Origin of the sequence: Ruegeria sp. THAF57, assembly GCF_903914075.1 — a bacterium.
In the GTDB taxonomy this organism is placed as follows: domain Bacteria; phylum Pseudomonadota; class Alphaproteobacteria; order Rhodobacterales; family Rhodobacteraceae; genus Ruegeria.
Window position 1 is genome coordinate 56,328 of sequence record NZ_CAIWNQ010000001.1, and the last position, 115,343, is coordinate 171,670.

Genomic DNA, 115,343 nt, shown 5'->3' on the forward strand with positions numbered 1-115,343 from the left:
ACGCCATTGCCAACCTGTTCATCCACAAAGAACAATGGCCGCCCCTTGGCTTCGACATAAAGCCGTCCAAGGTATTCTCCGATAATGCCAAGGGTCAGCAACTGAATGCCTGAAAAGAAGCTGATGACCAAAACGGTCGACGCCCAACCAGCAACCGTGCTGTACAGGATCAGCGACCAGAACACGTACACAGCCATCAATGCGGCGATGAGCAGAGTCAGAAAGGCCAGCCGGGTGGCCATCTGCAAGGGCTTGATCGAGAAGCTGGACAAGGCATCAAACGCCAGCCGGATCATCTTGGACATGGGATACTTGGTCTCACCCGCCAAGCGCGGGTCGCGAACATATTCGATGCCGATCTGATTGAACCCGGCCCAGGCGAACATTCCCCGGATAAACCGGGATCGTTCGGGCATGTCCAATACCGCATCCAATGCACGGCGGCTCACCAAACGGAAATCACCCGTATCGTTGGGAATAGGCACATCCGACAACCGATTCAGCACCCGATAAAACCCATGCGCGGTCATCTTCTTCAACCAGCTCTCGCCTTTGCGCTCGCTGCGGCGTCCATAGACCACGTCATACCCGCGATCCATCATGGCCATCATATCCTGCAACAGTTCGGGCGGGTCCTGCAAATCGGCGTCCAGCATGAAAATCCGCTGTCCCTTGGCCGCCATCAAACCCGCCGTCAAAGCGACTTGGTGCCCACGGTTCGTTGACAGCTTTAAACCGCGAACGCCTGCGTGGCTTTCGCTCTGCTTGCAGATTTCACCCCACGTGCCATCGGTAGAACCATCATCCACCAGCACGATCTCCCGATCAGTGGACCAGGGATCAGTGGCCGCGACCAAACGCTCGACCAGCATCGGCACAGAGTCCTCTTCGTTCATACAAGGAACGACTACAGACAATAACATTTAACCTCCGAACGCGAACTGTCCTGCTCGATTATTTGCGATGGGATCGCTTTTCTAGAACACGTCGCTTTGGTTTTTCTCGTTTTGGGTCGCTGCCCTTGATATCTCAACTGTCACATTTCGCTAATCGGTAAGTTCCAGTTTCCAAACCGTAGTTACCGCCGCGACACATCCTTGGGGTCAGTCGCCAACGACCAACCCAATGATGCAATACCGGAGTTATTGCCACCCCATGTGGCAGCATTGCGCCAATCTTGCGACAAAGGACGGAAAGCTGTCGAAATTCGGTGCCTTACGCGGCAAATGCACTCATGGAACAGAAAAATCCCACGCGAAAACAATATAGTTCCGTGGATGCCGCGAATTTTGGAACATTCTTCCCAGCGGAGCGGTGGCCAATCACTTTCAAATCACATATTCAGTGCCGCGAGTGTAAAACAGGCAGATATCAGACCCGTGTTCGACCTACCTGCGCAGCGTGCGCATCTTTCCGAAAAGTACGACCTTAGCCCCTCAGCGGAACTGGCAGCCAGCATGGAAGACATCTATGCGCGCATGTCCCGAGTCGTTTCGCCAATGGATTGGGCGATCTATGCGCCTTATGTCAAAGCGATCAACGACCTGAAAGCCGAACGCAATGCAGTTGTCCTTGGCCACAACTACATGACGCCCGAGATTTATCACGGCATCTCGGACTTCGGCGGCGACAGCCTGCAACTGGCGATCAAGGCAACCGAGGTCGAAGCGGACGTGATTGTGCAATGCGGTGTGCATTTCATGGCCGAAACATCCAAAATCCTTAGCCCGGACAAGACGGTTCTCATGCCCGATATGGAAGCAGGGTGTTCTTTGGCCGAATCCATAACAGCGGATGGCGTGGCCGAAATGCGCCGTCGTTATCCCGGTGCACCGGTGGTGTCTTACGTCAACACCACGGCCGAGGTCAAAGCGGCCTCTGACATCTGCTGCACATCGTCCAACGCGGCGCAGATCGTTGCCGCACTGGACAGCGACACAATCATTATGACCCCCGATCAGTACTTGGCGCAAAACGTGGCTCGGGACGTTCCACAAAAGAACATTGTCTGGTGGGAAGGATCGTGCATCGTTCACGAACAATACTCGGCCAGCGACCTGCGAGACTTCCGCGAATGGAACCCGGGCACCCGACTGATCGCGCATCCGGAATGCCCCCCAGACGTGGTGGCCGAGGCTGATTTCTCGGGCTCGACCAGCGGCATAATTAAATACGTCACGGATGAAAAACCCGAAAAAGCATTGCTGATCACCGAATGTTCCATGGCTTCGAACATTGCGGACGAACTGCCCGAGGTCGACTTTGTAGGTCCGTGCAACATGTGCCCATACATGAAGAAGATCACCCTCGAAAAAGTGCTTTATGCGCTGGATACCATGACCGGACAGGTCGAAGTTGACGCAGATGTGGCCGACCAAGCCCGTTTGTCGGTTCAGCGGATGATAGACCTTTCGCGCAAACTGGGTATCTGACCGGGCGGATGCAACACGTCAGCACCAAGCGCGTGGTCATCATCGGCGCAGGACTGGCCGCCGTCTATGCCGCGCTGAAACTGGCACCGCGACCCGTCGTGATTATCTCGCCCGAGGCGCTGGGGACAGGCGCAAGCTCGGCCTGGGCGCAGGGGGGTGTCGCCGCTGCGATGGCCGAAACTGACAGCCCCGAGGCTCATGCCGAAGATACCGTGCGCGCAGGGGCCGGTTCGGTTCTGCAAGAGGTAGCTGATTTCGTCACGCGCGCCGCACCGGATCGTATTCTTGACCTGTCAAATCTTGGCACCGACTTTGACCGAACCAGCGACGGGGCCTTTGTTCAATCCCGCGAGGCCGCCCACTCGGCCGCACGGGTCGTCCGTGTGAAGGGCGATCAAGCGGGTGCGGAAATCATGCGCGCATTGTTCACCGCACTACGTGCGACGCCGTCGATCCAAGTGATTGAAGGGGTGCAGGCCATCGGCTTTGACAGTGATGGCCAGCAGGTTCAGGGCGTCTACCTGACCCCGGCGGATGGATCAGATACGCCCCCGATTGCGTTGCACGGGGCGGCTTATGTATTGGCAACTGGTGGGTCCGCCGGGCTTTATGCCCAAACAACCAACCCGACCCGTATCCGAGGTCAGGGCATAGGCATGGCGGCACGAGCCGGAGCGAAAATTGCAGATGCAGAATTCGTTCAGTTCCACCCAACGGCGATCAGTGTCGGCGAAGATCCCTGCCCACTGGCCACCGAAGCCCTGCGCGGCGAAGGTGCAGTTCTGATCGACAAGACTGGTCACAGGTTCATGCCGGAGCTGCATCCGGATGGAGAACTCGCGCCAAGGGACATTGTCGCCCGCGCGGTCTTTCTGCAAACCCAGTCCGACTTGCAACCTGCGCTGGATACGCGGCAGGCCATCGGCGTCGACATCGCGTCGCAATTCCCTGCAGTTACCGAAGCCTGTCGTCGCAATGGCGTCGATCCTGTGCTGTCGCCCATACCTGTCACGGCCGCCGCGCATTATCATATGGGCGGCGTTGCGGCAGACCTGTCCGGGCGCAGCACATTGGGCGGGCTTTGGGTTTGTGGTGAGGCGGCCTCGACCGGGCTGCATGGGGCAAACCGGCTCGCTTCAAACGGATTGCTAGAGGCGTTGGTGTTTGCACGCACCTGTGCGCGGGACATTGCAAAGCATGTCCCTTGTGACGATGCCGAACAGGTAAATCTGAATTTTGCACCCATTTGCCGAACAGCGATCTTGCAAGCCACGGCAGACCTGCGCGGGATCATGACTGATCTGGTTGGCGTCGTCCGTACCGAAACGGGCCTGCGCCAAGCATTGAAGCGCATTGCGCTGCTCGAAGCCGAAAACCAGAACTCACCTGCCTTTCTGAATATGACGGCGACCGCGACATTGATCACAGCTGCAGCATTGATGCGAGAAGAAAGCCGCGGCGCGCACTACAGGTCGGATTTTCCGCGTACGCACTCCGGCCCCGGACAACGATCAATGCTGACGCTTGAACAGGCGCTGGCGTTTCGAGACAAATACACAAAGGAAAACGTATGACCGTTCCTGCCCTACCCGACCTGATCCTAGAACCGATTGTGCGCGCAGCGTTGATGGAGGATTTGGGATCCAATGGCGATGTCACCTCGTTGACGGTCATACCGCCAGAAACAACCTACTCTGCTCGGCTAAACGCACGTGAAGATGCGGTGGTGTCCGGCATGCAAGTGGCAGAGCTTGCCTTTCGTCTGGTAGACCCTGCGCTTGATATCGTTCGCCACGTGCAAGATGGCCAACGCTGCGCCAAGGGAGACACCTTGTTGGAGATACACGGCCGTGCGGCCTCGATCCTGTCTGGTGAACGCGTAGCGTTGAACTTTGCCGGACGCCTTACGGGGGTGGCGACGGCGACTGCCGGTCTGGTTTCTGAAACCAAAGGCACCAATACGCGTATCACCTGCACCCGCAAGACAACGCCCGGCCTGCGTATCGTCGAAAAACAGGCCGTACTGCACGGCGGTGGGTTTAATCACCGCTTCTCATTGTCGGATGCCATTCTGATCAAGGACAACCACATCGCCGCCGCCGGAGGAGTTCGGGCGGTCCTCGAAGCAACCAAGGCGCGTGCGTCCCACATGATGAAAGTTGAAATCGAAGTGGACCATTTGGAACAACTGGAAGACGTGCTTACGGTTGGGGGTGCGGATGTCGTCTTGTTGGACAATATGACCCCAGACATGCTGTCCAAAGCGGTTTCGATGGTAGACGGGCAAATCACAACCGAAGCCTCTGGTAACGTGACCAAAGAAACAGTGGCCGCGATCGCAGCCACGGGCGTCGACTACATCTCGTCCGGGGCGCTGACGCATTCCTACAGGACAATCGATCTGGGTCTGGATTTCTAGGCTGGGTGGCGGAGAGACAGGGATTCGAACCCTGGAGACGGTTTCCCGCCTACACACTTTCCAGGCGTGCGCCTTCGACCACTCGGCCACCTCTCCGTGGGCGCGATATTTGGACTATCGCTTGGGGATTTGCAAGGCCCGAATATAGCGAAAATTCAACCTTTTCGGATCGGGCCGAAACCGGCCTCAGACCTCATCCCCGTCGCTGTCGGGCATATCCGCCTCAGTCATCTCGATCGGCGAAGACTTGGCTGTGTCGGTCGGGGTGTTCCTCGCCTCATTTGCCGGTTCGGACGTAGGCGCGGGTGGCGATTCCCTAAGCGTTTCCGGATTGCGCAGCCAGACGTCGCGTTGGGCGAATGGAATCTCGATGCCTTCTTCGGCAAAGCGTCTGTTGATATCGTGATTCATGTCCGACTTTACCGAAAGCACCCAGTTCACGTCGCGCAGGATGGCCCGGATCTCAAAATCCAACGAATCCGCACCAAACCCCTGAAACACAACGCTGGGCGCGGGATTGGCCAAAACCATTGGGTGCGCATTGGCGACTTCGCCCAATATCTTTTCAACCAGTTTGGTATCCGTCCCATAAGCGACGCCGACCGGAACAATGACACGCCCGATGGTATTACCGCGCGTATAGTTGGTTACGACGCCGCTGATCAGGTCAGAATTGGGAACGATCACATCCGTACGATCAAACGTCTCAATCCGCGTAGACCGGACCGAGATGTCGCGCACATAACCCATCATCCCGTTAACATCGATCCAATCCCCTTTTGAAATCGGACGTTCGACCAGCAGGATGATCCCGGACACGAAATTCGAGACGATGGTCTGCAACCCGAAACCGATCCCAACGGACAACGCACCGGCGACAATGGCCAGCGAAGACAAGTCGAACCCGGCAACCATAATTGCAACCAGCGCGGCCAGAAAAATCCCGATATACCCGGTGCCGGAAACGATCGCGTTCTGACCGCCCGGGTCAATGCTTGTCTTTGGCAGCAAAGAGTTGCGCAAACCGCCTTGCAGCATTCGGGTCAGGCCGTAACCGATCAGGAACACGATCACGAAGACGAAGAAGTTGCTTGGCGATATCGTCACTCCGCCGACATCAAAACCCAGCAGCAGACGTGACCAAGCTTCAAGCAGATCAGTCTGACGCGCGCCCCAGTAAAGGGCAAGGATCGGCAAAGCAAAGATAGCCAAGGCGAAACCGACAAGTACCGAAAACAGCGAATCCCAGACAGCTTCGCCCTGCCCCGTGATCCAGCCGTAGACCTGCGTAATGAAGCGCTGAAAAATGACCAGTGCAGCAATCAGAACCAGCGTTTTTACTGCGGGAAAGACTATGGCTTCGGCCGCATTCGTATACCCGAAAGCAGCCAGAGCAGGCGTCGCGATACCCAAAAGGAACAAGGCGCGACGCAGGAATTCGACCAATTGGCTGAAGCCCGCCGCCCGGGCTGCACTTGGGGCTTCGGCCTCGTCTGGTTGCGTGTCGTTAGTCCGGATATGACGCACCCGAAGCAGCAACAAAGCTGTGGCCACGATGACAGGAAAGCTCACCACCGCACGCGTGGAATCCGAGATATTTTCGATTTGTTCGAACAGGATGGCCAGCTCGTGAAGGATGAGCATCAAGGCCAGCAGATCAATATAGACGCGAAGTTCCTTGATCCTGGCGGCGGACAGACGCTTGAACCCTCTGGCCTGCCCCATCAGGTATACTTGCCGCCCGATCCAGTCATAGAAAAAGATTATTCCCGCCCAGTATGGCACTTCCTCAAGCAGCAAGGTGCCCCGCACACCCAACACCCCGGTCAGGTTAATTGCGACAACTGCCGCCAAAACGCCCAACCACGGCAGGATGATCCGCAACAGGGATATCACAAAGGTCCAGACGCCCGTGCCAGAGCCCCCCAACTTCCGCAGGTAATCACCGCCCTTTTCCGACCAGTGCCGCCCGAAAATCAGCAACACCGCCGAAATGACCAACAGGACAAATATCCCCAACCCGCGCTCTCTCATTTGCTCGCGGGCGACATCCGTTCTCAGGTTTTCGGTTATTTCATTGATTAGGCCACGGGCGGCTTCTTTCACGTCCACCCAGGCAGGTGCCCAATATGTAGGATTAAGAGGCGACGGACCTCGTTCCAGCAGTTCTTTGGTCTGACGGTGCCGGATGATCTGGTCTATTTCACTGATAAGCCCGTTGGCCCTGCTATACGCCTCTTCGGACACAACACGCGGAACCCGAAGGCTGTTGAGCTGTTCTTCCAGATGCGCACGTATCGTCGCAATGTCTTCGGGTTCAGTGGCGTCACCCTCAGGTTCTGGCCCCAACGCCTTGAGCTGACTTTCCAGCGTCTGGATACGTTCCGTATTCGCACCACGCGCCCGATTAAAGTCTTCCCGGTACTCGTTGATTTCGGAACGCAGGTTTTCCAACGCGGCATTCGAAGCGCGGTTCGCTTCGATTACCGCTTCGGCCCGGTCCGCCGTGCTGATCCACCCCTGATAATACTCGCTTTGCCGATCCGTAAGCTGGGCGGCTACAGGGCCGCCCAAAACGGCCAAACAAACCGATACTAAGGCGAAAAACAGGCGGACCTGCCGCAGCATCATACGTCCTCGAACACGCCGGGGATGCTGCGGGGCGCTTCGGTCATCCAATCAGGAACCGGCAGTTCCTTTTCACGAAGGAATTCCGGGTTGAACAGTTTGGACTGATAGCGTGTGCCATAGTCACACAGGATGGTCACAATCGTATGCCCCGGCCCAAGGTCTTTGGCCAAACGCACCGCACCCGCCATGTTGATCGCGGTCGAGCCGCCCATGACCAGACCTTCCTCGCGCAGCAGATCAAAGATATAGGGCAGCGCCTCGTTATCCGTCATCTGATAGGCATAGTCGGGCTTGAACCCCTCAAGGTTCTTGGTGATACGCACTTGACCGATCCCTTCGGCGATCGAGCTTCCCTCCATCGCGATTTCACCGGTGGTGTAATAGGAATAAAGCCCTGCCCCCATCGGATCGACCAGCCCGATCTTGACGCCCTTGGGCTGCAATGCATCCGCGACACCTGCCAATGTTCCGCCGGAACCCACGGCAGAGACGAACCCATCCACCTTGCCGCCCGTCTGTTCCCAAATCTCGGGGCCAGTGGTTTCCACGTGGGCCTGACGGTTTGCCACGTTGTCGAACTGATTGGCCCAGATCGCACCATTGGGTTCGGTCTGCGCCAATTCCTCGGCCAGACGGCGCGAGTAATGCACAAAGTTATTGGGGTTGCGGTAAGGTGCGGCGGGAACCTGCACCAGTTGCGCCCCGGCAAGCCGCAACATGTCCTTCTTTTCTTCGGACTGGGTTTCCGGGATCACGATCACGGTCTTGAACCCCATCGACGCCCCAACCAGCGCAAGGCCGATTCCGGTGTTGCCTGCGGTGCCTTCGACAATGGTTCCGCCGGGCTTCAACTCACCCCGCGCGATGGCGTCCTTGATGATATAAAGCGCCGCGCGGTCCTTGACCGACTGGCCGGGGTTCATGAACTCGGCCTTGCCAAGGATTTCACACCCGGTTTCTTCGCTGATGCGTTTCAGCCGGATCAACGGCGTTTTTCCTACTGCGTCAGCAAGGTCTCGTGCAATGCGCATGGCACCCTCATTTCTTTACATATCAACGAAGATTTACAGTCGACGCGCGACAACCACAAGCCGCGATAGCTATGCCCGCAAACGGTTCCTGTGACGCGCCAGCCAATTGGCCAGCATCAACAGGGGTAAGTCCTTGAACCGGTTGTCATCCACACGGTCCATGAATTCGGCAAATGGCAGGATTTGAGTGCGAATATCCTCGCCCTCGGAAGCGACCCCGCCGTTTTCAACTGTCTTGGTCAGATCGGCCAGTCCGACATAAAGGTGAATGTACTCGGTTGACGACCCGCTTGAGGAATAAGCTCCCCCTACGTATTCCAAGCTGGTCAGGTTTACTTGCGCCTCTTCAAGCACTTCTCGCTGCGCCGCCTGTGCGGGGGATTCTCCGGGGTCAATCATTCCCGCCACCGGCTCCCACATCCAGGGCTCAGGATCGTCAATCAAGTAAACCGGGGCTCGGAACTGTTCCACAATTAAAACCGTGTCCCTTGCTGGATCATAGGGCAACACCACGACAGCGCTGCCCTGCATCAATGCGCTGCGGTTCAGGACCGGCCCCATGGTTCCGTCATGCTGGCGGTGCTGCACTCGAATCTCGTCCATGCCGAAATAGCTTAGGTAAGCCCGTTCATGCTGATGCAGAACGACATCTGACCTAACATCGCGCAGATCACCGGTCTGTCGACGCCGCGCGACCATTCGCGCCCACGCGCGGGTTCGGATCGACGGAAAGCAGCGTGAGACCGCCTTGGCATCCATCCGACCGTAAAAGCTCATAACCTCCTGAGCTGCGGCGATCGACAGCTCCCCCCACTGATCGATCCAGCCTTGCAAGGACCAACGTTCACCAGGAAACCACAGATCGGGTTCGGGGAAAAAGACGCTTGCCTGCGTTTGCGAACCGTCTTCCAATTGGATCGTTTGCGGACTCAGGTCATAATCGAACCCGCCTTCATAAAACACCAGACGCCGCAGGTCATCTGGGCTCAGCCCCTGCACCAGCAGACCGTCTGCTTGGCCGGATTTTTCTTTGACGATCATCGGAAATGGCTGCCCATCCACGCTGTACACTGCGTGCCCCGGCAAAGCAGCCTGCGTTACCTCAAGACGTGACAATGGACGACCCAATACCAATTCCAACAATGGCAGGTATCTGAGCGTTCCATAGAAAAAGAGATTGGACAAAGAAGAATCTCGTTTGCAGACAGGAATTTATCGCCAGCGGCGGCTGGCCTCTTCTGTGGCAAGGCCTGCCACTAGCCCACCGATGGCCAAGGTCAGCAGGATTTCAGAGGTCAGAAGCAATTGACCATACTCAATACCGATCTGGAAAATCGCCAACAGGGCTTCGAATGGGCCATTGTATCTGTGGCGCATCGCCAAGCTGATCATTTCGTAACAGCCTTGAAGGAACAGTCCCCAGAAAACCAACGTGGCAATTCCCGTCATGCCGTTATTGATCGCCGCAGTCCACCCTTTACCCGCGCGCTTACCCATGACGGTCCAGCCGCAAACAACGCCCAAAACCATGTTAACAAATGTGAAAGCGCCGTAATCTTTTCCCTCTTCCCCATTCTCGATGATCATGCTCGACACGAGAAATGCCACCACCAGTAGACAGATGGCGGCAATAAGACGTGAGGCGCTGGGCATTGGGCAGATCCGTTAACTATGCTGGTTTTGCTACGGTAATCTGTGTCACATCGCAATTGCCGGTGTCAAAGGCTGCGCCGCAGGCGGTCAAATAATAATTCCACATGCGGCGAAAACGCTCATCAAATCCCATTTCTGAGATGACATCCCATTTGTCGTTGAATGTCTCGTACCAGCGCCGCAGGGTCAGATCATAGCTTTTGCCGAATTCCTTTGATGTCACGACGTTCAACCCCGCTTGCGTGACCTGCTCTTTCAACACCGTAGGTGCCGGAAGCATCCCGCCCGGAAAGATATATTTCTGAATGAAATCAACACCATTTCGGTAGACATCCCACCGATGATCAGCCACGGTAATGATCTGCAATGTCGCCTGAGCACCCGGCTTTAGGCGCTCTCTCACAGTTTCGAAATATGCAGGCCAATATTTCTGCCCAACCGCTTCGAACATCTCAATTGACGCAATACCGTCATATTGGCCCCGCTCGTCGCGATAGTCCTGAAGCTTGAACTCAACCAAATCAGAAAGTCCTGCTTTTTCAATTCTCTGCCTGGCAAACTTCAACTGCTCTTGGCTAATCGTCAGCCCTGTGACCCGCAAGCCACGCTCTTTCGCAGCGTATTCCGCGAATCCGCCCCAGCCGCAGCCAATTTCAAGAATATGATCACCCGGCTTTGCGCCCATTTCATCGACCAGACTGGCGTATTTCGCCGTCTGTGCATTTTCGAGGCTTTCCTGCCCCGTTTCAAACAAGGCGCTGGAATAGGTCATCGTGTCGTCCAGCCATAAGGCGTAGAAATCATTGCCCAAATCATAGTGGTACGAGATGTTTTTCTTTGCCTGTTTCCGGCTATTGCCATGCAACCAGAACCGTAAACGTTCATAGGTCTGAACAAGGAGCTTACCGGTAAAGTCGTCATAGACCGTTTCAGTGCCCAAATGAACAAGATCCATGAAGGACCGAAGATCCGGGGTGCTCCAGTCTCCTTCCAGATAGGCGTCGGAAAAACCCAGCTCCCCTTCGCGGATCAGGCGCGCGAAAACGTCGGGGTTATGAATGTCCACCCGTGCGACCGGTCCGGGCTTGGCGCCCTCGGTTCGAAAAATGCGGCCATCCGGCAGAGCGATATCAAGCCGCCCGGATTCCATCTTGTTCAGCATTTTCAGAACTTGCGCGAAATACCTCGGCAGGCCCTTTTGCCCTTCTGTTGTCGTATGGATCATCCGCTTTCCCCTATGCGGTTGTTGTTTTAGGCTAGGACGAGTTTGTGTTTCTGGCAAGTTTTCAGTTCCTTAGTGGTTTTTCAGGCCTTCATAAGCCGCAAGTGCACGCGCGCGACCGGCAGGCAATTCAACAATCGGGTTGGGATACAAATCGTTCTCAGAAAGGCCCCAGGAACGTGGAACAGCCTCAAAATACGCACGCGCTGTCGCGGGTGGCATTGGCTGCCCTTCGGCAATCCAACAGCGCACATATTCCCCGCTCGGATCGAACTTTTCCTGCTGAGCCAGAGGGTTAAAGACACGAAAAAACGGAGAGGCATCAGGACCCGAGCCTGCGACCCACTGCCAGCCCATCGCGTTACAGGCCGGGTCCCAGTCGATCAGACAGTCAGCAAACCACTCCATCCCAATTTTCCAATGCGTCATCAGATGCTTGGTCAGGTAACTGGATGTGATCATCCGCGCCCGGTTATGCATCCTTCCCGTGACGTACAACTGACGCATCGCCGCATCCACAGCCGGAATACCGGTTCTGGCCGTTTGCCAAGCGATCACCTCGGGGCGAGTGGCGTCCTTATTCCACGGAAACATCTCCCACTTTGGTTTCCAATTCTGCGTCAGAAGGTGTGGCGTATGGAACATCAGGTGGTAAGCGAACTCTCTCCACACGAGCTGGCGCAAAAAGGCATCAGTCCCTGACACTCCGGTCATCGCCGCGTTTTGAACGGCGTGCCAAACGGTGCGAGGGCCTATTTCCCCCAAAGACAGGTATTCGGACAGATTGGACGTTGTATTACGATCCAGCCGATCCCTGTTTTCAGAGTATTGCGCTATCCGGTCCAGAAAGCCTTGAAGCGCTTCGAACGCTGCGGCTTCGCCTGCCTGCACATAAGGAGTCACGATTGTCGCCCCACGGTTCATACCTTGGGCCAGATTCCAATCTGACAGATCGTCTGAATCCGGCCATGTCTGCGGACCATGCAACGTTACAGGCGCAGGTTCAGGCGGCGCGACGGCCCGAACCCGTACTGTCCGCCACATCGGTGTGAAAACACGGAACGGCTGGCCCGCTTTGGTCGCTACGGTCCAAGGCTCGAACAGCAGATGACCGGTGAAAGACTTTGCCTCGATGCCCTGCTCTGACAATCGCGACTTTACATCCGCGTCCCGAGTAATTGCATCGGGATCATATGCCCTCGTCCAGTGCACGGCCGTTGCACCTGTCTGCGCGATAATATCTTGTAGAACCGCAAGAGCGCGCCCGCGACGCAGAACCAAACGATTGCCAAGATTGTTCAGCGCCCGCGCCAGCGCATCTACGCCCAATCCCAAACGCCATTTGGGTGCAGCCCCAAGTGCTTCGGCCTGATCGTCCAGAATAAATAATGGAATAACCGGCCGTCCCGAGGCGACCGCAGCCGTCAGCGCGGGATGGTCCGACAGGCGTAAATCCCGTCGGAACCAAACAATAATCGGTTGCCGCTCGTTTTCCATTTTTGCCCTGTTTTCTTCGATCTACGAAACAGGGCTGAAAGTGGATCACAAAACAGCGTCAAGTGCATTCAATAATTGATCAATTTCCTGTTTAGAGGTGTAGTGCGTAAAGCTGACGCGCAGCACGCCTTGGGTCAGGTCAACCCCCATCGCTTGCAATGGCCGCACAGCATAGAAGTCGCCCCCGCCTGCCATGATACCGTATTTCACGAGATCCGCCGCCACCACCTCGGCGTTGCGCGTAAGAGCCAGTGCCACCGTCGGCGCGCGCCGAGTGGCATCGGAGGTTCCGATCAGCCGAACGGCATTGCGATCCTTGACTGCGTCCAAAACCGACTGAAGCAAGGCCACTTCCTGCCCACGCATAAGGTCATGCACAAAGGCACCGCGTTCAGTGGCGTCGTCGTCCGGCCCGTTGTGATGGTCACACAGCAGGTCGACATAATCCGCCATACCTGCGCTCGCCGCGATTTGCGCATGGTCGGGGCCAGCGGGTGTAAAGCGTTTATACAGCGCATCCGCGTTGAAATAATGCGCCTGATTGGGCAGCAGTTCTCCAAGAGATTTCCGGATCACCATGCAGCCCTGATGCGGCCCATAGGTCTTGTAGGCGGAGAACAGATAGATATCCGGCCCAAGGTCCCCAACATTGGGAAACCCGTGCGGCGCGTATGAAACACCGTCGACGCAAACGAAAGCACCCGCCGCATGTGCGATGGCCGTGATTTCGGTGACAGGGTTGATTTCACCGATCACGTTCGAGCAGTGGGGGAAACAAACCAGACGCACCGTTTCATCCAGCAAGTGGTCAAGATCGTGCGGGTTAAGCGACCCGGTCTCGGGGTCGATCTGCCATTCGCGGACCTCAATGCCTTCGTCTGCAAGCCGCCGCCATGGACCTGAATTCGCCTCGTGATCCTGGTTGGTCACGACAATGGCGTCGCCGGGTTTCATCCACTGGCGAAATGCCTGTGCCAGAACATAGGTGTTTTGAGTGGTCGATGGGCCAAAACTGAGTTCATCAGTTTCAACACCCAGAATGGCCGCCATCCGGCTGCGCGCCTCGTCCATTTCTTCCCCCGCCAAACGGCTGGCTTCATAGGGGCCATAAGGTTGAACCTTGCGTTGGGTATAGTATCGGTTCAGCCTGTCGAGAACCGGTTTACAGGTGTAAGAACCGCCTGCATTCTCAAAAAACGCCTGCCCCTGCAGGCTGGGTTCGGAAAACGCCGGAAACTGTGACCGAACAAAGTTGATATCCAGAGTGCTCATGGCACGGGCCTCCCTGATCATGCACTTAAATCCATGAGGAGCCCGCGCATGATTTCGGTCCCCTCAAAAATCATGGCAGGTCTTCCAGCCCAGCCTGTGCTTTGGAAACACCGGCAGCCCTTGCGGATTACAAAGACGGGGCCAAATTGCCCAGAACACCGTTAATCGTCAAGCGGGCCTTCCTTCACGACAAAAAAAGCCGGGCGTTTAGACCCGGCTTTGCAATGTGATTTGGATAATTTAGCCTTGAACCTTGGTGTAGGTCCCCTCGCCTGCAAGAATACCGCGAAAGCCGCCCGGCTCATCCAACCCGAAAACGATCAGCGGCAAGTTGTTATCCCGTGCAAGCGCGATGGCCGATGCATCCATCACCCGCAGTCGCTTGGCCAGTACATCGTCATAGGTCACCGTGTCATAGCGCACGGCATCTGAGTGTTCTTTGGGGTCTTTGTCATACACGCCATCGACACCGTTTTTACCCATAAAGATCGCCTCGCACGCCATTTCGTTGGCGCGTAGCGTCGCGGCAGTGTCGGTGGTAAAATATGGGTTTCCGGTTCCGGCCGCAAAAATACAAACCCGCTTTTTCTCAAGGTGACGCACGGCGCGGCGGCGGATGTAGGGCTCGCAGACCTCATCCATCCGAATGGCCGAGATAACGCGGGTAAATACGCCGACCTCTTCCAAGGCGGACTGCATCCCAAGCGCGTTCATTACTGTCGCCAGCATTCCCATATAATCAGCGGTCGTGCGTTCCATCCCCTGTGCCGAACCGCTCAGGCCACGGAAAATATTGCCGCCGCCAATGACCATGCAGATTTCGACGCCTAGATCGTGAACCGATTTCACCTCTTGCGCGATACGCTGAACGGTCGGTGGATGCAGGCCAAAGCCTTGATCCCCCATCAGTGCCTCGCCGGATATTTTCAGCATCACGCGCTTGTACTTTGTTTTCGGGGGTTCAACTGTGTCGGTCGTCGGGGAATGGCTCATGTTGCGCTCCGGGCTGGCACGGGTTTAATTCCGGCGCAAAATGAAGCAAAACCTCGGCAGGTTCAATGCGGATGGTAAGGAATGAGGCGTGCCGGGATGAACAGTGCCAAAACTCTGCAGACCCTGGGTCGCCTGCCCAAGATTCCGGATGGTGTTCCGGTGCTGATCGCAGGCCCAACCGCATCTGGAAAATCCGCCCTTGCGTTAGAGATCGCCGAACAGTTCGGCGGCGACATCGTCAATGCGGATGCCAGTCAGGTATATGACTGCTGGCGTGTAATCTCGGCCCGTCCCTCAGTCGAAGAGGAGGCGCGCGCACCGCACGTGTTATACGGCCATGTCGCATTCGATCAGGACTATTCAACGGGTCACTGGCTGCGCGACGTCAAACCGATATTGGCGGGCGGTCAACGCCCGATCATCGTAGGTGGGACCGGGTTGTATTTCTCGGCCCTCACCGAAGGTATGGCAAATATTCCAGCCACGCCGGCTGATGTGAGGGCCGAAGCGGACGGGCTGGACCTGTCCACCCTTATGGATGGGGTCGACTCCGAAACTTTGGCGGGCATCGACACGCAGAACCGTGCCCGTGTTCAGCGTGCCTGGGAAGTGCAGCGGTCCACAGGCCGAAGCCTGCGCGACTGGCAGGCAGACACTCCACCCCCGATACTACGGCTACAAGACACCGTACCCATCGTCCTTGACGTGGACAAACAATGGCTTCTGGACAGGATCACGCGCCGTTTTGACATGATGCTGGACACTGGCGCGCTTGAGGAGGTGGAAGCAATGCGCGATAGGTACAATCCCGTGCTTCCAGCCTGTAAAGCCATCGGCGTACCCGAGCTTATGGCCTACCTTGAAGGTCATATGTCGTTGCAGGATGCGCGTGAGCGCGCGACCATCTCGACCCGGCAGTTTGCCAAGCGGCAACGGACATGGTTTCGCGCACGAATGAAAAACTGGAATCGGGTAGATTTCTCAAAGTGATACCTTGTGCAGGCTGAACTCCAAGACCTGCGTTTCCAACTGCCCCAAAAATTTCCCCGAATCTCTGCTGCTGACGCTGCCAGAGAGGAACAATTACGCGCGTTCGCCGGACATTATTGCTGACAAACTCGGGCCACCGATGTCGCTTTTGTACCTCGAATGACGATTTCGAACATTGACCTGATTTAAATTCTGGTGCCGAATGTCCCCATGGGGGTGTTCAAATTCCAAAAAACAAGAACCCGAGAACCTGCTGCCCGACGTGTTCGGGTCTGAGCTGTTCGAAACTCTATCAATAAAAATACTATGTCACAGGGAGAGACATAAATGGAAAACCAAACAATCACCGGAGCACCGATGCACTGGGCGGCAGAAATGCATGCGCAAGAGTATCGGGACGGTAAACTTAGTCGGCGCGAATTCATGGCGCGCGCAACTGCATTGGGTGTCGCCGTTCCAGCCGCTTATGGCATGATCGGCCTGCAGTCACCTGCGGCAGCCCAAGAACCCCAGCGTGGCGGCACCATTCGCTATCAGATGGAAGTCCGCGCCCTGAAGGACCCGCGCACCTATGACTGGACACAGATTGCCACCTTCACCGCGGGCTGGCTGGAATATCTGGTCGAATACAACAATGACGGCTCGTTCAAGCCCATGCTGCTGGAAAGCTGGGAAGCAAACGATGACGCGACCGAGTACACGCTGAATGTCCGCAAGGGCGTCAAGTGGAACAATGGTGATGACTTCACCGCCGAAGACGTTGCACGCAACATCGAAGGCTGGTGTGACGCAGGGCTCGAGGGTAACTCGATGGCGTCACGCATGGCATCGCTTGTAGATGAGAGCACCCAGAAAGCCGCAGACGGGGCCATCACTGTTGTCGACACGCATACCGTTAAGCTGAAATGCAGTGCCCCGGACATCACGATCATTCCGGGCATGGCCGACTATCCGGCGGCTATCGTGCACAGCAGCTTTGACGCAAATAACATGCTGGCCAACCCTGTCGGCACGGGCTTCATGATCCCAGAAAGCCACGAAGTTGGCGTCAAAGGTGTTCTTGTACGCAACGAAGAATTCGAATGGTGGGGCTATGAGGCCGGCAAAGGCGGCTACATTGACCGGATCGAGTTCATCGACTACGGCACCGACCCTGCGGCGTTCCTGGCGGCTTATGAGGCCGAAGAGATCGACATGAACTGGGAGTCGGTCGGCGAGTTTGTCGATATTTTTGACAGCATCGGCCTTGTGCGTTCGGAAATCCCGTCGGGCTTTACCATCGTAATTCGTCCCAACCAATTGGCCGAGGATGAGAACGGCAACAAGATCTATGGCGACAAGCGTGTCCGCCAGGCTCTGGCCATGGCGGTCGATAACGAAGTCTGTCTGGAACTTGGCATGTCAGGTTACGGCATTCCTGCCGACAACTGCCACGTTGGCCCGATGCACCCCGAGTATGACTCGGCTATAACCCGCATCCCGTATGATCCTGCGGCGGCGAAAGCCCTGATGGATGAAGCGGGCATGGGCGACTTTGAGCATGAAGTTCAGTCCATTGACGATGACTGGCGTCGCAACACCACAGCGGCCGTCGTCGCGCAGCTTAACGACGCGGGCATCAAGGCCAAGCATACGATCCTGCCCGGCTCGACCTTCTGGAACGACTGGACCAAGTACCCCTACTCGTCGACCAACTGGAACCACCGTCCGCTCGGCACGCAGGTTCTGGCTTTGGCTTACAAGTCCGGGGTGGCCTGGAACGAGTCCGGCTTTGCCAATGACGAGTTCGATACGCTGCTGGCCGAGGCAAACTCGATCGCGGATGTCGACCAGCGCCGCGAGGTGATGGCCAAGCTGCAAGCGATCATGATCGACGAAGGCGTCGTCATCCAGCCATACTGGAGGACCGCAATGCGTCACCACCGTGACAACATGGTGGGTGTCGAAAAGCACATCGCGGATCTGCCGCAACTGTATAAGTTCGGCATCGTATCCTAAGCCAAAAAAACACAAGGCCGCGCCTACCAGGGGCGGCCTTTTCGTCCTGACCACGGCGACCAGAAAAACAGCGATGCGTGCGGCGAAAACACCGACACGCTAGCCTACCAACAGGGGCTACCATGGGACTTTTCATACTAAGGCGCGTCGGCATTATGCTGTTGACCGCACTGTGCCTTACCTTCCTGGTCTTCTTTCTGACCAACCTCTATCCGAATCTAGAAAAGCTGGCGAAAACGCAGGGCAATTTCAGGATGTCGGACGAGCAAGTCGAAAGCTTTCTGGAAAAAGGCGGATACCTTCAGCCAACGCCCATAAAATACGGCGAGTGGTTGGGTGTTTTGCCTTCCTACAGGCACACGAATGAAGACGGCACCGTACAAGGCAGATGTATCCTGCCGGGCAAGACTGCCGAAGAATCTCCGAATTTCTGCGGGATCCTGCAGGGGTATTGGGGGTATTCAACGGTCTTCAAGGAAGAAGTCTCAACTGTTGTTGGTAACCGGCTTGCCCTGACGGGCCGCTTGATGTTCTGGGTCATGCTTCTGATGGTCCCATCCGCTTTGATCCTTGGGATTTTGGCTGGCATGAAAGAAGGGTCAGCCACCGACCGGACTCTTTCGACCTTTGCGATCACCACCACGGCAACACCGGAATATGTGTCAGGTGTTATCTTCATCGCGATCTTCACCTCGTCTGCCGTCGGGCTGAAATGGTTCAAAGGGACCGCCACGCAAGCGATGGAAAATCCAACGTTCGAGAACTTTTTCCTGCCGGTGTTGACCATTGCCCTATACGGGATGGGTTACATTGCCCGCATGACCCGCGCCTCGATGACCGAGGTGATGACGGCGCAATACATCCGAACCGCGCGCCTGAAAGGTGTCTCGTTCCCGAACATCGTCATGAAACACGCGCTACGGAACGCTCTGATCGCGCCGTTCACCGTCATCATGCTGCAGTTCCCATGGCTGCTGAATGGCGTGGTGATCGTCGAGACCTTGTTCAACTACAAGGGTTTTGGCTGGGCGCTGGTACAGGCCGCTGGCAACAACGACATCCAGCTCTTGCTGGCGATATCGGTCGTGTCGGTCTTTGTGGTGCTGGTGACGCAGCTGATCTCGGATATCGGCTATGTCTACCTCAACCCGCGCATCCGCATTTCGTAAGGAGGGATAGATCATGGAACCACTTACCTGGACCGGCTCTATCGCCTTCCTGAACCCGTTGCTGGCCATAGCCTTGGCGCTGATGGTTATTTCGATCTTGGCCTGGATACTGGCCAGCATCATCCTGCCGGAACCCCAGATGACCGTGAACCCAGATGGGACGCTGACATCCGGATCGGGCGTACGGAACCTCATTCAAACTGTGCTGCGCTTTAGTTTTCTGGCAAGCGTCGGGCTGGGCGTTGCCTATATCGTTCTGGGCGTCCTCATGGGTACAAGCGCCGGTATCATCGGGGCCATGTCCCAGCAATTTCTGCCCGTCTGGTTGTCGCTAGTCCTTCTCTATGCCATGTCGATTGCATTCAAGCGCAAGCTTGGGCTCTACGGAAAACTGTTTGACAGCCCGATAGGTATGATCGGTTTTGGGCTTGTGATGTTCTGGGTGTTTACCGGCATCTTTGGCGCTCTTGACCTGATCGTGACGCACGACCCGCTCTCGCAGGTTTCGGGGATGAAGAACAAAGTACCCGGAACGCCTCTGCCCAGCATCGAAGACGGGGAATACGCCTGGTACCTGCTGGGGGGCGACAATCTTGCGCGCGATGTGTTCAGTCGCATGGTCAAAGGGGCGTGGATCGTCGTCCAGATCGCGCCGTTGGCGACAATGTTTGCCTTCATGGTCGGGATCACGCTTGGATTGCCTGCCGGGTATTACGGCGCCCGTCTGGACACGCTGTTGTCGTTCCTGGCGAACCTTATCCTAGCCTTCCCGGTGATCCTGCTGTTCTACCTACTTGTAACACCCGAGATCGTGGCGACAGGTGTGCCGAACTATATGGCGGCTATCCTGTTCATCTTCCCGATCATATTCCTTGGTGTGCTTTTGAACTCGCGCTATTACACAAGGCCGACGTTCCGCACTCCGCTTCTAATTGGTGTTCTAGGTGTTGCGCTGTGGCTGTATCTGTCGCTGATCTCAACGAATGGCTACATCGTAAACACGGACAACTACAGCATTTGGGGACTGCCCACCTATCTGGACCTTTTTGATGTGCCCGGAGGGATTTTGGTCGTCTTTGTCTCGGTGGTTTTTGTAAACTCACCAACCGTGTTCCGTATCGTGCGCGGTTTGGCGATGGACATCAAAACCCGCGACTATGTCGCTGCGGCTCAGACACGCGGCGAAGGGCCATGGTACATCATGCTGTGGGAAATTCTGCCAAACGCGCGGGGTCCGCTGATCGTCGATTTCTGTCTGCGGATTGGCTATACCACCATCCTTTTGGGGACTTTGGGTTTCTTTGGGCTGGGATTGCCACCGGAAAGCCCAGACTGGGGATCAACGATCAACGAAGGGCGTAAGCTGTTGTCGATCTATCTGCACCCCGCCCTGCCACCTGCCTTGGCCCTGTTATCTTTGGTTCTGGGACTGAACCTGTTGGCGGATGGTTTGCGCGAAGAAAGTCTGAAGGACTGATTGTGATCGAAGGGGGGGGGGGGTGCCCCCGGACCCCCAGGATATTTTTAGCCAGATGAAGGGGATTCCCTGACTCTCGCGAGGAGTAAGCAAGATGAACAAACTGGCGGATTATGACGGGCCAATTCTTGAGATCGACAAGCTGTCGATTTCGTTCTTTACCCGTCTGCGGGAAATTCCGGCCGTTATGGATTTTTCGGTCAGCGTCCAGCCCGGAGAGGCTGTCGGACTGGTCGGTGAATCCGGCTGTGGCAAGTCCACTGTCGCGCTGGGGGTCATGCAGGACCTTGGCAAGAACGGGCGCATTGTCGGCGGTACCATCAAGTTCAAAGGGCGCGATCTAGCCGAGATGACGTCGGACGAGCTGCGCGATATTCGCGGCAATGAGATCGCTATGATCTATCAGGAGCCGATGGCTTCGCTGAACCCGGCTATGAAGATTGGCAAGCAGTTAATGGAAGTGCCGATGATCCATGAAGGCGTCGGCGCGGAGGAAGCTTATGCGCGCGCTCTGGAGGTGGTCACCGACGTGCGCCTGCCCGACCCTGAGCGGATGCTGAACTCATTCCCACATCAGTTGTCGGGAGGGCAGCAGCAGCGGATCGTGATCGCTATGGCGCTGATGTCGAAGCCCGCGCTTTTGATACTGGACGAGCCGACAACGGCGTTGGATGTGACGGTCGAGGCTGCCGTTGTCGAGTTGGTCAAGGACTTGGGCAAGAAATACGGCACTTCGATGCTGTTCATCTCGCACAATCTGGGGCTGGTGCTTGAGACCTGCGACCGGCTTTGCGTGATGTATTCCGGTGAGGCGGTTGAGCGTGGTTCGATCCATGACGTGTTCGACGAAATGCAGCACCCTTACACACAGGCGCTGTTCCGCTCGATCCCCCTGCCGGGGGCTGACAAGAACGCGCGGCCTCTGGTGGCCATACCCGGAAACTTTCCTTTGCCGCATGAACGCCCGCCGGGGTGTAATTTCGGGCCGCGTTGTGACTATTTCGAGGAAGGCCGGTGCGACGCGCAGAACATTCTGATGGAGGCCGTTCCGGGCAATGACCGCCACCATACACGGTGCCTGAAATTCAAGGAAATCGACTGGAACGCGCCGATCACTGTGTCTGAGCAGAAGGAAAAAGCCGAAATCGGCCGTACCGTTCTGAAGATGGACAACCTCAAGAAATACTATGAGGTGGCTGCGAATGCCCTGTTCGGTGGCGGTGAGAAGAAGGTTGTGAAAGCCAATGAGACGCTGAGCTTCGAGGCTCATGAGTCTGAGACCTTGGCCATCGTGGGTGAGTCCGGCTGTGGTAAATCCACTTTTGCCAAGGTTCTGATGGGGCTTGAAACAGCGACCGATGGTCAGATTTTGCTGGATAACCGCAACATCGAAGCTGTGCCGATCGAGGAGCGCGATGCAAAGACCGTTGGCGAAGTGCAGATGGTGTTCCAGAACCCGTTTGACACGCTGAACCCATCCATGACCGTCGGCCGCCAGATCATTCGGGCGCTGGAGATTTTCGGCGTTGGGAATTCCGAGGCTGAACGCAAAAAGCGAATGCTGGAGCTTTTGGACCTGGTGAAGCTTCCGCGCGCCTTTGCCGATCGAATGCCGCGGCAATTGTCAGGTGGGCAGAAGCAGCGTGTCGGTATCGCCCGCGCCTTTGCCGGGGACGCGCGGATCGTGGTTGCGGACGAACCGGTCTCGGCGTTGGATGTGTCGGTGCAGGCAGCGGTCACGGATCTGCTGATGGAGATTCAACGCGAACACAAAACCACGCTTTTGTTCATCAGCCATGACCTGTCCATTGTGCGGTACCTGAGCGACAGGGTGATGGTGATGTATCTGGGTCATGTGGTCGAGTTGGGGACGACGGACCAGGTCTTCTCACCGCCGTATCACCCATATACCGAGGCCCTGCTGAGTGCGGTTCCAATTGCTGATACGTCGATCGAAAAACAGCATATCGTTCTTGAAGGCGACATTCCGTCGGCAATGAGCCCGCCTCCCGGCTGCCCTTTCCAGACGCGTTGCCGCTGGAAGTCTGAGGTGCCGGACGGACGGTGTGAGCATGACGTACCGCCCGTCAAAACCCTTGCTGACGGTCATCAGATAAAATGCCATTTGGCTGATGATATTTTGGCGCGGATGGAGCCCGTCATCAAAATTGCGGCGGAATAGACGATCATAACGAAGGAACCGGTCATCGTGCCGGTTCTTTTGTCCCTGAATCGTTTAGATTACCCGCCCCAGATGACCTTTACGTAGTTCTGGGTTTCTTTGTACGGCGGAACACCGCCGTGCTTTTCAACCGCCTTTGGCCCCGCGTTATACGCCGCCAGAGCCAAGCGCCACGATTTGAACTTGCGGTACTGCCACGACAGGTAACGCGCACCACCTTCAAGGTTCTGTTTGGGATCATGCGGGTTTACGCCCAAAAGCTGCGCAGTTCCGGGCATCAACTGCGCAAGACCCAGCGCGCCCTTGTGCGATACGGCATGGGGGTTCCAGCCACTTTCCTGCTGAACAAGTCGAAGAAATAGATCTTCAGGCACATTGTGTTTGCGGGCCGCTTGGCGTGCCAAGGACAGGTATTGGCCGCGGTACTTACCGTTATAGCGCTTACTGAACGTCCCCGAAGCTGTTTTTCGCTTGGGCTTCAGCCGTTCGGAATCGCGATACTGGGTTGCCGCACGGGTATCCAATATCTTGGCCTGCTTGAGAAAAATGTCCTTACGGCTTTTGGTAGACAATGTCTGAGCCGCAGCCGGAACTGAAACCAGCGCAAGGCAAACCCCTAAAAACCAACCAACCAGAAAACGCATTAATGCCAATCCCGCTCGTCCACGAACCCGACTGAGTATAGATATTTCAGTAAAAAATGAAAGCTTGGTAAAAATTTTCTGAGTGATTTGCTGCTCAGCGCGGTCTTCATCAACTATGTTTTAACCGCGCGGCAGGCCGTATAGGGTCGGCAACAGAACACAAGCGCCAGATTCGGGCGCGATCCAGTCAGACAAGAACGAGGACATACATGGCGGGTTCAGTAAATAAGGTCATTCTGGTCGGAAATCTGGGCGCAGACCCCGAGGTCCGATCGTTTCAGAACGGTGGCAAGGTGTGCAACCTGCGCCTTGCCACGTCGGAAACGTGGAAGGACCGCAACACCGGCGAACGGCGTGACCGGACACAGTGGCACTCGGTCGCGATCTTTTCGGAACCTCTGGCCCGCATTGCTGAACAGTACCTGCGCAAGGGCAGCAAGGTTTATATCGAAGGCCAGTTGGAAACACGTAAATGGCAGGACCAGTCCGGCCAAGACCGATATACGACAGAAGTTGTTTTGCGCCCCTATCGCGGCGAACTGACATTGCTGGATAGCCGTGGCGACGGCGGCGGACAGTCTGGCGGTTACGGCGGAGGCCAGTCTGGCGGCTATGGCGGCGGTCAGGCGGGCGGCGGTTACGGCGACCCCTACGGCGCGCCCTCTGGATCCCCTGCCCCTGCATCCGGCGGAATCGACGACGACGAGATTCCGTTCTAAGCAAAACGGAGATTGGTGATGACATGGTCCTTCTCACTCGGCCGATTATTTGGGTCGGAACTGAGGGTCCATGTCACCTTTTTCCTATTACTGGCGTGGGTCGGGTTCGCGGCCTATTCCAGCGGCGGCGTATCGGCGGCCGTCCAAAACCTGATCTTTGTACTCGCGCTGTTTGCGTGTGTTGTGGCGCATGAATTCGGCCATGCGCTGATGGCTCGGCGTTACGGGATCAAGACCCCTGACATTACCCTTTTGCCAATTGGCGGGCTGGCTCGACTGGAACGAATGCCGGAGAAGCCAATGCAGGAAGTCTGGGTCGCCCTTGCGGGCCCTACTGTAAACATCGTCATATGGATCATTCTGATTGCGTTCGGGGCCGGAATGCCTTGGGAAACGATGGCGCAAATCGACAGCACGGCCCCCGGCCTTTTGAACCGGCTGGCCTATGTCAATCTGCTGTTGGCTGCCTTCAACATGATACCAGCCTTTCCGATGGACGGCGGACGGGTCTTTCGCGCCCTGCTTTGCCTTAAAATGGATCGCGTCAAGGCCACTCGGATTGCGGCGCTTGCCGGGCAAGCGGTCGCTGTGGGTTTCGGCTTTTTGGGTCTCAGCACAGGAAATCCGCTGCTGGTTCTGATCGCTGTGTTTGTCTTCGTTGCAGCCAACGCAGAGAGCCAGGACGTGGCCATGCGATCTGTCGCGCGGCGGGTTATGGCGCGCGACGCGATGATCACCGAGTACCAATCTCTGTCGCCGTCAGATACTCTGGCGACGGCCGCCCAAGCCGTTATTCATACCACACAGCATGAATTCCCAGTGCTGGACGCAGACGGAACGCTAAAGGGTTTCGTCACCCGCAACCGCCTGTTTGCGGCTCTGGCTGCGGAAACTCCGCGATCAGACCCTGCCACTTCCATAATGGAAGCCGATATTCCGCAGGTCGAACTCACCAGCGGGTTGGAGACTGTTCTGGAACGTCTGCACAAAGGCGCGCCAGCCATAGCGGTTTGTACCAAGGCCGGTCACATGGTGGGCTACATTACGCGCGAAAACATCGGTGAGTTGATGGTCATCCGGGGACGCTGATCAGGCGACTGCCAGAGCGTCCTCGAGCACCGACAAGACAGCTTCGCGCGGGACATCCGAAGTTACGAATGCCTGACCGATTCCTCGCGCCAGAATAAAGCGCAGCTGCCCGTCGATAACCTTTTTGTCCTGCGCCATCAGATCGACCAATGCCGCTGCCCCCGGAAGATCGCCCGGAATGTCGGCAAGGTCCGTCTTCATGCCCATCTGACGCAGGTGCGCGCGAACGCGGCTGGGGTCTTCTTGCGCGCACAAACCAAGGCGCGACGACAACTCAAACGCAAGCGCACAGCCAATGGCTACACCCTCACCATGCAGCAAGCGATCGGAATAGCCGGTTGCGGCCTCCAACGCATGACAGAACGTGTGGCCAAGGTTCAGCAACGCGCGATCGCCCTGTTCGGTTTCATCGCGCGCGACGATATCAGCCTTCATCTGAACCGATCGCGTCACGGCCCGGACGCGCGCGGCCATGTCGCCGCCCGACACTGCGGTGCCGTTGGCCTCGAGCCACTCAAAGAACTCCGCATCGCCCAGCAGACCGTATTTGACGACCTCACCATAACCAGACAGGAAATCCCTCTGGGTCATTGTGCCCAAAACCGAGGTATCAGCCAGAACCAGCGAGGGTTGGTGAAACGCCCCAATCAGGTTTTTCCCCTGTGGCGCGTTGATCCCCGTTTTTCCCCCAACCGAACTGTCAACTTGTGCCAGCAACGAGGTCGGGATCTGCACGAACCGCACGCCACGCCGCAAGACGGCAGCAGCAAAGCCGGCAAGATCGCCAATGACGCCGCCCCCAAGGGCCACAACAACATCGCGGCGTTCGACTTTTTCGGCCAGCAGCCATTCGACCGCGCGCTCAAAATGCGGCCAGCTTTTGGTGGCTTCTCCGGCAGGTAGAGCCAGCGCCGACATCTCGATACCCGCATCGGCCAGACCTTCCCGCAGCTCGTCCAGATGCAAAGCTGCGACGTTTTCGTCCGTCAGAACCGCAACTTTGGGACGGTTGAGCAAAGGTGCGATCAATTTCCCTGACTGGCCCAGCAAATCAGGTCCGATCTCTACATCGTAGGATCGTTCACCTAGCTCAACATGTACGGTTTGGTGCATTAATTCCGTTCCAAAACATCCGGGCGCGTCATCAAGGCATCGACGACCCTGTCCACCATATTTTCTATCGACGTCTCTCCGTCAGAAGTCACCGAGAGGTCGGCTTGCGAATAGACCGGCACACGTTCCTCGTACAAGGCGCGCAACGTCGCATGAGGGTCCGCTGTGCGCAGCAAGGGCCGCGTGTCCTTGTGCTTGACCCGGTTCCACAGCACGTTCAGATCGGCCTTTAACCAGACAGAAACCCCGCGATCGGTAATCATCTGGCGATTCTGACCAGCCAAAAACGCCCCGCCGCCGGTGGACAGAACACCTTTTTCTTCGTCCAGAAGCCGCCCGATGACCTGACTTTCCTTTGCACGAAAAAACGGCTCACCGTCGCGTTCAAAGATTTCCGGGATGGTCATATTGGCCGCCGATTCGATCTCGGCATCGCTATCGAGGAACGGAACACCAAGCCTTGCAGCCAAAGCACGGCCAACGGCTGTTTTACCAGCCCCCATCATACCCACCAAAACCACTGTTTTGTGCAGTTTGAAGCTATGATCGGGTTCGGACGTCACGGTGTTATGCTTAATTTCGCTCATTTCAACGTGAATGACGTGATCTTAAGAAAAATGCCAGTTATAACTTGGACAAAACACAAAATTGAGGCAGCGTTGAGCAATGGGTCGTCTGATCAAGTTCCTGATATATCTGGTTTGCCTGTGTTTCATCGGGCTGGTGGGCTACGCCTATCTGGGCCCTCTCTTCGGCGTGGATTTTTCCTCCCCGCAACAAGAGATACGAGAACCGGTAATCCTGAATGTCGAATAAGGCCGCAGTTGCTGCGCTGTTTCTCGCCACTTCGGTCCACGCGCAGCAGGAACCTCTTTCTGTTATTGAGTGGCTGAGCGAGCCACCCGAAAACCTGCCGGGTACTGTCTTGCTGGAACCCCCGGTTACGCAAACAGGTCTCGGACCTGAGGTCGAGGTCACGCGTCTTGAGGCGCTGTCGCAACCCTTGGGCCTTGTTTCATCGAACGTAACTGGCCTGCCTGTCGGTCTTTGGCAGAACAGCGAAACGGATCGTCTGGCAGAACTGATCGCCCGTGTCCCGGTCAAGTACAACCCGGCCATGCAACGCCTGCTGTTTACCTTGCTGTTGTCCGAGGCGCGCGCGCCGTCCGGACCCGAGGCCGAAGAAACACTTTTGCTGGCACGTCTGGACAGGCTGATGCAACTAGGGGCGGCTGATCCGGCGCAATCTCTGGTTCAGCTTGCCGGCCCGACCAACAGCCGCGAGCGTTTCAAACGTTGGTTTGACGCGACATTGCTGACGGGTGACGAAGACCGAAGCTGCACCGCGTTGATTGCCCAGCCCCACTTGTCACAGGACTATGCCGCGCAGATTTTCTGCAAAGCCCGCCGGGGGGATTGGCCCTCTGCCGCGCTCACCCTGGAAGCCGCGCACGCGCTTGAGGTTCTGCCCCCCGAGGATCTTGATGTCCTTGACCGCTTTCTAAGCCCCGAGCTGTTCGAAGACGCAGAATACCTGCCGCAACCGGAAAACCCCGACCCGCTGAGCTTTCGCCTGTACGAAGCCATTGGTGAGCGTTTGCCCTCTGCCCCGCTGCCCCGGGTCTTTGCGAACGCCGACCTGCGCGACGTTGCAGGCTGGAAGGCACAGATCGAAGCGGCCGAGCGTCTGACTCGTGTGGGCGCCCTGACACCGAACCAGTTGCTTGGCCTCTATACGGAACGATCCCCGGCCGCCTCGGGTGCCGTGTGGGACAGGGTCACAGCCGTTCAACGATTTGAAACCGCGTTGAACTCGGGCGACCCGAACGCCATTGCAACGGCATTGCCCATCGTATGGGAGCAAATGCGCAGCGTCGGGCTTGAGGTGCCGATTTCGGAACTGTTCGCAGGTCAGTTGTCGCAGATCACATTGGACGACGAGGCGGTCGAGCAATTGCGATGGCGGATAGTGCTGTTGTCAGACCTTTACGAAACCGCGGCCCTTTCCGCCCCCGATCAGTCAGAGGAAAGTCAGTTTCTGGCGGCGTTGGCGCAAGGTGATCCCGGGCGCGCCCCGTCCCCCTCTCCGTTGGCGGATGCTGTGGCCGAAGGGTTTGCATGGGCCGCGCCAGTGCCTTCGGACATCAATGCCCTGCTGTCCAATGACCAATTGGGCGAAGCGATCCTTGAGACAATGGAGCTTTTTGCGCATGGCTCGCGCGGGAACCTTGTTGATCTGACGGCGGCTATTGCCACGTTGCGCCGCGTGGGCCTTGAGGACACCGCGCGACGCGCTGCACTGAACCTGTTGATCCTGCAGGGCACCTGATCATGGCCGCCCCCGCCACTCAGGAGCTTTGGATTTCCACGTTTCTACAGGCACAAGCGGCCGAGTTAGGTGCAGCCACGAACACGCTGTTGGCATATGGCAGGGATCTGAAGGACTTTGCCGAATGGTTGGATCGGCGAAAAACCGGTCTAGCAGAAGCAAGCCGCGACCAGATCGAGAGCTACTTGATCTACTGTGACGCGCAGGGGCTTTCCCAATCTACCCGTGCGCGCAGGCTTTCAGCGATCAAACAGATTTACCGATTTGCGTTTGAAGAAGGCTGGCGTGAGGCCAACCCCGCAATTCAGATCAAAGGACCGGGCCGTCAAAAGCGTCTGCCAAAAACGCTGGACGTGCCCGAAGTCGACCGGTTGTTGCAAGCAGCGCGCGAAACCGGGCGTACCAAGGCAGATCGCGTGCGCAACACCTGCCTGATGGAACTGCTATACGCCACCGGAATGCGCGTGACCGAACTGGTTTCTTTACCCGTGTCATCGGCACGGGGCGATCCACGCATGCTGCTGGTTCTTGGCAAGGGCGGCAAAGAGCGGATGGTCCCGTTGTCCCCACCGGCACGAGAGGCGCTTGCCGCGTGGTTGAGTGTGCGGGATGAGACCGAGGATCAAAAAGTTTCAGATGGCGCTCAGCGCTCTAAGTTTCTGTTTCCCTCGCGTGGTAAATCCGGGCACCTGACGCGGCATATGTTCTTTCAACTGATCAAGGACCTTGCGGTTCAAGGGGGCGTTTCGCCCGAAAAAGTCACGCCGCACACCTTGCGCCATGCCTTTGCAACACATTTGCTGGCCAACGGCGCAGATTTGCGTTCGATCCAGACCTTACTTGGTCACGCTGATGTTGCGACCACGGAAATTTACACGCATGTACTGGACGAACGGCTTGCCGAACTGGTGTTAGAGCATCACCCGCTTGCCAAAGACCCTAGCGATAAAGGCTAACCCCTTGATCCGCAGGGGCCGCGCCCCCATAACCATTGCAGCAACACGAACAACCAAGGACCGATGGAACCCTCTTCTTCTCTGATCGACGGCGCATTCTGGTTTACGACCGGCGCCATTTTGTTTTTGCTTGTCCTATCAGGCTTTTTCTCGGGTTCTGAAACAGCATTGACCGCCTCATCGCGCGGCAAGCTGCGTGCACAGGCCGACAAGGGATCACGTGGAGCGCAAAAAGCGCTGGACATCACCGATGACAACGAGCGTCTGATCGGTTCGGTCCTGTTGGGCAACAACTTGGTGAACATCCTTGCGGCGTCTTTGGCCACCGCTTTGTTTACGCGTCTCTTTGGCGAAAGCGGCGTCGCATTGGCGACACTGGTCATGACCCTTCTGGTTCTGATCTTTGCCGAAGTTCTTCCCAAAACCTACGCCATCACCAACGCAGAAAAAGCGGCCTCGGCCGTGGCCCCATTGATCAGCGTGGTGGTGACCGTGTTTTCCCCGGTCGTTTCCGCGGTGCGCTTGTTGGTGCGCGGCGTTTTGCGCCTGTTTGGGGTTCAGATCGATCCTGACAGCAACATCCTTGCGGTACGAGAAGAGATCGCAGGCGCGCTGCAACTGGGCCATTCCGAAGGGGTTGTTGAAAAAGAAGATCGCGACCGCATTCTGGGTGCTTTGGATCTGGGTGATCGAACGGTGGAAGAAATCATGCTTCACCGTTCGAACATTGAAATGATCGATGCAGAAGATACGCCCGAGGTTATCCTGCAGCAGTGCCTGAAAAGTCCCCATACCCGCCTGCCCGTTTTCCGGGATGAGCCCGAAAACATCGTGGGCGTCGTTCATGCCAAGGACCTGTTCCGCGCCATGTACGCGCATGCAGGCAGCAGCGAAGGGGATGCAAACCGGCTGAAAGAATTCGACATCTCAAAGGTTGCCAACGACCCATATTTCGTTCCCGAAACAACGACTTTGGACGATCAGATGCGGGAGTTTCTACGCATGCACAGCCATTTTGCGCTGGTCGTGGATGAATATGGCTCTCTGCGCGGTCTGATCACACTGGAAGATATCCTTGAAGAAATCGTGGGTGAAATTGCCGACGAATTCGATCTTGAAGAGGACGTTCCCGTTACCCGAACCGAGGACGGCCAGTTTTTGGTCGAAGGCGCGATGACCATCCGCGATGTGAACCGCGCGATGGAATGGTCCCTGCCGGACGAAGAAGCCAACACCGTCGCAGGTCTGGTTATTCACGAGGCGCAGATGATCCCGGTCACGGGTCAGGTTTTCTCGTTCCACGGCTTCCGCTTCGAAGTCACGGCGCGCGAGGGGAACCGAATAACCGAGTTGAAAATCCGCCCTCTCTGACGCGGCCAGCGACACAGCATGTCGGGAACGGAACAGTAAACCCAAGCCTTCGCTTGCAGGCTCGGGCCGAAACCGGATGGAGGCAGCAACGTGAAGACGACAACGCAGGTGGCAGTCATTGGGGGTGGTGTTGTCGGGTGCTCTGTCCTGTATCACCTGACCAAACTGGGCTGGTCGGACGTGATGCTGTTGGAGCGGTCCGAACTGACCAGCGGCTCCACATGGCATGCGGCAGGCGGTTTTCACACGCTCAACGGCGACACCAACATGGCCGCTCTGCAAGGCTATACGATCCGTCTTTACAAAGAACTGGAAGAGATCACCGGCATGTCCTGCGGCCTGCATCATGTGGGCGGTGTGACGCTGGCAGACAATCAGGATCGGTTCGACATGCTGCTGGCCGAGCGTGCCAAGCACCGCTTCATGGGCCTTGAAACCGAGATTGTCGGCCCCAAAGAGATCAGGAAAATTGCTCCGATCACCAACACGGATGGGATAATCGGCGCGCTTTATGATCCGCTGGATGGCCACCTGGACCCGTCGGGTACAACACATGCCTATGCCAAGGCTGCCCGCATGGGCGGTGCGACGATCGAAACGCATTGCATGGTGCAGGAAACGCTTCAACGGCGGGACGGAACTTGGGATGTCGTCACCGACAAAGGCACAATTCATGCCGAACATGTGGTCAATGCCGGTGGTCTTTGGGCGCGCGAGGTCGGTGCCTTGGCAGGTGTGTATTTTCCGCTGCACCCGATGGAGCATCAGTATCTGGTCACCGACTCGATTCCTCAGATCGAAGCAATCATTGATGCAGGGGGTGAACACCCGCACGTCATGGACCCCGCCGGGGAAAGCTATCTGCGGCAGGAAGGTCGGGGCTTGTGCATTGGGTTTTATGAACAACCCTGCAAACCCTGGGCCGTGGATGGGACCCCTTGGGAGTTTGGGCATGAACTCCTGCCGGACGACTTTGACAAGATCACCGACAGTATCGAATTCGCCTATCGCCGCTTTCCTGTTCTGGCCGAGGCCGGAGTGAAATCGGTGATCCATGGGCCGTTTACCTTTGCGCCAGACGGCAACCCTTTGGTCGGGCCCGTGCCGGGATTGCGGAATTACTGGTCGGCCTGCGGTGTGATGGCTGGGTTCAGTCAGGGCGGTGGCGTTGGACTGACGCTGGCCCAGTGGATGATCGAAGGCGAACCCGAACGCGACGTCTTTGCCATGGACGTGGCCCGGTTCGGCGACTGGATCAGCCCCGGCTACACCCGCCCCAAGGTGATCGAGAACTACCAGAAGCGGTTCAGCGTCGCCTACCCGAACGAAGAGCTACCAGCCGCCCGCCCGAACCGAACGACACCGATGTACGATATCTTCAGTGATCTGGGCGCGGTCTGGGGCCAGCAATACGGGCTGGAGGTGCCCAACTATTTCGCCCAAGACGATGAGCCGGACTATGAGACACCTTCCTTCCGACGCTCGGATGCATTCTCGGCGACGGGCCGCGAGGTCAACGCTGTCCGCAACGGCGTAGGTATCAACGAGGTGCACAACTTCGGCAAATACCGCATCTCCGGCGCCAATGCGCGGGCATGGTTGGATCGGATCATGGCGGGGCGCGTTCCACAACCAGGACGATTGTCACTGACCCCCATGCTTTCGTCTAAAGGCAAGTTGATTGGCGACTTCACCATATCCTGCCTTAGCGACGGTGAATTTCAGCTCACCGCCTCTTATGGCAGCCAAGCCTTCCACATGAGGTGGTTCCTGCAAAATCAAACCGACGGCGTGATCATCGAAAATGTCAGCGATCATCTGAACGGGTTTCAGATCGCCGGTCCCAAAGCCGCCGAGGTGTTATCAGCCTGCACCCGGGACGAAGTCGCAACCCTCCGCTTTCTGGATGTGCGGCGCATGACAATCGGCATGACGGACTGTATCGTTCAACGGGTCAGTTATACCGGCGACTTGGGGTTTGAAATCTATTGCAATCCTATGGCGCAGAGGCAACTTTGGTGGACTTTGTGGCAGGCTGGGCAGCCTCATGGCATGGTGCCCTTTGGGATGCGCACCATGATGAGCCTGCGTCTGGACAAGTTCTTTGGGTCCTGGATGCGCGAATACTCACCAGATTATACCGCGGCAGAAACAGGGCTGGACCGCTTCATTGCGTTTTCTAAAAACGTGGACTTCATCGGCCGTGCGGCGACCGAGTTGGAACGTGCCGAAGGCCCGGCACGCCGACTTGTGGCCTTTGAAGTTGACGCGGACGACGCAGATGTAAACGCATATGAGCCGATCTGGTTGGGCGGTCAGGTTGTCGGCTTCTGTACATCTGGCGGATATTCCCACTATGCCAAAAAGTCGGTGGCGATGGGGTTCCTGCCAATCGAAGAAATCAGCGACGGGCTGGAGGTCGAGATCGAAATTCTCGGCCAGTTGAGGAAGGCTCGCGTGATTTCGGAACCACTATTTGACGCAGATGGCGCACGCATGCGGGGATGACATACATCCCTGGCAGCGGCATTCTAGCTCCATGATTCCGTTACCCATTATCCTTTTGGCCGCCGGACAGTCACGTCGTATGGGTGGCAAGGACAAACTGTTGCAAGCTGTTGACGGTATGCCTTTGTTGCGTCGTTCACTCGAAACGGCGCTGAAGGCCGGGCCGACCATCGTCGCCCTTCCTCCAAAACCGCACCCGCGTTACGACGCGATCAAAGGTCTGGACGCGCAGATGGTAGAAATTCCAGATGCTATCGAAGGAATGAACGCCAGCCTGCGCGGAGCGATGCGGCACGTCCCACCGGAAGCCACCGCCGTCATGGTTTTGTTGGCTGACTTACCCGATATCACGCCCGGCGACCTGAAAGCAGTGATCCGCGCGGTTCAAGAACATCCAGACAACCTGGTTTGGCGCGGCGCGACGGCTAACGGAAAACCCGGCCATCCGGTTGTTTTCCACCGATCTCTATTTGATGACCTTGCAAGACTTACGGGCGATGAAGGCGCACAGGCTGTTGTCCGGGCACATGCCGACCGTGTGTGCCTTGTTCCTCTGCCCGATCAAAACGCGTTGTTGGACTTGGACACCCCGGAAGACTGGGATGCATGGCACCAAAAAAGAAACGCCTGAAAAGAACACGGCCCGGTCTTTTCAGACCGGGCCGGTGCCCAAAACAGGACTACCACTTTTCATCAATCCTGAAAGCGCGGCCATTTGTGCCATGTAGCACGCTGGCTATTCCGCCGCTGAACCTAAACAAGACCCCCTCGTTAACATGCCGCTCAGCGCTTCCAGTGACTGTGACGGCCGTTGGCACCCCCTAGTGCCTTCGGCTCCCCTCGCTTGGGCATGATCATCGTCACCCATCACACCGGTTCAGACAACGGGAAACTGGAAAGAACGGTAAATTTTCGACGTATCAGAATGGTTTTTGCGCAACATCCCGCCGAAGAAAAAACAATCATTGAGGGAACCGGAATTTGTGCTAACGGCGCCGAAACTGCCCTTATGAACGCTCTTATTAAACTAAAGACCAGTCAATTTTAGGCTTGTTGAGGGCAACAAAGACTAAACCTTACACCTGGTCACAACCAAAACACGAGCGATTGCCAAAGGATCTGTGGATCTGTTCCTTTGTTAACCAAACTGTTTCAATTCAGCGCTTTTCAGGTATTGCCCGCGTGTGCGTCAACAATCCAGTGATTCGAGCCGTTGATTCGCCGGGGCGCACGAGGTCGTGCTGCCCAACCCGCGTATAGGACGGGCCCAATGTGGCGAAATTAAGATTTCTTAATCTTTCAAACAGGAAACACAAAGACTGATACGTCATCTGCTGATTTAACGCGCGGCCGCAACCGCGTGATACAAACAGGAGACCAATATGAGCATCCGTAAATCCTCTCTTCTTACGCCACGCACGTCCAATTGGATGGGCGTCACCGCGCTGAGCGCCGCTCTGCTTGCGACGACCGCCCTGCCTTCGAAAGCGGACGAAGCCCTGGCCGATCTGGTTGAGAGCGTGTCACCATCCGTCGTGACGATCATCGCGGAACAGGACGCCACCGCGGTTCCGGCCAGAGGACAGGACTTTGATTTTGAAAGCCACCCGTTCGGCGAATTTTTCAAGCGGTTTGGTACGCCAGAAGGGTTCAACGCCCCGCAACGCGGCCCGGCACAAGGTCTCGGTTCGGGCTTTGTTCTGGATGAGGCAGGATACATTGTCACCAATCACCACGTTGTCGACAACGCGTCCAATGTCACCGTACGCCTAAACGACGATCGCACCTTTGACGCCGAGGTTGTCGGGACCGACCCCCTGACGGACATCGCTGTTCTGAAGATCGACGCGGGTGAGTCCCTGCAAGCCGTTGAATTGGGCGACAGCGACGTGATCCGCGTGGGCGAAGACGTTGTTGCAATCGGCAATCCCTTCGGCCTGAGTTCGACCGTGACAACGGGTATCGTTTCGGCCAAGGGTCGTAACATTTCTCAAGGACCGTATGCTGAGTTCATCCAGACCGATGCGGCCATTAACAAGGGCAACTCAGGTGGACCGCTGTTCAACATGGAAGGCGAAGTTGTCGGCGTGAACTCGGCGATTTATTCACCCAGCGGCGGGTCTGTCGGCCTGGGCTTTGCGGTGACCTCAAACATCGTGGAACATATCGCAGCCGACCTGCGTGATGACGGTCAGGTCAGCCGTGGCTGGTTGGGTGTTTCGATCCAGAATGTCAGCCCTGAAATTGCCGCAGCAATGGGAATTGATGCCTCAAAAGGTGCGCTGGTTTCCGAAGTGGTCGATGGAAGCCCGGCCCAGGGGATTCTGGAACAGGGCGATGTCATTCTGACCTTCAACGATGAAACCGTCGACTCCAGCAGCGACCTGCCCTTGTTGGTCGGCACGACGAAGGTGGGGACTGACAGCACCTTGACAGTTCTGCGCGATGGCAAGGAACAACAGCTTGAGCTAACCATCGGCCAACACCAAAGCGCCTCGGCAGACATCGACAAGTCCGTTGATGAAACCATCTCGGGGACCGCATTGGGTGTTACCGTCGCTCCGCTGACCGATACGACCCGCGCCGAGATGGGAGTGGGTGAAAACGTCAACGGCGTCGTCGTGACCGATCTTTCGCCCGAAAGCCCAGCGGCCAAGGCTGGTCTGCAGCGTGGCGATGTGATCGTGAAACTCGGCGGGCAGGAAACCGTTTCGCCAGATGCACTCAAGGCCGCGCTTGACAGCGAAAAGACCGATCCTGCGCTGGTTTTGATCAATCGCGGCGGCAACCAGATCTTCGTCGCGGTGGAAATCGCCTGATCAGACACCCGCGCGCGCCACGTGATGGGGAATATCTGGCGTGCGCCTCCCTGGCGGATTGAATTGTCCGCTATCCGCCGGGACTGCCGGGTGCGCAACGACGCACCCGGCACGTTCTTTCCCTAAAACCAGTGCTTTACCCGAAATTTTGTGTTTATATACCGGTAGAAAGGAGTTCGGACCATGAGCCGTCGCCTGCTGATCGTTGAAGACGATGAAGACACCCGCGAGTTCATCGCCAAAGGGTTTGGCGAAGAAGGCTACGTGGTCGAACAGGCCGCTGATGGCCGTGAAGGTCTGTATCATGCCACAGACGGTGGATTTGACGCCATTGTGCTGGACCGGATGCTGCCGGGGCTGGACGGGTTGTCGCTGATCCGATCCCTTAGGGCCGCGGGTTTGAAGACCCCCGTCCTGATGCTCACAGCGATGAGCGCAGTTGATGAGCGGGTCAAAGGGTTGCGTTCGGGCGCGGACGACTACCTTGTAAAACCGTTCTCTTTCCAAGAGCTACACGCGCGGATCGAAGCGTTGTTGCGGCGCCCCCAAGAGGCCGAAGAAAACGCGACCTTGACATGCCGCGACCTTGAGATGGACCTGCTGACCCGTAAGGTCACACGCGACGGGCACGAGGTTTCGCTGACCCCGCGCGAGTTCCAGATCCTAGAGTATTTTCTGCGTAGAAAGAACCGCGTGGTGTCGCGCACGATGCTGCTTGAAGGTGTTTGGGATTACCATTTCGACCCGAATACGAACGTGGTTGACGTCCATATCTCAAAACTGCGCCGTCAGTTGGATGAAGGTGGCGGACCGCCTTTGATTGAAACCGTCCGGGGTGCCGGCTACATGATCTCTGATGGATAACCTTCAACTTTCCTTCAATAATTCCCGAACGAGATTGGTTTTCGCCAGCATGGTCCTCAGCACCTTGCTGACCGCGACGGTGCTGGCTTTGGTCTATGTCACGGCGAACCGCAGTATCGAAGGTGAAACACGATCGGTTGTATCCGCCGAACTGACCGGGTTGGCCGATGAATACGAAAGGCGCGGCCTTATCGGTCTGTTGACGGCCATCGAACGCCGCTTGCCCTCAGCGTCCGAGAGGGATGCACTGTACCTGTTAACCGATCGCTTCGGCGCGAAACTTGCAGGTAACCTCAAACAATGGCCTGCGGACGTCACCGCCGGCAGCGGATGGGTCGATCTTGAGCTTCGGCGCGCCGACAATGATGAACTGGTCCCCATTTCCGCCGCCTCGATCCGCTTACCGGGTGGTGAACGTCTGCTGGTCGGACGGGACGCCCTGGCGCGGCAGCAGTTTGACAGAGTTCTGTTACGCTCGGTTGGCATAGCACTGGCGATTGCCCTTGCGCTCAGTGTCTTAACAGGGTGGTTGTTTACACGACTGGTGTTCTCTCGCCTGTCAGACATAGCCAGCACCGCCGAGAATATCGTGTCCGGAGACTTGTCCCGGCGTATGCCCCTACGCGGGACAGGTGATGAGTTTGATCAGGTGGCCCGCACGCTCAACACCATGCTGGACAAAAACGAGGAACTGATCAGCAACCTGCGCACGACCTCAAACTCGATCGCACACGACCTCAGATCCCCTCTGTCGCGCCTGCGCCAGAGAATTGAAACCCTGTCCGACCCAAGCAAAACTGATCTGGACCGCGAGATTGATGTGGCACGAGCCACAGCGGAAATTGATCATGTTCTCAGGGTGTTGGGTCAGCTTACTGACATCTCGCGCGCCGAGGCCGGTGTGGGACGCGAGCAATTTGAAACCGTCGACCTGCAACAACTCGTTGGCGATGTTGTTGAACTTTATGAACCCGTGGCCTCGGATCAAGGTGTTCAGATCACCGTCAATGGAACGGTAACCCCAATTCAAGGTCACCGCCCTTTGCTGTCGCAGGCCCTGTCAAACCTGCTGGAAAATGCATTGCGCTATGCACCTGAAGATACATCCATCGACATAACAATTTCCGAGGATGGCCCGTTCACCTGCATGAGCGTCCGCGATCACGGCCCCGGCGTTCCAACCGAAGAGTTACACCGCCTTCAGGTGCCTTTTGTCACGCTTGATCCCGCACGTACCGAGAGAAACGCGGGGCTTGGGCTGGCACTGGTTGCCGCGATCTCGCACATGCATGGCGGTGCTTTCATGGCCTCAAACAGCAACCCCGGCCTGCAAGCGACCATCAAGCTGGGACGCCATTAGTCGCCATTGTCTTGTTCTTGTACCGGTTGTCCGACGTCACGTCCGCGCCGAACCAATCCGGGGGCGTAAAGGCAAGCGCCTCGGCCTCGGTCGAAAACTCGACCTCGACAAGTTGCAGCGGGGCTAGGTCCCCTTGAAACACATCCAGTTCAAACACACGCCCATCCGAGAGCACGCCGGTATGGCGCTCTTTCTCGACCCGGCGTCCTGCGGTTTCAGGCCAAAAGGTTTCGAACTGCTCGGCTGAAATTTCCGTCTCACGCTCGACCCGAACCATTGCGCCACCGCCCTTGAGGGTCAGGTAGTACCGATCGTTCTTTTGCCTAAGGCGCAACTCGGCCGAGTCGTTGGGCGATGTCAGATAGCCTTGTCGCACGATGGCCTTGTCCGCGCGGCTTAAGTCCGGCAGGTCAGCCACAAGGAATTTGCGTTCGATTTCGGTAGTCATTTGTCTGAAACCACTCCGTTTTCCAGCTCATCATAAAGCGCGCGATATGCGGCACTGGCCGCGCTGCGTCCCGCATAGACGCTGACGGGTGCCCTATTTTGCCCCATCCGCTCGATATCCGCCGCAAACGGGACCGACGCCTGCAAGAACCGCTTTCGATACAGCTTTCGCATCACCATCATCGTTTCCACATGCAACGTCTTTCGGCGTTGGACCATCGAAAAGAAGGCCCGCAGCTTTTTCTTTGGCAGTCCTTTCTGATCAAAGAAATTCACCAGTTGATCAAAGGTCCTTTCGGACAGTGTCGTCGGTATGACGGGTACAACAATCTGGTCTGCGGCTTTGAATATGTTCTCGGACAAAGTCGAAAAATTTGGCGGACAGTCCAGAATGATCACGTCATAATCGCTGCCTGCCGCGACCAGAGCTTTCTTCAACCGCGATCTCTTGTTGCGCATCCGAGACAGAAACACATCAAAGTCGCGAAAGGTCATATTCGCCGGCAGAACGTCCAGCCCTTCGAAATCACTGGCACGGATAGATTTGGTAAAGCGTTCTACATCCTCGAAGAACCGGGCATCCGTTAGCTTCTTCGAAGGTTTGACGCGCAGATAAAACCCCGACGCCCCTTGCGGATCCAGATCACACAGAAGAACCGTATTCCCAGCCTTCGCATAGGCATATGCCAGATTGACTGCTGTCGCAGTTTTTCCAACGCCGCCCTTGTTGCTGTAACAGGCTATGATCTTCAATCCCTAGTCCTCCTTGTGGTGAAACAGACTGCGAAACAGGTGTCGGATGTTCGGGCTGTCGAAATGCTGAAAATTGGCAATGACGCGGGCGCGCTCTGATTTCTGCCGCTGATACAGCATGGTAACTAACCCGCCGACAGACATGGCAAGTTGAGCGTTTGCACGTTTTTGAGAGTTACTTTGCCGTGCAACAAATTCCAAAAGCGCCTCTTGCTGGACCGAGCAGTCATTAAACAATCCAAGGTTATCTTGCAGCTTTTTCAACGGCTTGATGATTGTTTTGAAATCCCCTGCGTCGAACAAAGGCCCAAAGAACTCCATCAAATATCGCAGCTTCTTGCAGTCGATCCGCAAGTCATGAACCAATTCGTCCGGGGTCTCGGGGGTGATCTGCCGCGCCAGTTTGCAAACCTTTCGGTAACGTTTCCAAATCAGGGCGCAAGCATACCCATAGGCCCCCCGACTTGCGTTGGGCCCGGGCGCAAGGCTTCCAACATCTGAAAAGAGTACGGTCAGATCATTCAACTGACGATCATATTCAGCAGATTTGAACCGTCGCGAAAGAGTGCCGAGGGCTTGCAAACGCTCTTTTTCAAACTGCGCGAACATGGCCTCGGCGCCTAAGTGAAGTTCGGAAGGTAATATTTTGAAATATTTATCTTTATCCAGCAAATATACATCAAGATCACGAACCCGTCCCGTCGGGGCCATCAACTCTGAGAACGTATGTTTCAGCGCAATCGTCTGCTCAGTTGAAAACACACCTTTGAACAGGCTTAACACCGACCTGACACGACGCAGGGATACGCGGTAATCATGCAGATATTCGGTGTCGATATCTGCAATTACGCCTGCCTCATTCTGGCGTGCGACGGCTATGAAAGTTCTAATGATGTCCGTTGCCACCTCGATGGACGGCTCTTCCTTGCCCAATGCGATACCCGGTTTTGCGCGGTACGGAACCGCGTCAGGAAAGAGCGTCCCGAACAAAGCGTCTGCTCCGTTCGTCTTCGCGGCCAGCCCTTTCAGCTTTGTGCAAACGGCGCTGAATGCACTATCGTATCCTTTCAGCCGTTGAACGGACACGATACTTATTTTGTCAGCTTCTGAGTCCAAGGCATACACTCGTCCACGGACCTGAGTTTTTTGCAAGCCATCCAGAACCGAAAACTCGTGAACTCGGAGCGTTCCCGTTCCAATGCTGGTCAACGCGCGCAATTTGGGAAAGCCCTGCAAAGCCGACTTTACAGCCCCGTCTGGAAGATCTTGAACAAACGCGCCGTTCCCCCGGGCGTTCTGCGCAAATACCGCACCACTGAATTGAAAAAGCAGCAGCGACCCAGGTGTTTCAACCAAGGCATCTCCGGACATCCTGATTGACTGATCAAAGCAGTCCAGTATCTGAAATTTCTGAGCTGCCTTTGCGGGCTTAACCCGAAAGCAAAGCTTCTTTAGCGGCTTCGTAAGCAAAGAAGGCTCAAACGCGCCATGAACAACGAACAAAGCGTCCGCCCTTGTCATAGCGTGCGTTCCTTCCGGGGCGCTGCAAGGTGCTCGCTCACAAGGACTTCCACGAAGTTCTGCGCGCTTTCACCTTCTTCAATCGCGCAAAGCTTGAGGGGGTTCCCATCCCGCAGCAGAGATTTATTCTTTTTGCATTGGTTTCGTTCTCTGCGGATTCCTTGTTCTTGGACATCGGCACCTCGCTTGACAGGACGATGTCATGCAATCGCATACGTCCATCAAAAGCAAGCCTGCCAAACCCCACCTGATCTGGCTGACCTTACATGCGGGGCCGGAACAAGTGGATGACAGCAGCAACTAGCCTCGCTAAGACGCATGTATGACTGACCCGGTTTCATCCATCCGCAACCTTGGCCCCGCATTTGAACAGGCCTGCGCGCGTGCGGGCATACACTCGGCTCAGGACCTGCGCGAGATGGGCGCGGATGCTGCGTATACCAAGTTGCTGCAGTCCGGATCACGCCCGCATTTCATTGGCTATTACGTGCTGGTTATGGGGCTGCAGGGTCGTCCTTGGAACGATTGCAAAGGTGATGAGAAAAAAGCGCTGCGCAAACGGTTTGACGCAATCAAGGCCAGTGTTGGAACGGCGCCCGAGGCGCAAATGATTTCCGACCTTGATGCGATCGGCGTGCGGGTGTCACCGGACGATTTGAAACCCGCATAGAAAAAGCCGCCCTCAAGTTCTGAGGACGGCTTTTAAAGTTGTTCCGGCGACGATTTAGCCGACCAGTTCGATACCCGAGAAGAAGTAAGCAATCTCAACCGCTGCAGTTTCAGGTGCGTCCGAACCGTGGACCGAGTTTTCGCCAACCGATTCAGCGAACTCGGCGCGGATGGTGCCAGCGGCCGCGTCTGCGGGGTTGGTTGCGCCCATGACTTCGCGGTTCTTTGCAATGGCGCCTTCGCCTTCCAGAACCTGAACAACGACCGGAGCCGATGACATGAATTCACACAGTTCGTCATAGAACGGACGCTCGGCGTGGACTTCGTAGAACTTGCCAGCTTGTTCCTTGGTCATGTGAATGCGCTTTTGCGCGACGATGCGCAGGCCCGCGTCTTCGAACTTGGCGTTAATCTTGCCAGTCAGGTTGCGGCGGGTTGCATCGGGTTTGATGATCGAGAATGTGCGTTCCAGTGCCATGTCGGCCTCTCCTTCGTGTTTGGCGCGCTGCGCCGAAATCCATCGCGCGCCGCCTAGCACGGTATTTGACCCAAGAAAAGCGTTATGATGACCTGACCGTCAGATCGCGTCGGGCAACGGCTCTACACGGTCGACCCAGCGCACGTACAAAATGGCCAACAGCCCTGCAAAACTGCACGCGCTCATCATGCCCAGCACCAGGTACGGACCGTTTTCGGGGCTAACCAGCGCCCCGGTCATTGACGTCAGAACCGCCCCTAAAGCGACAATCATCGCGCCAGATAAGCCCGCCGCGCTGCCCGCCAGTTTCGGCCGAACCGACATTACTCCGGCTGATGCATTTGCGTTGGTCAAACCGTTTCCAAAGCCAACACAAATCGCCGATCCAAAGAAGACCCAGACAGACCCCAAGTCTGCCAAAAATAACAGCAGTCCGCAGAATGGACCGGTCGATGCCACGACCCGCCCGATCAGGATCATCGTCGTTAGACGTGTTCGGGCCGCGATCCGCCCGGTGATGAAATTCCCCACCATGAACCCGCCAGTGATAATACCAATACCCAGCCCCAACGACGCCGGGCTAAGGTCGAACCAAGCGGCGGCCACAAGGGGCGCTCCGGTGATAAAGGTAAAGAACCCGCCGATCGAAAATGCCGCGCACAAGGCGTATCCCCAGAATCGGCGGGCTCGGAACAGATGTGGGTATTCGCGCAGTTGGGCCGCAAACGTTGCCGATGGCGTGCTGTTCGTCTCGCCCATATCCAGCCAAAGCAGCGCAAACATCCCTGCCCCCAGCATGGTGTATAATATGAATCCGGCCCGCCATCCGAACAGCATATCCAAAGCGCCACCCATCATCGGACCCAGCATCGGCGCCAAGGCCATAGCCATGGCGACGTATCCCAGTTTGCTGGCAGCTTCATTCGGGGCGTATCTGTCACGGATCGACGCGCTTGATAAAACCGGCCCGGCCACCACTGCCGCCTGTAGCAATCGAAAACCCAGAAAGACCCAGATCGACTCCGCCAGCACGCACCCCAGCGAGGCGATTGTGAATATCCCCAACCCGATCAACATTATGGGCCTGCGCCCGAACCGGTCGGACAACGGGCCCACGATAAGTTGCAATATCGCTGAAACCGCCAGGTAGCCTGCGACCGAGAAGTTAACCAGCGCGTAGTCGACCTGAAAATCCCCGGCCATCTGTGCCAGTGACGGTAGGAACATGTTTAGCGACAGCACCGACAGCGCCGTCGCAAAGATCAAGGTGACCAAGGAAGGGGGCGTCTGGGCCGCTCGCATGGGTCAAGAAACCGTCTGAAATCCAATCGGACCAGCGCTATCACATCGGACCCAGAAAGAACATGCCAAGCCGCTGGCGGCGGCAACACGGCTCTGCTAAGAGCGGCTCATGTTACGGATCGAAGACATCAACTATGCCGTCGAAGGCCGCCCCCTGTTCGATGGGGCCAGTGCGACCATTCCCGATGGGCACAAGGTGGGCCTTGTGGGGCGGAACGGCACCGGCAAGACCACCCTGTTCCGCCTGATCCGGGGGGAGTTGGCACTGGAATCGGGCAATATCGCACTGCCGAAACGCGCGCGGATCGGTGGCGTGGCGCAAGAGGTGCCCTCGTCCGATATCTCGCTGATCAACACCGTTCTGGCCGCCGATACCGAACGCAGCAGCCTGATGGCCGAGGCAGACAGCGCCGAGGACCCCGCCCGAATTGCCGAGATCCAAACTCGTCTGGCCGATATCGACGCATGGTCGGCCGAGGCGCGCGCGGCTTCGATCCTCAAAGGTCTGGGGTTCGATGACGAGGATCAACTGAAACCCTGCTCGGATTTCTCGGGCGGCTGGCGGATGCGCGTGGCGCTAGCGGCGGTGCTGTTTTCACAGCCCGATCTGTTGCTCCTGGACGAACCGACCAACTATCTGGACCTTGAAGGTGCGCTGTGGCTGGAAAGCTATCTGGCCAAATACCCGCATACGGTCATCATCATCAGCCACGACCGCGGGCTGCTGAACCGTGCAGTGGGGTCGATCCTGCATCTGGAAGACCGCAAGCTGACCTATTACGCGGTGCCTTACGACAAATTCGCCGAACGCCGCGCCGAACGTCTGGCACAGGCGGAATCGGAAAACGCCAAGGCAAAGGCGCGTATTGCCCATCTGCAAAGCTATGTGGATCGCTTTCGGTATAAGGCATCCAAGGCTGTTCAGGCCCAGTCGCGTCTGAAGATGATCGAACGCATCCAGCTTGTTTCCACCCCGCAGGAGGCCGCCTTGCGCGCGTTCTCCTTCCCCGAGCCAGAAGAACTGTCGCCCCCGATCATCCATCTTGAAGGCGGGATCACAGGCTATGGCGACACCGAGGTACTGCGCCGCCTGAATCTGCGCATTGATCAGGATGATCGCCTCGCCCTGCTGGGTAAGAACGGTCAGGGAAAATCGACGCTGTCCAAGCTGCTGTCGGACCGCCTGCCCCTGATGGCGGGCAAAATGACCCGCAGTTCCAAGCTGCGCATCGGCTATTTCGCACAGCATCAGGTGGATGAGCTGTATGTGGACGAAACCCCTCTGGACCATCTGCGCCGTCTGCGCCCGGATGAGGCACCGGGCAAGTGGCGATCTCGTCTGGCCGGGTTTGGACTGAATGCCGATCAGGCAGAAACACAAGTCGGTCGTCTGTCAGGCGGTCAGAAAGCGCGGCTATCGCTGCTGATCGCGACGATCGACGCGCCGCATATGCTGATTCTGGATGAACCGACTAACCACTTGGATATCGAAAGCCGCGAGGCGCTGGTCGAGGCGCTGACCGCCTATTCCGGCGCGGTGGTTCTGGTCAGTCACGACATGCACCTTCTGTCACTGGTGGCGGATCGGTTGTGGCTGGTCTCGGACGGGACGGTCAAGCCGTTCGACGGTGATCTTGAGGCATATCGTGCCATGCTGCTGGCCCGTGACAAACCGGTGAAGGAAAAGCCCGCAATCGCCAAGCCCAAACGCCCGTCACGTGACACGATGCTGGCCCTGCGTGCCGATCTGCGAAAATGCGAGGACCGGATTGAAAAGCTGACAGACATGCATGAAAAGCTGTCCGCGAAACTGGCAGACCCGGCGTTGTATGAAGATGACCGGATCAGCGATCTGGAATCGTGGAACCGCAAATTCGCCGAGGTGGTCGAAGCCATGCAAAAAGCCGAAGCGTTGTGGGTCGCAGCCGCCGAACGCCTGGAACAAGCAGAGAGCGCGGCATGATTGATCTGGCCTTTTTCGTCACCGCATTCACGACCCTGTTCGTGGTCATTGACCCGTTCGGCACCACGCCCATCTTCGTGGCGCTGACGCAGGACATGGACGCTGCAACCCGTCGCAAAACTGCGATCCGCAGTTGCCTAACCGCCGTCTGCATCCTGATTGCCTTCGCCGCCTTTGGCGAGGCCGTGCTGGGCTTTGTCGGTATCTCAATGCCCGCCTTCCGCGTGGCAGGCGGCGCGCTGCTGTTCCTGACCGCACTCGACATGCTGTTTGACCGCCGCACCAAACGGCGCGAGGACCGGGCCGAAGAGGAAGAACACCCCGACCCGTCTGTCTTTCCACTGGCCATTCCTCTGATCGCTGGGCCGGGGTCGATTGCAACGATCATTCTGCTGGCCGGTCAACACCCCGGCGTTCTGGGAATTGTCGAGGCTTGCGTGGTCATGCTGGCCGTTATGGCCGTGGTATTCGCCTTTTTTCTGTCTGGAGGCGTTATCGCGCGCATTCTGGGTAAGACCGGCCTGAACGTCCTGACCCGCCTTCTTGGCATGTTGCTGGCCGCCCTGTCCGTTCAGTTCATTCTGGACGGCCTCAAAGCCTTTGGATTTGCGTCCTGACTCCCCATATATCACTCAAGCGCATGGTTTATGGTGAAAGTATGGATGGCGACAGCATCGCACGCATAGCGTATCTGGGACTGCTTGGCGCGGCTGTTGTGGCCTGGTTTATCTCGCAGAACAGGCAGACGCTGAACAAAACGCTGCAACAGGCGATGGCCTGGGTGTTCATCTTTGTCGGCGTGATTGCCGTTGTGGGTCTGTGGGAAGACATTCGCACGACCGTCGGCCCTGCCCCACAGATGACTGTAACGGGCGAAACGATCGAGGTGCCGCGCGCCCATGACGGTCACTATTATCTGCCCGTCGTGGTGAACGGAGAGCCGATTACCTTCCTTGTCGACACCGGTGCCAGTCAGATTGTACTGAGCGCACAGGACGCCACCCGCGTTGGTATTGATCCCGATCAGTTGAACTATTTCGGCCGCGCGGCTACCGCGAACGGTGAGGTCCGGACAGCACCCGTTCGGCTTGAAACCTTTACGGTTGGTCCGATCACCGACCAGAATGTCTCGGCCTGGATCAATGAGGGTGAACTGCACAAGTCCCTTCTGGGGATGGACTACCTGCACAGGTTCTCGAACATTCAGTTTGCCGACGGTCGAATGATTTTGTCCCGCTGAGGGCATTTCCAAATTGAGAACAAAGTGAGAACATGCTAGATTGAAAGCATGTCTACTCATCTTCTTGGCCGCAAACCCGCGCGTGAAGCGCCGGGCATAAATCTTGATCCGCAAATCACCCTGCAACTGGGTCGCGTGCACGAAGCCTGCGGTCCCGCCCGGCGCAGCTTTGCCATGTGGCTGGCGGGTCAGGCGCAGGGGCCGGTGCTGTGGATTTCCCCCGCGTGGGAGCCCGGTCAGCTAAACCCCGACGGGATGATGCCCTTTGCGGATCCGGCCCGGTTCATCTTTGTCCACCCCACCCGTGCCGAAGACGTTCTGTGGTGCCTTGAAGAGGCGCTGCGCAGCGGGGCCATTCCGCTGGTGATTGGTGACCTGCCCGGTGCGCCCGGCCTGACACCCGTGCGCCGGATGCATCTGGCCGCCGAACAGGGCGGCGCGATGGGGCGGGCTCCGCTGGGGTTGCTGCTGACCCCCGGCGATGGGGGTGCGCAAGGCGTCGAAACGCGCTGGCACATGGCGGCTGCACATAAGGGCGAAGCCCGCCGCTGGACCCTGACCCGCAGCCGTGCCCGCGCCCTGCCCCCGGTCAGTTGGCACGCCACTCAGACCAAACCGCGCGTGGGGCTGAACCTGCGCCAGATAAAAACCAAAGACGCCCGCGTGTGACACTGGCGGAAGATCACGCAAGATGTGACTAGCCAAAACCAAACCTGCGCCCTAGCGTGCCGGGATGAGCCACGCGATCCACGACAGCCGCTATTCCTGGCTTCGCCTCTTGATCACGCTCGCCATTGCGACGGTGGCGAATGTAGGCATGTGGGCCGTGATCGTGGTGATGCCCGCAATCGAGGCGCAGTTCGACGCTGGCCGCGCCGAGGCATCGTTCCCGTATGTCCTATCCATGATCGGCTTTGCGTTGGGCAACATGTGGCTGGGCCAACTAGTGGATCGGCTGGGTGTGACCAAGGCGCTGATCGGGGCCGCGGCGCTGAGCGCAATCAGCTACCTGCTTGCAACATGGGCGCCGAACATGGCGCTGCTGTCTGCGGCTCATCTATTGCTGGGTCTGGGAACCTCGATCGGATTTGGTCCGCTGATCGCCGATATCTCGCACTGGTTCATGAAGCGGCGCGGCATTGCCGTGGCGCTGGTGGCCAGCGGGAACTATCTGTCTGGCGCAATCTGGCCGACCCTACTGTCCGGCATTCTGGCGCGTGAAGGGTGGCAACAGGTCTATCTGACATTGGCGATCATAACGCTGGTCGTCGTGATCCCCCTGTCCCTACTACTGCGCCGTCAGGTTCCGGTCGAAGCCCATCAAACCGCAGCCGCAAACGCGCAGATCAACGCGCGTAGTGTCGGCATATCCCCACGAACATTGCAATACATTCTGGGTCTAGCCGGGATCGGCTGTTGCGTGGCGATGTCGATGCCACAGGTTCATATCGTTTCATACTGCGTTGGGCTTGGTTATGGCCCTGCTGTCGGTGCCGAGATGCTGTCGCTGATGCTGCTTGGCGGTGTGGTCAGCCGGGTTATCTCGGGGATGGTCGCGGATAAGCTGGGCGGTCTGTACACATTGCTGATCGGCTCGGTCCTGCAATGCATCGCCCTGTTCCTGTTCCTGCCTTATGACGGGATGGTTTCCCTTTATGTCATCAGCCTCATGTTCGGGCTGGCGCAAGGTGGGATCGTCCCCAGCTATGCTTTGGTCGTGCGCGAATACATGCCTCCGCAAGAGGCCGGAGCGCGGGTCGGCTTTGTCATGATGATGACAATCATGGGCATGGCCCTAGGCGGGTGGATGTCCGGGTGGATTTACGACTTTACCGGAAATTACCAACTGGCATTTATCAACGGCATTCTCTGGAATGGTCTGAACATCGTCATTCTTTTGACCCTGCTCAACCGATCACGCCCGCGCAGGCAAGAGGTACCCGCATGACCATACTGTCACGGCGTACCTTACTGGGCGGGCTTGTCACCCTACCGATGGTCCGCCCCGCACTGGCCGCGTTACAGCCTTACGAACTGCTAAAGGACGGAACTTCTGTCGATTTTACCTTTGCACTCTCCGGCATCACCCAATCTGGCACGATGCCGATTCAGAGCGCCGATATTCAGATCGACCTTCGCAACCTGCCAAACAGCCGTGTTGCAGTTGTCCTAAGCGTTGCCGAAGCACGCACCAAAGTCCCGTTTGCACGCAAACCGATGCTAAGCGAAAGCGTTCTGGACGCCGGCGCCTTCCCGACCATCCAATTCGAGTCGACCAGCATTCTGTTAGGCGAAGGTGGGCGTATCTCTCACGGGGCGATGGTGGTCGGCGATCTGACTTTGCGCGGTGTCACCCGCCCGATCGCGCTGCAGGCAAACCTGTTTCGGGAACGCGGCAGCGACACCGGCAATCTTGACGATCTCTCAATCAACTTGACCGGAGCACTGAACAGGCACGACTTCGGCGCATCCGGCTATGCTGATCTGGTGCAGGATACAGTCGGGCTGGACATTCAGGCCCGCATCAAACGCATCGGATAGGTGAAAAACGACGTGACAAAGTCGATAAGCTGCGCGCGTCCCGCTCAGGATGCGCCAATCTGAGGCCATTATGCGCACCATCATTTCCTTTGCCGCCCTGTTCCTCTCGGTCATACTGTTGCAGCTATCCACAGGTGGCGTCGGCCCGCTGGATGCCATCTCGGGCCTGACGCTTGAGTTCACGACCGAGCAGATCGGTCTTTTGGGATCCGCTCATTTCATCGGGTTCTTTATCGGCTGCTGGTGGGCGCCGCGTCTTATGGGAAGCGTGGGTCACTCGCGCGCTTTTGCGGTCTGTACGGCCTTGGGTGCAATGGGTCTGTTGGGGCATACGTTGACGGAAAACCCATATGTCTGGGCAGTTCTTCGCATCGCATCGGGTACCTGCGTCGCTGGGTGTTACACTGTGATCGAGGCTTGGCTTAACGCCAAGGTAACCAACGAAACACGCGGGCGCGCGATGGGCACTTACCGGATCGCGGATATGGGCGCGTCATTATGCGCGCAGTTGATCATCGCCGTTTTGCCGCCTGCCTCTTATGTCTCGTACAATCTGTTGGCGATATTGTGTTGCGCGTCCCTGTTGCCCTTGACCCTGACACGGGCAAGCCAGCCGAAAACCCCTGACGCGCCGCGATTGCGACCCAAGCTTGCCTGGCGCAGCTCCCCCTTGGCGGTGGCGGGCGTGATCGTGGCTGCGTTAAGCTCGGCATCATTTCGGATGGTCGGGCCAGTTTACGGGCAAGAAGTTGGTTTGGATGTAGATCAGATCGCTTTCTTTCTGGCGTCCTTTGTCTTGGGTGGGGCGCTGGCGCAGTACCCTCTGGGCTGGCTGGCGGACAAATATGACCGCCGCTGGGTGTTGATCTGGCTGTCGGTCGCCGCTGTACTAAGCTGTGGTGTGACCATGGCAGCCAGCGGAGCCGGGACGTTGGGCGTGATGCTGGCCGCAGGATTGTTTGGCCTGACAACCTTTCCCATCTTTTCGGTCTCGTCCGCCCACGCCAACGACTTTGCCACAACGGAACAACGGGTCGAACTTTCTGCTGCATTGATGTTCTGGTACGCGCTCGGGGCGATCGCCTCACCATTCATCTCATCCACCCTGATTCAACAATTCGGACCGGGTGCGCTGTTTGCGTTTGTGGCGGTTGGTCATGTCGGGCTGATCGTCTTTGGTCTGGCCCGGATGCAGTCGCGCCCAACGCCAGAAGAGCGCACGAATTACGTCTATGCACCGCGCACCTCTTTCACAATCGGGCGGCTACTGAAGAAGTCGCGGGAAGAGCATAAGTCCGGTCCCTGAACACTGGATTTTAACATCCAAACTGGCAAGTAAGCAAAAGCCGGGGTTTTGCTGGCCGGTCACATCATGTAGACGGGCGCGCAGACAGTTACGTGGAAGCACAAAATGGCTCGGATTCTCATCACCTCGGCGATCCCCTATATCAACGGGATCAAGCACCTCGGCAACCTGATCGGCTCGCAATTGCCTGCCGACCTGTACGCACGTTACCAACGTGGCCGCGGGAATGAGGTCATGTTCCTGTGCGCCACCGATGAGCACGGCACTCCGGCGGAACTGGCCGCCGCCAAGGCGGGCAAGCCAGTAGGAGAGTATTGTGCTGAGATGCACGGCGTGCAGGCCGACATTGCCAACCGGTTTGGCCTAAGCTTCGATCACTTTGGCCGGTCCTCCAGCGATCAGAACAAGCACCTGACGCAGCATTTCGCGGGTAAACTGGACGACGCGGGCCTGATCCGCGAGGTCAGCGAGAAACAGGTCTATTCCAACGCCGATGGCCGCTTCCTGCCCGACCGCTATATCGAGGGCACCTGCCCCAATTGCGGATACGACCGTGCTCGTGGGGATCAGTGCGAGAACTGCACCAAGCAGCTGGACCCTACCGACCTGATCGAGCCGCGCAGCGCGATCAGCGGCTCGACCGACCTTGAGGTCCGCGAGACCAAGCACCTGTATCTGCGCCAATCCGCAATGAAGGATCAACTAGATGCGTGGATCGACAGCAAAACCGACTGGCCGATCCTGACCACATCCATTGCCAAGAAATGGCTGCACGACGGCGACGGCCTGCAGGATCGCGGCATTACCCGCGATCTGGACTGGGGTGTTCCGGTCAAGAAAGGTGATCAGGACTGGCCGGGGATGGAAGGCAAGGTCTTCTATGTCTGGTTCGACGCACCGATCGAATATATCGCCTGCGCCAAGGAATGGGCCGATGCCAGCGGCAAACCGGATTCCGAATGGGAACGCTGGTGGCGCACCGACAAAGGCGCGGATGATGTTCGTTATGTGCAGTTCATGGGCAAGGACAACGTGCCCTTCCATACGCTCAGTTTCCCCGCCACCATTCTGGGTTCAGGCGAGCCGTGGAAGATGGTCGACCACCTGAAATCCTTCAATTACCTGAACTATGACGGCGGCCAGTTCTCGACCTCTCAGGGCCGTGGCGTGTTCATGGATCAAGCGCTGGACATCCTGCCTGCCGATTTCTGGCGCTGGTGGCTGCTGAGCCATGCGCCCGAAAGCAGCGATAGTGAGTTCACATGGGAGAATTTCCAGCAATCGGTGAACAAGGATCTCGCCGACGTGCTTGGCAACTTTGTCAGTCGGATTACAAAGTTCTGCCGCTCGAAATTCGGTGAAGCGGTTCCCGAAGGCGGAGCATTTGGTGAGCGTGAACAAGAGCTTATCGCGGAACTCTCCCGCCGTGTCCGCACCTATGAAGGGTTCATGGAGGCGATGGAGGTCCGCAAATCGGCACAGGAACTGCGCGCGATCTGGGTGGCGGGCAACGAATATCTGCAATCTGCAGCCCCTTGGTCGACCTTCAAGGAAGACCCGGAACAGGCCGCAGCACAGGTACGTCTGGGCCTGAACCTGATCCGGCTCTACGCCGTGCTTAGCGCCCCGTTCATCCCCGAAACCTCGGCCAAGATGCTGAGCGCGATGAACACGCTGGACACAAGCTGGCCTGATGACGTAGCCGAGGCGCTGAACGCATTGCCAGCGGGGCATGAATTTTCTGTTCCCGACGTTCTGTTCGCCAAAATTACCGACGAACAGCGCGAAGATTGGCAAACCCGCTTTGCCGGTACACGCGACTAAAGCCACGCAACAGCATTGAAAACGAAGGGGGCAATTTGCCCCCTTTTTGTTGTCAGGTTTCCGCTCAGACACGTCCTTCAACCTGCCCGGCACGCGATCTTCCGCGCAAGCGCGCTCGTAACCCTGTGCGTTGCCGCAAGAAATTCCGCCAGCGATCCGATGGAAACGCGTCAACATGCTTGAGAAAAAGAAACAAACCCGCCATCCTGCCTAAAAGTTCACTCGACTCGGATCGCGGTCGGCAACCCGGGTTGCGTACAGTTTAATTTAATGAGGCAATTGCCATGTCCCTTGCATCGACGTTGTTGAAACTTGGCCAAAGCAAAGCGGAACCCAGTTTTCTGAGGCACGCCGTGGCTTTGACTGTAATCGGACTGGCACATCCTGCACTCGCTCAGGATCAGGGCGACGCGCCGCCGCCCAAAGTGTCCATCGCCGCGGCCTACACGCAGGAAATCACCGAGGAAGCCGCGTTCATCGGACGGGCTGAGGCGCTGAACAAAGCCGATATCGTTGCACGCGTTAGCGGGTTTCTGGAATCTCAGAACGTGGAAGATGGTGCGCTGGTGAAACAGGGCGATCTGTTGTTCACCATTGAACCCGATCTGTATCAGGCGACACTAGACGCCCGTAACGCCGATCTTGACCGTGCCGAAGCCAATCTGGAGCTTGCCAAGGTCGAGCTGACAAGAAAGCAAGAGCTGTATGAGCGGGATGCCACGCCGGAATCGGAACGCGACATTGCGCGGGCCAATGAGTTGGTTGCCGAAGCTGAGGTCAAAGCCTCGAAAGCTGCTATTCAACAAGCCCAACTGGACCTGAGCTATACTGAAATCCACGCACCCTTTGACGGTCGAATTGGCCGCGTCGGCATAAGCGTCGGGGACGTCGTTGGTCCGACCAATCCACCCTTGGTCAATATCGTCAGCGAAGCGCCGATTTACGTGAATTTTTCGGTAAACGAAAAGCAATTTACCTCGGTTTTGGAAACGGTTGGCGAAAATCCCGCGTCCCTTGCAGAAAGCGACAAAAGCCCGAATGTTCACATCGACCTTCCGAACGGAACAAAACTGGATGAGACCGGCAAGATCGTGTTCGTCGACAACCGGATCGACCCATTGACCGGCGCGATTTCGATGCGGGCCGAGTTTGCGAATGCCAAACGGCTGATCGTCGATGGGGCATTTTTGAATGTCCGGATCGAAGCCCTGCAACCCACGCTCGAAGTGCTGATCCCGCAAGCTGCGCTACAACGTGATCAACGGGGTGAGTTCGTTCTGGTCGTCAACGATCAGCAAATGGTCGAACAGCGCTATATCACGACTGGCAACAACGAAGGCACCGCCGTGATCGTCAAGGACGGGTTGCGCGAAGGAGAAAGCGTCATCGTCGAGGGCCTGCAAAGGGTCCGCCCCGGCGTCGCGGTCGACGCTGTCGTGGCGTCTGAGCAGCCGGGAGAATAACCCATGTTCTCTGCCCTGTTCATCAGCCGGCCAAAGCTGGCCCTTGTTATTTCGCTTGTCCTCACAATTATGGGCGCCATCGGCTATATGGTTCTGCCTGTCGCCCAGTTCCCCGACATCACGCCCCCGGTGGTCAGTGTGACGACAACCTACACCGGGGCCAATGCCGAGACTGTTGAGAATACCGTAGCCGCCCCGATCGAGGCGCAGGTAAACGGCGTGGACGACATGATTTACATGACGTCGACCTCCTCGGACAACGGAAGCTATTCGCTGAATATTACGTTCGAGGTGGGCACCGACCCGGATATCGCTTCGGTGAACGTGCAAAACCGCGTGGCGCAGGCCATGTCGTCGCTGCCGACCGAGGTGACATCATCTGGGGTGGTTACGCAAAAAGCGTCGACGAACATGCTGTTGCTGGTCACGCTGACTTCGCCCGAAGGTACATATGACAGCGTGTTCCTGTCGAACTATGCTTCTATCAACCTGAAAGACGCGCTGGCGCGGGTTCAGGGGGTTGGTAAGGCCGATGTTCTGACCAATCTGGAATACGCGATGCGGATCTGGATGGACCCAGATCAGATGGCTGCGCTGTCTATCACACCCGGCGATGTGATCAGCGCCATTCGCGAGCAAAACGTCGAAGTGTCTGCGGGCTCGATCGGTGCACCGCCGGTGCCGAAGGGACAGACATTCCAATACACGATCAAAACCAAGGGTCGACTGACGTCGGCGGAAGAGTTTGGTGACATTGTCATTCGAACCGGGGAAGCGGGCTCGATCGTCCGCGTCAAGGATATCGCACGGGTCGAGCTGGGGGCTGAATACTACGCCGCTTCAGGTTATTTCCAAAGCGTCCCCGCGACCGTTATCGGCATTTATCAGGCCCCCGGCGCGAACGCACTTGCCGTATCAGAGCGCGTTGAGGCGGAGCTGGAGCGCCTATCCCGCTCGTTCCCGACGGATGTGGAATATCAGGTTCCGTTCAACACCACCGACTTTGTCGAGCAATCTCTGAAAGACGTTGTCTCGACCTTGATCCTGACCTTCATTCTGGTGATCTCGGTCGTGTTCGTGTTTCTGGGCAGTTGGCGCGCGACTATTATTCCTGCCGTTGCGATCCCTGTCTCGCTTATCGGGACGTTCGCGTTCCTGCTGGCCTTTGGAATGTCGCTGAATACGATCTCATTGTTCGCCTTGGTGCTTGCGATCGGGATTGTGGTCGACGACGCCATTGTTGTCGTGGAAAACGTGGAACGCATTATCGCGGATGAGGGGTTGCCCCCGGCAGAAGCGACCCGCAAGGCCATGGGGCAAATCACCGGGCCGGTGATTGCAACCACGCTGGTTCTGCTGGCGGTGTTTGTACCTGTGACCTTCATGCCCGGAATTTCAGGGCGGCTGTACTCTCAGTTCGCCGTAACGATTTCGACGGCTGTGGTCATCTCGTCGATCAACGCCCTTACGTTGTCGCCGGCTTTGTGCGGACTTGTTCTGCGCGCCCGCTCTGGCCCGCCCAAGGGGTTGCTGGCCCTGTTCGAAAGGTTGATTGGCACGGTTCGATCCGGCTATGTCGCGATCGTGCGCAAACTGCTGATCCTGCCGGTCATCGCTTTGGGGATCGTTGTTGCCCTTGCGATGGGGACAGGGACAATCATGTCAAAAACTTCGAGCGGCTTTATCCCGCTTGAGGATAACGGTTACCTGTTCGTTGACATCCAGTTGCCCGACGCCGCAACGCTTGAACGCACCGAGACGGTCTCAAGCCGCGTGGACGACCAAATTCGGCAAATCCCGGGCGTCGCAAGCACGGTTCTGATCAACGGCTTCTCGCTGCTGAATGGAACGATCACCAACGGTGCCGCAATCTTTGTGAACTTGGACAACTGGGATGAGCGTCAGGAAGACGACCTGAGCGCCAATGCCATCCTTGGCAAGGTGCTGGCGATTGCAAATGGAGAATCCGCAGCCTCGATCGTGGCCTTCAACCCACCGCCTATTCAAGGTTTGGGCATGTCGGCCGGTGTCGAGATGGAAGTCCAGCAAACCGGCGGTGGCTCACCTCAGGATCTGGCATCTGCCGTGGGCTCTTTTGTGTACTCAGCCAACCAACGGCCAGAGATCGCACAGGCCTACACGACCTTCCGGGCAAACGTGCCTCAATTGTTTGTTGATCTGGACCGAGAGAAAGCCAAGACGCTGCAAGTGTCGGTGGCCGAAGTCTTCCAGACCATGCAGGCGCAATTGGGGTCGTATTACGTGAACGACTTCAACCTGTTTGGGCGGGTCTACCGCGTGATGATCCAGGCCGACGGAAGCTATCGCGACAACGTCGAGGATATTTCTAACCTCTATGTACGCTCCACCAAGGGCGAGATGGTGCCGCTTGGAACACTGGTTGATGTTGAAAACGTGCTTGGGCCGGTTCTGCTGAAACGCCACAACCTGTTCCGGTCTGCGACAGTTACGGCGGTTCCTGCCGCAGGGCTATCAACCGGGGACGCAATCAATACGATGACCGAAGAGTCCGCGACCGCCCTACCCCCTGGGTATGCCTTCGAATGGACCGGCACAGCGCAGCAACAGCTTGCGTCTGGCGGGTTGGTCATCGTGATCTTGGGACTGGCAATCCTGTTTGGGTATCTGTTCCTTGTCGGGCAATACGAGAGTTGGACGCTGCCGGTCTCTATCCTTCTATCCGTGGTGGTTGCCCTGTTCGGGGCCGTTGCTGCGGTGGCTATCGTGGGCAGCGACATCAACCTGTATACGCAGATCGGGATGATCATGCTTGTTGGGCTTGCATCCAAGAACGGTATTCTGATCGTCGAATTCGCAATGGAACAGCGCGCAAACGGCTTGCCGATTAAAGAAGCCGCCGCCGAAGCCGCGTTTCAGCGTTTCCGCGCGGTCATGATGACCGCCCTGTCTTTCCTGCTGGGCGTTGTGCCCCTATTGGCCGCAAACGGAGCGGGTGCAGCCAGTCAGAAGGCAATCGGTGTCGCGGTGTTTGGCGGTATGCTGGCAGCGACATTGGTCGGGGTGATTGTTGTTCCGGTCCTCTACGCGCTGCTGCAAGGGTTGCGAGAGTGGCTGAAAGGCACCAAGAACGATCCCGGGCCGTCTGAAAAAACAGCCTGAACATTGAAAAAGGGCCCCGCTGAAACAGTGGGGCCCTTTTAGAGTGTAGAGGATCACAAAGCAGATCTTTGCCGCTTGTCCAACCATCGCCCGATCTGGTCGATTTGGTCCGTGGTCAGCTTCAACCCAAGCTTATTGCGCCGCCACGCAACGTCTTCGGCGGTTCTTGCGTATTCTTTTTCGGCCAGCCACTCCAACTCGCGCTCAGTCAGTGTCGCACCAAACTCTTGGCCTAAGTCACTGGCGCTTTTGGCGTCTGCAAGAATGACACGAGCATCGGTGCCATAAGCGCGCACCAGCCGCTCTGCCCACGCCCTGTTCAGGAAGGAATAATCGGCTTCTAGCCCGGCAATCAGTTGCTGCACACCGTCAACCGGAAAGTCACCGCCGGGAAGTGCGACGCCAGCCGTCCAAGGGCCCGGCAGGTTCGGAAAATGTTCAGCCACCTTTTCCAACGCGCTTTCGGCCAAGCGGCGATAGGTGGTGATCTTTCCACCGAACACGTTCAATACTGGCGCACCACCCTGCGCATCCACCTTCAAAGTATAGTCCCGCGTGGCGGCCGTGGCGCTGCTGGCCCCGTCATCATATAGCGGACGTACACCGGAATAGGTCCAGACGACGTCTTCCCGCGTAACAGGCGTTTTGAAGTATTTCGACGCAAAGGCGCACAAATAATCCTGCTCGGCCTCGGTGCATACCGGTGGTTCCGAGGGATTCGGATGGTCCTGATCTGTGGTGCCAATCAGGGTAAATTCACGCTCGTAAGGGATAGCGAAGATGATGCGGCCATCTTCGCCCTGAAAGAAATAGCACTTATCATGGTCGAACAATTTGCGGGTCACGATATGGCTGCCGCGCACCAGCCGCACACCCTCGCGCGAGTTCACACGGATTTTGGTCTGGATGATGTCGCCAACCCATGGACCTCCAGCGTTGATCAGCATCCTCGCCTGTATCATCCGCGTCTCGCCGCTGATTTCGTCGCGGATTGTAACATGCCACAGACCATCGACACGTTCAGCCGACATCACTTTGGTTCGGACCATGATCTGCGCACCGCGGGCCTCGGCATCGCGGGCGTTCAGAACGACCAGCCGCGAGTCTTCAATCCAGCAATCCGAATACTCGTAAGCCGTTTCAAATCTGTCCTGAAGAGGGCCGCCTTCTGCCGCTGTCCGAAGATTCAACGAGGTCGTACCCGGAAGAATTTTCCGCCCGCCAAGGTGGTCATACATGAATAAGCCCAAGCGGATCAGCCACGCCGGTCGCTGTCCCCGCATCCATGGCATGAAGGTACTTAGCAAGCGTGACGTCGGCGTATCCGATTCAAACCGCATATCCTCGTGATAGGGCAGCACAAATCTCATCGGCCAGCTAATGTGCGGCATGGCCCGCAACAGGGTTTCCCGCTCAACCAATGCTTCTCGGACCAGTCGGAACTCAAAATACTCAAGATACCGCAAGCCTCCATGAAACAGTTTGGTCGAGGCCGAAGATGTTGCCGATGCCAGATCGTTCATCTCGGCTAATACAACAGACAAACCGCGCCCTGCTGCATCTCTGGCGATTCCGCATCCGTTGATCCCCCCACCGATGATGAAAAGATCGGTTACCTCTTCGCTGCGCCCAGCCATATCCAGTCGATTCCCTTTGCCGGTTTAATCGCCGCCATTAACCCGGTGAGCGCTCGGTTCGTCAATGTTGATATTCGTTTTTATTCGTATTTGGCGACGCAAACACTCTAGGCGTCAAATTTTTTGACATATATTGCAAGCTCATAACCAGACCCTTGCATTTTCACCCAAAGCGAACAAAAACGAATACGCCATATAGTTGGAGATGCCCGTGTCACTTTCATTCCGCCAGTCTGACATCCTGAAAATTGCCAAGCAGGACGGGCGCGTCATGGTTGAGGAACTGGCCGAAACCTTCAATGTCACCGTGCAAACCATTCGCAGAGACCTGTCAGAGCTTGCAGATATGGGAAAGCTGGACCGCGTGCATGGCGGGGCTGTGTTGCGGTCAGGTGTTTCGAACATTGGGTATGAAGACCGCCGTGCGCTGAATGCGGATACAAAGACCCGCATCGCGCAAGCCTGCGCACAAGACATCCCAGACGGCGCATCCCTTTTCATGAACATCGGCACCTCGACCGAAGCGGTTGCGCGACAATTGCTGAACCACAAAGACCTGATGGTTGTGACGAACAACATGAACGTTGCGAATATCCTTGTCGAAAACACGGATTGCGAGATCGTGGTCGCCGGGGGCGTCCTGCGTAGGTCAGATGGGGGCTTGGTCGGAAACCTGACGATATCGACAATTGAACAATTCAAATTCGACTATGCGGTTATTGGATGTTCGGCCCTTGATGCAGAAGGCGACCTGCTGGATTTTGACTTTCAGGAAGTACGGGTCAGCCAGACAATCATCGCCCAAGCACGACAGACCCTGCTAGTAGCGGACCATTCCAAGTTCCAAAGAACCGCTCCGGCAAGGATAGCTTCACTCGCTGAGGTTGATGTTTTCTATACAGATTTACCGGTGACTGATGATCTTCAGCACAAATGCGTGGAATGGCAGACTCGGCTGAATATAGGTCAGTAAGGCGCTGCATTCCCGTATTTGGGGCTTATTCCAAAACCGGTTCTTGTCAGGTGCGACTTAGCCTGACACTATCACAACATATTGCAATCGTTGCACGGCAGGGAGGGTCCGGGCCATGATCGCGCTTTTGTTTGCGTTGCTTACTGCCACCATGGGGCTGAATTACTTTCGATTGACCACAGCGGCCAATGTGTTGTTTTTCATCACTCTTGCGATGAGCGTCTACTGGTTCAAATTCCATGCAACCAGCCAATTGACGATTCAACTATAGGGGGCTGCGTTGACACCTGATCTGTCCCGAAACCTGAACGCCCTTGGCACTCTGGCCGTCAGTCTGGTTTTGCTTTTGGCCTATATCTATCAGTTGACCCTGTACGAACTGCCCTGCCCCCTTTGCCTGCTTCAACGCGTTGGCTTTGTCGCCGTAGGGGTCGGGCTGGGTTTGAACCTTTTATACGGCGCGCGGCCCCGACATTATGCCTTGATGCTGATTGCCGCGCTCTTTGGTATCAGCGTATCTGTGCGCCAAATCCTGCTGCATATCGTGCCGGGCACAGGTCACTATGGCTCGCCCGTTCTGGGCTATCACTATTACACGTGGGCGGCGATCTGCTTTTTCCTGATCCTGCTGGGAACTGCCATCATGCTGATGTTCGACCGGCAATATGCTGACGACACATCCGATCAGCCGCGGTTCGGTGGCAGCACATTGGCGAAGGCTGCATTTTTCATAATGCTGGGCTTGGCCGCCTTGAATGCGATCTCGACCCTGCTGGAATGCGGCCCCGGCATCTGCGCCGACCCGCCGACGGACTACAAACTGATTGACGAACTGGGGACCAACAACTGAGGATGGGTCAACCGTCCCTCAAGGAGGCACGAGCATGGGACTATTGGGGCAGCCGCTTGGCTACTATGACTACCTGACTTTTCTGGCACTGATACTGCTGCTTGCTGCGGTTATGGGGCTGTTCCTGTTCCTTATGGGGCTGCCGGGCCGTATCGCCATCAAACGAAACCATCCTCATGCCGAGGCGGTCAAGATCATGGGCTGGATGGGGTTCCTGGCGATTGTACCTTGGGTCCATGCCTTTATCTGGGCTTTCCACGATGGAACAACAGTCGATATTCGCCGTATGCCAGACGACGAGCGGGACGCTGTGCGCAAAGAAATCAAACGGTTGGGCGGAACACTGACCGACGAATACCGCGATCCGCTTGATCCTGACGAGACGCAGAAGAGCTAAGCCAAAGGAACTGAAACACCATGTTTGTCGCCCTCGGCATTACGCTTTTCTACATCATTTTCGTCTGGTTCATTTTCTTCAAAATGCAATGGCTGCGCTTCAACATCGCCTGGGGCATCGTGTCCTTTTGGGTGGGCGCACACCTGCTGCTGATCTTCCTTGTTGCTTTGCGGTTCTTTCAGCCGTTTTCCATCGACAGCCATGTTGTCCGCTCGACCATCCAGATTGTCCCACGCCTGACCGAGCCGACAATCCTGACGGAGGTTTTGGTTGAACCCAACACCGAGGTCAAAAAAGGGGACCCGCTTTATCGTTTCGATGACACCGTTTTCTCTTTGGAGGTCAAGGAAGCCAACGCGCAACTGGTTGCCGCGCAGCAAAACGCGAAGATCCTTGAACAGGACGTCATCGTTGCTGCCGAAGCCGTAGAACGCGCGAACGCCAAGCTGGCCTATTCTCTGACACAGCAAACGCGGTACGAAAATCTTGTTCCCGCGGGCGGCGCGCGACAGGATGAGCTGGATCGCTGGAACGAGCAGGTCACCGAAGATCAGGCTTCGATAAAGGAAGCCGAAGCGAACCTTGAAAAAGCGGAACTTGCGCTGAATTCTCAGATCGACGGGGTGAATACGGGTATCCTGCAAGCGCGGGCACAGTTGGAAAAGGCCGAGTACTTTCTTGAAAACACCACGATTTACGCCCCAGAAGATGGGATGATCGTGTCGCAACAGGCGCGCCCCGGTCTTGTTGTCGGGGATATTCGTCTAGGTGCGATCGCCAGCTTTGTGACCAAGGATAACCCCTATCTTCTTGCGACTTATCGTCAGCAGAACCTCAAATTTGTCGAACCCGGTCAAGAGGTCGAGGTCGCGTTGGACCTGTATCCCGGCGAAATCCTTACCGGCAGGGTCGAGGCGATCTGGTGGGCCACTCGCCAAGGTCAATACCTGCCATCCGGCCGCCTGCCCGGTTTTGAACTGCCCAAATTGCCGGGTCGCATTGCGGTGCAGATCACGGTCGATCTTCCCGACGGCCACACTTTGCCCGCTGGTGGGCACGCTGCTGTGGCGATCTACACAGGCCAGGGCAAAAGTTTTGAGTTCCTGCGACGCATCAATATCCGGCTTTATTCCTTCGCCAACTTCATCCGACCACTGGACATCTGAGGACGCACAGCATGAACCGGGCCAACTTCCGCAGCAGGATCATCGGGACAGCACTAAGCGCGGCATTGCTTGTGGCGTGCACACCAGTTGGCCCCGATTTCGTGCGGCCGAACTCTCCGGTCGTGAAGGAATGGATCGAGGTGAACAGCCCAAGCACAGGGCCCAGTGGCTTGACCTCGCGCAGCGCCCCCGTGGTCCGCTGGTGGGAGACATTCAACGACCCCACCTTGAACAAGCTGATCGCAGAAGCCTATGCCCAGAACCTTGACCTGCAAGTGGCAGGTGCCCGCGTTTTGCAGGCCCGCGCGCAGTTGGGTATCGCGTTTGGCGAGCTTTATCCGCAATCACAGGCTATCGGCGGCTCGATCGAACGGCGTCAAATCAGCGAAAACCTTGGGCCGATTTCGGACATCAACCGGATCATCCCTTTGGATACCGAATTTTCGACCTCGCAAGTCGGCTTTGATGCACAATGGGAGCTGGATGTCTGGGGGGCACAACGGCGGGGTGTGCAGGCAGCACGATCTAACCTTGCGCTTCAGGTCGCCAACTATGACGACGCCTTGGTTACTTTGACGGGCGATGTTGCCGCGCTTTACGTCAATATCCGTGCGTTGCAAGAGTCGCTCTCTGTCTCACGTGAGAACATTCAGTTGCAGCAGGAAAGCGCGAACCTGACCGAACTGCGGTTCAAGAACGGCGTCACGACTGAGCTGGATGTACAGGAGTCTCAAGCGCTGCTGAACAACACCAAGGCTCTGGTCCCCGCAATCGAAAGCGACTTGCAGCAAACAAAGAACGCGCTGGCGGTGCTGCTGGGCGCGACCCCGTCACGTATGTCCGGCCTGTTGGGAAGTTCTGGCCGCATTCCGTCCGCTCGGTCCAATGTATCCGTTGGCGTACCGGCAGAGCTTTTGCGGCGCCGCCCGGACGTGCGCGCGGCTGAATTGGCGGCAGCTACGCAATCGGCGCAAGTTGGGATTGCTCTCGCGGACCTTTACCCACAGTTTATCTTGTCGGGTTCTATCGGAGTGCAGGCATCGGGCGGCCGCGATTTGTTTTCGGCGGCCAGCACGACCGGGCTTGCCAATGCCGGGGTGGTCTGGAACGTCCTGAACTATGGCCGGATCAAGAACAACGTCCGCGCGCAGGACGCGGCCTATCAAGCCCTTATCGCAAATTACCAGAACACTGTCCTGACGGCCTATTCCGAAGTCGAAAGCGCGATGGTCGCCTATTCTCAGTCCCGCAAGCAGGTCGGCTTTTATGAAAACAGCGTCGCGGCCTCACGCAAGGCGGCTGAGATTGCGGTGGATCAGTACCGCGATGGGGCTGCCAGCTATTCCCGCATCCTGAACACGCAAACCGCGCTGCTGCGGTCACAGGCCAATTTGATTGAAGCCAGACAGCAGGTCTCCAGCAATCTGGTCGCAGTCTACAAGGGTCTGGGCGGTGGTTGGCAGATTCGTCAGAATCAGGAATTCCTGCCCGAGACCGTATTGGCAGAAATGGCATACCGCACGGATTGGGGCGACCTGCTGCAAGAAGCACCGACTGGGGTCAGCCTGAATTGATCGCTATTTCGTCAGGCCCCTCAACCCGCCTGAGATAAGGATGTTCACCTCATACAATATTCGGGGGGCCGCCAGACCGCCGGGGCTGGCCAGATAGTTCGGGCTCCAGTCCGGATCGAATTTCTGTTTGAAGGACCGCAGCCCCTCAAAGTGATAAAACTGTTCACCATGTTCATACACGAACCCACCAATGCGGTTCCAGATCGATGCAAGCTGACGGTTTTCGATCCCTGAAAATGGCGCGGCACCCAGCGAAAACCATTGGAACCCCTGCTCTGCCCCCCACGACATCATCTCGGCAAACAAGGCGTCCATGACAAAGCTGGGACTGTCGGGTTCATACCGCATCAGGTCCAGTGACAGTTCAGACTTGTGCCCGCCCTGAAACAGATTGGCAAACGCAACGATTTCGCCTGTCGCCCCGTTACGCAGAACCGCATGGTCAAAATACGAAAGGTATTCGTCGTCAAACCCACCGAGGGCGAACCCCTTTTCTTCACCTGCTTTTTGCGCGAGCCAATCATCGGAAATCTTCCGCAACTCGGGCAGAACCGGTGCAAGCTGCTCTTTCGGGATGATTTCGAACACATACCCCTCACGCTCGGCCCGGTTTTTGGCCTGACGGAAGCGTTTGCGCGACTTTCCGTCCAAGGAAAAGTCATTCAGCGGCACACGCGCGACCTCACCGATTTTCAGAATCGACAGACCCAGATCAAGAAAAGTCGGCAGGTATTTGGTCGAAACACTGTAAAACGCACAAAGCTTGCCCTCACGATCCGCCATTTCACGAAGTTGCCAAATCAGTTGCTGGCCGGCGGTCTCATCACCGACAGGCTCGCCCTTGCTGATCAGGGCATTGCCAGTATCGGCGTAGGCCAGAAAAGCGTTTTCCTCGGGCGACATCAAAAACTGCTTGTCGCCAGTCAATGAGATTTGCGCCTCGGTATCTTCGCTTTCCATCGCCAGACGTTCGACCGCTTTGGGGATCTCGGTGCGAACTGGTGGTGGAATCTCCCTTCCAAACAGCGTGTTCACAGCAACCACGCCCAAAATAACCGCCACAATCAGGCTGGAGCGCAGGAAACGAGACGCGTCACCGTTCCACGCGAACTCCCACCATAGGGAATTTTGATATTCCACGTGGGAATAGGCGAACAAACCGATCCAGAAAATGACCGCCAGCAGGGCAATCACACTGACAAGCCATGGGATATTCAACCTGAAAATCGACGCACCGCTGACGCGATAGAATGCGCCTCGGAACATGGCAAGCAAACCGATTGTACCCAGCATACTAACGGCTTCATGCGTATCCAGGCCCTTGGTCAGCGACGCAAAAAAGCCGACAACCATCAGCAGCATGGCCACGATCCAAGCACGATAGAGTTTTCGGAACAGCCCGCGCGAGACAAGGATCAACAGAACGCCAACCGCGCTTCCTGCAAGGTGCGACGCCTCGACAAAAGATAAAGGCAAGAAGTCCCGCAGGACCCCAAGGTTTTGGCTGCTGGTCGGAAGCGCCCCAGAAACAAGCAGGATCACCCCGGCAACGGCTGACACACCCGCAGCGACCATCGGCACGATGGGGCGCAGGACGCGGTAAACCCACGTGGCGGCTCCGCCAATTCTGCGACGATGCGTCATGGCAGACGCGACCGCGATTGAAAGGCTGGCGATAGCAAACGGCAGGAACGTATAAACCAACCGGTACAGCAACAACGCAGCAATGACGTCCGAGCGGCCCGAGGCCCCCAGCCCTGCGATCAGCGTTGCCTCAAACGCGCCTATTCCGCCCGGAGCGTGGCTTAGAATACCGACCGCGATGGCGCCAATGTACACAGCAAAAAAGAACGGGAAACCGATGCCCAGATCATCTGGCATCAGGACATATAGCGTCATGGACGCTCCGAACAGATCACCAATGGCCGCTAGGGTTAGCAATCCGGCCAATTTCCCACCGGGCAGATTGAACCCCAGCCCACCATAGGCCAGCCTGCGCCCGCCCTTTGCCAACCAAATCAACAACGTCGCAAGGCCGATAAGAAGACCGATACCTATGACAGTTTCGACAGTTTCGTTGATCGGCAGTATCTTGGAAATCCCGTCAGGATGAAGGGTCAACAGGCAGCCCAGCAACAAGACCATACCTGACCAGAACGCTATCCACGATGTAGCGATAACACCCGCAACCCGCCCAAGGTCCAGTCCAAGTGAGGCATAAATGCGGTACCTGATCGCCGTTCCCGTGATGTAGGAAAAGCCCAAACAGTTCGACACGGCATAACCACATGCCCCCGCCATCCCCGCGACGGGCAAGGGAACTTCACCATCCGCCACGCTTTGCACTGCAAAAACGTCGTACATGGACAGGGAAACAAAGCTGAATGCCGTCCAGCAGACGGCAAAGAACATCAGTTTCCAAGACGTATTCGCCACGTCTGTCTGAACGTCTGACCATTTCACATGCGACGACAGCTCATGCAAAACGACCAGCGCGATCAATGTGACCAACACCGGAATTGCGATACGGACCAGAGGTCGCTCAAGAAAACCTGTCGCACGTTCGGCCCAGCGAACCGCCCACAGTTCTTCGCCTGTGTCCTGCGTCGTCATGATGTTCCCCTGCTCTCAGGCCCGGCTATGGTCACTCGGGCGTATCTCTACGCTGGGAAACTGTTGCACAATTTCATTGAACGTCAAAGCACTACGGGCGTCAGACGCGTCCCTTGCGGGTCGAGAGCAGCAGATTGGTTTCAGAACGGGTGATCCCTTCCATCCGCCGAATTTGAAAAAGGATCTCATCCAATTCGGCCAAGGTTTCGGTCCCGATTTCCGCAATCAAATCCCAGCTTCCGTTGGTCGAATGCACAGCGCGAACCTGCGGCAAAGCCGCGATCCGCGACATGGTCCGTTCGGTGCCACGACCTTCGATCTCAAGCGTCATCAAGCCTCGAACCGGGCTTTGCGCCACATCTTGCCGGGTCAGCACGGTAAAACCCACGATTTCACCCGACTGCTTGAGACGCTGCAAGCGGTTGCGCACTGTCGCGCGCGTTACACCCAGCGTTTCGGCAAGCTCTGACAACGACGCACGCGCATCACGGTGCAAAGCACTGAGCAATCGACCATCCAAATCGTCCATACTTACTTCTCACTTTGTATTGACAGATACCTTTTTGAACACTTTGCAGTCTATTCGCAACCCGCAACGAGTGATTAGATAGTAATATGGATACAGGAAACGTAATATTGGTCGGCGCTCCGATGGATGCGGGGAAACGCCGGCAAGGTTGTCGAATGGGTCCTGACGCTTATCGGGTGGCAGGATTGGAACAGGCTCTGGCAAACTTGGGACATACGGTTCAGGACGTCGGTGACATCCGGGCAGACGACACTGACATACCGCCGCATGATCACCTCTTTGCCCTGCCGGAATGCGTGGGCTGGACGCACGCGCTAAGTCGCGTTGCCCAGGAAACCGCGGCAAAGGGACTGCCTATCTTTATGGGCGGCGACCACGCTTTGTCGATGGGCACGGTCAAAGGCATTTCTGAATATGCCAACGGAATTGACCGGCCCCTTTTTGTGCTCTGGCTGGATGCGCATAGCGACTTCCACACCCCCGGCAGCACCGACAGCGGCAACCTGCACGGCACACCGGTCGCCTATTTCACCGGTCAGCCGGGTTTTGATGGCTTTCCGGCGGTAACAGTCCCAGTTCCAACCGATCGCGTTGGCATGATCGGACTACGTTCTGTGGACCCAGCCGAGCGGCAAAGGCTTGAGCAGGACAACGCGATGCTGGCCGACATGCGCAGCATCGACGAACATGGAATCAAAGCCCCTCTGATGGCATTCCTTGACAGGGTACGCGCAGCAAACGGAATCCTGCATGTTTCGCTCGATGTGGATTTCCTCGACCCCTCGATCGCACCGGCCGTCGGCACGACCGTTCCCGGCGGCGCAACCGAACGCGAAGCGCATCTGGTTATGGAGCTTCTACACGAAAGCGGCCTTGTGTGCTCATTGGACTTGGTTGAGCTGAACCCCTTTTTGGATGAACGCGGTAGAACCGCAAAACTAATGGTCGATCTGGCCGCCTCTTTGCTGGGGCGTCGAATCTTTGACCGCCCGACCCGGAGTTTTTGATGACACAACCCTCTGACAAGGCACTGGTGCCATTTGTTTCTGTCGACAACATGATGCGATTGGTGCACCACATCGGCGTCGAGCGCATGATCACGCAGATCGCGACCCAGATCGAAGCCGACTTTAAGCGGTGGGAAAGTTTCGACAAAACACCGCGTATACCTGCACACTCACCGCATGGCGTTATCGAGCTTATGCCAACATCGGACGGTGAGGCCTACGGGTTCAAATACGTCAACGGTCATCCTAAAAACACGTCAGAAGGGCTGCAAACCGTCACGGCCTTTGGTCTGCTGGCCGACGTGTATACCGGCTATCCCACATTGCTGACCGAGATGACCCTTTTGACGGCATTGCGAACCGCGGCGACCTCTGCGCTTGTGGGCAGCTATCTGGCTCCGAAATCGGCCAAAACGATGGCTATGATCGGCAATGGTGCTCAGTCCGAATTCCAATGCCTGGCCTTCAAGGCAATGTGCGGAATTGATACGGTGCGCTTGTATGACACCGATCCAAATGCAACTCAGAAATGCGCCTCGAACCTCAAGGCGTCTGGCTTAACGGTCGTCTGCTGCAAAACGCCTGAAGACGCCATTGAGGGTGCTCAGATCATCACCACCTGCACCGCCGACAAGAAGTACGCAACAATTCTGACCGATAACATGGTCGGGCCCGGCGTTCACATCAATGCCATCGGTGGTGACTGCCCCGGCAAAACCGAACTGCACCGGGATATCCTGTTAAGGTCAGAGATTTTCGTCGAATATCCTGAACAAACCCGCATTGAAGGTGAAATTCAGGCGCTTGATCAGGATCACCCCGTTACCGAAATGTGGCAGGTCATAACAGGTCAAGCGCTGGGTCGACGCGACGACCGGCAAATCACCCTGTTTGACAGTGTCGGTTTTGCAATCGAGGATTTCTCGGCCCTGCGCTACATCAAAACCGCAATCGACGGGACAGGTTTCTACGAGCCGCTCGATATGCTGGCTGACCCTGACGATCCGCGCGACCTGTACGGAATGTTGATGCGAGCAGGTTGATTGGGGGCTCTGCCCCCGCCGCCCTGCGGGCGACTCCCCCGGGATATTTAGAGCCAGATGAAGTGCGGGATCCGTTCTTCATCTGGCCAAAAATATCCCGGAGCGCGAGGCAGAGCCTCGCAAAATACAAGTTGCTAACTGGCAAGCGACGGAAGATAGAGAACTATGCCCGGGAACGCGACAAGCAATGCGATAGTGACCGCGTCTGCGACAAAGAAGGGGGTCACCCCTTTGAAAACGTCCTGAACACTCAGGTCTGGGCGTACACCTGCAACAACAAAGCAATTCAAACCGATCGGTGGTGTGATGAGGCAGAACTCGGCCATCTTGACCACAAGGATTCCAAACCAGATGGCGCACATCGGCCCGGACATGCCAAAAGCACTATCTGCTGCGCTAACAGTCTCGCCACCGTTCAGTGCCATGACCGCCGGGTAAACAACCGGCAAGGTTAGCAAGAGCATCCCGATGGCATCCATGAACATCCCCAGCACCGCATAGGCGAGCAGGATACAAATCAGGATCAGCATCGGGGACATTTCCAACCCGGTGATCCAATCTGAGAATGCGCCTGGCAAATCGGCAAAACCCAAGAAGCGCACATAGATCAAAACACCCCAGATGATCGAGAAGATCATCGCCGTCAGCTTTGCGGTCTCAAGCAGCGCGGACTTCAACTCGGTCCAGCGCATCCCGTGGAAAAGAGCGAAGCAGAACACGATAAACGCGCCGATTGCTCCGCCTTCGGTCGGTGTACCCCAGGCTTTTTCACCAAATGGGTTGTAGACGAAACAGATGATGATCAGGATCACGGCGACGATCGGAAAGGCACCCGGCAGCGCGGCAAAACGCTGTTTCCATGTAAAGCCGGTGACCGGTGGGCCAACGGTCTTGAATACCACCGCAATCCCCACGATCAGCAAACCATAGACCACAGCCGAGAACGCGCCCGGAATGAAACCGGCTAACAGGAGTTTTCCGACGTCCTGTTCAACGATGATGGCATAGATCACGAGGATCGCAGAAGGTGGGATCAAAGACGCCAAAGTTCCCCCAGCCGCCACTACACCTGCAGCGAATTGCTTGTTGTATCCGACCTTCAGCATCTCGGGGATCGCGATGCGCGCGAATACTGCTGACGTCGCAACCGAAGCTCCGGATACAGCCGCGAAGCCCGCCGTGGCGAATACGGTAGACACCGCCAACCCCCCGGGCACCCAGGCGATCCAACGCTTGGCCGCCTCGAACAATGCGCGGGTCAGGCCTGCATAGTAAGCAAGGTACCCGATCAGGATGAAGGTCGGGATCAGGCTAAGGGTGTGGGCTGCGACTTTGGAATGCGGCACCTGCCCCGCCGTTTTGACGGCAACCGTCAGAGCCTTGCCGAACCGGTCCGGGTCGTAACCGAACTTGGCCCAGAAAATCCAGACCAAACCCACCAAGCCAGCCAGCCCAGCGGCAAAGGCCACGCGCATACCGGTAACGACCAATACAAGCAGGCCACCGGTGACCCAGAGCCCGATGTCAATACTGTCCATCTACCCGTCCTGCCCCTCAAATTGCTCAGCTTCGGCTGCGGCTTGCGCGGCGGCATCCTGAATCAAGGGCACGGCCACGGGGTTTTCCAACCCAAGAACAAAGGCCCGCCCATATCCCCAGATTTGCAGGACCAAACGCACGCACAGCACAGAGAACGCGACCGGCGCCAACAATTTTGCAGGCCAAAGCGGGATACCAATGTCGATCGAGCTGTCGCGGCTCCACAATGGTGCACCGAAATCGAACGAACGGTCGAAATGCGACCAGCTTCCCCAGACAAGTGCCAGCATCAACACAAGGATAAGAATGACTGAGATCAGTTCGAACAGCCAAAGCGCCCGACCGTGCAGGCGAGAGATCACGATATCCATGCGGATATGGCCCCCGTCGCGCTGAACGAAAGACACGCCAAGAAACGCAATCAGTGGCATGGCCTGTTCGATCCAGTCCACATAGCCGGGTAAAGGCGCGTTGAAAGCGTTGCGTCCGCTAACTGACACAACCGCAAGAACCATCAGGCCAAAGACGGCAAGGCCGCTTATCAGGGCAAGAAACCGCTCTATCCTCAGCAGATGGTGATCGAGCCGGCTCAGGCGACTGCCATCTTCCAGCACCGTGGCCTGTCCTGCCATTCCGGTGATCCCCTTATTTTTTATTGGTATCCGGGTGCCCTGTCAGGCACCCGGAACATGCAGGTCAGTTTCCGCTGCGCTGCTGTTGCAGCGTGGTTTGAACCAGATCATACAAGTCCTGTGCAGGCAAACCCTGCGCAGACATGTCAGCAATCCACTGTTCACGGATCGGATCGGCGGCCTTCGTGCGGAATTCTTCGATCACCGCATCGTCAATCATGACCTTCTCTACACCCTTTTCGGACAAAACGCCGTCCCACTGCTCCAACAGCCCGCCATAGTTGGCAAGGTAATGCTCAATCGCCTCGTCGATCGAACTGTTGAGCGCTTCACGGTGCTCGGCCGGCAGGGCCTCATACGCGTCGATGTTTACGACAACGGGACAGTTAACAGTGCCGGGGTTCAAGTTGGCAGTCCACCAGTCAGCTTCGTTGATGGTTCCAAAGGACAGGTGTGCGTGCTGGGCAAATGCAACAGTGTCAACAACACCTGATTCCATCGCGTTGAACGCCTCGGTCGCGGGAACCGATGTCGGTACGCCGCCAACGGCCTCGAATGCCTGCCCCAGACCGCCCGTCGCACGGACCCGCATGCCATCGAAGTCCGCCAAGGTTGCGCGCGGATCGCCCGTGCCAACAAGGTTATACTGCGGCATCGGCGAAGTCATGATGATACGCGCGTTCCACTGAGCCATCTCATCCTTGACCGCGGGATGGTCGTAAACGGCATGGCTGACGGCCACTTCTTCGTCCAACGTGTTAACGCCAAGGAACGGCAACTCCAGAACCGTGATCGCCCGGTTCTTGTCGCGGTGATACCCAGCGCAGAACTGAGCCATCTCAAAGGCTCCAATCTCGATCCCATCCAGGTTTTCACGCGGCTTTGACAAACCGCCATAGCTGACATTAATCGTAAATTCGCCGCCTGTCTTTTCGCTGACCAGCTCGGCCAGCTTCTCAACATGCTCGGTAAAGGCGCGGCGCTTGCCCCAGACCGAGGCGCTCCATTCGGTTGCCGCGGCTTCGGACACGAAAGCAACGGTCAAAGCGGCGACGGCGGCACCGCTCAACATCTTATTCATCATGATTTCTCCCTTTGTTGCGCCTCCTACCGGGGCGCTTGGGAACAAAGCTAGCGCCAACATCTGAACGTGCCAACCCCCGGCACACAGTACATCCTCTTGTTCCTCGAATCTGTTGGGCGCTAACAACCAAAAGATGATTTTCTAATACCTATTGCCTATGGCTCAGATGTCAGCTTTTACATGTCAATTCTGTTACATCTAAGTATTTGTTTTTGCTCTATCTTTAAATGAGATTTCTAATTTCATTTTCTAACATCCACGATGCTCAGAAATTTATTTACAAACTAGTCCTTAGTTTTCTGTAATTTATTCCCTTGTTTTCAGTTCTCCGTATTATTCGGTACCGGGAGGATGCGGGTCGACATTGCTAAATCAGCAGGCAAAATCGGGCCCGTAAATTTCAGTCCTAGAGGGAGGAGCCTCAGAATGACAACCGCTGCCCAGGCAGATGCCAAAGTTTATCCGCCATCCGCAGAAACCGTTGCGCGTGCACATGTCGATGCTGACAAATATTCCGAAATGTACGCAGCCTCCGTCAACGATCCTGACGCCTTTTGGGGCGAGCAGGGAAAGCGTATCGATTGGATCAAACCTTTCACACAGGTCAAAGATGTCAGCTATGATTTCGGCTCGGTTGGAATCAACTGGTTTGCTGATGGAACGCTGAACGTTTCAGCCAACTGTTTGGATCGCCACCTTGAAACCCGCGGCGATCAAACAGCGATCATCTGGGAGCCGGATGATCCGAATGACGCGGCCCAGCATATCACCTATTCAGAACTGCACCGTCGCACCTGCCGGATGGCAAATATCCTCGAGTCGATGGGTGTGCGCAAGGGCGACCGCGTGGTGATCTATCTGCCGATGGTCCCCGAAGCAGCCTATGCGATGCTGGCTTGTGCGCGGATCGGCGCGATCCATTCTATTGTGTTTGCAGGTTTCTCGCCGGACGCTCTGGCGGCGCGGATCAATGGCTGCGACGCGAAGGTTGTAATCACAGCAGACGAAGCGCCGCGTGGAGGCCGCAAGACCCCGCTGAAATCCAACGCCGATGCGGCACTGCTGCACTGCAAGGACACCGTAAAATGCCTCGTGGTCAAGCGCACTAACGGCCAGACCACGTGGATCAGCGGTCGCGACTTTGACTATAACGAAATGGCGCTTGAGGCGGATGACTATTGCGCTCCGGCGGAAATGAATGCCGAAGACCCGTTGTTCATCCTCTATACCTCTGGTTCGACAGGTCAGCCCAAGGGCGTTGTACACACCACTGGCGGCTACATAGTTTATGCATCGCTGACCCACGAGGTGACGTTCGATTACCACGACGGCGACATCTATTGGTGTACGGCGGATGTGGGCTGGGTTACCGGCCACAGCTATATCGTGTATGGCCCGCTGGCCAACGGCGCGACTACACTGATGTTCGAAGGCGTCCCGACCTATCCTGATGCAGGCCGCTTTTGGGAGGTTTGCGCCAAGCACAAGGTCAACCAATTCTACACCGCCCCTACCGCGATCCGCGCGCTGATGGGTCAGGGCAACGAGTTTGTTGAAAAGCACGACCTCAGCGACCTGCGCCTGCTGGGCACGGTGGGTGAACCAATCAACCCAGAAGCGTGGAACTGGTACAATGACGTGGTCGGCAAAGGCAAATGCCCGATCGTTGATACTTGGTGGCAGACTGAAACCGGCGGTCACATGATGACCCCCCTGCCCGGTGCACATGCGACCAAGCCCGGCTCGGCAATGAAGCCCTTCTTTGGCGTGCAGCCGGTGGTTCTGGACCCCCAGTCGGGTGTCGAGATCCAAGGCAACGGGGTCGAGGGTGTGTTGTGCATCAAGGACAGTTGGCCCGGTCAAATGCGCACCATCTGGGGCGATCATGAGCGGTTCGAGAAGACCTATTTCTCAGATTACAAAGGCTACTATTTCACTGGAGATGGTTGCCGTCGTGATGAGGGTGGCGATTACTGGATCACCGGGCGCGTGGACGACGTGATCAACGTCTCGGGGCACCGCATGGGCACCGCCGAGGTGGAGAGCGCACTGGTTGCCCACGCTGCCGTGGCCGAGGCCGCTGTGGTCGGATATCCCCATGAAATCAAGGGTCAGGGCATCTATTGCTATGTCACCTTGATGAATGATCGCGAGCCTTCGGATGAGCTGCTGAAGGAACTGCGCACTTGGGTACGGACCGAGATCGGGCCGATCGCCTCACCGGACGTGATCCAGTGGGCACCAGGGCTGCCAAAAACCCGCTCGGGTAAAATCATGCGCCGAATCCTGCGCAAGATCGCCGAGAATGACTTTGGCTCGCTCGGTGACACCTCGACGCTGGCTGATCCGTCGGTGGTCGAAGACCTGATCGAAAACCGCGCAAATAAGTGAGGATGTGATGGACGCTGCCACGATCACCACACCCGCTGTTCTGATCCTTCTCGGCCCTCCGGGTGCCGGGAAGGGAACACAGGCCCGGATGCTGGAAGACAAGTTCGGACTGGTTCAGCTTAGCACCGGCGACTTGCTACGCGCAGCGGTCGCAGCGGGAACAGAGGCAGGCAAAGCCGCCAAAGCCGTCATGGAAGCTGGCGAGTTGGTCAGTGACGATATTGTCATCGCCATCCTGCGCGACCGTTTGGCCGAGCCGGACTGCGGCAAGGGTGTCATCCTTGACGGCTTCCCGCGCACGACAGTTCAGGCGCAGGCACTGGATACGTTGCTGTCCGAAACCAGCCAGAGGATCAACGCCGCAATCAGCCTCGAGGTTGAGGATACGGAAATGGTCACGCGCATATCGGGCCGTTACACCTGTGCAATGTGTGGTGAAGGGTATCACGACACGTTCAAAATCCCGGCGACCGACGGGAAATGCGACAAGTGTGGCAGTTCCGAATTCAAACGTCGCGCAGATGATAACGCCGAAACCGTCGCCTCTCGCCTTGCGGCCTATCACGCGCAAACTGCGCCTCTGATCACGTATTACCGAGACCATGGCGTTCTGAAAGGACTGAACGCCATGGGCAATATCGACGACATCGCAAGCCAGCTTGAGAAAGTTGTCAGCAGCGCGATGAACTAAGGGAATGCAGCCCGCCCTGAATAAGGGCTGAATTCCTAAACGGATACTTCATCGGACCCGCCTTGGCGGACCGGAGAGGTTTTGCCTGATGCCAACCGGCCTTGGGCGTATCGGAAAGCGGCCCTAAGCACCGGTGGATTGGGCAAAGGGTCGCAACAGGAGGAAGCGAAGGAGGACCCCGCGATGGCGGATCAATCAACAAACTCCGCGCAGACTGCCGAGGCCGACAAGGGCTATTGGCAGGCCAATCTGCGTCTCATCTACATCAGCCTCGTGATCTGGGCGCTGGTGTCTTTTGGATTCGGCATTCTGCTGCGTCCGCTGCTGTCGGGTATTTCCGTGGGCGGCACCGATCTAGGCTTTTGGTTTGCCCAGCAGGGTTCGATCCTGGTCTTTCTGGTGCTGATCTTCAACTACGCCTGGCGCATGAACAAACTGGACGCCGAATACGGCGTTGAGGAGGAATAAGTCCCATGGACCAGTTTACCATCAACCTGCTGTTTGTCGGCGCATCCTTCGCGCTGTACATCGGCATCGCGATCTGGGCCCGTGCGGGTTCCACATCCGAATTCTACGCTGCTGGTCGCGGCGTTCACCCGGTCACCAACGGTATGGCGACAGCGGCGGACTGGATGTCTGCGGCCTCGTTCATCTCGATGGCGGGTCTGATTGCCTTTACCGGCTATGACAACTCGACCTACCTGATGGGGTGGACGGGCGGCTATGTGCTGCTGGCCCTGTTGCTGGCACCTTATCTGCGCAAGTTCGGCAAGTTCACGGTGTCCGAATTCATCGGCGACCGGTTCTACAGCCAGACCGCCCGTATCGTTGCTGTGATCTGTCTGATCGTCGCGTCGGTGACCTACGTGATCGGTCAGATGACCGGCGTTGGCGTTGCCTTTGGCCGTTTCCTTGAGGTCAGCAACACCGCCGGTCTGCTGATCGGTGCCTGTGTGGTGTTCGCTTATGCGGTGTTTGGCGGCATGAAAGGTGTGACCTACACGCAGGTCGCTCAGTACTGTGTGCTGATCACGGCCTATACGATCCCGGCGATCTTCATCTCGTTGCAACTGACCGGAACACCTGTTCCGGCGCTGGGTCTGTTTGGCGATACCGCCAGCGGTGAGCCGCTTCTGGCCAAACTGGACGCCATCGTGACCGAGCTGGGTTTCAACGAATACACCACTCACCATTCGGACACCCTGAACATGGTGCTGTTCACGCTGTCGCTGATGATCGGTACCGCCGGTCTGCCGCACGTCATCATGCGCTTCTTCACCGTTCCCAAGGTGTCTGACGCACGCTGGTCCGCCGGTTGGGCGCTGGTGTTCATCGCGCTGCTGTACCTGACTGCGCCCGCAGTTGGTGCCATGGCCCGCCTGAACATCACCGACATGATGTGGCCCAATGGTGGCATCGAAGGTGGCGCCGTTTCGGTCGAGCAGATCGACAATGACGCACGCTATGACTGGATGCAGACATGGCAGAAAACCGGACTGCTGGACTGGGAAGACAAGAACGGCGACGGCAAGATCCAGTACTACAACGACGCAAATGCCGACATGCAGGCACTTGCCGAGGAAAAAGGCTGGGTCGGAAACGAGCTGACCAAGTTCAACCGTGACATCCTGGTTCTGGCTAACCCCGAGATCGCAAACCTGCCAAGCTGGGTGATCGGTCTGGTCGCTGCCGGTGGTCTTGCGGCCGCTCTGTCGACCGCTGCGGGCCTGTTGCTGGCGATCTCGTCGGCGGTATCCCACGACCTGATCAAAGGTGCGATCAACCCGCAGATCTCGGAAAAAGGAGAGCTTCTGTCGGCACGGATTGCAATGGCTGTTGCCATCGCGGTTGCAACCTATCTGGGCCTGAATCCTCCGGGATTTGCGGCGCAAACGGTGGCGCTGGCCTTCGGTCTGGCGGCGGCCTCGATCTTCCCGGCGCTGATGATGGGGATCTTCTCGACCCGCATCAACAATGTCGGCGCGGTCGCAGGTATGCTGGCCGGTCTGGTTGTGACCCTGATCTACATCTTCCTGCACAAGGGCTGGCTGTTCATTCCGGGCACCAACTCGTTCACAGATGCTGATCCGCTGCTGGGTCCGATCAAGTCGACCTCGTTCGGCGCGATCGGTGCCTTGGTCAACTTTGCCGTCGCCTACTTTGTAGCAGGCGCGACCAAAGAGACCCCGGAAGAGATCAAAGATATGGTCGAAAGCATCCGCATTCCCCGTGGCGCGGGCGCAGCTCAGGATCACTGAGCCATGATGCAGCCTCAAGGCCTCTTGCCAAAGGCTGCATCTTTCGACTGACTACTCCCGCCCGGCACACCACCGGGCGGGATTTTTCAACCCCGAAACCGTGGAGTATCCCATGCCCCTGTCCCATGACGAGATCACTCGGTTTCTGAAATCCGTACACCCTTATGACGCCCTGCCAGCGGATGTTCTGGACGCGATAGCCCATCAGATCGAAGTCTGGGAAGTTGAAGAGGGTTACCCGGTATACGAACTGGGTCACACCCTGCCCGGCGTCTTTGTGATCTACGAAGGACAGGTTGAGATAAAGGATGGGAATGACGCGGTCGTGTCTCATCTGGGATTGCGCAACTCCTTTGGCGAACGGGGCCTTTTAAAAGGTGGAAAGGCCGCAACGAAGGCCAAGGCGCATACGCCCTCGGTGCTGTTGGTTTTGCCGCCCGATCTGGTACGCGAACTGATCGACGGGCATCCGGTCGTATCCAAATTTTTCAATCGAACCCGCGACACCCGGTCTGGCCCTCAGAGTTTGGCGACAAGCGCCATAGACGTTTTGATGGCGCATAACCCAGCCACCTGCCCGCCTGACACAACAGTACGCGAGGCGGCGCAGATGATGCGCGACAAACACATCTCGTCGCTCTGCGTGACCGAAGGCGGGGCGCTGCTTGGAATCGTAACGCTGCGCGATATCTCGGGTAAATTCGTGGCCGATGGGCTGCCGAACGACACACCTGTGTCGGGTATCATGACGGCTGATCCGATTACCTTGTTACCCTCGGATATCGGCTCTGACGTTCTGCATATCATGATGGAGCGCGGGATTGGCCATATCCCGATCTCGGAAGGTGGGCAGCTTGTCGGTATCGTCACGCAGACCGACCTGACCCACTATCAGGCGGTGAATTCCGCCGAACTTGTCCGCCGGATCGCTTCGGCGCAGACAGCGCAGCAAATGGCGGTGGTGACCGAGGAAATCCCGCAGCTTTTGGTGCAATTGGTCGCCGCCGGAAACCGCCATGAGATCGTGACGCGCCTGATCACGGACATAGCGGATACGGCAACGCGCAGGTTGTTGACACTGGCCGAAGCAGAACTTGGCGCACCACCCGTCCCTTACCTGTGGCTGGCCTGTGGATCGCAGGGGCGACAGGAACAAACGGGTGTATCGGATCAGGACAACTGCCTGATGCTGGATGACAACGTCGCGGATGACGACATGGCCTATTTCGCGGCTCTGGCCAAATTCGTTTCGGACGGGCTGAACACCTGCGGGTATTTCTATTGCCCCGGCGACATGATGGCGACGAACCCGCGCTGGTGTCAGCCGGTGCGCGTATGGCGCGACTATTTCAAAGGCTGGATCGCCAAACCCAACCCTGAGGCACAGATGCTAGCCTCGGTCATGTTCGACCTACGCCCGATCGGCGGCGCTTTTGAATTGTTTGACGACCTGCAAGCCGACACACTTGCCGCGGCCAAGGCAAATTCGATCTTTGTCGCGCACATGATCTCGAATTCACTGAAACACACGCCGCCGCTGGGGCTGCTGCGCGGCTTCGCGACAATCAGATCAGGTGAGCATCGCAACACGTTGGATCTAAAACTTAACGGTGTCGTTCCTGTTGTGGATCTGGCGCGCATCTACAGCCTGCAGGGGGAATTGCCCGAGGCCAATACCCGCGCCCGGCTCAAGGCCGCAGCCAGCACCGGCATCCTTAGCGAATCCGGCGCGCGTGACTTGTTGGACGCTTACGATCTGATTGCCGAAACCCGGCTAGAACATCAGGTTCGACTTGTGAAAGGCGAAAAGGCACCGGACAATTTCCTGCCCCCCTCTGACTTGTCTGACTTTGAGCGAAGTCATCTGCGCGACGCCTTCGTTGTGGTAAAAACGATGCAATCCGCGGTAGGCCATGGAAAAGGAATGCTCGGCTGAACCAGCCGAAATTGGGAGAGAATGAATGTTCCTGGAACTGATCGCCACAATCTTTGTCGGCATCGCCTGTGCGGGCGTCGTGATGCTGGTGAACAAGCTGGTCAAAGGGCGTCTGCCCAAATGGATAGCCCCTGTCGCTGCTGGGCTGGGCATGATCGTGGCGACGATCAGCAGCGAATATTCGTGGTACGACCGCACGTCTGACACCCTGCCCGAAGGCATGGAGGTCATCCAACAAGTTGAAAGCCGCGCCTTCTATCGCCCGTGGACGTATGCGGTGCCTTATGTGGAACGCTTTGCGGCAATCGACACAGCCTCGGTCCGCAGCAACGAACAAGTGCCGGATCAACGGCTGGTAGATATCTATTTCTTTGGCCGCTGGTCACCGGTTTCGAAACTGCCGGTCGCCGTCGACTGCGCTCAGAATCTGCGGGCCAATTTGGCAGACGGCGCGGAATTCAGCGCGAACGGCCAGTTGCTGAACGCTGACTGGATCAAGGGGGAAACCAACGACCCGATCATCGAGGCCACCTGCGGAGTGTAACATGCTGACCCGGCTAAGCCTGCGCTTGCGCATTTTCCTTTTCTTCTGCCTGCTGGCTGTTGGTGGCTTAGCGGTCAGTTCGACTGCGCTTTGGATCAGTTATCGGCGTTTCGCTGACCCCGAACTTATCAATGCGTTTGTCTTTGCGGAAACCCTCATGGCGTTCGGCTTTGTCGCTCTGATCGTCGCGGTGTGGCTGTTGTTCGACGACAACGTCGCAAAACCGATTGAGCGGCTCTCGGCTGAACTGCGTGCCCGGGCCCATGCGGGGGTCAGCACCGACATGGACGTTCAGGCCGCAAGATATCTGGGGGATCTGGCCCCAGCCGCCGCCGGGTTGGCGGGCCAGTTGTCGGAAAAAACCATGGGTGTCGCCGAAGCTGTCGCTGCCGAAACCGCTCATTTGGCTGCCGAAAAGCAAAGACTGACCGCCCTACTAACCGAAATCCCGGTTGCCATGGTTCTGGCAAGTCCGACGCATAAGATCGTTCTGTACGATGGACAGGCCGCGCAAGTTCTGGCGCAAATCGCCCACCCCCGCCTGAATTCGTCGCTGTTTGAATACTTGAAGCCGCGCCCGTTGGAAGACGCCTATGCTGCTTTGGCCAAAACAGGGCGGGAAGTCATCTGCGACCTTACGAGTATTGATGGAACGCAAACATTTTCTGCCCGGATGAAACCGCTGGGGGATGCGCCGGGATATATGCTGATCCTCGAAGACAGCGCGGCCAACATTTCGCCCGAGGCAGCCCGACCACTTGTTTATGATTTTGACCTGTTGAACTCTGACGCTGATACCGAGTTTGACTCCAAGGCGTTGCGGGACTTGTGTTTTGTCGTATTCGATACCGAAACCACGGGGCTTTTACCACATAAGGATGAGATCGTTCAGATCGGAGCAGTCCGGGTTGTGAATGGGCGCATCGTGGCGGGTGAAAACCTTGATATGCTGGTGAACCCCGGCATTCCCATCCCGCCGGCCTCGACCAAAGTGCACAAAATCAATGACCGGATGGTCCAAGACTCGCCGGACATCACGGAAGCCGGGCGCGTATTCCACAAATTCGCGCGCGATGCGGTCATCGTCGCCCATAATGCACCGTTTGACATGGCGTTCCTGCGACGGCACGCGAAACGGATGGATGTGGATTGGAACCACCCGATACTTGATACGGTTCTTTTGTCGGCCGTGCTGTTCGGTGCCAGCGACAAACACACGCTGGATGCTTTGTGCGACAGGCTAGACATCACTATCCCGGTTGAACTGCGCCATACGGCACTAGGTGATGCGGTGGCGACGGCTGAAGCCCTCGTCAAAATGCTGCCGATGCTACAAGCACGCGGGATGAACACGTTTGGGGCGGTGATCGAAGCAACGCGTCAGCACGGTCGACTGCTGGAAGACCTGAACTGAGCGGGAAAAATACGCCGCAGACTCAGCTTTTCGTGGACAATCCCCACATGCCGTGGCACCTGATGCGCGGCCACGGATTGAGCGGAAGATGACGGAAAACACCTTTACACCAACCACAGACCAAAGCACCGCGTTCCGCGAGGCCTTGGGGTGCTTTGGCACAGGTGTAACCGTTGTAACCACCAATACGGCACAGGGGCCGCGCGCAATCACGGTGAATTCGTTCTCATCCGTGTCTTTGGACCCGCCTCTCGTGTTATGGTGTCTGGCCAAGGACTCGAATAGATACGATGCGTTCAAGGATTGTCGGCACTATTCCATTCACGTGATGGCCGAGGAACAACAAGAACAGGCTGTGAAATTCGCGCGGAATGGCGAGGATTTCTCGCATGCGGATTGGGTTTCTGACCATATCGGCCGCCCGCAACTAGAGAATTGTCTGGCGCGGTTCGACTGTCACCTGCACGCCTGTCACGAAGCGGGGGATCACTTGATCCTTGTGGGTCAGGTCGAAAAAGTCATGTATCGCACTGGTAAAGGCCTGATCTTCAAACGCGGTCAATTTGGCGGTTTCGCCGACCTGCTTTAGGCGTCAGTCGTCAAGCGAGCCGTGAACGGCCAATGCTTCAAGCTGCGTTTCTTGTGGCGTGATTATCCGGTACGCCTCATGAACACCTGTGTCTGACAATTCACGGGCAACCGTCAGCAACGTATTGGGCGCGTGTTCTTCACACAATTCGGTCATGTGCGCGATTTCGGACCGCGCGACATCCAACGCGGCATCGACGGACGGTGCCCCGTAGAGGTGCACGAAGTGTTCAGCAAGGTATTGAGTGATCTGATCAATCTCGGCCTGTTCAATCTGCGTGACGGCAACAAAGGTCACACGACCAAAGGTTTCCAGCCCCAACCACCCGTTTGCAAAGGCCTGCCGCGCCTTGCCTTCCAGATCGCCGTCGCCCCAATTCGAAAACTCGAACCCACCTGAAATGCACCACTCACCCGTTCGGGCCGGAGAGTGGAACACATTCAAGTCACTTTCATCGAAATGGATGGCTCGGGCCAGTTTCATCATCCGTTCTCCAATAACTTCGTCAGCGGCACTAGGTGCGTGTCTGACCCATCGCGGATCAGCATACCGAATCTTTCATCCGTTCCCAGAAATACGCCCTTATCGCCATAAGGCTCACCAACCCCACGCAATAGACCCATCCATTCAGCATGGAGCGACGCGTTACCGTCCTCTTGCCAGCGGTTGAGCCATGTCAGCGTGTGGCGCGACCAGCTTTCGACCAACTGGGGCGCCGTGACCTCGGCACACCCTTCGTCATAAAGTGCTGTTATGTCGGGGTTTTCGCCCGGCGCGTCGCTGGTTTGCAGCAAGGCCAGTTCCCAACCAACAATCAACCAATCCGGTTCGTCATCTGGGACATCCGTTGATGCCGCGACGTGAAACACGCCGCACGTGGCGCCGTTCACGCGGATCGGTCCATCCCAATCCAAATGCACCGCGACCTCAGGCGGGGCCAAGGCACCCAGCGCATTCTGGAATCCCACCGAACAAAGCGGCAGCATAGCCATTGCATCCTGCAAAGAAACTTCGGGCGCAAAAACAATAGCAACCCGCAGGCGGTCGGCCTGGATGTTATAGACCACCGTTCCCGCATCACATCCCAGCGCGGCCATGGCCTGAGCACGCTGGAACGGGTCCTCTCCGCCCTGAACCGGGTGACCCGTCAGCAATGGGGGAAAGACCGGTTCGCTCATGCGTTGCCCTTGGCAATCAGGTCGCGGGCAATCTTGCGGAATGCCTCGGCCTGAGGGCTGTCGGGTTTACTGACCACGATGGGGGCACCGCCATCTGCCGCGACCCGAATGTCCAGGTGCAAGGGAATTTCCCCCAACAACGGAACACCCAGCGCCTCCGCTTCGGAGGCAACGCCACCGTGACCGAACACATGTTCCTCATGCCCGCAGTTCGAACAGATATGAGTGGACATATTCTCAATCATCCCGACGATCGGTGTCTTGAGTTGGTTGAACATGTCGATCCCCTTTCGGGCGTCGATCAGGGCAACATCCTGCGGAGTCGACACGACGATCGCTCCATCCACCTTGAACTTCTGGCTCAGCGTTAGCTGGACATCACCGGTACCCGGCGGCAAGTCGACGATCAGCACGTCAAGCGCACCCCACTGTACCTGGTTCATCATCTGTTGCAGCGCGCCCATCAGCATCGGCCCGCGCCAGACAACCGCCTGACCTTCGTTCGTCATCAATCCCATCGACATCATGGTGACGCCGTGATTGCGCAGCGGCAGGATCGTCTTACCGTCTGGGCTGGCAGGACGACCGGAAACACCCAGCATCCGGGGTTGCGACGGGCCATACACATCAGCATCCAACAGGCCAACACGCCGCCCTTCTGCTGCAAGTGCGCAGGCTAAGCTTGCAGAAACAGTAGATTTACCGACGCCCCCCTTGCCCGACGCCACGGCAATGATCCGGTCAACTCCCGGCACAGCTTGCGGTCCGGACTGCGACGGTTTGGGCTTGGGCTTGAGATCGGGCGGTGCCTTGTCCGAATGCGCCGTCATAAGCGCCGAAACCTTGGCAACCCCGTCCACCATCTGCGCGGCCTGTTCCGCAGCGGCGCGGACCGGCTCCATCCGCTCGGCCTGTTTCGGGTCGATTTCTAGAACAAATCTGACGCTATCGCCTTCGACATTCAGTGCCCGTACAACACCCGCGCTGACGATATCCTGCCCGGAAACAGGATCCGTGATCTTCTTCAGGTTCGCCAGTACCGCGTCACGCACGCTCATGCCGAAAACCCATTCTGTTGACCTACCATGTGTCTTTGTCTCTTTCTGTTTATTTGACGCATCCGGGGCAGTGCCCTTAGGCTGCTGCCATGCGCCTTGTCCTTTTGTGCCTGAGCCTGACGCTCTCCGCTACCCCCTCTTGGTCGCAAGAGGCGTTGGGACTTGCTGCCCCCGCCGAGGTTACAGACTCTGGTCTTTTGCAACATATCCTTCCGCGCTTCTCTCTCAAGACCGGGATACGCGTTATTGCGGATGACACGGGCGTTCTTGTGTTGGAAACGGAACCGCCGGGCGATCCTGTCTTTGCCCGGAACAGCGTGATTTACCATTTGCGCATCCAGGATGACGCCAAACACGAAAGGTTCCGCGACTGGCTGCTTTCGGATATCGGCAAACGCACCGTGGAAGGGTTCAGCCCCAACAGCGGCCCGCCGTTTTCTGCCAGCTTCGAAGTCACCTCCATGCCGCAGGAAACCGTGATCGACGGCAATGCAGCATTGGGCGAAGAACTGTCGATGACACATTGCGGGCGGTGCCACGTGATCGGCCCCAGGAACCGAATGAACGGTCTGGGCTCTACACCATCTTTTGCGGTGCTGCGCGCAATGCCCGACTGGTCGGAACGGTTTGAGGCATTTTTTGCCCTCAACCCCCACCCGGCCTTCACGCAAATCGAAGGGCTGACTGCTCCGTTCGATCCTGAACGCCCATCCCCCATCCATCCGGTCGAAATGACGCTGGATGACTTAGAGGCTATTTTGGCTTTCGTATCCGTCATAAAAGCCGCCGATCTTGGCGCGCCGCTTCAGCTTCAGTGATCCTTTCTTTTTGAAAAATAGTCGTCGGTGGTGACGACCTTTGGCTTCGGATTGGACTGGAAGGGGTTGTCCTGCTGCTGAAACTGCGCATTTACGCGGCAGTTGTCGCACATCTGGATCATCCGCGCCTTGTCCGAGGTTGCGAACATCGGGTGCGTGCCCGACAGTTTTTCCATGATACGCTCGACTGTCGATTTGACCCCAAACAGCGCCCCGCATTCGACACAGGCGAACGGCTCTTCTTCATTCAACACCTGCTGGGACAGGGCCGCATCGCTGAGGTCCAGTTGCGGAACAAGCGTTATCGCATTCTCGGGGCAGATCGTTTTGCACATCCCGCATTGCAGACAGGCGTCCTGCTGAAAGTTCAACTGCGGCTTGTCCGGGTTGTCGATCAATGCACCGGATGGGCACAACGACACGCAACTCAGGCACAAGGTACAGGCGTCGGTGTTGACCGCGACGGCCCCATAGGGCGCGCCTTCGGGCAATGGCAACGGTGCCTCAGCTTGTGGATTTAGGGCCTGAGCTGACAACCGCGCAATCTGCCGGCGGTTGCCAAGCGGTAGAACCGGATCAGCCAGCGGAGCCGGGGCGTTTTGTTCGTACAATACATCACACAACGCGTCTGGATCGGCTTCGTCAATCAGACCAAACGCGTCCTTTCCGGCAATCGCCTGCGCCAGTTCAAGCTCACGACCCAGAGCCTCCCGTTCCGTTGTCGGCGCAAGCACGACATCTACCCGAGCAAATCCGTGTGCCAGCGCAGCCAGCATTTCGGCATGACCAAAACCGGAAATCACAGCCAACTCGATCGGGATCACATCAGACGGTAGCCCCCTACCGAAACGCGCAGCTAACCGGATCATTTCCGCCCCATGTGCATCGTGGACCAGCAGCCGAGGGGCCAGCCCTCCGGCCCGGCGATAAGTCCGCGCAAGGATATGCATACGCGACAGCAAGGCCGATACAGGCGGGTCTTCATACGTGATTGCAGTCGATGGGCAGAGTGCAGCGCACGCCCCGCATCCCGCGCAAATCATTGGGTCAATTGCCACATGTTCACCTGCCGGAGTGATTGCTCCGGTCGGGCAGATGTCCAGGCAATTCGTGCACCCGACCTGTTCGGCCCGGGAATGTGCGCAAAGGCTTTCCTCAACCCGAACGTAAAGAGGTTTCTCAAACGTGCCGACCAATTGCGCGGCGTCGAACATCATCCGTTCGACGGCGACAGCATCCTTGGGGTCCACACTCAGATACCCCTCACGTTTGGCGGGGGCCTGCACAAACGGGGTCCCGCCTGTAAGGTCCAAAACGATGTCGCAGGACGATTTGGCCTTATCGCGCGGCTCGCTCCAGGCAAAGGCACCTCGCCCGCCAGGTTCAAGTTGCTGCAAGGCGTCCAACGCCAACGTGAACCCGCCCAATGCCCCATTCAGCGATTTGATGCGCCCCCGAACAACGTCGTAGGCGCGCGACATTGGTTCAGCGTCGTCCGTCACCAACACCGTTACAGCCAGCGCGGTTGCCAGCCGCTCGGCCGCGTCAAAAGCGACAGCTCCGGGTCCGATAATAAAACAGGTCCCTTCGCTGAAAACATCCACACTTGGCGTTATGGGTTGGGGCAGCATAGCCTCGGCCGCAAGGGCCGCCATCTTGGGCGCTGCATCTTTCCCTTGCTCGGACCAGCCTGCGCGATCTCGCAGGTCGACGAACCCTGGCGCCTCCAATTCCAATTCTTCCGCTAGCGCACGAAAAACGTCCTGCTCCTGCCCGCAGGCGATAAGTGTGTCGCCTTCTTGCATTAACGCAGCCGCCGCTTCGATCTCACGGGTACATAGGGCGGTGTGAACCTTTGAGCACGCCACATCACAGGCCGACGCAAGCTTTTCGGCGTCAATGGATTGAGACCCCGCGCAGTCACAAAGAAGTATTTTGGTGCTCATATCCCCTCCCCGGACGTCGCGCCTTTTCTCAGCACAGTAGGCTGTATTCCCAAACTGGCAATGTAAACCCCACCTCAAAAACGGTTGGGTTCAGGTTCATGATCCCATTCAAGCCTTAAAACCAAGGCATCCCGCGGGTTCCTCGCAAACTTGCGATCACGGTCTACGACTAAGGTCGTAGATGTCGGGCTTGGCACAGAGCTATTTTGTGTACCATAGTGGACCGAGGGGAAGGCAGGGGAGAGCCTTCCGGGGAGGATTAAGTGGCGAAGGCCGCAAGCCAGATCGAAATGCCAATTGGCGTCGTCGTGCGCAAAACACCCGGTGTAACCCGCTGGGCCAAATGGAATTGGCGCGCCGTTGCCGTTCTGCCCGGTGCGGGTCCGGCTGATTGGCTTGAAATGCGACGCGAAGGTGAGGCCATTGAATACCATGCCGCCACCTTGCCACTGACCCTCTGGGCAGATGAAACCGAAGCCTACATGGTGAACCTGTCGGACGGGCAACCGTCGATCTATCTGGTTTTGCGTGATGCGCTGGATGGCAAGCGCCCGATGGACGCAGTTCTGGTCACCGCATCCCCGTTCGAGGGGCAGGACTATGCGGATACCGGAGAAGAGATAGTAGAGAAGATTCCGATGACCGAAGGATTGATTGCCTGGGTTCGGGATTTCGCGTTGGAACATCACCGCGATGAGGTTTTCGTCAAACGCAAGCGCGACAAGAAACGCACTGATCTGGTCGAAGATGGCAAGGGCGATGCGCGCATTCGACAAACCTCGGACGTCTACCGTGCACCTCGGAGGATCCTGCAGTGACCGAAGCGCGCGATTTCTGGTCCCGCCGCAAGGCTGCAGTTCAGGCCGAAGCCGATGCCGAACTGCTGTTTGCCGAGGAACAGGCCGTTTCTGCGCAAAAGGCCGAACTGGAAGAAAAGACAGACGCCGAAATTTTGGCAGAGTTCAATCTGCCCGATCCCGATCATTTGCAGGCCGGAGATGACGTGTCGGGCTTTATGGCCAAAGCTGTGCCTGACCGCCTGCGTCGCCGTGCGCTGCGTCGGCTGTGGCGGCTGAACCCGGTGCTAGCCAATGTCGACGGACTTGTTGACTATGGCGAGGATTACACAGACGCGGCCTGTGTTATCGAAAATCTGCAGACCGCTTATCAGGTCGGTAAGGGAATGCTGGCTCATGTCGAAGCATTGGCAGCCGAGGCCGAAGCTGACGAGAGCAAGGCTGAAGAACCTCAGATCGAGTTGGAAGAAACCGACACGCCCGATGCGGAACCCGTTTTGATGGCGGCCGAAATAGAACTTGATGAGCCGGACGAGGTCGAACTGACCCCTGCCCCGCGCCGTATGAAATTTGAATTCGAAGGGTGACCGAATGACCGCAAATGAAGCGCAACAGATGGATGCCTCGGCCGAGGATCGCCTGCGCGCGGATTTCTACAATTTTCTGGGTCTGCTTTTGGCCGGCCCACCTGATCAAATGCTGCTGGATCAGGTGGTAGGACTCAGCGGCGATGACAGCGATCTAGGTCAGGCCATACAAGCGATGGCGCGGGTGGCAAAGGTCACCAAGCCCGCGTCGGCCGAGCGCGAGTTCAACGCCCTGTTCATCGGTTTGGGGCGCGGAGAGCTGCTGCCCTATGCCAGCTTCTACCTCACCGGGTTCCTGAACGAAAAACCCTTGGCGCAGTTGCGCAATGACATGGCCGCGCGGGGGATCACGCGGGCGCAGAATGTCTATGAACCAGAAGATAACATCGCATCCTTGATGGAGATGATGGCGGGCATGATCGTCGGGCGTTTCGGCCCGCCTGCCACGTTGGACGACCAGAAAGCGTTCTGGAACAAACATATCGGCCCTTGGGCCACGCATTTCTATTCTGATTTGGAAGGCGCCGAGAACTCGGTTCTTTATGCCTCGGTCGGTACTGCCGGTCGGGTCTTTATGGAGATCGAGCGCGAAGCCTTCCGAATGTCGGCGTAACCCGCCGCTCACCGGTGCCCGATGGGCATCAAACCGCAATTGGGACAGGAGGAGCCCATGAGCAAGACCAAGGAAGAAGGCGCAACGCGCCGCGATTTCCTTAAACTGGCCGGAACCGCAGCGCCCGCTGCCGTAGCCGCCGCCAGCCTGACCGGGAAAGCCGAAGCAGCAGAGCTGCCGACGGACGAAACCCGGATGCAGGACACAGCGCACACACGCGCCTATCTCGACAGCGCCCGGTTCTAAACCGGACGACGTCACACCCGACTGACGGTTGCGATTGGCCCTGACGTCGGCACCAACAGTACCAAGCCAGCCATGGCTTACATGGCCAGCAAGGGAGGAAAGAAATGCTTAGGAAAAAGACCAACGGGGTTGCGAGACGCCCCCAGCGGACAAGTATCCTGTCCCAGGTCGGCGAGAAAACCGTCGATCGCCGCGCATTCCTGCGTGGCTCGGGCCTGACGATCGGCGGCCTAGCCGCGATCAGCGCCACGGGTGGAACCGTGACGCCAGCCAGTGCCCAAACAGCGGCCAACACCGCCGTTGAGAATATCAAATCCGTCTGCACCCACTGCTCGGTCGGTTGTACCGTCGTTGCCGAAGTGCAAAACGGTGTCTGGGTCGGGCAGGAACCCGGCTGGGACAGCCCATTCAACCTGGGTGCGCACTGCGCCAAGGGGGCATCAGTCCGCGAGCACGCCCATGGCGAGCGCCGCCTGAAATACCCGATGAAAAAGGAAGGCGGAGAGTGGAAGCGCATCAGCTGGGAACAGGCGATCGACGAGATCGGCGACGGCATGATGAACATCCGTCAGGAATCCGGTCCGGACAGCGTGTACTGGCTGGGGTCCGCGAAACATAATAACGAACAGGCCTATCTGTTCCGCAAGTTCGCTGCCTACTGGGGCACGAACAACGTGGACCATCAGGCCCGTATCTGCCACTCGACCACTGTTGCGGGCGTTGCGAATACATGGGGCTACGGCGCCATGACCAACTCGTATAACGACATGCACAACAGCCGGGCCATCTTTATCATCGGTGGTAACCCGGCCGAGGCGCACCCCGTCTCGCTGCTGCATATCCTGCGCGCGAAAGAGCAGAACAATGCCCCCCTGATCGTCTGCGACCCGCGTTTCACGCGCACTGCGGCCCATGCGGATGAATATGTCCGCTTCCGCCCCGGCACCGACGTCGCTCTGGTCTGGGGTATCCTGTGGCATATCTTCGACAACGGTTGGGAGGACAAAGAGTTCATCCGCACCCGTGTCTGGGGCATGGACCAGATCCGCGAGGAAGTTGCCAAGTGGAACCCGGATGAGGTTGAGCGCGTCACCGGCACGCCCGGCTCTCAGCTACGCCGCGTCGCACGGACCATGGTGAACAACCGTCCCGGCACCGTTGTGTGGTGCATGGGCGGCACACAGCACACCAACGGCAACAACAACACCCGTGCCTACTGTGTTCTTCAGCTTGCGCTGGGCAACATGGGCACCTCGGGTGGTGGCACCAACATCTTCCGTGGCCATGACAACGTGCAGGGCGCGACGGACCTTGGTGTTCTGTCCCACACCCTGCCCGGCTATTACGGCCTGTCCGCAGGGGCATGGGGCCATTGGAGCCGTGTCTGGGGTGAAGATCTGGATTGGCTGAAAGGTCAGTTCGCCACGATCAAGGACAAGGAAGGCAAGGACAAGCCGCTCATGAATGAGCGCGGCATCCCGGTTTCCCGCTGGATCGACGGTGTTCTGGAAGATCCAGCCAACATGGATCAGGACAACAACGTCCGTGCCATGGTTCTGTGGGGCCACGCGCCCAACTCGCAGACCCGGATGACGGAAATGAAGACGGCGATGGAAAAGCTGGACATGCTGGTCGTGATCGACCCGTATCCCACCGTTTCCGCCGTGCTGCATGACCGCACCGACGGTGTCTACCTGTTGCCCGCCTGTACGCAGTTCGAAACACGTGGTTCGGCCACGGCATCGAACCGGTCGCTACAGTGGCGCGACAAAGTGGTTGATCCGCTGTTCGAAAGCTTGCCGGACGAGGTCATCATGGCCAAGTTCGCCAACAAGTTCGGATGGGCGGATCGGTTCTTCCGTAACATCGAAATGGAAGACCCGGAAACCCCGAATGTTGAAAGCATCACGCGTGAGTTCAACTCGGGTCTCTGGACCATCGGTTACACCGGTCAGTCGCCGGAACGTCTGAAAAGCCATATGGCCAACCAGCACACGTTCGACAGAACCACGCTGCAAGCCATTGGTGGGCCCAACGACGGCGAGTACTACGGCCTTCCGTGGCCCTGCTGGGGCACACCGGAGATGGGTCATACGGGGACACCGAACCTCTATGACATGTCCAAGCCGGTGGCCGAAGGCGGCCTGACCTTCCGCGCCCGTTTCGGTGTGGAGCGGGATGGTGACAACCTGCTGGCCGAAGGGGTCTATAGCGTTGGATCGGAAATTCAGGATGGATATCCCGAATTCACGATGCAGATGCTGATGGATCTTGGCTGGGACGGCGACCTCACGGCCGAGGAACGCGCGGCAATCGACGCCGTTGCGGGACCAGAGACCAACTGGAAAACCGACCTTTCCGGCGGTATCCAGCGGGTTGCGATCAAGCATGGCTGTGCGCCCTTCGGGAACGCCAAAGCCCGCGCGGTCGTCTGGACCTTCCCGGACCCGATCCCACTGCATCGCGAACCGCTTTATACAAACCGGCGCGATCTGGTCGAGGACTATCCGACCTACGAGGACCGTCAGGCCTATCGCCTGCCAACCCTTTACGCTTCGATCCAAAAGAACGACTTTTCAAAGGATTATCCAATGATCCTGACGTCTGGTCGTCTGGTCGAATATGAAGGCGGCGGTGATGAGACACGGTCGAACCCGTGGCTGGCTGAACTGCAGCAGGATATGTTCGTCGAGATCAACCCCCGCGATGCCAACAACCTTGGTATCCGTGATGGGCAACAGGTCTGGGTCGAAGGTCCCGAAGGCGGAAGGGTTAAGGTGATGGCGATGCTGACCAACAGGGTCGGTGCCGGCGTTGCCTTTATGCCGTTCCACTTTGGCGGCCATTTCCAGGGGGATGATCTGCGGTCGAAATACCCCGCAGGAGCAGACCCCTATGTCTTGGGCGAAAGTTCAAACACCGCCCAGACCTATGGCTACGATTCAGTGACCCAGATGCAGGAGTCCAAGTGTACTCTCTGCAAGATCTGGGCAGCGTAAGGAGGAAAACGAATGGCTAGAGCAAAGTTTCTCTGCGACGCTGAACGCTGCATCGAGTGCAACGCCTGTGTCACCGCGTGTAAGAACGAACACGAGGTGCCATGGGGCATCAACCGCCGCAGGGTGGTAACGATCAATGACGGCAACCCGGGCGAACGCTCGATCTCGGTGGCCTGTATGCATTGTTCGGATGCGCCTTGCATGGCGGTGTGCCCGGTCGACTGCTTCTATCAAAACGAAGAAGGTGTCGTCCTGCACTCCAAGGACCTGTGCATTGGCTGCGGCTATTGCTTCTACGCGTGCCCGTTTGGCGCGCCGCAATATCCGCAGGCGGGCAACTTCGGATCGCGCGGCAAGATGGACAAATGTACCTTCTGCGCCGGCGGCCCCGAGGAAACGCACTCGACCGCAGAGTTCGCCAAATATGGTCGCAACCGGATCGCCGAGGGCAAATTGCCCATCTGCGCCGAGATGTGTTCCACCAAGGCCCTGCTTGCCGGTGACGGCGACGTGGTCTCGGCCATCTACCGTGAACGCGTTGTGGCGCGCGGGTTTGGCTCGGGCGCGTGGGGTTGGGGCACTGCCTACGACCAAAAAGACGGCTAAGGTCTTAAAACAAAACGACAGTCCCCGCGTCACGTCGGGGGCTGTCGCACTAATTTGCGCGGCATCCACTGATTGGATCCGCCGTACGACTTGACCGTGACGGAGTTGAAATGACCGAAGATATCTACTGGCTGCTGAAGCTGGACCTGAACCCCGAAAAACAATCTGATTTCGAGGCACTGATGGCCGAGATGGTGGCGGCCACCCTTCAGGAAACCGGCGCCAAAAGCTATGAATGGCACCAGAGCGGCAATGCGATCCATATCTATGAGCGTTACGCCAGCTCTGACGATGCCCTGATCCATATGCAGAATTTCGGCGCCAATTTCGCCGAGCGGTTCATGTCGCTACTGACACCCGTTCAGCTAGAAGTCTACGGACCTGCGAAAGACGACCTGCGTGCGGCCCTATCCCCGGTTGGCGCGGTTTTTCACCAACAGATCGGCGGGTTCGACCGCTAAGACATTAACCCACAGGAGGGTGTACAAATGCGCCTGATCTACTTCCTGCTTGTTTCGATATTCCTAACAGGGGTCGCTTGGGCGCAGGACACTTCCGAAGCTCAGGCGCCCGAGCGCGCCTCGACCGGTGGGGCAACCACGCTGGAGGACATCCTTGCCCGACAGCGCGGCGAAAAGGTCGATAACACGTATCGGTCCGAAAATACCGGCCAAGGAAATGCAGAAGGCCTTTTGGGTCAGCTTGGCACGCGAGGCGTTGCGTCCGACAGCGATGTATATCGCGCGCTGCGCTATGGATCGGCCGATGTCACTGTATCCTCGAAGGGACCCGCCGCCAGTGTCCTTATTCAGGACGGAGGTATGTGGTGGCTGAACTTTCGCACCGGCCCGCTGCGCGAATATGGTAGCTATATCATTGCTGGCATGGCCGCGATCATTTTTCTGTTCTTCCTGATCCGTGGAAAAATCCGCATCGACGGAGAAAAAACGGGCCGCACCGTTCTTCGGTTCAATGGGTTCGAACGCTTTGGCCACTGGCTGTTTGCCGGGTCGTTTCTGATCCTTGGGATTACCGGGCTACTGACGCTTTATGGCCGCGATTTTCTGATGCCTATTTTCGGCAAGGAAGGGTTTGCGACGATCGCACAGGGGTGCAAATGGCTTCACAACAACCTTGCCTGGGCCTTTATGATCGGGCTTGTGATTGTCACTATCAACTGGATTTCGCACAACATCCCGAACCGCGTCGATCTGAAATGGCTGGCGGCAGGCGGAGGGCTTTTCACCAAGGGATCACACCCGCCCGCCAAGAAGTTTAACGCGGGCCAAAAGATTATCTTCTGGTCCTGTATCCTGTTGGGAATTTCGATCAGCCTCTCGGGTCTGTCCTTGCTCTTCCCGTTTGAGATGCCGCTATTTGCCAAGACCTTCTCGGTTGCCAATGCGACGGGCTTGCCACAACTGCTAGGTTTGGACCTGCCGACGCAGATGTCCCCGCAGGAAGAAATGCAATATGCGCAAGTGTGGCACGTGATGGTTGCCTATATCTTCATCGCCATAATCATCGCCCACATCTACCTTGGCTCCGTCGGCATGGAAGGTGCGTTTGACGCAATGGGCACCGGAGAGGTCGAAGAACAATGGGCGCGGGAACACCATTCTCTATGGCTGGAAGAGGTGCGGGAAAAAGAGGCAGGAAAAGCAGCGGCCTCACCTGCGGAATAGATGCGCGCTCTGGCCTTTGCACTGGTATTGCTACCCCTGCCCGCCTGGGCCGAGTTCTTTACGCTCAAGGGTCACGGCGGCCCGATCATGGGCATAGCCACGGCACCGGACGGGCGCATCGCAACGGCAAGTTTCGACAATTCCGTGGGTCTTTGGTCTGACCAAACCCCCGAATGGCTGGAAGGACACGAAGCGGCAGTAAATTCGGTCGTGTTCAACGGTACGTCCATTTACTCAGCCGGGGATGATTTCACTCTCAGACGTTGGCCCGGCGGTGAAGTTGTGGGGCGGCATCAAGGCAAGATCGTTAATATCGCGGCCTCAAAAACCCATGTTGCAACGGCAAGCTGGGACGGCACGATAGGCGTTTGGCCGGTGGACGGGTCAGCCCCCATGGTGCTTGGCCCGACTGGAAGCGGTGTGAATACAGTGGTGTTTTCACCTGACGGATCAAAGCTATATTCCGCAGGAATGGATGGCGCGCTGCGGGTGTGGGACCTGAGCACCGGTCAGGAAACCCTGCGTTTGGTGGAACATGGTTTCGGCATCAACGAACTGATTCTAAACTCTCAGGACAATTGGATCGCCTATGGAGCCGTTGACGGCGTCACCCGCATCCGGGACCTAACCACAGGGGAAGAACGGGACTTTACCCTGGATCGCCGCCCGATCCTCGCCTTGGCCCTTAGCCCAGACCGGAGCCTTTTGGCGGTGGGCGACGGCGAGGGCTATATAATGGTCATCGAAACGGTAGAATGGCGCATTGCACAGGATTTTCGCGCCACCCTGCGTGGCCCGGTCTGGGCCTTGGCCTTTTCCGCGGATGGCCGCAATATCCACGCCGGTGGCATTGATGAAGCCATGTATAGCTGGCCGGTTTCAGATCTTGGGGAGCAGGAACAGATGGCATCGTCCGAACCAAGCTTTCTGAAAAACCCCAACGAAATGGGTAATGGTGAACGCCAATTCGCGCGCAAATGCTCGATCTGCCACAGCCTGACACCCGATGGTCAACGCCGCGCCGGACCAACGCTACACGGTGTCTTCGGGCGCAAGGCGGGTACGCTGCCGGGGTATTTCTACTCGGAGACGCTGCAAGACTCTGATATCGTTTGGAATAGCGAAACGATAAATGCTCTTTTCGATGAAGGGCCTGACCACTACATTCCGGGGTCAAAGATGCCGATGCAGCGGATCACGCAACCCAGCGACAGGACTGATCTTATCGCGTTCCTGCGTCGTGCCACGGCACCCGAAAACTGAGCCGGAGGAGAACATGAAAGCCTTTCTTGCCGCCGTCGCCGCGATGGTCGTGATTACCGTGGCAGCCCCGTACGCTTTGGGCCAGCTTGGTTTCAGTGCTGCAGATGCCGGGACCGGCGCGTCCGTGCGATTGGACTAGATGCCCGAATACCTGACCACGAAAGAACTGGCCGACCTGCTGCGCATTGGCGAGCGTAAAGCCTATGACCTTGCCTCTTCGGGCGAAGTGCCTTGCGTGCGCGCCATGGGTAAGCTGTTGTTTCCGCGGGCCGAGATTATCGCCTGGCTGAACGCCTCGCGAACCGGCCCAAAGGTCGCAGAACCGTCCCTGCCCCCGATTGTCGCAGGCAGCCACGATCCATTATTGGATTGGGCCCTGCGCGAAAGCGGTTCGGGCCTTGCAGCGTATTATGATGGCTCATTCGACGGGTTAAATCGGCTCAGGGATCGAACAGCACAGGCCGCAGCTTTGCACATTCACGAAGATGAGGGATTCAACGAAGGCGCATTGCGGGATCAATTGGGCGAGGCTCCTGTTATCTTGTATGAAATAGCGCAGCGACAGCGCGGATTGCTGCTTGCCCCAGGCGTCACCGGAATTTCGGAATTTGCCGACCTGAAGGGGCGAAAGGTAGTTCTGAGACAAGACAGCGCAGCCAGTCAAAGGTTGTTTGATGGCCAGCTCGCCGCCCTAGGGCTGACGCGCGATGATCTGGACGCCCTTCCAACCTGTGCCCGAACCGAAGAGGAACTGGCCATTGCCCTGCATGACGGCAAGGCCGAAGCGGGTTTTGGCCTTGGTGCATTGGCCGGTCTTTATGATCTTGAGTTTGTGCCAACCCACAGTGAACGGCTGGACCTTGCTATCTGGCGGCGCGCCTATTTTGATGAGCCTATGCTCAAGCTCCTAAGCTTTGTTCAATCCGACAGGTTTGCCACACGCGCTGCTGAGTTTGGCGGATATGACCTGTCAGGGTTGGGTTCGATCCATCATAACGGGGCCAGCGGTTGATCTTACCGCGCGTTCGGGAAGAATAGCTGCTGACCGTCTAGTTTGTAGGACTCGATCGCAGCCTGCCCGTCAGGACCGATCAACCAGTCAATGAACCGCTGCCCTGCGGCAGCCCGAACGCCTGGATGCTTTTCAGGGTTAACCAGTATAACTCCGTACTGGTTGAACAAGCGCGGGTCGCCCTCGACCAGAATATCAAGGTTTCCCTTGTTCCCAAACGACTGCCACGTCGCGCGGTCCGTCAGGACATAGGCCCCCATTCCGCTTGCTACATTAAGCGTCGCGCCCATACCGGACCCCGTTTCGCGGTACCAAGTGCCCGACGCCTCGGTCGGGTCAATTCCTGCTGATGCCCAATGGTCCAGTTCTGCCTTGTGCGTCCCGCTGTCGTCCCCACGCGAGGCGAACGGAGCCTCCGCCTGTGATACAGCCGTCAAAGCCGCGGCGATATCAGTCCCGCCTTTGACTTTTGCAGGATCCGATTTTGGCCCAACGAGGACAAAATCGTTATACATCACGTCAAACCGCTCAACCCCCCAACCGTCGGCCACGAACTTCTGCTCGGCTGGCTTTGCATGGACCAACAAAACATCACCATCCCCGTTGATCGCATTGCGTATCGCCTGCCCCGTACCTACGGCTACAACCCTGACGTCGATCCCGGTTTCTGCCTCAAACCCCGGCAGGATATAATCCAGCAAGCCCGAATTTTGCGTCGAGGTTGTTGATTGCACCACGATAAACGGTGCTTCGGCCACGGCTGGCGTAACTGTCAGGCCGAGCGTTACCAATGCTGCCCGAACGAATTTCCGGATCATTCTGATCTCCGCTAATTGATTATGTTACCAACCCACCGGCAAGATAACGGCGCGATGCATCGCTTTCCGGTGCATCCAGTAATTGTTTGGCGGCCCCATGTTCAACCACGCGCCCGCCTTGCATCATCACGATATCAGCGGCCAACCGGCGCGCTTGTCCAATATCGTGGGTGACCATGACGATCCGCACCCCCCGGTTCGAGGCCCGCTGAATCATTCTTTCGATCGTTTGTGTGGCACCGGGGTCCAGTGCGCTGGTTGGTTCATCCAGGAACAAGGTTTCAGGGTCCAACGCCAAGGCACGCAGAATGGCAAGGCGCTGTGCTTCTCCCCCAGATAACGATCTTGCAGACTGGCGCGCCTTGCCTTCAAGCCCACCCTCGTCCAGCAATTCCTCGATCCGGGTTTTGCGGATACGGCGTGGAACGCCTTGTCGCTTCAAAACAAAATCCAGATTGGCCGCAACGGATCGCCGCAACAATACGGGTTGTTGAAATACCATCGCCTGCCGTGCTTTGTGTTCCAGACCAAGTGGCGCTCCGTCCTGTTCGACTTGCCCCCGATCCGGTGCAATCAGCCCATGAAGGCACCGCAAAAGCAGGCTTTTCCCCGACCCGTTCGGGCCAAGGATCAAAGTCGGCCCCGGGCCATCCAAAGACAGGCGCGGCACTGTCAACAGAGCCTTGCCGTTGCGCGCTATCTCAAGATTGCGAACGGACAGACGCCGGACTATCTCGAGGGTCAGATCACGCATGGCGCAGCCCCTCTTGTTCGGCGCGCAGGCTAAGCGTGCTGACTATCGCATTCACAGCCACGGCTATTCCGATCAAGATCGCGCCCAAGGCCAGCGCCAGTGCAAGATTGCCCTTGGATGTCTCAAGCGCGATGGTCGTGGTCATCACCCGCGTCACATGGTTGATATTTCCGCCGACAATGATGACCGCGCCCACTTCGGCAATCGCGCGTCCAAACCCGGCCAGTAACGCAGTGATCAAAGCCAGCCTTGCGTCCCACAAAAGTACCGGGACCGACGCCAGACGCGACACCCCAAGCGACCGCAACTGTTCCGAGTATTCTTCGGCCAGCATTTCGATCACCTGCCGGGTCAGCGCGGCGACGATGGGTGTGACCAAAACCACCTGAGCGATGATCATCGCCGTCGGCGTATAAAGCAACTCCAACACACCCAACGGCCCCGATCGTGACAACATCAGATAGACCAAAAGGCCAACAACAACCGGAGGGAACCCCATCAAAGCGTTCATGACTATGATCAGAACCCTTCGTCCCGGAAACCGTGCAACGGCCAGCGCCGCCCCAACCGGCATCCCGATCAACGCTGAAATCAGCACCGCAAATACCGAAACCTTAAGGGAGAGCAACACAATCGACCAAAGCTCTGAATCGCCTTCAAGGATCAGAGACATCGCTGCGCTGAATTCTGATGCAAAACCCTGCATATTCTCCCTTTGACGGTCAAATACTCGCTAAACGACACCAATTTCATGATAATACTAGGTCAATATTGGCTTAAGTACACGCACATTTACGACACTGAAAAAAGAAACGCGGCCCCGAATGGGACCGCGTAATGTTACTCTAATGAAAAGGTTCAGTTCAGGGCTGCATCGGTAATTTGATGGGTCCAGGCACCATCAGGCTGCTTGGTGATCACCGGGTCTGAACCACCTGCCAGCAGTGTGCCAACAGTACGCTCAAAATCCGCCGGATCCAGCGCGCCATTCGAACCTGCGGTCAGCTTGGCAATCTCGCCCATCATGCGCTTTTGATGTTCTTCGGTCTGAGCGCCCGTCGCATCGTTTTCCAGAACGATGTCCGCAGCTTCATCCGGGTTTTCTTCGGCGTATTTCCAACCCTTCATCGAGGCGCGTACGAACCGCTCCATCTTATCAACGAATGCATCGTCACTCAGATTCTCTTCCAGAACATACAGACCGTCTTCCAGCGTCGCGACGCCCTGATCTTCGTATTTGAAGGTCACCAGCTCATCGGGGCTGACGCCTGCATCAATGACCTGCCAGTATTCATTATAGGTCATAGTGCTGATGCAGTCGGCCTGACGCTGCAACAGCGGGTCAACGTTAAAGCCCTGCTTAAGAACTTCGACACCGGACTCGCTCTTGCCGCCTGTGTCGATACCAAGCTGGCTCATCCAACTCATGAACGGGAATTCATTGCCAAAGAACCAGACGCCCAGCGTGCGGTTTTTAAGATCTTCGGGTGAGGAAATCCCTGCATCCTTCCAGCAGGTCAGCATCATGCCCGAGCTTTTGAACGGCTGGGCAATGTTCACCAGCGGCAACCCCTTTTCTCGCGCAGCAAGCGCCGCAGGCATCCATTCAACGGTTACATCCGCACCACCGCCCGCAATCACCTGAGTGGGCGCGATGTCGGGACCACCAGGCAGGATTGTGACGTCCAACCCTTCTTCCTCGTAAAACCCTTTGTCCTTGGCCACATAGTAACCCGCGAACTGAGCTTGCGTGACCCACTTCAATTGCAATGTCACTTCATCTGCCGCAAGTGCAGCACTGGCTGCCAAACTAAAGGCGGTAACCGCCCCGCTAAGTAGCTTTTTCATCTTCATGTCTCCTAGTTGCTGTTGATGCCCCATTTTCGGGGTCTGTTAAGGTTTTGTTGTTATCCACGTTGCGACGGGTGCCAGAATGTCACCGCCTTTTCGATCATCGCCATCAGGCCATAGAACGCTGTTCCCGCCAAAGCCGCGACCACGATTTCCGCCCAGACCATATCCAGCGAAAGCTGACCAACGCTGGTCGAAATCCGAAAGCCCATCCCCAAAGTCGGCGAGCCAAAAAACTCGGCCACAATAGCACCGATCAAAGCAAGGGTCGTCGAGATTTTCAAGCCATTGAAAATAAACGGCATTGCGGCAGGCAGGCGTAACTTGAGGAAACTCTGCCAATAGGTTGCGGCATAGGTCTCCATCAGGTCGCGTTGCATGGCAGTCGCCTCGCGCAGCCCTGCGACCGTGTTTACCAACATTGGGAAGAACACCATGACAACGACGACCGCCGCCTTGGACTGCCAATCAAACCCGAACCACATGACCAGAATGGGCGCCGTCCCCACAATCGGCAGGGCCGCCACGAAGTTCCCCACAGGCAGCAGGCCCAGACGCAGAAAGTCCCACCGATCCACCGCGATTGCTGTCAGGAAGGCCGCGCCGCACCCAATAATATACCCGCTCAAGGCCCCTTTGATGATGGTCTGCACAAAGTCAGCCCACAGGATGGGCAGACTGTCGGCAAATCGCACGGCGATAACCGACGGGGCCGGCAGAATGACCAATGGCACCTCAAGCCCGCGGACGACCAGTTCCCAAATACCGATAATCGTCAGGCCAAAGATCAACGGTGCAAGGAACCGAACCATTCGCGTATCCGCATAAGGCCCGCTGGCGAGGCGACTGTTTAGCCACCAGCCAAACAGCCACAGCAGGATTGCACACAAAACCAGTATCATTGCGCCATCCCCATCCGCTTTAGAACCGTCCGTTCGATCAGCCCAAGCAAACCGACAAGACAGGCCGCCAATATTGCGGCAGCGAACAGCGCTGACCAGATTTGCACCGTCTGACCATAGTAGCTGCCGGCCAGCAAACGCGCGCCCAGCCCGGCGACCGCACCGGTCGGCAGTTCTCCGACGATGGCCCCAACCAGCGACGCGGCGATACCTATCTTCAATGAGGTAAACAGGTACGGCATCGATGCAGGCAGGCGCAGTTTCCAGAACCCTTGCGACCGACTGGCGTTATAAGTGCGCAACAGGTCAAGCTGCATCGCATCGGGGCTTCGTAGACCTTTGACCATACCCACGACGACCGGGAAGAAACTCAGATAAGCCGAAATGACGGCCTTGGGGATAATCCCCTGAATGCCTACGGAATACAGAACCACAATGATCATCGGGGCCAAAGCGATGATCGGGATCGTCTGACTGACAATGGCCCAAGGCATCACCGACATATCCATAACGCGGCTATGCACAATTCCGACCGCCAGCAAAATGCCCAAACCTGTCCCAATCGCAAACCCTAAAACCGTCGCGCTGAGCGTCACCCACCCGTGATAGATCAGCGACCGCTTCGAGGTGATCTTTTTCAGAACCGTCGTCTCCCACATCTCGATCGCAACTTGATGTGGCGCGGGCAGACGGGGACGATCCTGTTCCCATGTTGCGGGAATGGCAAAGCTGTTGTTCAGCACCAGACCCAGCTCGGACATATCCCGCCGATCCTTGGCCGAAGGCGGCTGCACTTCGGCACCTGCGCGTTCCTGCTCGGTCAGAACCCCTTTGATATTCATCGGAACACACGCCACGTACCAAAAGGCCACGATCACGGCGAGGACAGCAAGAACCGCCCAGAACGCTTTGAATCCAGACCTATTCATCCGAATGCCCCGCCCGCAGCCCTTCACGCACGCGATGGGCAACTTCGATGAATTCCGGCGTGTCGCGGATATCCAAAGGCCGCTCTTTGGGCAGAGGGCTGTCGATCACATCCGTAATCCGACCCGGCCGGGGGCTCATGACCACGATTTTGGTGCTGAGATAGACCGCCTCGGGGATCGAGTGCGTCACAAATCCAATGGTCTTTTCGGTCCGTGCCCAAAGCGCCAGGAGTTGCTCGTTCAGGTGGTCGCGCACGATCTCATCCAGCGCGCCAAAGGGTTCGTCCATCAACAGGATATCAGCATCAAAGGCCAATGCCCGCGCGATACTTGCCCGCTGCTGCATCCCGCCTGACAATTGCCACGGAAATTTCCCACCAAACCCTTCAAGATCAACGAGTTCCAAGACCTTCTTGACGCGCTCTTCCTGCTCGGACGCGGAATAGCCCATGATCTCAAGCGGCAGCTTGATGTTCTTGGAGATGGTCCGCCACGGATACAGACCCGCCGCCTGAAACACGTAGCCATAGGCCCGGTTCCGCCGCGCCTCATCCGGGGTCATGCCATTGACGGTCAACGTCCCGGCTGTCGGCGTCTCAAGCGCCGCGATGCAACGCAGGAAGGTGGTCTTGCCACAGCCCGAGGGGCCGATAAAGCTGACGAAATCCCCCTTGTCGATGGTCAGGTTCACGTCCTTCAGCGCGTGGACGGGGCCGTCGTTTGTCTGGAAGGTGAGATCCAGTTGTTTCGCCTCTATTACAGGCTGCGCGGTGCTTTCAGTATTCATTCCAGTGCCTTGAAAAGATTCGGTTATGGGCCGCTTCCAAAGCAGCCCACCCAGATCACACGCCCGTCGCCGGGATGCCCGTCCGTTCAACGGGCCGCGGGGCCGTCAATTCCTTCCACGTACTCAGCGCGCGGTTCACATGCCCGTTCGGTTCTCGTGCCACAAAGTCACCATGTCCTTCCTGAGTACGAATTTCCCCATCATGAACCGCAACCTGACCCCGTGTCAGGGTAAAGCGCGGCAGGCCCTTGACCTCTTTTCCCTCGAACACGTTGTAGTCAATCGAGGATTGCTGCGTGTCGGCAGTGATCGTCTTGGTCTTTTTAGGATCCCAAACCACGATATCCGCATCCGCGCCTACGAGGATCGCGCCCTTTTTTGGGTAGCAATTCATGATCTTGGCTATGTTGGTTGATGTAACAGCCACAAACTCATTTGGTGTCAGACGCCCGGTATTCACCCCATAGGTCCACAGCATCGGCATCCGATCTTCCAACCCGCCAGTTCCATTCGGAATCTTGGTGAAATCGCCCACGCCATAGCGTTTCTGCTCGGTCGTAAAGGCGCAATGGTCCGTCGCGACCACGCTCAGCGTTCCCGAATGCAGCCCGTTCCAAAGGCTGTCCTGATGCTGCTTGTTCCGGAACGGAGGGCTCATGACCCGCCGCGCGGCATGATCCCAGTCTTGGTGAAAATACTCACTCTCATCCAGGGTCAGGTGTTGGATCAAAGGTTCCCCCCAAACCCGCTTGCCCTGCATCTTGGCCCGGCGAATGGCCTCATGCGCCTCTTCACACGAGGTATGGACCACGTACAAGGGTACCCCCGCCATATCCGCAATCATGATGGCACGGTTCGTCGCCTCCCCCTCAACCTGCGGAGGGCGGGAATAAGCGTGCGCTTCCGGCCCGGTATTACCCTCGGCCAGCAGCTTGGCGCTGAGCTCAGCTACCACATCGCCATTCTCGGCATGAACCATCGCAATCCCGCCCAGTTCGGCCAGACGCTTGAACGAGGCGAATAGCTCATCGTCATTCACCATCAGCGCGCCTTTATAGGCCATGAAATGCTTGAACGTGTTAATCCCCCGTGTCTCGATCACCGTCTTGATGTCGTCAAACACCTGCTCGCCCCACCAGGTGACGGCCATGTGGAACGAATAATCACAATTCGCGCGCGTAGACTTGTTGTCCCAGCGTTTCAACGCATCCAGCAGGCTTTCGCCCGGATTAGGCAGCGCGAAATCGACCACCATCGTGGTGCCCCCAGCCAAGGCCGCCCGCGTCCCGCTTTCGAAATCATCGCTGGAATAGGTGCCCATGAACGGCATCTCCAGATGCGTATGCGGATCAATCCCGCCCGGCATAACATAACATCCGGTCGCATCCAGTTCCTTGTCACCCTTCAGATCCATCCCGATTTCAGTGATCACGCCATCTTCGACCATCACATCCGCCTTATAGGACAAATCTGCGGTCACGACGGTCCCGTTCTTGATAACAGTGCTCATTTTGTTCTCCCTGTTGCGGTCTGCGCCGCTTGCTTCATCTGGCTAAAAATATCCCGGGGGAGTCGCCCTCGGGCGACGGGGGCAGCGCCCCCTATTCCACGATTTCCGCTGTCTCAACGACCGCATGAAACAGAACATCCGCCCCGGCAGCCGCCCAGTCCTTGCTGATCTCTTCAGCCTCGTTGTGGCTCAACCCATCCACACAGGGGCACATCACCATGGCCGTCGGCGCCACCCGATTTATCCAGCACGCATCATGCCCCGCGCCCGAGATGATATCCGTATGCGAATAGCCCAGCCGTTCGGCCGCATCCCGCACCGCCGCCACGCAACCGTCGTCAAACTTCACCGGGTCAAACCCACCAACCTTTTCGAACTCAATCTCAAGGCCCATCTCTTCCACGATGTCCTCAGCCGCAACCCTAAGGCGCGCCTCCATATCGTTGATCACCTCCAGTTCAGGAGACCGGAAATCAACCGTAAACACAACCTTGCCGGGGATCACATTGCGAGAGTTGGGGAAGACATCAATATGCCCCGCCGCCCCCACCGCATGAGGCGCATGGGACCACGCAATCTCATCTACTTTTTCAAGAATGCGCGCCATTGCGAGGCCGGCATTCTTGCGCATCGGCATCGGGGTCGAGCCAGTATGTGCGTCCTTTCCGGTGACTGTGACTTGCGTCCAGCTTAGGCCCTGACCGTGGGTAACGACGCCGATGTCTTTATTTTCGGCTTCGAGAATCGGGCCTTGCTCAATGTGCAGCTCAAAGAAGGCGTGCATCTTACGCGCTCCGACCTCTTCATCGCCGCGCCAGCCGATCCGCTGCAATTCGTCGCCGAACTTCTTTCCCTCGGCATCCTCGCGATCATACGCCCAGTCCCGCGTGTGCATCCCGGCAAACACGCCCGAGGACAACATCGCCGGTGCATAGCGTGTGCCCTCTTCATTCGTCCAATTAGTCGCTACGATTGGATGCTTGGTCTTGATCCCCAGATCATTCAGGGTTCGGATAATCTCCAGCCCGCCCAGAACCCCTAAGACACCATCGTATTTTCCGCCCGTAGGCTGAGTGTCCAAATGCGAGCCGACATAGACGGGCAAGGCTTCGGGGTCCGTCCCCTCGCGACGCGCAAACATGTTGCCCATCTGGTCCAGCCCCATCGCACACCCCGCGTCCTCGCACCATTTTTGGAACAGCGAGCGGCCTTCGGCATCCTCATCCGTCAGCGTTTGACGGTTATTCCCGCCCGCCACACCGGGGCCAATCTTGGCCATCTCCATCAGGCTGTCCCACAACCTTTCGCCATTGATCCTGAGGTTCTGCGCCGGAGCTGCCATCTTGTTTTTCCCTGTTGCTTGCGATTTGGCTCGCTTTTGGTGTCTTGATTTGACCATCTGGTCAAACTCACGCTATCACGGGTTCGAGATCAGTCAAGAAATTGCAGGACTCAGCCAGATTTTTTGCCCTATTCAGCACCCGCCTGCCGGAAAAAGAGACACCCTGAAAAAATGCCTGAAGACCGCGCCCCGACCAGAATTCAGAAAAAGAACCGCGCCGCAATTCTCGACGCCGCACTTAATGTGTTCTCAGCCCATGGATTTCGTGGCGCAACGGTTGACCAGATTGCCGCCGAAGCCGGACTAAGCAAGCCCAACCTGCTGTATTATTTCCCATCGAAAGAAGCGATTCACACCGCGCTATTGTCTGGCCTTCTGGACACATGGCTGGCCCCTTTGCACGATCTGGACGCCCAAGGCGACCCGATGGAAGAAATCCTGGCGTATATCCAACGTAAGCTGGAGATGAGCCGCGATCTGCCCCGCGAAAGCCGTCTGTTTGCAAATGAACTGGTACAGGGCGCGCCGCGCATTCACGATTCGCTGTCCAATGACCTGAAGGCCCTAGTCGACGAAAAAACGGCGATTTTGTCGGATTGGATGGATCAGGGCAGGATTGCGCGACTGCACCCCTATCACCTGATTTTTTCCATCTGGGCACTGACCCAGCATTACGCGGATTTTGACGTTCAGGTCCGGGCGATCCTAGGGGACGAAGACCCGTATGAGGGGGCCGAGCCGTTCGTTGATACGCTCTATCGCAAGCTCCTGACGCCATAAAAAAAGGGCCAAGCGCTGGCCCCTTTCTTGCTTACTCGGCTGCTTTTGCCATGGGGTTGTTCGGGTGCGTCGTCCAGTTGGCATAGTCTGGCTGAACCTCGCGCCCTGTACGTGGGTCAACCTCTCCGGCGGCCATCGGCACCATCGAGATACAGCCGTCCACGGGGCAGACATCCACGCAAAGATTACAGGCGACACATTCGTCATCCATGACCTCGAACACGCGGTCATCGGACATGGAAATCGCCTGATGACTGGTGTCTTCGCAAGCCGCATAGCAGCGGCCACACTTGATGCACTGGTCCTGATCAATTTTGGCCTTCGCCACGTAGTTCAGGTTTAGGTACTGCCAGTCCGTGACGTTCGGCACGGCAAGACCGACGACTTCGGAAACGTCCTTATAGCCCTTTTCGTCCATCCATTTCGACAGGCCTGCCGTCAGTTCATCAATGATTTTGAAGCCATAGGTCATGGCCGCCGTGCAAACCTGAACGGTGCCACATCCCAAAGCCATGAACTCTGCAGCGTCGCGCCACGTGGTCACGCCGCCGATACCGGAAATCGGCAGGCCGTGCGTTGCTTGCGCTCGCGAAATCTCGGACACCATCGACAGCGCAATCGGTTTCACCGCAGGGCCGCAATACCCGCCATGGCTGCCCTTGCCATCAATCGAAGGCTCGGGGCTGAACGTGTCCAGATTGACGCTGGTGATCGAGTTGATCGTGTTGATCAGCGACACCGCATCCGCACCGCCGTTCTTTGCGGCCTCGGCAGGTTTGCGAATGTCAGTGATGTTCGGCGTCAGCTTCACGATGACCGGGCGGTCATAGTATTTCTTGCACCAACGCGTGACCATCTCGATATATTCCGGCACCTGCCCCACAGCGGAACCCATGCCGCGTTCGCTCATCCCGTGCGGACAGCCAAAGTTCAGCTCGATCCCGTCTGCGCCGGTTTCCGCCACGCGCGGCAGGATTGCTTTCCACGCCTCTTCCTCACACGGAACCATGATCGAAGCGATCAGCGCACGGTCCGGGTAATCCGATTTAACCCGCGCCATTTCCTCTAGGTTCACCTCCAACGGGCGATCAGTGATCAACTCGATGTTGTTCAGGCCCAAAAGCCGCCGATCCGCACCATAGATCGCACCATAACGCGGCCCGTTCACGTTCACGACCGGAGGCCCCTCGGCCCCGAGCGTTTTCCAGACCACACCACCCCATCCGGCCTCGAAAGCGCGGCGGACGTTGTATTCCTTGTCGGTCGGCGGCGCCGAGGCCAGCCAGTACGGGTTTGGGCTTTCGATACCCAAGAAGTTTGTTTTCAAATCAGCCATTTATCCGGCCTCCCTGATGCAGATCAGCATCTTTATCTGTGGGTTTCACGCATTCAGGCTTGCGTGGATATCCATTGCGGCATCGCGGCCCTCGGCCACTGCAGTCACGGTCAGGTCTTCGCCACCAGCAGCGCAGTCGCCCCCAGCCCAGACACCTGCGATCGAAGTACGCCCGGCCCCAGTGACGGCAATCTTGTTTCCGTCCAGTTCCAAGCCCTCTGGCGCGCCTTCCAATGTCTGACCAATCGCCTTGAGCACTTGATCAGCAGGAACGCGGACCATCTCGCCCGTGCCTGTCAGTTGACCATCATGGCTGGCAGTATACTCCAGTTCGATCTCAGCGGCTGCCCCGTTTCCATGGACGGCCACGGGCTGAACGTTGGTCATGATCTTGACCCCATGCGAAGCAGCCAAGTCCTGTTCGTATCGGCTGGCCCCCATCGCGTCGCGACCGCGCCGATAAGCAATGGTGACATGCTCGGCCCCAAGCAGCTTGGACTTCACCGCTGCATCCACGGCCGTCATACCGCCACCGATGACCACGACATTCCGACCGACCGGCAGGTCAGCCAAGTCACCAGCCTGACGAACATCGGCGATAAAGTCGACCGCGGCCCGCACACCATCCTTGTCGACACCACCCGCGCGCAGGGCGTTCACCCCGGCCAAACCGATTGACAAAAAGACAGCATCGTAATTTGCAGACAGACCTTCTAGCGAAACTCCCTCGCCCAGAACCGAACCGGTCTCGATGGTGATCCCGCCAATACCAAGCAGCCAATCCACCTCGGCCTGCGCGAAATCGTTGGTCGATTTGTAGGCCGCGATTCCGTATTCGTTCAATCCGCCCGGCTTGGGTTTGCTTTCGTGAATGACAACGTCATGACCCAGCATGGCCAAACGATGCGCACAGGCCAGACCCGCAGGGCCAGCCCCTACAACTGCCACTGTCTTACCAGTAGGTGCGGCACGCTCAAACGGGTGCGCACCACCGGCCATCACGCTATCTGTCGCATAACGCTGCAAACGACCGATTTCCACTGGCGAGCCTTCTGCGGTTTCGCGCACGCAGGCTTCTTCACACAGCGTTTCGGTCGGGCAAACGCGGGCGCACATTCCACCAAGGATATTCTGCGCCAGAATAGTTTCACCCGCCGCTTCGGGTTGTCCCGCCTGAATCTGTCGCATGAACAGCGGTATGTCGATGTCCGTGGGACAGGCCGTCACACATGGCGCGTCATAGCAAAAATAGCACCGATCAGCAGCCACAGCAGCCTCATGCGGGGCCAATGGCGGATGCAGATCCGTGAAATTCGAGGTCAGCTCATCGCTGGAAAGCCGCCCGGAAACTATGCCGGGGACCATCTGGCCCTGTGCCATCGCTCTACTCCCTGTAGATATGTTCGTTATGACCTCAGCTTGCCACAATCAGATTTTTTATCAATTGGTAAAATTTGCCAATTGGTCAAAAAATGAAAAAACCGGGCCAAAAAGCCCGGTTTCACCGTTCTACTGCCTGTTATTAAAGCAATTGCGGAATTCAGACCATCTGGTTCAGGTGGCCGGATTTCATCCAAACACGCGCGCCAGATGCCCCGGCTTGCGCGCTGGACTTGTCACCGGGTGGAAGTCTGAGCCAGTCCCAGGCCGCAAATTCCTCGGACGATTCCTGAACCGAGCCTTCGATTACGAACAGCTCAAGCCCTCCGACGGCATCCAATTCCATCGATTCGCCGGGCCCTAATGTCAGAACGCGCACATCCTCTTGTGTGTCTTTGAAGAGCTGCATGTTGCCCTCTCCATTGATTGAACGCCGCACTTGGGTCCGGTCCTCGGGATCGAACTGGTGCAGTTTGACCAATATCGTCGCCCCTTCCTTTGCCGAAGGCGTATGGGACGATGTCGGCGGGTTCCGCACGTAACTGCCCACAGGGAAGTCACCCGTTTCATCCTGAAAGACGCCGTCCAGAACAAGGTATTCCTCACCCCCGTCATGGGTATGCGCGGCAAACGCGCTGCCCGGTGCAAACCGAACAATGGTCGTTGCGCGTGCGACTTCCTCGCCGATCCGATCAAGCATTTTACGTTCAACCCCAGCAGCCGGGGACGCGATCCATTCGTTTTCGTCGAAATGAACTGCCACGCGCCTGGTGAAATCTGCGTTGACCCTCATGAGGCTTCTCCTGTTTCGTCCCGTCTCCAATAGATGGGCGTGCCGCCGCCGATTTCAAATTTCCCGTTTCCGGTGCCGCGTGAACTCTGGTTTTGACGGGCCTTGATGCGTACAGTACGTGCAACACAAATAAGCGCCAATGAGCGGCCAAATTCCGAAAGTCCCTCGATGCAGGCCAAGACCCCAAAGTTCAACGTCGTTATCGTCGGACATAACAACCGCCTCCAGTATGAGGCGCTTTTGTTTGCTGCTTCGTTGCGGCACAGCTCACCGGATTTTGCGGGCAGATTATTCGTTGCCTCACCCAATTCCGGGCCGCGTTGGACCCAAAACCCCGGGCTACAAGACGAGGATGTCCTTAAGGCTTTGAAGCAGTTGGACGCCAAGGTTTTGCCATTCGACAACCATGTATTTGGTGAAAGCTATCCTAACGGCAACAAGATTGAAGCCTTGTTCGCGCTGCCCGAGGGTGAGCCGTTTGTGTTTTTTGACAGCGACACGCTGATCACTGGAACCCTGAACAGCGTCGCATTCGATTTTGACCGTCCCAGCGCCTCGCTAAAAGTCGAAGGAACGTGGCCCCGCCCAACGCTATATGGTCCCGGCTTTGATGGAATTTGGGGCGCATTGTACCGCCAGTTCGGGCTGGATTTTGACAGCTCTTTGGACAGATCGCAGCCGCACGACTACTGGCGGCGGTATCTGTATTTCAATGCCGGTTTTTTCTATTACCGCTGTCCCAAAGAGTTCGGGGAACGCTATTTGGAATATGCCCGCACCATCCGGGACGAAGACATCCCCGAACTGGCCGGGCAAGTGTTGACCCCTTGGTTGGATCAAATCGCACTTCCCCTTGTCATCCATTCGCTTGGCGGAGGGCGCGACACCCTGCCCCAAGGTCTGCTGGATGGATCGGTGAGCTGCCATTACCGCCTGTTTCCACTGCTATACGCACGCGAGAGTGACCACGTGGTCGAGGTGCTGGAAACCGTCGTCGCACCGAACAAGATCAAGAAAGTGCTCAAGGGGTATGAGCCGATCAGAAAGTTGGTGATCCAGCGCAAAGGGCATAAGATCCGTCAGATGTTCGACCGCGACAACCTGCCCCAACGCGAACAAGCCATTCGCAACAGGATCAAAAGTAGCGGCCTTTGGATGCGTTGACTGGGTTGTTGTGCGCAAGCGCCCAATCGCCTAGAGAGTCAGCAACACACATTCCAGAGGGAGAGTTCAACGATGTCAGACGGTCCAACCTACGGCTTTGACACGCTTCAAATTCACGCTGGTGCGCGCCCTGATCCGGCAACGGGGGCGCGTCAGACCCCGATTTACCAGACAACGGCGTATGTCTTTCGTGACGCAGACCATGCGGCCGCCCTGTTCAACCTGCAGGAAGTCGGCTTTATCTACTCTCGCCTGACTAACCCAACCGTGGCAGTTCTGCAGGAACGTATCGCCACGCTGGAAGGTGGTGTGGGCGCTGTCTGCTGTTCTTCGGGCCACGCGGCGCAGATCATGGCGTTGTTCCCGTTGATGGCCCCGGGCTGTAATATCGTTGCTTCGACGCGCCTTTATGGGGGGACCGTTACGCAGTTCAGCCAAACCATCAAACGCTTTGGCTGGTCCGCCACATTTGTGGATACAGATGACGTAGACGCGGTGAAGGCCGCCATTGACGACAACACCCGCGCCATATTCTGCGAATCCATCGCCAACCCAGGCGGATACGTCACCGATATCCGTGCGCTGGCAGATGTCGCCGACGAAGCGGGCATCCCTCTGATCGTCGACAACACCTCGGCCACCCCATACCTGTGCCGCCCGATTGAGCATGGCGCGACGCTGGTGGTGCATTCAACCACCAAATACCTGACCGGCAACGGCACAGTAACGGGCGGCTGCGTCGTGGATTCGGGCAAATTCGACTGGTCGGCGAATGACAAATTCCCCTCGCTCGGCCAGCCTGAACCCGCCTATCACGGCTTGAAATTCCACGAAACTTTCGGCCCGCTTGCCTTCACCTTCCACGGCATCGCCATCGGTCTGCGCGATCTTGGCATGACGATGAATCCGCAGGCCGCCCATTACACATTGATGGGGATCGAAACCCTGTCGCTGCGGATGGAGCGCCATGTCGAGAACGCGCAAAAGATAGCGGCCTGGCTCGAAGCGGATGACCGGGTGGAATACGTGACCTATGCCGGGCTGCCCTCTTCGCCCTACCACGACCGGGTTAAAGCGCAGTACAAGAAGGGCGCTGGCGCGCTGTTCACCTTTGCCGTCAAAGGCGGGTATGACGCCTGCGTCAAGCTGGTGAATGCGTTGGAGATCTTTAGCCATGTAGCCAACCTGGGCGATGCACGGTCGCTGATCATCCACTCGGCTTCGACCACCCACCGCCAGTTGACCCCCGAACAGCAAGAGGCCGCAGGTGCCGGCCCCGGCGTTGTGCGCGTATCCATCGGGATTGAAGACGCTGGCGATCTGATCGCTGATCTGGATCAGGCACTAGCAAAAGCGTCGGCCTAAATCATGGTCGAGCACGTAAAGAACGACTTGGGCCAACCTATCGGATTACCGGTTTCGGGCGAGTTTCCACGCCCGACTCCGCCCTACACGCCGATGGAGGGGCGCTATTGTTCGGTCGTGCCACTGGACGTGAACCGGCATGCGCCCGGATTGTACCGGGCGTTTGCCAACGATACCGACGGACGGAACTGGACCTACCTGCCCTACGGTCCGTTCGAGGCTGAAGAAGACTTCGAACTTTGGGCGCGTGCATCGTGCATGGACGCTGATCCGATGTTTCACACGGTACTGGATCACGAGGGCACCCCGGTTGGGATGGCCTCGTTCCTTCGGATTGACCCCGCTGCGGGCGTCATCGAGGTTGGACACATCCACTTTTCGCCGTTACTGCAGCGTAAACCGCCTTCTACCGAGACAATGTTCCTGATGATGCGCCGCGTGTTCGACGAGCTGGGATACCGGCGCTATGAATGGAAATGCGACGCATTGAATGCCCCGTCACGCAGCGCGGCCGAGCGTCTGGGATTCACATTCGAAGGGATATTCCGGCAGGCCGCGCATTACAAGGGGCGCAACCGGGATACGGCTTGGTATTCCATACTCGACACTGAATGGCCCCGCGTCCGTTCCGCGTTCGAAGCATGGCTGTCGCCCGACAATTTCGACCAAACGGGCCAGCAACGCCATCCGCTGCAGGCCCGCGCCAAAAGCTAGGGTTACTCTGAAATCCCGAACTCCATCGAAACGGTGACAGAGATCGAGATTTCCCCGCCTGCGACCGGCACACCACCTGAGTCTGCCATGTTGAACTCGCGCATCTGAGCGGCAGGCCGGACGCTTGCGACCTGCTCATTGATCGTTTGGACCGGGCCCAAAGTCAGGTTCGCAGCTTGTGCCAGTTGTTCAGCTTTGGCGGTCGCTTCGGCGACGGCCTTGGCGCGCGCTTCGGCCTCAAGGGGTTTCGGGTCTTTGACACCGAAACTGAGGCCGCCGAAGTCATTAGCCCCATCCTGAATGACGGCGTCCATGAGCGACCCAAGTTGCGAAAGGTCCTGAACACGTACGATCACCCGGTTCGAGGCGACAAATCCCGTGATCTCTGGTTTGTCTGTGTTTTGACTACCGCGTCCTGACCAAACCGGCGACAAAGAGATGTCACGCGTCTGTACGTCCCGCGCTTCGACGCCCAGTTCTTCAAGGCGTTTCAGGATTTGAGATACAGCGTCAGACGTGGCCTGCATCGCGGTTGACGCTTGCGCATCCTCATTCGTGACACCCAGACTGATCGTCGCCATATCTGGGGCCGCCTGAACGGTGCCAGCGGCGGCGACTGAGATGCGACGTTCTTCCGCATGTGCCATTCCCGCGGCGGTCATGGCCAGAACGGCGGCCAGAAAAGCAAGGTTCTTCAAGGTCTTCCCTCCAAATTCATTTACACTAAGATGGGGTGGCAACGGTCTGCCGAACAAGGGGAAGGATTGGCTTTTTCTTTCCCTCGGCGGGATCCTGCTTTAATGTCAGTCTGCGGACGAGACATCGCCCGCGTTGATGATGACAATTGTGGTTCCTCCGGAATATGAAACCTGCCTTTGCGCTGTCTTTTTCTTCTGCCGGGATTTCTTTGCACCACTTCGCGGACGATGAATGGTTCTGCGTTGGCGAAGTTTCCTTGGGTGCAGAAGACCTGAACACGCAGATCGAAGACCTGCGCAACAAGGGTTTCGCGCTGGAAAACGACCTGAGCTGCAGGCTGATCCTTCCAACTGATCAGGTCCGGTTCCTTTCTGTCGAAACCGATGCGTCTGATCCCGCCGGGACGGATCAGCGCGTTCGAACTGCTTTGTCCGAGGCAACGCCCTATGAACTGGACGAATTGGCATTCGACACCGTCAACAGCGACACAACCACATATATCGCCGCGGTTGCCAAGCAGACCCTGAAAGAAGCGCAAGCATTTGCTGCCGATCACGGGTTCATCCCGGTAGAATTCACAACGCAAGTGGACGATCAGGATTACCCGGCCGACCCCCTGTTTTCCTTGGCAGACCAATCGATTGCGCAACCTACCGCCCCCATTGCCCCGGAGGAGCCAGACGGCCCTGCGGTTCATGCGATAGCCGCATCTTCGACCCCGGCTGAATTCCGCTCGGCCCCGGCGCAAACGACCGCTGGTCAAGGTCCAGCTTCAGGAATGAAACTGCCGCAAGGCCTTGCGATGCCATTGGCAGCAGCGGCGGTGATCGCGGTGGTTTTGATCGGCTGGGGCGTTTTCGGCTCTGATGGCGACGCGCCGTTGGATACGGAACTTGCCGACGTTCAGAAAGAACCAGCCGAACCTGCGCCGTTGCCGTTGCAAACCGAATCTTTGGACGCCGAAGATTCGGAAACGGCAAGCGTCACCCCACCGGAACCCGAAGCGCCGCTGGCAGATGAAGACTTGGGGAGTGAGATTTCCCCAACCGACGCCGCGATCCTTGAAGCGTTGAACGAGACACCGACAGACGCCGCGATTCTTGAGGCGCTAAAAATCGCCCCGACGGTCGTTGAAGATGTCGCAAAAGACCCAGAACC

Annotated in this window: 103 protein-coding genes and 1 tRNA gene (2 of these 104 cut by a window edge); 63 read left to right on the forward strand and 41 right to left on the reverse strand. The window is 57.3% G+C overall.

Annotated features, from left to right (window positions below):
* On the reverse strand, window positions 1-923 hold the 5' portion of the coding sequence (locus RUESEDTHA_RS00280) for a glycosyltransferase family 2 protein (RefSeq protein ID WP_180883493.1). The gene continues 37 nt to the left of window position 1, outside the view; only the first 923 of its 960 coding nucleotides appear in the window; the start codon lies at window positions 921-923; the stop codon falls past the left edge of the window.
* A 456-nt stretch (window positions 924-1,379) separates the two neighbouring features.
* Between RUESEDTHA_RS00280 and nadA the strand changes: the two genes are divergently transcribed.
* From nadA to nadC, 3 genes are read left to right on the forward strand one after another with little or no spacing between them, the layout of a single operon-like run.
* A complete protein-coding gene (gene nadA / locus RUESEDTHA_RS00285) occupies window positions 1,380-2,432 on the forward strand; it encodes a quinolinate synthase NadA (RefSeq protein WP_180883494.1) in 1,053 nt (350 codons plus the stop codon).
* A gap of 8 nt (window positions 2,433-2,440) precedes the next feature.
* Window positions 2,441-4,006: an L-aspartate oxidase gene (locus RUESEDTHA_RS00290; RefSeq protein ID WP_180883495.1), complete on the forward strand. Its 1,566-nt coding sequence runs from the start codon at window positions 2,441-2,443 to the stop codon at window positions 4,004-4,006.
* On the forward strand, window positions 4,003-4,851 hold the full coding sequence (gene nadC, locus RUESEDTHA_RS00295; RefSeq protein WP_180883496.1) for a carboxylating nicotinate-nucleotide diphosphorylase: 849 nt from the start codon (window positions 4,003-4,005) through the stop codon (window positions 4,849-4,851). Before RUESEDTHA_RS00290 ends, nadC begins: the two co-directional genes overlap by 4 nt.
* Window positions 4,852-4,857: 6 nt before the next feature.
* On the opposite strand, the gene RUESEDTHA_RS00300 is transcribed toward nadC, so the two are convergent.
* The 9 genes from RUESEDTHA_RS00300 to pyrH form a co-directional block, all read right to left on the reverse strand.
* Window positions 4,858-4,947: transfer RNA gene (locus RUESEDTHA_RS00300), tRNA-Ser, on the reverse strand.
* Window positions 4,948-5,037: 90 nt separating this feature from the next.
* A complete protein-coding gene (locus RUESEDTHA_RS00305) occupies window positions 5,038-7,479 on the reverse strand; it encodes a DUF3772 domain-containing protein (protein WP_180883497.1) in 2,442 nt (813 codons plus the stop codon).
* Window positions 7,479-8,513 carry a cysteine synthase A gene (locus RUESEDTHA_RS00310; protein WP_180883498.1) on the reverse strand — a complete coding sequence of 345 codons (1,035 nt, stop codon included), beginning with the start codon at window positions 8,511-8,513 and terminating at the stop codon, window positions 7,479-7,481. The genes RUESEDTHA_RS00305 and RUESEDTHA_RS00310 overlap by 1 nt, the downstream gene beginning before the upstream one ends.
* A 69-nt stretch (window positions 8,514-8,582) precedes the next feature.
* Entirely contained in the window at window positions 8,583-9,698 is a 1,116-nt protein-coding gene (locus tag RUESEDTHA_RS00315) for an NUDIX domain-containing protein (protein WP_180883499.1), read from the reverse strand.
* A gap of 27 nt (window positions 9,699-9,725) precedes the next feature.
* Complete coding sequence (locus RUESEDTHA_RS00320) at window positions 9,726-10,166, reverse strand: TrgA family protein (protein WP_180883500.1); 441 nt, start codon at window positions 10,164-10,166, stop codon at window positions 9,726-9,728.
* A 16-nt stretch (window positions 10,167-10,182) separates the two neighbouring features.
* On the reverse strand, window positions 10,183-11,391 hold the full coding sequence (locus RUESEDTHA_RS00325) for a cyclopropane-fatty-acyl-phospholipid synthase family protein (RefSeq protein ID WP_180883501.1): 1,209 nt from the start codon (window positions 11,389-11,391) through the stop codon (window positions 10,183-10,185).
* Between the two features lie 69 nt (window positions 11,392-11,460).
* Window positions 11,461-12,885: a deoxyribodipyrimidine photo-lyase gene (locus RUESEDTHA_RS00330; protein ID WP_180883502.1), complete on the reverse strand. Its 1,425-nt coding sequence runs from the start codon at window positions 12,883-12,885 to the stop codon at window positions 11,461-11,463.
* Between the two features lie 45 nt (window positions 12,886-12,930).
* Window positions 12,931-14,157, reverse strand: coding sequence for an aminotransferase class V-fold PLP-dependent enzyme (locus RUESEDTHA_RS00335; protein WP_180883503.1), 1,227 nt, complete (start codon window positions 14,155-14,157; stop codon window positions 12,931-12,933).
* A gap of 240 nt (window positions 14,158-14,397) precedes the next feature.
* A complete protein-coding gene (pyrH, locus tag RUESEDTHA_RS00340) occupies window positions 14,398-15,150 on the reverse strand; it encodes a UMP kinase (RefSeq protein ID WP_180883504.1) in 753 nt (250 codons plus the stop codon).
* A gap of 96 nt (window positions 15,151-15,246) precedes the next feature.
* Here pyrH and miaA point away from each other — a divergent pair, with 96 nt between their 5' ends.
* The 5 genes from miaA to RUESEDTHA_RS00365 all read left to right on the forward strand — a co-directional run bounded on the left by miaA (window position 15,247) and on the right by RUESEDTHA_RS00365 (window position 22,966).
* Window positions 15,247-16,140 carry a tRNA (adenosine(37)-N6)-dimethylallyltransferase MiaA gene (miaA, locus tag RUESEDTHA_RS00345; protein WP_180883505.1) on the forward strand — a complete coding sequence of 298 codons (894 nt, stop codon included), beginning with the start codon at window positions 15,247-15,249 and terminating at the stop codon, window positions 16,138-16,140.
* Between the two features lie 327 nt (window positions 16,141-16,467).
* Window positions 16,468-18,138 (forward strand): ABC transporter substrate-binding protein, encoded by a 1,671-nt coding sequence (locus RUESEDTHA_RS00350; RefSeq protein WP_180883506.1) that lies wholly within the window; start codon window positions 16,468-16,470, stop codon window positions 18,136-18,138.
* A 122-nt stretch (window positions 18,139-18,260) separates the two neighbouring features.
* Window positions 18,261-19,307, forward strand: coding sequence for an ABC transporter permease (locus RUESEDTHA_RS00355; protein ID WP_171121212.1), 1,047 nt, complete (start codon window positions 18,261-18,263; stop codon window positions 19,305-19,307).
* 13 nt (window positions 19,308-19,320) lie between these two features.
* Complete coding sequence (locus RUESEDTHA_RS00360) at window positions 19,321-20,784, forward strand: ABC transporter permease (protein WP_180883507.1); 1,464 nt, start codon at window positions 19,321-19,323, stop codon at window positions 20,782-20,784.
* Window positions 20,785-20,878: 94 nt separating this feature from the next.
* Window positions 20,879-22,966: an ABC transporter ATP-binding protein gene (locus RUESEDTHA_RS00365; protein ID WP_180883508.1), complete on the forward strand. Its 2,088-nt coding sequence runs from the start codon at window positions 20,879-20,881 to the stop codon at window positions 22,964-22,966.
* Between the two features lie 59 nt (window positions 22,967-23,025).
* On the opposite strand, the gene RUESEDTHA_RS00370 is transcribed toward RUESEDTHA_RS00365, so the two are convergent.
* A complete protein-coding gene (locus RUESEDTHA_RS00370; RefSeq protein WP_180883509.1) occupies window positions 23,026-23,610 on the reverse strand; it encodes a lytic transglycosylase domain-containing protein in 585 nt (194 codons plus the stop codon).
* 209 nt (window positions 23,611-23,819) lie between these two features.
* On the opposite strand from RUESEDTHA_RS00370, the gene ssb reads away from it, so the two are divergent.
* Window positions 23,820-24,329: a single-stranded DNA-binding protein gene (gene ssb / locus RUESEDTHA_RS00375; protein ID WP_171123044.1), complete on the forward strand. Its 510-nt coding sequence runs from the start codon at window positions 23,820-23,822 to the stop codon at window positions 24,327-24,329.
* 18 nt (window positions 24,330-24,347) lie between these two features.
* On the forward strand, window positions 24,348-25,418 hold the full coding sequence (locus RUESEDTHA_RS00380) for a site-2 protease family protein (RefSeq protein WP_180883510.1): 1,071 nt from the start codon (window positions 24,348-24,350) through the stop codon (window positions 25,416-25,418).
* Here the strand turns inward: RUESEDTHA_RS00380 and aroB are convergent, their stop codons facing one another.
* Together aroB and RUESEDTHA_RS00390 are read right to left on the reverse strand one after the other, a co-directional pair.
* A complete protein-coding gene (aroB, locus tag RUESEDTHA_RS00385) occupies window positions 25,419-26,531 on the reverse strand; it encodes a 3-dehydroquinate synthase (RefSeq protein ID WP_180883511.1) in 1,113 nt (370 codons plus the stop codon).
* Window positions 26,531-27,118 carry a shikimate kinase gene (locus RUESEDTHA_RS00390; protein WP_180883512.1) on the reverse strand — a complete coding sequence of 196 codons (588 nt, stop codon included), beginning with the start codon at window positions 27,116-27,118 and terminating at the stop codon, window positions 26,531-26,533. The genes aroB and RUESEDTHA_RS00390 overlap by 1 nt, the downstream gene beginning before the upstream one ends.
* 79 nt (window positions 27,119-27,197) lie before the next feature.
* Between RUESEDTHA_RS00390 and RUESEDTHA_RS00395 the strand changes: the two genes are divergently transcribed.
* From RUESEDTHA_RS00395 to RUESEDTHA_RS00435, 9 genes are all read left to right on the forward strand, one after another.
* Entirely contained in the window at window positions 27,198-27,347 is a 150-nt protein-coding gene (locus RUESEDTHA_RS00395) for a hypothetical protein (RefSeq protein WP_171121204.1), read from the forward strand.
* On the forward strand, window positions 27,337-28,860 hold the full coding sequence (locus RUESEDTHA_RS00400) for a hypothetical protein (protein WP_180883513.1): 1,524 nt from the start codon (window positions 27,337-27,339) through the stop codon (window positions 28,858-28,860). The genes RUESEDTHA_RS00395 and RUESEDTHA_RS00400 overlap by 11 nt, the downstream gene beginning before the upstream one ends.
* Before the next feature lie 2 nt (window positions 28,861-28,862).
* Window positions 28,863-29,816 carry a site-specific tyrosine recombinase XerD gene (locus RUESEDTHA_RS00405; protein ID WP_180883514.1) on the forward strand — a complete coding sequence of 318 codons (954 nt, stop codon included), beginning with the start codon at window positions 28,863-28,865 and terminating at the stop codon, window positions 29,814-29,816.
* Between the two features lie 63 nt (window positions 29,817-29,879).
* Window positions 29,880-31,187, forward strand: coding sequence for an HlyC/CorC family transporter (locus RUESEDTHA_RS00410; RefSeq protein ID WP_171121201.1), 1,308 nt, complete (start codon window positions 29,880-29,882; stop codon window positions 31,185-31,187).
* 90 nt (window positions 31,188-31,277) lie between these two features.
* On the forward strand, window positions 31,278-33,695 hold the full coding sequence (locus RUESEDTHA_RS00415; RefSeq protein WP_180883515.1) for an FAD-dependent oxidoreductase: 2,418 nt from the start codon (window positions 31,278-31,280) through the stop codon (window positions 33,693-33,695).
* Window positions 33,696-33,726: 31 nt separating this feature from the next.
* Entirely contained in the window at window positions 33,727-34,326 is a 600-nt protein-coding gene (locus tag RUESEDTHA_RS00420) for an NTP transferase domain-containing protein (RefSeq protein ID WP_180883516.1), read from the forward strand.
* A 751-nt stretch (window positions 34,327-35,077) separates the two neighbouring features.
* The gene (locus RUESEDTHA_RS00425) at window positions 35,078-36,514 is read left to right on the forward strand and encodes a Do family serine endopeptidase (RefSeq protein WP_180883517.1); all 1,437 of its coding nucleotides are present in this window, start codon (window positions 35,078-35,080) and stop codon (window positions 36,512-36,514) included.
* A gap of 183 nt (window positions 36,515-36,697) precedes the next feature.
* The gene (locus tag RUESEDTHA_RS00430; protein ID WP_171121197.1) at window positions 36,698-37,378 is read left to right on the forward strand and encodes a response regulator transcription factor; all 681 of its coding nucleotides are present in this window, start codon (window positions 36,698-36,700) and stop codon (window positions 37,376-37,378) included.
* A gap of 49 nt (window positions 37,379-37,427) precedes the next feature.
* Complete coding sequence (locus RUESEDTHA_RS00435; protein ID WP_255431568.1) at window positions 37,428-38,738, forward strand: HAMP domain-containing sensor histidine kinase; 1,311 nt, start codon at window positions 37,428-37,430, stop codon at window positions 38,736-38,738.
* Here RUESEDTHA_RS00435 and RUESEDTHA_RS00440 read toward each other — a convergent pair.
* Genes RUESEDTHA_RS00440 through RUESEDTHA_RS00450 form a run of 3 tightly spaced genes read right to left on the reverse strand, consistent with a single transcriptional unit; the run spans window position 38,719 to window position 41,294 of the window.
* Window positions 38,719-39,186 carry a CYTH domain-containing protein gene (locus RUESEDTHA_RS00440; RefSeq protein ID WP_180883519.1) on the reverse strand — a complete coding sequence of 156 codons (468 nt, stop codon included), beginning with the start codon at window positions 39,184-39,186 and terminating at the stop codon, window positions 38,719-38,721. The genes RUESEDTHA_RS00435 and RUESEDTHA_RS00440 overlap by 20 nt on opposite strands.
* The gene (locus RUESEDTHA_RS00445) at window positions 39,183-39,938 is read right to left on the reverse strand and encodes a ParA family protein (RefSeq protein ID WP_180883520.1); all 756 of its coding nucleotides are present in this window, start codon (window positions 39,936-39,938) and stop codon (window positions 39,183-39,185) included. Before RUESEDTHA_RS00445 ends, RUESEDTHA_RS00440 begins: the two co-directional genes overlap by 4 nt.
* Before the next feature lie 3 nt (window positions 39,939-39,941).
* Window positions 39,942-41,294 carry a CHAD domain-containing protein gene (locus RUESEDTHA_RS00450; RefSeq protein ID WP_180883521.1) on the reverse strand — a complete coding sequence of 451 codons (1,353 nt, stop codon included), beginning with the start codon at window positions 41,292-41,294 and terminating at the stop codon, window positions 39,942-39,944.
* Between the two features lie 487 nt (window positions 41,295-41,781).
* On the opposite strand from RUESEDTHA_RS00450, the gene RUESEDTHA_RS00455 reads away from it, so the two are divergent.
* Entirely contained in the window at window positions 41,782-42,129 is a 348-nt protein-coding gene (locus RUESEDTHA_RS00455) for a TfoX/Sxy family protein (RefSeq protein WP_171210652.1), read from the forward strand.
* 54 nt (window positions 42,130-42,183) lie between these two features.
* Here RUESEDTHA_RS00455 and ndk read toward each other — a convergent pair whose 3' ends face one another.
* The gene (gene ndk / locus RUESEDTHA_RS00460; RefSeq protein ID WP_170352964.1) at window positions 42,184-42,606 is read right to left on the reverse strand and encodes a nucleoside-diphosphate kinase; all 423 of its coding nucleotides are present in this window, start codon (window positions 42,604-42,606) and stop codon (window positions 42,184-42,186) included.
* A gap of 99 nt (window positions 42,607-42,705) precedes the next feature.
* Window positions 42,706-43,908, reverse strand: a complete 1,203-nt coding sequence (locus RUESEDTHA_RS00465; RefSeq protein WP_180883522.1) for a multidrug effflux MFS transporter — start codon at window positions 43,906-43,908, stop codon at window positions 42,706-42,708.
* Window positions 43,909-44,017: 109 nt separating this feature from the next.
* Here RUESEDTHA_RS00465 and RUESEDTHA_RS00470 point away from each other — a divergent pair, with 109 nt between their 5' ends.
* From RUESEDTHA_RS00470 to RUESEDTHA_RS00515, 10 genes are all read left to right on the forward strand, one after another.
* Window positions 44,018-45,871, forward strand: a complete 1,854-nt coding sequence (locus RUESEDTHA_RS00470; RefSeq protein WP_180883523.1) for an ABC-F family ATP-binding cassette domain-containing protein — start codon at window positions 44,018-44,020, stop codon at window positions 45,869-45,871.
* Window positions 45,868-46,488 carry a MarC family protein gene (locus RUESEDTHA_RS00475; protein ID WP_171121189.1) on the forward strand — a complete coding sequence of 207 codons (621 nt, stop codon included), beginning with the start codon at window positions 45,868-45,870 and terminating at the stop codon, window positions 46,486-46,488. The genes RUESEDTHA_RS00470 and RUESEDTHA_RS00475 overlap by 4 nt, the downstream gene beginning before the upstream one ends.
* Window positions 46,489-46,529: 41 nt before the next feature.
* A complete protein-coding gene (locus RUESEDTHA_RS00480; RefSeq protein WP_180883524.1) occupies window positions 46,530-47,111 on the forward strand; it encodes a TIGR02281 family clan AA aspartic protease in 582 nt (193 codons plus the stop codon).
* 48 nt (window positions 47,112-47,159) lie between these two features.
* A complete protein-coding gene (locus RUESEDTHA_RS00485) occupies window positions 47,160-47,780 on the forward strand; it encodes an ImuA family protein (protein WP_180883525.1) in 621 nt (206 codons plus the stop codon).
* A gap of 64 nt (window positions 47,781-47,844) precedes the next feature.
* Complete coding sequence (locus RUESEDTHA_RS00490; protein ID WP_180883526.1) at window positions 47,845-49,059, forward strand: MFS transporter; 1,215 nt, start codon at window positions 47,845-47,847, stop codon at window positions 49,057-49,059.
* Entirely contained in the window at window positions 49,056-49,652 is a 597-nt protein-coding gene (locus RUESEDTHA_RS00495) for a YceI family protein (RefSeq protein ID WP_180883527.1), read from the forward strand. Before RUESEDTHA_RS00490 ends, RUESEDTHA_RS00495 begins: the two co-directional genes overlap by 4 nt.
* A gap of 70 nt (window positions 49,653-49,722) precedes the next feature.
* Complete coding sequence (locus RUESEDTHA_RS00500) at window positions 49,723-50,958, forward strand: MFS transporter (RefSeq protein WP_171123006.1); 1,236 nt, start codon at window positions 49,723-49,725, stop codon at window positions 50,956-50,958.
* Between the two features lie 105 nt (window positions 50,959-51,063).
* Window positions 51,064-52,782 carry a methionine--tRNA ligase gene (metG, locus tag RUESEDTHA_RS00505; RefSeq protein ID WP_180883528.1) on the forward strand — a complete coding sequence of 573 codons (1,719 nt, stop codon included), beginning with the start codon at window positions 51,064-51,066 and terminating at the stop codon, window positions 52,780-52,782.
* A gap of 284 nt (window positions 52,783-53,066) precedes the next feature.
* Window positions 53,067-54,245 (forward strand): efflux RND transporter periplasmic adaptor subunit, encoded by a 1,179-nt coding sequence (locus RUESEDTHA_RS00510; protein WP_180883529.1) that lies wholly within the window; start codon window positions 53,067-53,069, stop codon window positions 54,243-54,245.
* A 3-nt stretch (window positions 54,246-54,248) separates the two neighbouring features.
* Window positions 54,249-57,386, forward strand: a complete 3,138-nt coding sequence (locus tag RUESEDTHA_RS00515; protein ID WP_180883530.1) for an efflux RND transporter permease subunit — start codon at window positions 54,249-54,251, stop codon at window positions 57,384-57,386.
* A 53-nt stretch (window positions 57,387-57,439) separates the two neighbouring features.
* Here RUESEDTHA_RS00515 and glpD read toward each other — a convergent pair whose 3' ends face one another.
* The gene (gene glpD, locus RUESEDTHA_RS00520; RefSeq protein WP_180883531.1) at window positions 57,440-59,023 is read right to left on the reverse strand and encodes a glycerol-3-phosphate dehydrogenase; all 1,584 of its coding nucleotides are present in this window, start codon (window positions 59,021-59,023) and stop codon (window positions 57,440-57,442) included.
* 211 nt (window positions 59,024-59,234) lie between these two features.
* Here glpD and RUESEDTHA_RS00525 point away from each other — a divergent pair, with 211 nt between their 5' ends.
* The 6 genes from RUESEDTHA_RS00525 to RUESEDTHA_RS00550 all read left to right on the forward strand — a co-directional run bounded on the left by RUESEDTHA_RS00525 (window position 59,235) and on the right by RUESEDTHA_RS00550 (window position 63,983).
* Window positions 59,235-59,996, forward strand: a complete 762-nt coding sequence (locus RUESEDTHA_RS00525) for a DeoR/GlpR family DNA-binding transcription regulator (RefSeq protein WP_180883532.1) — start codon at window positions 59,235-59,237, stop codon at window positions 59,994-59,996.
* Between the two features lie 115 nt (window positions 59,997-60,111).
* Window positions 60,112-60,267, forward strand: a complete 156-nt coding sequence (locus tag RUESEDTHA_RS00530; RefSeq protein WP_171121178.1) for a DUF5993 family protein — start codon at window positions 60,112-60,114, stop codon at window positions 60,265-60,267.
* A gap of 9 nt (window positions 60,268-60,276) precedes the next feature.
* Window positions 60,277-60,846, forward strand: a complete 570-nt coding sequence (locus RUESEDTHA_RS00535) for a disulfide bond formation protein B (RefSeq protein ID WP_171239399.1) — start codon at window positions 60,277-60,279, stop codon at window positions 60,844-60,846.
* 34 nt (window positions 60,847-60,880) lie between these two features.
* Window positions 60,881-61,243 (forward strand): DUF3302 domain-containing protein, encoded by a 363-nt coding sequence (locus RUESEDTHA_RS00540; protein WP_170383924.1) that lies wholly within the window; start codon window positions 60,881-60,883, stop codon window positions 61,241-61,243.
* 20 nt (window positions 61,244-61,263) lie between these two features.
* The gene (locus RUESEDTHA_RS00545; protein WP_180883533.1) at window positions 61,264-62,409 is read left to right on the forward strand and encodes an HlyD family secretion protein; all 1,146 of its coding nucleotides are present in this window, start codon (window positions 61,264-61,266) and stop codon (window positions 62,407-62,409) included.
* An 11-nt stretch (window positions 62,410-62,420) separates the two neighbouring features.
* Window positions 62,421-63,983 carry an efflux transporter outer membrane subunit gene (locus RUESEDTHA_RS00550; protein ID WP_180883534.1) on the forward strand — a complete coding sequence of 521 codons (1,563 nt, stop codon included), beginning with the start codon at window positions 62,421-62,423 and terminating at the stop codon, window positions 63,981-63,983.
* Window positions 63,984-63,986: 3 nt separating this feature from the next.
* Here RUESEDTHA_RS00550 and mprF read toward each other — a convergent pair whose 3' ends face one another.
* Both mprF and RUESEDTHA_RS00560 read right to left on the reverse strand, forming a co-directional pair.
* Entirely contained in the window at window positions 63,987-66,596 is a 2,610-nt protein-coding gene (gene mprF / locus RUESEDTHA_RS00555; protein ID WP_180883535.1) for a bifunctional lysylphosphatidylglycerol flippase/synthetase MprF, read from the reverse strand.
* A 100-nt stretch (window positions 66,597-66,696) separates the two neighbouring features.
* A complete protein-coding gene (locus tag RUESEDTHA_RS00560) occupies window positions 66,697-67,125 on the reverse strand; it encodes an Lrp/AsnC family transcriptional regulator (RefSeq protein ID WP_171121173.1) in 429 nt (142 codons plus the stop codon).
* Between the two features lie 86 nt (window positions 67,126-67,211).
* On the opposite strand from RUESEDTHA_RS00560, the gene rocF reads away from it, so the two are divergent.
* On the forward strand, window positions 67,212-68,132 hold the full coding sequence (gene rocF, locus RUESEDTHA_RS00565; RefSeq protein WP_180883536.1) for an arginase: 921 nt from the start codon (window positions 67,212-67,214) through the stop codon (window positions 68,130-68,132).
* Window positions 68,132-69,175, forward strand: coding sequence for an ornithine cyclodeaminase (locus tag RUESEDTHA_RS00570; RefSeq protein WP_180883537.1), 1,044 nt, complete (start codon window positions 68,132-68,134; stop codon window positions 69,173-69,175). The genes rocF and RUESEDTHA_RS00570 overlap by 1 nt, the downstream gene beginning before the upstream one ends.
* A 134-nt stretch (window positions 69,176-69,309) precedes the next feature.
* Here the strand turns inward: RUESEDTHA_RS00570 and RUESEDTHA_RS00575 are convergent, their stop codons facing one another.
* The 3 genes from RUESEDTHA_RS00575 to dctP all read right to left on the reverse strand — a co-directional run bounded on the left by RUESEDTHA_RS00575 (window position 69,310) and on the right by dctP (window position 72,427).
* Entirely contained in the window at window positions 69,310-70,713 is a 1,404-nt protein-coding gene (locus tag RUESEDTHA_RS00575) for a TRAP transporter large permease (RefSeq protein WP_180883538.1), read from the reverse strand.
* The gene (locus RUESEDTHA_RS00580) at window positions 70,714-71,346 is read right to left on the reverse strand and encodes a TRAP transporter small permease subunit (protein ID WP_180883539.1); all 633 of its coding nucleotides are present in this window, start codon (window positions 71,344-71,346) and stop codon (window positions 70,714-70,716) included. It lies immediately after the preceding gene.
* Between the two features lie 64 nt (window positions 71,347-71,410).
* Complete coding sequence (gene dctP, locus RUESEDTHA_RS00585; protein WP_180883540.1) at window positions 71,411-72,427, reverse strand: TRAP transporter substrate-binding protein DctP; 1,017 nt, start codon at window positions 72,425-72,427, stop codon at window positions 71,411-71,413.
* Between the two features lie 429 nt (window positions 72,428-72,856).
* Between dctP and acs the strand changes: the two genes are divergently transcribed.
* The 8 genes from acs to RUESEDTHA_RS00625 all read left to right on the forward strand — a co-directional run bounded on the left by acs (window position 72,857) and on the right by RUESEDTHA_RS00625 (window position 82,253).
* Window positions 72,857-74,821 carry an acetate--CoA ligase gene (gene acs, locus RUESEDTHA_RS00590; protein WP_180883541.1) on the forward strand — a complete coding sequence of 655 codons (1,965 nt, stop codon included), beginning with the start codon at window positions 72,857-72,859 and terminating at the stop codon, window positions 74,819-74,821.
* A gap of 7 nt (window positions 74,822-74,828) precedes the next feature.
* A complete protein-coding gene (locus RUESEDTHA_RS00595; RefSeq protein ID WP_180883542.1) occupies window positions 74,829-75,512 on the forward strand; it encodes an adenylate kinase in 684 nt (227 codons plus the stop codon).
* A gap of 183 nt (window positions 75,513-75,695) precedes the next feature.
* Window positions 75,696-75,980, forward strand: coding sequence for a DUF4212 domain-containing protein (locus RUESEDTHA_RS00600; protein WP_171121165.1), 285 nt, complete (start codon window positions 75,696-75,698; stop codon window positions 75,978-75,980).
* Between the two features lie 5 nt (window positions 75,981-75,985).
* A complete protein-coding gene (locus tag RUESEDTHA_RS00605; protein WP_180883543.1) occupies window positions 75,986-77,770 on the forward strand; it encodes a sodium:solute symporter family protein in 1,785 nt (594 codons plus the stop codon).
* Window positions 77,771-77,882: 112 nt separating this feature from the next.
* On the forward strand, window positions 77,883-79,706 hold the full coding sequence (locus RUESEDTHA_RS00610; RefSeq protein ID WP_180883544.1) for a DUF294 nucleotidyltransferase-like domain-containing protein: 1,824 nt from the start codon (window positions 77,883-77,885) through the stop codon (window positions 79,704-79,706).
* A gap of 25 nt (window positions 79,707-79,731) precedes the next feature.
* Window positions 79,732-80,250, forward strand: coding sequence for a hypothetical protein (locus tag RUESEDTHA_RS00615; protein ID WP_180883545.1), 519 nt, complete (start codon window positions 79,732-79,734; stop codon window positions 80,248-80,250).
* A gap of 1 nt (window position 80,251) precedes the next feature.
* Window positions 80,252-81,664 (forward strand): 3'-5' exonuclease, encoded by a 1,413-nt coding sequence (locus RUESEDTHA_RS00620; protein WP_180883546.1) that lies wholly within the window; start codon window positions 80,252-80,254, stop codon window positions 81,662-81,664.
* An 88-nt stretch (window positions 81,665-81,752) separates the two neighbouring features.
* Window positions 81,753-82,253, forward strand: coding sequence for a flavin reductase family protein (locus RUESEDTHA_RS00625; RefSeq protein ID WP_171121160.1), 501 nt, complete (start codon window positions 81,753-81,755; stop codon window positions 82,251-82,253).
* A gap of 3 nt (window positions 82,254-82,256) precedes the next feature.
* On the opposite strand, the gene RUESEDTHA_RS00630 is transcribed toward RUESEDTHA_RS00625, so the two are convergent.
* Genes RUESEDTHA_RS00630 through RUESEDTHA_RS00640 form a run of 3 tightly spaced genes read right to left on the reverse strand, consistent with a single transcriptional unit; the run spans window position 82,257 to window position 84,489 of the window.
* Entirely contained in the window at window positions 82,257-82,736 is a 480-nt protein-coding gene (locus RUESEDTHA_RS00630) for a DUF6505 family protein (protein ID WP_180884547.1), read from the reverse strand.
* A complete protein-coding gene (locus RUESEDTHA_RS00635; RefSeq protein ID WP_180883547.1) occupies window positions 82,736-83,431 on the reverse strand; it encodes a biotin/lipoate--protein ligase family protein in 696 nt (231 codons plus the stop codon). Before RUESEDTHA_RS00635 ends, RUESEDTHA_RS00630 begins: the two co-directional genes overlap by 1 nt.
* Window positions 83,428-84,489, reverse strand: a complete 1,062-nt coding sequence (locus RUESEDTHA_RS00640; RefSeq protein WP_180883548.1) for an Mrp/NBP35 family ATP-binding protein — start codon at window positions 84,487-84,489, stop codon at window positions 83,428-83,430. Before RUESEDTHA_RS00640 ends, RUESEDTHA_RS00635 begins: the two co-directional genes overlap by 4 nt.
* 89 nt (window positions 84,490-84,578) lie before the next feature.
* Between RUESEDTHA_RS00640 and RUESEDTHA_RS00645 the strand changes: the two genes are divergently transcribed.
* On the forward strand, window positions 84,579-85,307 hold the full coding sequence (locus RUESEDTHA_RS00645) for a cytochrome c (protein ID WP_180883549.1): 729 nt from the start codon (window positions 84,579-84,581) through the stop codon (window positions 85,305-85,307).
* Here the strand turns inward: RUESEDTHA_RS00645 and RUESEDTHA_RS00650 are convergent.
* Entirely contained in the window at window positions 85,301-87,253 is a 1,953-nt protein-coding gene (locus tag RUESEDTHA_RS00650) for a 4Fe-4S binding protein (protein WP_180883550.1), read from the reverse strand. The genes RUESEDTHA_RS00645 and RUESEDTHA_RS00650 overlap by 7 nt on opposite strands.
* A gap of 263 nt (window positions 87,254-87,516) precedes the next feature.
* Here RUESEDTHA_RS00650 and RUESEDTHA_RS00655 point away from each other — a divergent pair, with 263 nt between their 5' ends.
* The 11 genes from RUESEDTHA_RS00655 (at window position 87,517) to RUESEDTHA_RS00700 (ending at window position 97,061) form a co-directional block, all read left to right on the forward strand.
* On the forward strand, window positions 87,517-88,071 hold the full coding sequence (locus RUESEDTHA_RS00655; RefSeq protein WP_171121155.1) for a DUF3305 domain-containing protein: 555 nt from the start codon (window positions 87,517-87,519) through the stop codon (window positions 88,069-88,071).
* A complete protein-coding gene (locus tag RUESEDTHA_RS00660) occupies window positions 88,068-88,637 on the forward strand; it encodes a DUF3306 domain-containing protein (protein WP_180883551.1) in 570 nt (189 codons plus the stop codon). Before RUESEDTHA_RS00655 ends, RUESEDTHA_RS00660 begins: the two co-directional genes overlap by 4 nt.
* Window positions 88,638-88,641: 4 nt before the next feature.
* Window positions 88,642-89,250 carry a molecular chaperone gene (locus tag RUESEDTHA_RS00665; RefSeq protein WP_180883552.1) on the forward strand — a complete coding sequence of 203 codons (609 nt, stop codon included), beginning with the start codon at window positions 88,642-88,644 and terminating at the stop codon, window positions 89,248-89,250.
* 57 nt (window positions 89,251-89,307) lie between these two features.
* Entirely contained in the window at window positions 89,308-89,496 is a 189-nt protein-coding gene (locus RUESEDTHA_RS00670) for a ubiquinol-cytochrome c reductase iron-sulfur subunit N-terminal domain-containing protein (RefSeq protein WP_039530250.1), read from the forward strand.
* Window positions 89,497-89,600: 104 nt separating this feature from the next.
* Complete coding sequence (locus tag RUESEDTHA_RS00675) at window positions 89,601-92,495, forward strand: formate dehydrogenase subunit alpha (RefSeq protein ID WP_180883553.1); 2,895 nt, start codon at window positions 89,601-89,603, stop codon at window positions 92,493-92,495.
* Window positions 92,496-92,507: 12 nt separating this feature from the next.
* On the forward strand, window positions 92,508-93,101 hold the full coding sequence (gene fdh3B, locus RUESEDTHA_RS00680; protein ID WP_037307340.1) for a formate dehydrogenase FDH3 subunit beta: 594 nt from the start codon (window positions 92,508-92,510) through the stop codon (window positions 93,099-93,101).
* 110 nt (window positions 93,102-93,211) lie between these two features.
* Window positions 93,212-93,562, forward strand: a complete 351-nt coding sequence (locus RUESEDTHA_RS00685) for a putative quinol monooxygenase (protein ID WP_171210623.1) — start codon at window positions 93,212-93,214, stop codon at window positions 93,560-93,562.
* A 27-nt stretch (window positions 93,563-93,589) separates the two neighbouring features.
* Window positions 93,590-94,786, forward strand: coding sequence for a formate dehydrogenase subunit gamma (locus tag RUESEDTHA_RS00690; protein ID WP_180883554.1), 1,197 nt, complete (start codon window positions 93,590-93,592; stop codon window positions 94,784-94,786).
* The gene (locus RUESEDTHA_RS00695) at window positions 94,787-96,049 is read left to right on the forward strand and encodes a c-type cytochrome (protein WP_180883555.1); all 1,263 of its coding nucleotides are present in this window, start codon (window positions 94,787-94,789) and stop codon (window positions 96,047-96,049) included.
* A 13-nt stretch (window positions 96,050-96,062) separates the two neighbouring features.
* Entirely contained in the window at window positions 96,063-96,188 is a 126-nt protein-coding gene (locus tag RUESEDTHA_RS20790) for a hypothetical protein (protein WP_255431569.1), read from the forward strand.
* Window positions 96,189-97,061: a helix-turn-helix transcriptional regulator gene (locus RUESEDTHA_RS00700; RefSeq protein WP_180883556.1), complete on the forward strand. Its 873-nt coding sequence runs from the start codon at window positions 96,189-96,191 to the stop codon at window positions 97,059-97,061.
* A 2-nt stretch (window positions 97,062-97,063) separates the two neighbouring features.
* Here the strand turns inward: RUESEDTHA_RS00700 and RUESEDTHA_RS00705 are convergent, their stop codons facing one another.
* From RUESEDTHA_RS00705 to RUESEDTHA_RS00745, 9 genes are all read right to left on the reverse strand, one after another.
* Window positions 97,064-97,879: an extracellular solute-binding protein gene (locus tag RUESEDTHA_RS00705; protein ID WP_180883557.1), complete on the reverse strand. Its 816-nt coding sequence runs from the start codon at window positions 97,877-97,879 to the stop codon at window positions 97,064-97,066.
* A 19-nt stretch (window positions 97,880-97,898) separates the two neighbouring features.
* Entirely contained in the window at window positions 97,899-98,633 is a 735-nt protein-coding gene (locus RUESEDTHA_RS00710) for an ATP-binding cassette domain-containing protein (RefSeq protein WP_180883558.1), read from the reverse strand.
* Window positions 98,626-99,339 (reverse strand): ABC transporter permease, encoded by a 714-nt coding sequence (locus RUESEDTHA_RS00715; protein ID WP_180883559.1) that lies wholly within the window; start codon window positions 99,337-99,339, stop codon window positions 98,626-98,628. The genes RUESEDTHA_RS00710 and RUESEDTHA_RS00715 overlap by 8 nt, the downstream gene beginning before the upstream one ends.
* Window positions 99,340-99,491: 152 nt before the next feature.
* A complete protein-coding gene (locus tag RUESEDTHA_RS00720; protein ID WP_180883560.1) occupies window positions 99,492-100,481 on the reverse strand; it encodes an ABC transporter substrate-binding protein in 990 nt (329 codons plus the stop codon).
* Window positions 100,482-100,540: 59 nt separating this feature from the next.
* Window positions 100,541-101,386, reverse strand: coding sequence for an ABC transporter permease (locus tag RUESEDTHA_RS00725; RefSeq protein ID WP_180883561.1), 846 nt, complete (start codon window positions 101,384-101,386; stop codon window positions 100,541-100,543).
* Entirely contained in the window at window positions 101,383-102,315 is a 933-nt protein-coding gene (locus RUESEDTHA_RS00730) for an ABC transporter permease (protein WP_180883562.1), read from the reverse strand. The genes RUESEDTHA_RS00725 and RUESEDTHA_RS00730 overlap by 4 nt, the downstream gene beginning before the upstream one ends.
* Window positions 102,308-103,102, reverse strand: a complete 795-nt coding sequence (locus RUESEDTHA_RS00735) for an ABC transporter ATP-binding protein (RefSeq protein ID WP_180883563.1) — start codon at window positions 103,100-103,102, stop codon at window positions 102,308-102,310. Before RUESEDTHA_RS00735 ends, RUESEDTHA_RS00730 begins: the two co-directional genes overlap by 8 nt.
* A gap of 55 nt (window positions 103,103-103,157) precedes the next feature.
* A complete protein-coding gene (hydA, locus tag RUESEDTHA_RS00740; RefSeq protein ID WP_180883564.1) occupies window positions 103,158-104,612 on the reverse strand; it encodes a dihydropyrimidinase in 1,455 nt (484 codons plus the stop codon).
* Between the two features lie 91 nt (window positions 104,613-104,703).
* The gene (locus RUESEDTHA_RS00745) at window positions 104,704-105,954 is read right to left on the reverse strand and encodes a Zn-dependent hydrolase (RefSeq protein ID WP_180883565.1); all 1,251 of its coding nucleotides are present in this window, start codon (window positions 105,952-105,954) and stop codon (window positions 104,704-104,706) included.
* 171 nt (window positions 105,955-106,125) lie between these two features.
* On the opposite strand from RUESEDTHA_RS00745, the gene RUESEDTHA_RS00750 reads away from it, so the two are divergent.
* Window positions 106,126-106,734 (forward strand): TetR family transcriptional regulator C-terminal domain-containing protein, encoded by a 609-nt coding sequence (locus RUESEDTHA_RS00750; RefSeq protein ID WP_180883566.1) that lies wholly within the window; start codon window positions 106,126-106,128, stop codon window positions 106,732-106,734.
* Between the two features lie 31 nt (window positions 106,735-106,765).
* Here RUESEDTHA_RS00750 and preA read toward each other — a convergent pair whose 3' ends face one another.
* From preA to RUESEDTHA_RS00765, 3 genes are all read right to left on the reverse strand, one after another.
* A complete protein-coding gene (gene preA, locus RUESEDTHA_RS00755) occupies window positions 106,766-108,070 on the reverse strand; it encodes an NAD-dependent dihydropyrimidine dehydrogenase subunit PreA (protein ID WP_180883567.1) in 1,305 nt (434 codons plus the stop codon).
* A gap of 45 nt (window positions 108,071-108,115) precedes the next feature.
* Complete coding sequence (locus tag RUESEDTHA_RS00760; protein WP_180883568.1) at window positions 108,116-109,450, reverse strand: NAD(P)-dependent oxidoreductase; 1,335 nt, start codon at window positions 109,448-109,450, stop codon at window positions 108,116-108,118.
* Window positions 109,451-109,610: 160 nt separating this feature from the next.
* Entirely contained in the window at window positions 109,611-110,243 is a 633-nt protein-coding gene (locus tag RUESEDTHA_RS00765) for a cupin domain-containing protein (protein WP_180883569.1), read from the reverse strand.
* 168 nt (window positions 110,244-110,411) lie between these two features.
* Between RUESEDTHA_RS00765 and RUESEDTHA_RS00770 the strand changes: the two genes are divergently transcribed.
* The 3 genes from RUESEDTHA_RS00770 to RUESEDTHA_RS00780 all read left to right on the forward strand — a co-directional run bounded on the left by RUESEDTHA_RS00770 (window position 110,412) and on the right by RUESEDTHA_RS00780 (window position 113,486).
* Window positions 110,412-111,407, forward strand: coding sequence for a hypothetical protein (locus RUESEDTHA_RS00770; RefSeq protein ID WP_180884549.1), 996 nt, complete (start codon window positions 110,412-110,414; stop codon window positions 111,405-111,407).
* Window positions 111,408-111,479: 72 nt separating this feature from the next.
* Entirely contained in the window at window positions 111,480-112,772 is a 1,293-nt protein-coding gene (locus RUESEDTHA_RS00775) for an O-acetylhomoserine aminocarboxypropyltransferase/cysteine synthase family protein (protein WP_180883570.1), read from the forward strand.
* Window positions 112,773-112,775: 3 nt separating this feature from the next.
* Window positions 112,776-113,486 carry a GNAT family N-acetyltransferase gene (locus tag RUESEDTHA_RS00780; RefSeq protein WP_180883571.1) on the forward strand — a complete coding sequence of 237 codons (711 nt, stop codon included), beginning with the start codon at window positions 112,776-112,778 and terminating at the stop codon, window positions 113,484-113,486.
* 2 nt (window positions 113,487-113,488) lie between these two features.
* On the opposite strand, the gene RUESEDTHA_RS00785 is transcribed toward RUESEDTHA_RS00780, so the two are convergent.
* Entirely contained in the window at window positions 113,489-114,184 is a 696-nt protein-coding gene (locus RUESEDTHA_RS00785) for an SIMPL domain-containing protein (protein ID WP_180883572.1), read from the reverse strand.
* A 164-nt stretch (window positions 114,185-114,348) separates the two neighbouring features.
* Between RUESEDTHA_RS00785 and RUESEDTHA_RS00790 the strand changes: the two genes are divergently transcribed.
* On the forward strand, window positions 114,349-115,343 hold the 5' portion of the coding sequence (locus RUESEDTHA_RS00790) for a hypothetical protein (protein WP_180883573.1). 931 nt of this gene lie beyond the right edge of the window; 995 of the gene's 1,926 nt are visible here — the first part of the coding sequence; the start codon lies at window positions 114,349-114,351; the stop codon falls past the right edge of the window.

What these genes read in the sequence shown, in the direction of transcription:
- RUESEDTHA_RS00290 (WP_180883495.1), top strand. Translation starts at nt 2,441, where the DNA reads ATGCAACACGTCAGCACCAAGCGCGTGGTCATCATCGGCGCAGGACTG.
- nadC (WP_180883496.1), top strand. Translation starts at nt 4,003, where the DNA reads ATGACCGTTCCTGCCCTACCCGACCTGATCCTAGAACCGATTGTGCGC.
- RUESEDTHA_RS00305 (WP_180883497.1), bottom strand. Translation starts at nt 7,479, where the DNA reads ATGCTGCGGCAGGTCCGCCTGTTTTTCGCCTTAGTATCGGTTTGTTTG.
- RUESEDTHA_RS00310 (WP_180883498.1), bottom strand. Translation starts at nt 8,513, where the DNA reads ATGCGCATTGCACGAGACCTTGCTGACGCAGTAGGAAAAACGCCGTTG.
- RUESEDTHA_RS00320 (WP_180883500.1), bottom strand. Translation starts at nt 10,166, where the DNA reads ATGCCCAGCGCCTCACGTCTTATTGCCGCCATCTGTCTACTGGTGGTG.
- RUESEDTHA_RS00325 (WP_180883501.1), bottom strand. Translation starts at nt 11,391, where the DNA reads ATGATCCATACGACAACAGAAGGGCAAAAGGGCCTGCCGAGGTATTTC.
- RUESEDTHA_RS00330 (WP_180883502.1), bottom strand. Translation starts at nt 12,885, where the DNA reads ATGGAAAACGAGCGGCAACCGATTATTGTTTGGTTCCGACGGGATTTA.
- RUESEDTHA_RS00335 (WP_180883503.1), bottom strand. Translation starts at nt 14,157, where the DNA reads ATGAGCACTCTGGATATCAACTTTGTTCGGTCACAGTTTCCGGCGTTT.
- pyrH (WP_180883504.1), bottom strand. Translation starts at nt 15,150, where the DNA reads ATGAGCCATTCCCCGACGACCGACACAGTTGAACCCCCGAAAACAAAG.
- miaA (WP_180883505.1), top strand. Translation starts at nt 15,247, where the DNA reads ATGAACAGTGCCAAAACTCTGCAGACCCTGGGTCGCCTGCCCAAGATT.
- RUESEDTHA_RS00350 (WP_180883506.1), top strand. Translation starts at nt 16,468, where the DNA reads ATGGAAAACCAAACAATCACCGGAGCACCGATGCACTGGGCGGCAGAA.
- RUESEDTHA_RS00355 (WP_171121212.1), top strand. Translation starts at nt 18,261, where the DNA reads ATGGGACTTTTCATACTAAGGCGCGTCGGCATTATGCTGTTGACCGCA.
- RUESEDTHA_RS00360 (WP_180883507.1), top strand. Translation starts at nt 19,321, where the DNA reads ATGGAACCACTTACCTGGACCGGCTCTATCGCCTTCCTGAACCCGTTG.
- RUESEDTHA_RS00365 (WP_180883508.1), top strand. Translation starts at nt 20,879, where the DNA reads ATGAACAAACTGGCGGATTATGACGGGCCAATTCTTGAGATCGACAAG.
- RUESEDTHA_RS00370 (WP_180883509.1), bottom strand. Translation starts at nt 23,610, where the DNA reads ATGCGTTTTCTGGTTGGTTGGTTTTTAGGGGTTTGCCTTGCGCTGGTT.
- ssb (WP_171123044.1), top strand. Translation starts at nt 23,820, where the DNA reads ATGGCGGGTTCAGTAAATAAGGTCATTCTGGTCGGAAATCTGGGCGCA.
- RUESEDTHA_RS00380 (WP_180883510.1), top strand. Translation starts at nt 24,348, where the DNA reads ATGACATGGTCCTTCTCACTCGGCCGATTATTTGGGTCGGAACTGAGG.
- aroB (WP_180883511.1), bottom strand. Translation starts at nt 26,531, where the DNA reads ATGCACCAAACCGTACATGTTGAGCTAGGTGAACGATCCTACGATGTA.
- RUESEDTHA_RS00390 (WP_180883512.1), bottom strand. Translation starts at nt 27,118, where the DNA reads ATGAGCGAAATTAAGCATAACACCGTGACGTCCGAACCCGATCATAGC.
- RUESEDTHA_RS00395 (WP_171121204.1), top strand. Translation starts at nt 27,198, where the DNA reads ATGGGTCGTCTGATCAAGTTCCTGATATATCTGGTTTGCCTGTGTTTC.
- RUESEDTHA_RS00400 (WP_180883513.1), top strand. Translation starts at nt 27,337, where the DNA reads ATGTCGAATAAGGCCGCAGTTGCTGCGCTGTTTCTCGCCACTTCGGTC.
- RUESEDTHA_RS00405 (WP_180883514.1), top strand. Translation starts at nt 28,863, where the DNA reads ATGGCCGCCCCCGCCACTCAGGAGCTTTGGATTTCCACGTTTCTACAG.
- RUESEDTHA_RS00410 (WP_171121201.1), top strand. Translation starts at nt 29,880, where the DNA reads ATGGAACCCTCTTCTTCTCTGATCGACGGCGCATTCTGGTTTACGACC.
- RUESEDTHA_RS00420 (WP_180883516.1), top strand. Translation starts at nt 33,727, where the DNA reads ATGATTCCGTTACCCATTATCCTTTTGGCCGCCGGACAGTCACGTCGT.
- RUESEDTHA_RS00425 (WP_180883517.1), top strand. Translation starts at nt 35,078, where the DNA reads ATGAGCATCCGTAAATCCTCTCTTCTTACGCCACGCACGTCCAATTGG.
- RUESEDTHA_RS00430 (WP_171121197.1), top strand. Translation starts at nt 36,698, where the DNA reads ATGAGCCGTCGCCTGCTGATCGTTGAAGACGATGAAGACACCCGCGAG.
- RUESEDTHA_RS00435 (WP_255431568.1), top strand. Translation starts at nt 37,428, where the DNA reads ATGGTCCTCAGCACCTTGCTGACCGCGACGGTGCTGGCTTTGGTCTAT.
- RUESEDTHA_RS00440 (WP_180883519.1), bottom strand. Translation starts at nt 39,186, where the DNA reads ATGACTACCGAAATCGAACGCAAATTCCTTGTGGCTGACCTGCCGGAC.
- RUESEDTHA_RS00455 (WP_171210652.1), top strand. Translation starts at nt 41,782, where the DNA reads ATGACTGACCCGGTTTCATCCATCCGCAACCTTGGCCCCGCATTTGAA.
- ndk (WP_170352964.1), bottom strand. Translation starts at nt 42,606, where the DNA reads ATGGCACTGGAACGCACATTCTCGATCATCAAACCCGATGCAACCCGC.
- RUESEDTHA_RS00465 (WP_180883522.1), bottom strand. Translation starts at nt 43,908, where the DNA reads ATGCGAGCGGCCCAGACGCCCCCTTCCTTGGTCACCTTGATCTTTGCG.
- RUESEDTHA_RS00470 (WP_180883523.1), top strand. Translation starts at nt 44,018, where the DNA reads ATGTTACGGATCGAAGACATCAACTATGCCGTCGAAGGCCGCCCCCTG.
- RUESEDTHA_RS00475 (WP_171121189.1), top strand. Translation starts at nt 45,868, where the DNA reads ATGATTGATCTGGCCTTTTTCGTCACCGCATTCACGACCCTGTTCGTG.
- RUESEDTHA_RS00480 (WP_180883524.1), top strand. Translation starts at nt 46,530, where the DNA reads ATGGATGGCGACAGCATCGCACGCATAGCGTATCTGGGACTGCTTGGC.
- RUESEDTHA_RS00485 (WP_180883525.1), top strand. Translation starts at nt 47,160, where the DNA reads ATGTCTACTCATCTTCTTGGCCGCAAACCCGCGCGTGAAGCGCCGGGC.
- RUESEDTHA_RS00490 (WP_180883526.1), top strand. Translation starts at nt 47,845, where the DNA reads ATGAGCCACGCGATCCACGACAGCCGCTATTCCTGGCTTCGCCTCTTG.
- RUESEDTHA_RS00495 (WP_180883527.1), top strand. Translation starts at nt 49,056, where the DNA reads ATGACCATACTGTCACGGCGTACCTTACTGGGCGGGCTTGTCACCCTA.
- RUESEDTHA_RS00500 (WP_171123006.1), top strand. Translation starts at nt 49,723, where the DNA reads ATGCGCACCATCATTTCCTTTGCCGCCCTGTTCCTCTCGGTCATACTG.
- metG (WP_180883528.1), top strand. Translation starts at nt 51,064, where the DNA reads ATGGCTCGGATTCTCATCACCTCGGCGATCCCCTATATCAACGGGATC.
- RUESEDTHA_RS00510 (WP_180883529.1), top strand. Translation starts at nt 53,067, where the DNA reads ATGTCCCTTGCATCGACGTTGTTGAAACTTGGCCAAAGCAAAGCGGAA.
- RUESEDTHA_RS00515 (WP_180883530.1), top strand. Translation starts at nt 54,249, where the DNA reads ATGTTCTCTGCCCTGTTCATCAGCCGGCCAAAGCTGGCCCTTGTTATT.
- glpD (WP_180883531.1), bottom strand. Translation starts at nt 59,023, where the DNA reads ATGGCTGGGCGCAGCGAAGAGGTAACCGATCTTTTCATCATCGGTGGG.
- RUESEDTHA_RS00530 (WP_171121178.1), top strand. Translation starts at nt 60,112, where the DNA reads ATGATCGCGCTTTTGTTTGCGTTGCTTACTGCCACCATGGGGCTGAAT.
- RUESEDTHA_RS00540 (WP_170383924.1), top strand. Translation starts at nt 60,881, where the DNA reads ATGGGACTATTGGGGCAGCCGCTTGGCTACTATGACTACCTGACTTTT.
- RUESEDTHA_RS00545 (WP_180883533.1), top strand. Translation starts at nt 61,264, where the DNA reads ATGTTTGTCGCCCTCGGCATTACGCTTTTCTACATCATTTTCGTCTGG.
- RUESEDTHA_RS00550 (WP_180883534.1), top strand. Translation starts at nt 62,421, where the DNA reads ATGAACCGGGCCAACTTCCGCAGCAGGATCATCGGGACAGCACTAAGC.
- mprF (WP_180883535.1), bottom strand. Translation starts at nt 66,596, where the DNA reads ATGACGACGCAGGACACAGGCGAAGAACTGTGGGCGGTTCGCTGGGCC.
- RUESEDTHA_RS00560 (WP_171121173.1), bottom strand. Translation starts at nt 67,125, where the DNA reads ATGGACGATTTGGATGGTCGATTGCTCAGTGCTTTGCACCGTGATGCG.
- rocF (WP_180883536.1), top strand. Translation starts at nt 67,212, where the DNA reads ATGGATACAGGAAACGTAATATTGGTCGGCGCTCCGATGGATGCGGGG.
- RUESEDTHA_RS00570 (WP_180883537.1), top strand. Translation starts at nt 68,132, where the DNA reads ATGACACAACCCTCTGACAAGGCACTGGTGCCATTTGTTTCTGTCGAC.
- RUESEDTHA_RS00575 (WP_180883538.1), bottom strand. Translation starts at nt 70,713, where the DNA reads ATGGACAGTATTGACATCGGGCTCTGGGTCACCGGTGGCCTGCTTGTA.
- RUESEDTHA_RS00580 (WP_180883539.1), bottom strand. Translation starts at nt 71,346, where the DNA reads ATGGCAGGACAGGCCACGGTGCTGGAAGATGGCAGTCGCCTGAGCCGG.
- dctP (WP_180883540.1), bottom strand. Translation starts at nt 72,427, where the DNA reads ATGAATAAGATGTTGAGCGGTGCCGCCGTCGCCGCTTTGACCGTTGCT.
- acs (WP_180883541.1), top strand. Translation starts at nt 72,857, where the DNA reads ATGACAACCGCTGCCCAGGCAGATGCCAAAGTTTATCCGCCATCCGCA.
- RUESEDTHA_RS00595 (WP_180883542.1), top strand. Translation starts at nt 74,829, where the DNA reads ATGGACGCTGCCACGATCACCACACCCGCTGTTCTGATCCTTCTCGGC.
- RUESEDTHA_RS00600 (WP_171121165.1), top strand. Translation starts at nt 75,696, where the DNA reads ATGGCGGATCAATCAACAAACTCCGCGCAGACTGCCGAGGCCGACAAG.
- RUESEDTHA_RS00605 (WP_180883543.1), top strand. Translation starts at nt 75,986, where the DNA reads ATGGACCAGTTTACCATCAACCTGCTGTTTGTCGGCGCATCCTTCGCG.
- RUESEDTHA_RS00610 (WP_180883544.1), top strand. Translation starts at nt 77,883, where the DNA reads ATGCCCCTGTCCCATGACGAGATCACTCGGTTTCTGAAATCCGTACAC.
- RUESEDTHA_RS00615 (WP_180883545.1), top strand. Translation starts at nt 79,732, where the DNA reads ATGTTCCTGGAACTGATCGCCACAATCTTTGTCGGCATCGCCTGTGCG.
- RUESEDTHA_RS00620 (WP_180883546.1), top strand. Translation starts at nt 80,252, where the DNA reads ATGCTGACCCGGCTAAGCCTGCGCTTGCGCATTTTCCTTTTCTTCTGC.
- RUESEDTHA_RS00625 (WP_171121160.1), top strand. Translation starts at nt 81,753, where the DNA reads ATGACGGAAAACACCTTTACACCAACCACAGACCAAAGCACCGCGTTC.
- RUESEDTHA_RS00630 (WP_180884547.1), bottom strand. Translation starts at nt 82,736, where the DNA reads ATGAAACTGGCCCGAGCCATCCATTTCGATGAAAGTGACTTGAATGTG.
- RUESEDTHA_RS00635 (WP_180883547.1), bottom strand. Translation starts at nt 83,431, where the DNA reads ATGAGCGAACCGGTCTTTCCCCCATTGCTGACGGGTCACCCGGTTCAG.
- RUESEDTHA_RS00640 (WP_180883548.1), bottom strand. Translation starts at nt 84,489, where the DNA reads ATGAGCGTGCGTGACGCGGTACTGGCGAACCTGAAGAAGATCACGGAT.
- RUESEDTHA_RS00645 (WP_180883549.1), top strand. Translation starts at nt 84,579, where the DNA reads ATGCGCCTTGTCCTTTTGTGCCTGAGCCTGACGCTCTCCGCTACCCCC.
- RUESEDTHA_RS00650 (WP_180883550.1), bottom strand. Translation starts at nt 87,253, where the DNA reads ATGAGCACCAAAATACTTCTTTGTGACTGCGCGGGGTCTCAATCCATT.
- RUESEDTHA_RS00665 (WP_180883552.1), top strand. Translation starts at nt 88,642, where the DNA reads ATGACCGCAAATGAAGCGCAACAGATGGATGCCTCGGCCGAGGATCGC.
- RUESEDTHA_RS00670 (WP_039530250.1), top strand. Translation starts at nt 89,308, where the DNA reads ATGAGCAAGACCAAGGAAGAAGGCGCAACGCGCCGCGATTTCCTTAAA.
- RUESEDTHA_RS00675 (WP_180883553.1), top strand. Translation starts at nt 89,601, where the DNA reads ATGCTTAGGAAAAAGACCAACGGGGTTGCGAGACGCCCCCAGCGGACA.
- fdh3B (WP_037307340.1), top strand. Translation starts at nt 92,508, where the DNA reads ATGGCTAGAGCAAAGTTTCTCTGCGACGCTGAACGCTGCATCGAGTGC.
- RUESEDTHA_RS00685 (WP_171210623.1), top strand. Translation starts at nt 93,212, where the DNA reads ATGACCGAAGATATCTACTGGCTGCTGAAGCTGGACCTGAACCCCGAA.
- RUESEDTHA_RS00690 (WP_180883554.1), top strand. Translation starts at nt 93,590, where the DNA reads ATGCGCCTGATCTACTTCCTGCTTGTTTCGATATTCCTAACAGGGGTC.
- RUESEDTHA_RS00695 (WP_180883555.1), top strand. Translation starts at nt 94,787, where the DNA reads ATGCGCGCTCTGGCCTTTGCACTGGTATTGCTACCCCTGCCCGCCTGG.
- RUESEDTHA_RS20790 (WP_255431569.1), top strand. Translation starts at nt 96,063, where the DNA reads ATGAAAGCCTTTCTTGCCGCCGTCGCCGCGATGGTCGTGATTACCGTG.
- RUESEDTHA_RS00700 (WP_180883556.1), top strand. Translation starts at nt 96,189, where the DNA reads ATGCCCGAATACCTGACCACGAAAGAACTGGCCGACCTGCTGCGCATT.
- RUESEDTHA_RS00705 (WP_180883557.1), bottom strand. Translation starts at nt 97,879, where the DNA reads ATGATCCGGAAATTCGTTCGGGCAGCATTGGTAACGCTCGGCCTGACA.
- RUESEDTHA_RS00710 (WP_180883558.1), bottom strand. Translation starts at nt 98,633, where the DNA reads ATGCGTGATCTGACCCTCGAGATAGTCCGGCGTCTGTCCGTTCGCAAT.
- RUESEDTHA_RS00715 (WP_180883559.1), bottom strand. Translation starts at nt 99,339, where the DNA reads ATGCAGGGTTTTGCATCAGAATTCAGCGCAGCGATGTCTCTGATCCTT.
- RUESEDTHA_RS00720 (WP_180883560.1), bottom strand. Translation starts at nt 100,481, where the DNA reads ATGAAAAAGCTACTTAGCGGGGCGGTTACCGCCTTTAGTTTGGCAGCC.
- RUESEDTHA_RS00725 (WP_180883561.1), bottom strand. Translation starts at nt 101,386, where the DNA reads ATGATACTGGTTTTGTGTGCAATCCTGCTGTGGCTGTTTGGCTGGTGG.
- RUESEDTHA_RS00730 (WP_180883562.1), bottom strand. Translation starts at nt 102,315, where the DNA reads ATGAATAGGTCTGGATTCAAAGCGTTCTGGGCGGTTCTTGCTGTCCTC.
- RUESEDTHA_RS00735 (WP_180883563.1), bottom strand. Translation starts at nt 103,102, where the DNA reads ATGAATACTGAAAGCACCGCGCAGCCTGTAATAGAGGCGAAACAACTG.
- hydA (WP_180883564.1), bottom strand. Translation starts at nt 104,612, where the DNA reads ATGAGCACTGTTATCAAGAACGGGACCGTCGTGACCGCAGATTTGTCC.
- RUESEDTHA_RS00745 (WP_180883565.1), bottom strand. Translation starts at nt 105,954, where the DNA reads ATGGCAGCTCCGGCGCAGAACCTCAGGATCAATGGCGAAAGGTTGTGG.
- RUESEDTHA_RS00750 (WP_180883566.1), top strand. Translation starts at nt 106,126, where the DNA reads ATGCCTGAAGACCGCGCCCCGACCAGAATTCAGAAAAAGAACCGCGCC.
- preA (WP_180883567.1), bottom strand. Translation starts at nt 108,070, where the DNA reads ATGGCTGATTTGAAAACAAACTTCTTGGGTATCGAAAGCCCAAACCCG.
- RUESEDTHA_RS00760 (WP_180883568.1), bottom strand. Translation starts at nt 109,450, where the DNA reads ATGGCACAGGGCCAGATGGTCCCCGGCATAGTTTCCGGGCGGCTTTCC.
- RUESEDTHA_RS00765 (WP_180883569.1), bottom strand. Translation starts at nt 110,243, where the DNA reads ATGAGGGTCAACGCAGATTTCACCAGGCGCGTGGCAGTTCATTTCGAC.
- RUESEDTHA_RS00770 (WP_180884549.1), top strand. Translation starts at nt 110,412, where the DNA reads ATGCAGGCCAAGACCCCAAAGTTCAACGTCGTTATCGTCGGACATAAC.
- RUESEDTHA_RS00775 (WP_180883570.1), top strand. Translation starts at nt 111,480, where the DNA reads ATGTCAGACGGTCCAACCTACGGCTTTGACACGCTTCAAATTCACGCT.
- RUESEDTHA_RS00780 (WP_180883571.1), top strand. Translation starts at nt 112,776, where the DNA reads ATGGTCGAGCACGTAAAGAACGACTTGGGCCAACCTATCGGATTACCG.